The organism is Saccharopolyspora sp. NPDC045839 (genome assembly GCF_056431645.1).
Map to the genome: position 1 here is coordinate 83,124 of NZ_JBWKKH010000008.1, position 114,568 is coordinate 197,691.

Sequence of the window (114,568 nt, forward strand, 5' to 3'; positions counted from 1 at the left end):
AGCGCGGCCTGCCAGTCGATCGGCGTCCGCTTCGCGTACGTCCGGGCGGCGGCCGCGGTCCCGGCGATCGCCGCCACCTTGTTGGTCGCCAGCGAGTAGATCACCTCGCCGCCGGGCAGGAGCAGCAGCATCGCGGGCAGCTGGATCAGGCCGCCACCGCCCACGATGGCGTCGACCGCCCCGGCCAGGAACGCGGCACAGCAGAGGAACAACAGCCCGGCCAGGGAAAGTTCCGCGAATCCGGGCCAGTTCAACGCATCGAGCACGAAGAGTGACCCTATGGTCCGCAGGCGCGGGATCCGAGCCGATGTGACCGCCGTCGCGCGGTCCCGCCCGCCACCATCGGCGCAGGTGGCCGCTGTTAACATGGACGACCGTGCCGTGCGGCATTCCGCCGTGGAGGAAATCTGCCCTGGGGCAGCGCCGACGACAGCGCGGCACGATCGATTCAACAGACTGAGAAGAGGCGCCACAGTGGCCAACATCAAGTCCCAGATGAAGCGGATCAAGACCAACGAGCTGGCCCGGCAGCGGAACAAGGCCGTGAAGTCCGCGGTCAAGACCGCCATCCGCAAGTTCCGCGAGGCCGCTGACGCCGGCGAGAAGGACAAGGCCATCGAGCTGCAGCAGGCCGCCAGCCGCGCGCTGGACAAGGCCGCCAGCAAGGGCGTCATCCACAAGAACCAGGCCGCGAACAAGAAGTCCGCGCTGGCGCAGCGCGCCAACCAGCTCTGAGCTGAGGCCGAGCTTCCGGCCCCCTTCCCGCCACGGGCAGGGGGCCGTTTGCATTCACGGGAAAGCGCGGGTCACGAACGCTGGTTGCGGAGCTCCACGAGCCGGAGGACGGTCCGCTCCAGGGCGTAGGTGGCGTCGGCGGCCATGCCCTTGACCCCGGCGTTGACCTCCGCGACCGCCTGCAGCGCCTGCGCGAGGCTCGAAGCGTTCCAGCCGCGGGACTGCGCCAGCGCCTTCTTCACCTTCCACGCGGGCATGCCGAGCTCACCCGCCAGCCGGAACGGATCGTTCCGGCCACCCGCGGCGGCGACCCGGCCGATGGTGCGCACCGAATCAGCGAGGGCATCGGCGATCAGCACGTGCGGAACGCCGAGCTGCACGGCCCACCGCAAGGCCTCCAGCGCCGCAGCCCGATCACCGGTCACCGCCTTCTCCGCGACCGCGAACCCGGTCACCTCCGCACGCCCGCGGTGGTAGCGGCGCACCGCCGTCTCGTCGACCTTGCCGCCGGTGTCGGCGACCAGCTGCGTCGCCGCGGCCGACAGCTCGCGCAGGTCCGAACCGACCGATTCGATCAGGGCGGCCACACCGGCCGCATCGGTCTTCCCGCCGGCCCGGCGCACCTCGTCGCGGACGAACGCCTCCCGCTCGGCAGGTTTGGTGATCTTGTTGCACTCGGTGACGCGCGCGCCGAGTTTGCGCAGCGCATTGGGCAGTTCCTTGCCGTACTTCGACCGGCCGCCGCCGGTGTGCACGATGACGAGCGTGACCCCGTCCGCCGGCTGCCGGGCGTACGTCAGCAGCGCTTCGGCGATCTCCTTGCCCGCGTCTTGCGCGGACTCCACGGCCAGCACCCGGCCCTCGGCGAACAACGACGGACTGAGCAGCTCCGCCAACTCCGGAGGAGTGAGTTCGCTCACCTTCACGCGGCGCAGCTCGGCCTCCGGATCCACGGCGCGGGCGGCTCCGACGGCCGCCCACAGCGCGCGTTCCACCAGCAGTTCTTCGTCGCCGATAACCAGATGCAGCGGATCGGGGACCACGGCCGGTGCACTCATGCACGCATCGTCGCACGCACCCGCGACGGTCCCGCCATCTGGATCGTGCTGGCCAGAACCCGGCGCGGTCCACTAGCGTTGCCGGCACAACCGAATAGCTCATCCAGAGGGGCAGAGGGAACGGCCCGATGAAGCCCCGGCAACCGTTCGTCAGCGAATCGTGATTTTCACCCGCGAGGTCTCTGACGAAAGCGGTGCCAATTCCGACCCGTCCGCGGGACAGATGAGGAGAGGACCTCGCGATGACCGCTGCTGCCCATGCCCAGAATTCGGCGAAGAAGACCTACGACCTGGGCAATGCCGTCGAACTGGTGTCCAAGGAAGAGGGCCACCGGCAGCCGCTGGCCCCGGAATTCGTCTCCTTGGAAGACTTCTCCCCGCTCGAGGTCGCGTACGACTTCGGCCGGATCCGCCGCGAGGACATCGAGGCCGGCCCGCGTTCCATCTGGCGCTACAAGCAGCTGCTCCCGGTGCCCTCCAACGTCGAGGAGCACCCGAACACCGACCCGGGCTGTACCCGGCTGATCCGGGCCGACAACCTCGCGAAGGCGTTGGGCGTCAAGCGGATCTGGATCAAGGACGACACCGGCAACCCCACCCACTCCTTCAAGGACCGCGTCGTCGCGGTGGCGCTGGCCGCCGCCCGCGAATTCGGCTTCAAGGTGCTGGCCTGCCCCTCCACCGGCAACCTCGCCAACGCGGTGGCCGCAGCCGCGGCCCGCGCCGGCTGGGACTCGGTGGTGCTGGTGCCCAAGACCCTGGAGCGCGCCAAGATCCTGATGAGCGCGGTCTACGACGGTTCGCTGCTGGCCGTCGACGGCAACTACGACGACGTGAACCGGCTGGCCACCGAGCTCGCCGCCGAGCACGAGGACTGGGCGTTCGTCAACGTCAACGTCCGGCCCTACTACTCCGAAGGCTCGAAGACGCTGGCCTTCGAGGTCGCCGAGCAGCTCGGCTGGCGCATCCCCGAGCAGATCGTGGTGCCGATCGCCTCCGGCTCGCAGCTGACCAAGGTCTACAAGGGATTCAACGAGCTCGGCCAGGTCGGCCTGGTGGAGCCGAGCCCGGTGCGGATCTTCGGCGCGCAGGCCACCGGCTGTTCCCCGGTGTCGACGGCGTACAAGAGCGGCCACGACGTGGTCCAGCCGGTGCGGCCGGACACCATCGCCCGGTCGCTGGCCATCGGCGCTCCCGCCGACGGCCCCTACGTGCTCGACATCGTGCGCAAGACCGGCGGCGCCATCGAGGACGTCACCGACGACGAGGTCCGCGACGGCATCCGGCTGCTGGCGCGCACCGAGGGCATCTTCGCCGAGACGGCCGGTGGGGTCACCGTGGCCACGGCGAAGAAGCTCATCGAGGCGGGCAAGATCGACCCGGATGCCGAGACCGTGCTGCTGATCACCGGTGACGGCCTGAAGACCCTGGACGCGGTGCAGGACCAGATCGGCCCGAAGGCCACCGTCGCGCCGACCACCGAGGCGGTCAACCAGGCGCTCGGCCTCTGAGCCGACCCGGCGACCTGATTCGAGGGCGCGGCGTCACCGCACGGCGGTGGCGCCGCGCTTTCGTCCACAAGGGACTAACACGGGTATTCGGGTCGCCTCGTCCTACGACTCGCCTGCGCGCAGCGGGTCGCCCCTGGCCACGTAGCGGGGACCCTGCGGGCCGGGCAGGATCGCGATATCTCCTTCCTGATCGGTGCGCAGCACTTTCGTGCCCGCACGGGTGAGGTTGTCGACGATGAACGGGCTGGGGTGCCCGTAGGTGTTGCCGGCGCCGACGCTGATCACGGCCAGCCTCGGGCGCACCGCTTGCAGGAAACGCGGTGCGGTGTAACGGGATCCGTGGTGCGGGACCTTGAGCACATCGGCCCGGAGATCCGCACCGGAGGACACCAGCCGCCCCTGCCCGGGCAGCTCGACGTCGCCGGTGAGCAGGACCCGACCGGCCGGGGTGGTCGCCAGCAGCACGATCGACGCGTCGTTGGCGTCGTCGGCCGACTGCGTGCGGGCCAGCACCGGGTCCGGGCCGAGCACGTCCAGGACCAGCCCCGGCCAGGCCGCGCGCTGCCCGGACAACAGCGGCACGACCGGAACCCGGTGCACGCGGGCATCCCTCGCGACGTCGTCCATCGCCCACGCCGGCTGCCGCAGCGGGCCGATCGCGACCGCATCGACGGGGATCTTCCCCATCAGCGCGGCCAGCCCGCTCACGTGATCGGCGTGCAGGTGGGTGAGCACCGCCAGCGGGATCCGGCGAATCCCGAGCCGCCGCAGGCATTCCGCGGCCCGTTGCGGATCCGGCCCGGTGTCGACCACCACCGCCTCGTCCGGGCGGCCGGTGGCCAGCACCAGCCCGTCACCCTGGCCGACGTCGCAGGCGACCACGCTCCAGCCCGGCACCGGCCAGCCCGGCAGCACGGTGCGCACCGGCACCACGACCAGCACCACGAGCAGCAGCCCCACCGCGACCACCAGGCGAATCCGCTTGCCGCGCAAAGCGATCAGCCCGACCGCCGCGATCACCGCGAGCGCGATCCCGCCGACGGTGCCCGATGGCCAGTCGAACGCCGCGCCGGGAACCGCCGCGGCCCGCTCGGCGACCAGGATGATCCACTCCAGCTCCGGCGCCGCCAGCCGGCCGAACACGCCGGCCGACCAGGCCGATACCGGCGCCACCACGGTGGCCAGGACCCCGAACACCGTCGCCGGTGCGACGACGGGCCCGGCCAGCATGTTCGCCGGCACCGCCACCAGGCTGACCTCACCGGAGAGCGCCGCGATCAGCGGAGCCGTGACGACGTGCGCCGCCAGCGGCACGGCGATCGCTTCCGCCAACCCGATCGGCACTCCCCTCGCCCGCAGCGCCGATGACCACACCGGTGCCAGCACCACCAGCCCGGCGGTGGCCGCGACCGACAGCGCGAATCCCGCGCTGGTCGCCAGGTCTGGCAGGAGCAGCAGCAAGCCGATCACGCTCGCGGACAGCGCCGGCAACGCCGACCGCTGTCTGCCCAGCACCAATGCGAGCAACGTGATCGCGCCCATCACCGCCGCGCGCAACACGCTCGGTTCCGGTCCGGCCAGGACGACGAACCCGACGAGCGCCGCGCCCGCACCCACGGCCGACATGACCGGCCCCGCTCCGACCAGGTGCAGCAGTACCAGCACCGCGCCGCACACGATCGCGAGGTTGGCGCCCGAAACCGCCGTCAGGTGGGACAGCCCGGCGGTCTCGAAGTTCTGCTCCACCTCCGGCGGCAGCCGCCCGGTGTCGCCGACCACCAGGCCCGGCAGCAGCCCCGCGGCGGCCGGGCCGAGCACGTCGGCCGAGACCCGCCGCAGGCCTTCCCGCAGGTCCTCCGCGACGCGCTGCCAGCCCGGCGCGGCCGCGACGTCGGCCGGTGGGCCGAACACCTGGAAAGCCGCGACCGTGAGCTCGCCGGCACGCGGCGGGGAGACCTTGCCGGTCGCCGTTACCTGTTGCCCGGCAATGAGGTTCCGCCACTGCTCGGTCGGGACCAGCAGCACCACCGCGCCACCTGCCCGCACCCGGTGCCCGGCCAGCTCGCCTGCCTGCAACTCGGCGCGGACCAGCGATCTGTCCGCCGCTCGCCGGGCTCCGAAGGACGCACCGCGCAACGGAGTCGGCGCGCTCGTCAACGTGACTCGCAGCGTCGCCCGTTCGCCGTGCCCGGCGGCCAGCCGCACCGGATGGTGCTCGACCGCGTGGACGCGAACCGCGATCCCGGTGGCGGCAACGCCCGCCAGCAGCAGGACCACGAGGGCACCCCTGGCGACCGGCCGGGCGCGTACCGCCTTCCACACCAGCGGCGCGGCCAGCAGGGCGAGCAGCGCCACGACCGCGGCCGGAACCCAGCCCGCCAGCAATCCGGTCAACGTCACGGCCCAGACCGCGAGCGCGGCCGGGACCAGGCGCAGGTCGAGTCTCGCGATCACACCCGCACCACCTCCCGCAGCCGGTCGAACCGGGTTTCGCCGATGCCGCCGACCTCCTTCAGCTGCTCCACCGAGTCGAAGCGGCCGTGTTCGGCCCGCCACTGCACGATCCGCTTGGCGGTGACCTCGCCGATGCCTGGTAGTTCATCGAGTTCGTCCTCCGTCGCGATGTTCAGGTCGACCTTTCCGTCGCCGCCGGGTTGTCCGGGCTGCGGCGCCCCTGGCACGGCGACGTAGAGCTGCTCGCCGTCGGTCAGCCGGCGGGCCAGGTTGAGACCGGTCAGATCCGTGTCCGGCAGCGGGCCACCGGCCGACGCGACGGCGTCGGCCACCCGGGCGCCCGGCGGCACGGTGACCAGGCCCGGGCGAGTCACCCGGCCGACGACGCTGACGACGAGCTCCGGCGGCGCCGCCGTCGTGACCGGGGCCGGCGGCGGCACGATCGGCGGCGGCGCTGGTTCCGCCGTGGGCTGACCGGACCACGTCGCGGCCACGATGCAGACCAGCACCACCAAGGACACCAGGGCGAGCGCGAGCACGCCGATTCGGCCGGGGTCCACTCTGGACCTCAGCAGGGGCTCGGGTAGCCATCTCTCGGCCAGCCGCCGCCAAGGCGAGCCGGATCCGGTATCCGGTGGCGGCGCCGAGTAGTTCGGACCGGCGCGCTCCGCCGGATCATCACGGGACGCATGCCGCTGCAGGGTCTGCAGCCTGCTTCGCGGATCTAGTTCTTCGAATTCGTCTGCACTGGAACGAAAACTCCGGATGTCAAACATGAGGTCGACGGTAGAGCAGACGAAAGTCGTTCCGCAGCTTTATTTTTCGCAGCACAGACCACTGTGGATCAACTAGGTGCTGGATTCAGCTCGAAGGTGTGGAATCCGCCAGCCGAAAGGTTTTCAGGCGTCCGAACGCCACCCGTTCGGGAGCACCACGACACCCACCGCGCCCGGCCCGATGTGCGCGCCGATCACCGCGCCCACCTCCGAAACGACGCAATCCACCGAATCACCGAGCTCGGCGCGGATCTGACCGGCGAGCCACTCGGCGCGCTCCGGCGCGGCCAGGTGGTGCACCGCGATCGCGGCCCGAGAACCCGCCGCGCGCAACGAAATCTCCAGCAACCGGGCCATCGCCCGGGTGGTCGTGCGCACCTTCTCCAACGCGTCGATGCGACCGTCGTGCACGTGCAACAGCGGTTTTATGGCCAAAGCGGTGCCCAACACCGCCGCAGCAGTCCCGATCCGCCCACCACGCCGCAGGTATTCCAAGGTCTGCACGGAGAACAACGTCGTCGTTCGCTCGGCGGTCGAAGCCGCGACGCGCTCGACCTCGGTCAGCACAGCACCCGACTTCGCCGCCTCGGCGGCCGCGAGCACCGAAAATCCCAGTCCCATGGCGGTGGACCGGGAATCGACGACCCGGACCCGCTCGGGATCGACCTCGCGCGCGGCCAGCCGCGCCGCGTCCCAGGTGCCCGACAGCTGCCGCGACAGGTGCACCGCCACCACGCCGTCGGCACCGCCGTCCAACGCGTCCTGATATGCCTGCGCCAGTTCCTGCGGCGTCGCACCGGCAGTGGTGACCCGGTGCTTGCGGTCGAAAGCGCGCGCGAGGTCGCCGGGACCGAAATCCGACTCGTCGACCGCGGCGGCCCCATCCACGCTGACGTGCAACGGAACGGTCCGCACCGCGTACTGCGCGGCGTATCCCGCCGGCAGGTACGCCGTCGAGTCGGTGACGACTGCAATGGGCACGCCGCAACCCTACGACGTCACGGGCAGAACGCGATCAGCCCTCGACCCCGGCGTTGAAGGCGACCAGCCGCCAGCGGCCGTCAGCGCCGCCGCGCCGCTTCAGCACGACCCAGTGGCAGTTGCCGATACCGCCCAGGCCCGGCCACAGGTCCAGCGGCAGGCCGACCAGCCTGGCGGTCAGCGCGGTGATCAGCCCGCCGTGCGCGCACAGCAACGCGGAGCCGCGCGGCCGGCCGTCGAGCTCCTCGACGACCTCCAGCGCGCGCTCGGCCACCTCGACGCGGGACTCGCCGCCCGGCGGCGCCCACGTCGGGTCAGCCCGCCAGGTGCTCAAAGCCCCGGGCCAGCCCTGCTCGACCTCCGCGACGCTGAGCCCCTGCCACTCCCCGAGGTGCGTCTCGCGCAGCCGCTTGTCCAGCCGCACCGAAGCCCCGCTGACCTCGGCGAACGCGGCCGCCGTCGTGCGGGCCCGGTTCAGGTCGGAGCTGAGCGCGGTGTCCGGGGCGAACCGGGCGATGGCCGGCGCCGCGCGCCGGGCCTGCTCCTGGCCGGTCTCGGTCAGCGAGCTGTCGAGATGCCCCTGCATGCGGCCCGAGGCGTTGTAGTCGGTCTCCCCGTGCCGCCAGAGCACCAGCTGGTCGAGGCTCACGCTTCGGCGTCCGGCGAGTCCGCCTCGGCGGGCGCGTTCTGGTCCTCGAACTCGATCCGCGGGCAGTCCTTCCACAGCCGTTCCAGCTGGTAGAAGGCGCGCTCGTCGGAGTGCTGGACGTGCACCACGACGTCGACGAAGTCCAGCAGGACCCACCGGCCCTCGCGCGCGCCTTCGCGGCGCACCGGCTTGGACCCGGCGGCGCGCAGCTTCTCCTCGACCGCGTCGACGATCGCTTCGACGTGCCGCTCGTTGGGCGCGGATGCGATCAGGAAGCAGTCGGTGATGACCAGCTGCTCGGAGACATCGAGCAGGACCACGTCGGTGGCCTTCTTGTCCGCCGCGGCCTGCGCCGCGATCAGAGCCAGCCGTCGGGCGTTCTCGGTGGCTGCCACGTCACTCCTCTCGGGTGGGTCAGGTGTGCGACCCACGCCGGGTAGAGGATAGCCAGCCCGCCCCACACCAGGCCGAACCCGCCTCCACGGCCACCGGGCCGCGACGTCCGTCACGCCCGAAGCGCGCCCCTTCCGGGAACACCAGGAGTCCCACCTGGTCAAACAGGCACGGGAACCGGACCTCACCGCCGGTCAGGACGGCGACGCCGGCCCCCACTCGGTTCCGGAGTCGTCCCGGTACAGGCCTCGCTTGGTGATGTACTGCACGATTCCGTCCGGGACCAGGTACCAGACCGGCAGGCCCGCCCGGACCCGGTCCCGGCAGCCGGTCGACGAGATCGCCATCGCCGGGATCTCCACCAGCGACACCGCCCCCGCGGGCAGGTGGGCGCCGTTGAGCGAGTAGCCGGGCCGGGTCACGCCGATGAAGTGCGCCAGGTCGAAGAGTTCTTCTACCCGGTGCCAGGACAGGATCTGCTCCAGCGCGTCCGCACCGGTGATGAAGTACAGCTCCGCATCCGGGAACTGCTGGTGCAGATCCGTGAGGGTGTCCGCGGTGTAGGTCGGGCCGCTGCGGTCGATGTCGACGCGGCTGACCAGGAATCGCGGGTTGGACGCGGTGGCGATCACCGTCATCAGGTAGCGGTCCTCGGCGGGGCTGACCACCTCATGGCTCTTCTGCCAAGGCTGGCCGGTGGGCACGAAGACGACCAGCTCCAGGCCGAACTGGGCCTGCACCTCGCTGGCCGCGACCAGGTGTCCGTGATGAATGGGATCGAAGGTGCCACCCATGACCCCGATCCTGCGACGAGACATAGCTGCCAAGCCTAGGAAGTCGACGTCCCGCGGTGGTCGGCGGGGCGTGCGTCATACCTCACCCCGGCTGTGGGGCCCGGCTCGCACTCCCCTGCGAACCGGGCCTCACGCCACGCCGACCGTGGAGCCCGGCCCACGCTCCCCTCTGAGCCGGGCCCCACGGCCCTGCACGACCCTCGGCGGCTGGGGGCCCACCTCGGGTCGCCGGCGCTGCCGTTTCTCAGGCGCGCACCGGTGTGACGCGCGGACCCGGGCACCCATGACGCGGACACGAACGTGTCCTACATCACTCTTCTTCCGGGGCTACCACGTCGCCGGTCTCGGCGTCCTTGACCAGGATCGCCTCCACGGGGCAGGACTCCGCCGCGTCGACCACCTGGTCGGACGGGTCCACCGCCGCGTTCCTGGCGCAGCCGTACCCGTCCACCAGCTCGAAGTGATCAGGCGCGACACCGGCGCACATGCCGGAACCGATGCAGGTGTCCGCATCGACCTCGATCGTCCAGCTCATTGCCCACCTCTTCCAGTTATGAGGGAGATCACTCGACACCTTGCCACGTCAGCACCATCCGCTGGGGCCCCCGGACGAGCATTCCGCTCTTCCACTCGACGTCTGCCGCGGACGTCGCGAACCGCAGCCCCGGCAGCCGGGTCAGCAGCGTGCGCAGCGCGACCTGCAGCTCCAGCCGCGCGAGCTGGGCGCCGAGGCAGTGGTGCGGGCCGTGCCCGAAGCCGAGGTGCGTCGCCTCCCGGCGGGTCAGGTCGAGCTGCTCGGGATCGCTGAACACCCCCTCGTCGCGGTTCGCGGCCGCCGCGCTGACCATGACCGGCTCACCGGCCCGCACCAGCACGCCGCCCAGCTCCACGTCCTCGGTGGCGAATCGCGGGAAGCCGGCGCCGACGCCGAGCGGCACGTAGCGCATCAGCTCCTCGACGGCCTGCGGCACCACGTCCAGGTCCGCGCGCAGCTCGGCGAGCTGCTCCGGGTGCGTCAGCAGCACGTAGACGAAGTTCGGGATCTGGGTCGCGGTGGTCTCGTGACCGGCCACCAGGATCCCCGCCGCCAACCGGACGAGTTCGTCCTCGGACAGCTTGTCCTGCTCGTCGCGGGCCGCGATCAACGCGCTGAGCAGGTCGTCTGCGGGTTCCTCGCGGCGTTGGGCGATCAGCCCGGCGATGTAGCCGAACATCTTGTCGATGTAGTCGGTCACCTGCTCCGGGGTGAGCTTCGTGGTGGACAGGAACGCGTCCGACCACACCCGGAAGTCCCCGCGGTCGGCGTAGGGCACGCCGAGCAGTTCGCAGATGACGGTGATCGGCAGCGGCAGCGCGAATTCCTCGACGAGGTCGGTGGGTCCGCCCCGTTCGATCATCCGGTCCACCAGGCCGTCGGCGATCTCCTGGGTCCGCGGCCGCAGCTGTTCCACGCGGCGCGCGGTGAAGGCCTTCGCCACCAGCTTCCGGAGACGGGTGTGGTCCGGCGGGTCCATGCTGAGCAGTCCGCCTTGCGGGCTGTTCGGTCGCAGCCTCGGCTCGTCGTGGTCGAGTGCGGCGGCGCGGCTGAAGCGCGGGTCGCCCAGCACGATCTTGGTGTCTTCGTATCGGGTCGCCAGCCAAGCCGTCTCGCCGTAGGGCAGCTGGACCCGGGTCAGCGGTTCCTGCTCGCGCAGGTGGGCGTAGATGGGATCCAGGTTCAGCTTGTCGGCCGCGCTGAAGGGATAGGTCCTCGGCTCCGTGGTGGTCATGCACAGCTCCCGGTGGACGTGATGTAAGCAATTGCTTACATCAACACCGTACGCGGGCCCCGGCGCAGGTGCACGCCTTGATCACTTTTCGTCCGGAAGGTCCGTTCGTTCCAGCAGAACGGAAATCCCGCGCGCCACGTGCCGCACGACCGCGTCGGGGTCGGCGTCCGCCAACGGGGACTTGCCCAGCACCGAGCGGACCATGCCGATCCCGAACAGCCACGCCAGCACCAGATCCGCGCGCAGCTCGGCGTCCGGCGCGTCCGTGAGCTCCGCCAGCCGGGCCGCGTAGCGCGCGCCCAGCTCCTCGCGCAGCACGTGCGCGGCGCGCTCGTCGCTGTAGGAGCGCAGCATCGCCGCGATCGGATGCTCAGGACCGCTGAGCTGGTCCGCTGACAAGAGGTTGCCGAGGATCCGCAGCGGCAGCTCCTCCGGCGGCTGCGCTTCGAGCAGCCGGGCGCTGTTGTGGCTGAGCACCGCAGCGAAGAGCTCCTGCTTCGAGCCGAAGTAGCGGAACAGCAGGGCCTGGTTCACCCCCGCCCGCGCCGCCACGTCGCGCACCGTGGTCGCGTTGAAGCCGCGCTCGGCGAACAGCGCCGACGCGGCCTGCAACAACGCGTCCTTGGTGGCGGCCGAGTCACGTTTGCGGCGCGGCGCCTGGGTCAAGGTCAGCTCCCCGGGCAGGAACTGGTGCTCGACGGGGCGGAGCCCGGCCGCACGTGCCCGTCGCCGAAGGCCAACCACTTCGTGGACGTCAGCTCCGGCAGGCCCATCGGCCCGCGGGCGTGCAGCTTCTGGGTGGAGATGCCGATCTCGGCACCCATCCCGAACTCGGCGCCGTCGGTGAACGCGGTGGAGGCGTTGACCATCACCGCCGCGGCGTCCACCTGGACGGTGAACTGCCGGGCCGCGCGGACGTCGCTGGTCACGATGGCCTCGGTGTGCCCGGAGCCGTGGGCGCGGATGTGCTCGACGGCGTCGGGCAGCGAGTCCACGACCGCCGCCGCGATGTCCAGCGACAGGAACTCGGTGTCCCAGTCCTCGTCGGCCGCCGCGACCACGTTGGAGCCGCCGACGGCGACCACGCGCTCGTCGCCGTGCACCGTCACGCCCGCGCCGTGCAGCTCGGCGAGCGCCCGGGGCAGGAACTCCTCGGCGATGTCCTTGTGCACCAGCACGGTTTCGGCCGCGTTGCACACGCTCGGGCGCCGGGCCTTGGAGTTGAGCAGGATCCGCAGCGCGGTGTCGATGTCCGCGGTCGCGTCGACGTACACGTGGCAGTTGCCGACACCGGTCTCGATCGCGGGCACTGTGGCGTTCTCCACGACGGCGGAGATCAGCCCGGCACCGCCGCGCGGGATCACCACGTCCACCAGTCCACGCGCGGTGATCAAGTGCTGCACGGACGCCCGGTCGTGGCACGGCAGGAGCTGCACGGCGTCGGCAGGCAGGCCGCGCTCGCGGACCACGTCGGCGAGGATCGACACCAGCACGGTGTTGGAGTGCTCCGCCGAGGACGAGCCCCTCAGCAGCACCGCGTTGCCCGCCTTCAGCGTCAGGCCTGCGGCGTCCACGGTGACGTTGGGACGACCCTCGTAGACGATCCCGACCACGCCGAGCGGCACCCGGACCTGCTGCAGCTGCAACCCGTTGGGCAGCACGCTGCCGCGCACCACCTCGCCCACCGGGTCCGGCAGGCCGGCGACCGTGCGCAGTCCGTCGGCCATCGCCTCGACGCGCTCGGTGCTCAGGCTCAGCCTGTCGATCAGGCTCTCCGGCATCCCGGACTCGCGGCCGGCGGCGACGTCCCGGTCGTTGGCGGCGAGGATCTCCGGCGTCCGCCGCACCAGCGCGTCGGCCATCGCGTGCAGCAACGCGTCCTTGTCGCCCCGAGTGGCCTGCGCCAGCTCGGCCGCCGCCCGCTTGGCGCGCTGCGCCGCATCGCGGACCTGCTCCCGCAGCTCGTCGCCGGACACCTTGCCTGTGATCGTGGACTCGGTGGTGGTCACCCGCCCAGACTAGTCCGTTCGGACATCGTCCCGGCACCGGATTTCACCCCGGACGTGCGACGTCGTGGGCATCGGGTAGGAATCGGTGCGTGGACGAAAACGCGCTGCGCGAACTCGCCGACGACCGACTCCGCGCGCTGGCCGGCCCCGACGCCGCGCTGCGCGAGGACCAGTGGAGCGCCATCCGCGCGCTGGTGCTGGAGCGCCGCCGCGCGCTGGTGGTGCAGCGCACCGGCTGGGGGAAGTCGGCCGTCTACTTCATCGCCACCGCGCTGCTGCGCGAGCTCGGCGAGGGTCCGACGGTGATCGTTTCGCCGCTGCTCGCCCTGATGCGCAACCAGGTCGACGCGGCCGCGGCCGCCGGGGTGCACGCCGCCACGATCAACTCCGCGAACCCCGACGAGTGGGCCGACATCGAGGAGCAGGTCGCCGCCGGCGAGGTGGACGTGCTGCTGGTCAGCCCGGAGCGGCTGAACAACCCCGACTTCCGCGACACGATCCTGCCCGAGCTCACGCAGACCGCGGGCCTGCTGGTGGTGGACGAGGCGCACTGCATCTCCGACTGGGGCCACGACTTCCGCCCGGACTACCGGCGGCTGCGGACGCTGCTCACGGAGCTGCCGGAGGGCGTCCCGGTGCTGGCGACCACCGCCACCGCGAACGACCGCGTCGTGCAGGACGTCTCCGACCAGCTCGGGGTCGGCGGCGAGTACACCGATCCGCAGGAAACGCTGGTGCTGCGCGGCACGCTGGACCGGGAGAGCCTGCGGCTGGGCGTCGTCCGGTTGCCCTCGGCGGAGGCGCGGCTGGGGTGGCTGGCGAGCCACCTGAAGGAGCTGCCCGGCTCCGGCATCATCTACACGCTGACCGTGGCGGCGACCGATGAGATCGCCGCCTACCTGCGCGATCAGGGCTACGAGGTGGCGTCCTACTCGGGCCGCACCGACCCCGCCGAGCGGCAGCAGGCCGAGGCGGACCTGCTGGCGAACCGGGTCAAGGCGCTGGTCGCCACCTCGGCGCTGGGCATGGGTTTCGACAAGCCCGACCTCGGTTTCGTGGTCCACCTCGGCGCGCCGTCCTCGCCGATCGCCTATTACCAGCAGATCGGCCGCGCCGGTCGCGGCGTGCAGCGGGCCGAGGTGCTGCTGCTGCCCGGGCCGGAGGACCGCGACATCTGGAGCTACTTCGCGTCGCTGGCGTTCCCGCCGGAGCCGACGGTGCGCGCGGTGCTCGACGCGCTGGCGCAGCACGAGCGCATGTCGACGGCCGCGCTGGAGCCGCACGTCGAGCTGGGGCGCACCCGGCTGGAGATGGTGCTGAAGGTGCTGGACGTCGACGGGGCCGTCCGCCGGGTGAAGGGCGGCTGGGAGGCCACCGGCGAGCCGTGGCACTACGACGCCGAGCGCTACGCCCGCATCGCCGCGGAGCGGAAGTCCGAGCAGCAGGCGATGCTCGACTACCTCGGCGCGTCGTCGTGCCGCATGGAGTTCCTCCGGCGGCAGCTCGACGATCCGGCGGCCGAACCCTGCGGCCGCTGCGACAACTGCACCGGTTCCGGCTATTCCGGGGACGTCGACGACCAGGCCGTGGAGCAGGCCGGGGAGCGCCTGCGGCGGCCCGGCGTGGAGGTTTCGCCGCGCAAGATGTGGCCGAGCGGCATGGACGCGCTGGGCGTCCCGGCCTCCGGCAAGCTGCCCGCCGGGGAGCAGGCCACCACGGGCCGGGCGATCGGACGGCTCACCGACATCGGCTGGGGCAACCGGCTGCGTGAACTGCTCGCCACCGGCGCGCCCGACCAGGAACTGCCGGACGACCTGTTCCAGGCCGGGATCAAGGTGCTGGCCGCGTGGGAATGGGCGCAGCGCCCGGTGGGCGTGGTCGCGCTCGGTTCGCGGACGCGCCCCCAGCTGGTGCGCAGCCTGGCGGAGCGGATCGCCACGATCGGCCGGTTGCCGCTGCTCGGCGAGGTGCTGACGAACCCGAACACGACGCCCCGGCGCGCCACGAACAGCGCGCAGCGGGTGGCTTCGCTGTGGCAGCAGTTCAAGGTGCCCGAGGAACTCGCCGCCAAGTTGTCCGCACTGGACGGACCGGTGCTGCTGATGGACGACTACGCCGACACCGGCTGGACCGTCACCGTCGTCAGCCGCCTGCTCCGCCAGGCCGGCGCCCCGGCGGTCCTCCCCTTCACCCTCGCCACCACTTCGTGAGCGGATCCAGACGCTGAGCCGCTGCTCAAGACCCGTGCGTACTTTGTGCTGCCATAGCGGCACAAAGTACGCACGGGCGAGCAGTCCTGCGCTTCAGCTCTGCGCTCGCACCCATCCGGCGACGACCTCGTCCAGGACCGGCAACGGCAGCGGGCCGTTGCCGATCACCACGTCGTGGAAGGCCCTGAGGTCGAATGCCGGACCCAGCTGCGCTTCGGTCCTGGCGCGCAGCCGCTGAATCTCCAGACGGCCGACCAGATAGGACAGCGCCTGCCCCGGATTTTCGATGTACCGGTCGGTTTCCGACTGGATCTCGACCTCCGGCATCACCGTGTTCGCCCGCAGGAAGTCCACCACCTGCCGACGGCTCCAGCCGAAGGTGTGCAGCCCGGTGTCCACCACCAGCCGCGCCGCGCGCATCGAATCCATCGCGAGCATGCCCAGCCGGGCGATGTCGTCCGAGTACAGGCCGGCCTCGTCGGCGAACCGCTCCGCGTACAGGCCCCAGCCCTCCATGAACGCGTTGATCCACGCGGCCCGCCGGATCAGCGGCACCCCGGTCAGCTCCTGCGCGAGGGTGATCTGGAAGTGGTGCCCCGGAACGGCTTCGTGGAACGCCGTCGCCTCGGCCAGGAACCGGGGGCGCTCCTCGGCGCGGTAGGTGTTGGCGTAGTAGATCCCCGGCCTGGAGCCGTCCAGCGGCGCCGGGAGGTACGCGGCCGCGGTCGCACTCGCCTCGCGGTCGGCCGGGACGGCTTCCACCCGGCACCGCTGCGCCGGCTGCCGCCCGAACCACTTCGGTGCCACCTCTTCGGCGCGCCCGATCGCCGCCTGGGCCGCCCCGAGCAGCTCCGCAGCGTCCTGCCAGCGCAGCGCCGGATCGGTGCGCATCCGCTGCTGCACCTCGGCGGCGGTTCGCAGGCCGAATTCCCGCGAACCGATTTCCGCGTATTCCTCGGCAAGTCCTTCGATCGCCGCGAGCCCGGCGCGGTGCAGGTCCTCCGGGGTCCAGTCGACGGTGGTGTGCATCCGGGCCAGTGCCGCGTAAGTCTCCGCCCCGCCCGGCAGCCAGCACAGCCCCGGCTGGTCTTCGGGCCTGCCGTGCGGTCGGATCTCGGTGTGCAGGACGTTGCGATACGCGGCGAACGCCGGCCGGACCGCGTCGGCGAGCAGCCGATCCCGCTCGTCGGCGCTGCGCAGCGGCGCCTGCCGCAACGGATCGCTTTCCGGAGCCGACAGGTAAGCGTCGAGGTGCGCGACCGCATCCCGGACGCGGTGCGCGACCGGCGTCCGCCCCGCCGCCGCGCCGTGGCGGTGCCGATCCGCCGCTTTGGCGAGGAAATCGGGGATCGCGGCGAGCCTGGTCAGGAAGTCCTGTTCCTGCTGCGGCCCGGACGGCCGCACCGCGGGCAGGAGTTCGAGCAGCTTGGCGATCGGCGAGACCAGCAGGTCGTGCATGGTGTGTTCGACCAGCCGCGAACCGAGCCGCGTCGCGACCGCCTCGGCCTGCTGCACCACCACACCGCAGGTGATCCGGTCTTCAGGCGGCGGATCGAGCGAGCGGGCCGCGGCGGCGATGCGCAACGCGCGCTCCCGGATCGCGGATTCCGCTGACTCGTCGAGATCGCCCAGCCGGTGGTCGATTCCCGGTATCCCCTGCAGGAGTTCGTTCAGCGGATCCTCATCCGCCAGGACCTCGATCAGCTCGTCGGCGAGCTCGCGCGCGGTGTTCACCGGACCAGTCTGCCCGACGCGGCAACGCATTTGGCCGAATTCGGCCAACGGGTGCAATTCACCCGAAGTGGGTCACGAAAAGGTGCGAAAGCGAATTAAATGCGGAAAACCGGCTCGGTGCCCTCGAACCGATGCCGAGGGCACCGCAGGAGTCGACGTCAGGAATCGAATCGGCCGGCGCGCACCCCGGCGACGAACGATCTCCATTGACCGCCCGAAACCACGAAGTATCCCGCGGTTCGGTCCTTCGAATCCCGGACGGCCGCGCCGTCACCGAAGCGGCCGACCTCGACGCAGTCGCTCACCTGCGCCGACCGGCTCGACTTCCGCCAACCAACCGGCTGTGCCGTAGTCACGCAATGGCCTCCATCTCGTTCGCACACTTGGCGATGAACCCGATCGATTCTTCGTGATCCATCGCGAACGAGAGCAGGGTAGTGATCGCGTCCAGGTATTCCTGCGCTAGTCCTGGGTTGTAAAGAAAGGCAGCGGACCGGTAGTGCTCCAAGTGGACGATCGGCTGCGCCTTCGGGAATTCGAACACCACGAACGGGCCGACGTGACCGGGATGCCAGGACGTCGAACCGCTCGCCACGACGCGGACTTCGATGTTGGACCATTCCGCCAGTTCCGCGACCTTGCGGAGCTGGTCCGCCATCACGGCGTGCCCACCGATCGGTTCCCGCAGCGCGTTTTCGCTGATGATCGCCGTCAGGTGCGGGCCGTTGCGCGCGGAGAGGATCTCCCGGCGGCCGACGCGCATCAGCACCAGCTTCTCCACCTCGCCGACCGGCCTGCCGCGCATCACGGCGCGCGCGTAGTCGGAGGTCTGCAGCAGCCCGGGAACCAGCCCGGTGGCCACATTGGTGATGCGGGTGGCGGTGCGCTCGAACTCGATCAGCGCGGTCAGCTCCTGCCGCACGCCGGCGCGATCCGCGGTGAGCCAGTTCGGCACGTCGGCGTCGCGCGCCATCTCGACGAGTCGATCACGTTCGGTAGCCGAAACTCCCAGCGCCGTCACGAACGCGGCCACCACTTCCGGCGGCGGCACGGACTTGCCCGTCTCGTACCGCATCAGCTTGACGTGATTGGTGTCGAGCTCCTGTGCCAGCGCGCGGAGGCTCTTGCCGACCAGTTCCCGGGCTTCGCGCAGCTCAGCCCCGAGCGCGCGGGCCTTCGGCGTGCCGCCAGTGGTACGGGTCATGAAACATAGCGAAACAGAATTCGGGTCTGGTAACTACTACCTGTTCAGGTAATTGGCCAGCCGTTTCAGTACCACCAGAATGGTACGTGCGACGACGTCCGATCAGGAGGGCACCGGCCAGCCTCGCAGCCGCCCGGCGCGTCCTCGGTGGTCAGCACCGCGGTCCCGGCGGCGTCGCACCCCCGGAACCGGCTGCCGGACGCGACAAGCGGCGGACGCCTCAGTCGAGTTGGAACAGGCGGTGATCCTGCATGCCTCACCCGTTTCGCTGGCAACCCGGCGATGGGCAGCGCCACGCCACGTTGAAACCCCGGCCCCGCGGCGGTTTTCCGGTAGATGCGCAGATCGAGACGCTGTGCGGCAAGCAGATCGCCGTGGACAACTCCGACGTCGCATGGCTGTGGACGACGTGCCCGGAGTGCAACCGGTTCGCGCACGAGCTGACCGGTACTCCGATCGCGCCCTGTAGTCCAGGTCCTCCCACAGGGTGAATTGGGATCTTCCGTACGGGCGACCCAGACCGTACTGTGTCGTCACCCGTACGAAGCCCGGAGAACAACAGCACATCTCCGGCGCACGGGCGTCCTGCCATGACACCGGAGGATGCGATGGCGCACGAAGCGGCGACGGCCGAGGATTCCCGACTACCCATCCGAACCCTGGTCGCCGCCAGCATCGGCAACGCGGTCGAGTGGTACGACTGGACCATCTACACCGCCTTCAGCGTCTACTTCGCCGCGGCGTTCTTCCCCGGTGAACTCGCGCTGATCAACACGCTGGCCACGTTCGCGCTGGCGTTCTTCTTCCGCCCGCTCGGCGGCTGGCTGCTCGGGCGGTTCGCCGACCTCCGGGGCCGCAAGACGGCGATGCTGGTGACCATTTCGCTGATGGCCGGTGGCTCGCTGATCATCGGCCTGCTGCCGACGTTCGACACGATCGGCTGGGCCGCGGCGATCCTGCTGGTCCTGGCGCGCATCGGGCAGGGCCTCTCGCTCGGCGGCGAGGTGTCCAACGCATCGGCCTACCTGGCGGAGATCGCCCCGGCCGCCAAGCGCGGCCGCTACTCGGCGTTCTTCTACATCTCGACCGGCTCCGCACTGCTCGTCGCCTCGCTGCTCGGCTACGCGCTGACGGCGCTGCTCACCGAGGAGCAGCTCACCGACTTCGGCTGGCGGATCCCGTTCCTGATCGGCGGCGTGCTCGGGCTGCTCGGCATCTGGTTGCGCCGCACGCTCGAGGAGACCGAGCAGTTCGAGGAAAACCGCGCCAAGGCCAAGGCGCTGAAGAATCCGCTGTGGATGACGCTCAAGCACCACCCCAAGGCGGTCGGCCAGCTGGTGGGCTTCAGCATGCTGTCCACGCTCTGCTACTACACGTTCTTCAGCGCGCTGACGCCGTTCGCGGTGAAGACCCGGCACGCCGACGCGACCGACGTGTTCCTGGCGCTGTCGATCGCCACCACGCTGTTCATCGCGCTTCAGTACCCGATGGGCGCGCTGTCGGACCGCATCGGGCGAAAGCCGCAGCTGCTGGTGTGGTCGGCGGCGATCGCGGTCCTCATCGTGCCGCTGTCCACATTGGTCCGCCCCGGGCTGGGCGGCCTGCTCGTGGTGTTCTGCGTGGGAATCGCGTTGTACACCGCGATGACCTCGATCGCTCCGGCGATCATGTCGGAGCTGTTCCCGACCGAGCTGCGCGGCCTGGGCATCGGCGCCTGGTACAACCTCACCGTCGCGATCTTCGGCGGCACCGCCCCGCTGGTGATCCAGACGCTGGCGCGCTACGAGCTGTCGACGATGTTCTTCTGGTACATCGCAATCGCCTCGGCGATCGCGTTCTTCGTGATCCGCACGCTGCCCGAGACCAAGGGCACCGAGCTCCGCTGACCCCGATCGGCCAGACGACGAAGGGCACCTCCGGTCGGAGGTGCCCTTCGCTTAGGAGTGGTTGCAGCTGGTTTGCGTGGCGGTGCGGGTGGCGGAACCTCACCGTCCGCCTGGACTGCGGGAGCCGTGACTTATGTATGACCAATACACGGCGTCACGGCTGTCCTCGCCAGACGAACGCTGAGAACCCGCGGCGGTGCGAGCTGAGTCCCACACCGCATGCGGCTGACGCCGCATCGAAACGACCTCTTCGGGAAAGTCGTCCTCAGCGGAGCGGGACGAGGTCGTCGGCGTGGACCACCTCTCGGCGTTGTTCCGCCGGCAGCTCGTGCGTCGAGCGGCCGATCAGGTCCGGCAGTTCCGCCGCGTCGTAGGCGACCACCCCGCGGCCCACGACCTTGCCCGCCGGGTTGACCAGCTCGACCACGTCGCCGCCGTCGAACGCGCCCTCCACCGCCGTGATGCCCGCGGCCAGCAGGGAACGGCGGCGCTTGACGACCGCCGCCACCGCACCGTCGTCCAACCACAGCCGGCCGTTGGCCCCGGCCGCGTGCGCCAGCCAGAAGCGGCGCGCCGAGAGCCTGCTGCCGGTCGCCGCGAAAGCAGTGCCGACGTCGGCCGGGCCGAGCGCGCGCTCGGCCAGCGCGGCGGAGGTCAGCAGCACCGGAATCCCCGAGGAGCAGGCGACCCTCGCCGCCTCCACCTTCGACGCCATGCCACCGGTGCCCAGCCCGGACGCGCCGGTGCGGCCGGCGTGCACGCCCGCCATGTCCGCGTCGCCGTTGACCTCCCGGATCGCAGAAGCGTCGCCGCGACGCGGATCGCCGTCGTACAGGGCGTCCACATCGGACAGCAGGACCAGCGCGTCGGCGCCCACCAGGTGCGACACCAGCGCGGCAAGCCGGTCGTTGTCGCCGAAGCGGATCTCGTGCGTCGCGACCGTGTCGTTCTCGTTGACCACCGGTACCGCGCCGAGGCCGAGCAGCCGGTCCAAGGTGCGCTGCGCATTGCGGTAGTGACCGCGGCGCACCACGTCGTCCGCGGTCAGCAGCACCTGCCCGACCGTCAGGTCGTAGCGCGAGAAGGACTCCGCGTACGCGTGCGCCAAGGCCTGCTGGCCGACGCTCGCCGCCGCCTGCTGGGTCGCGAGGTCTTTCGGCCTGCGGCTCAACCCCAGCGGCGCGATGCCCGCCGCGATCGCTCCCGATGACACCAGCACCACCTGGCCGCCGGCGGCGACCCGCCGGGCCACGGTGTCGACCAGCGTCGCCAGCCGCTCGGCGTCCAGGCCGCCCTTCGTGGTGGTCAGCGACGACGACCCGACCTTCACCACGACGCGCTGCGCCGCGGCGACCGCCTTCCTGGTCGCCGAGAGCTGATCGCTCACCGGCCGTCCTCCTCCTCGACGTACTGGCCGAACTCGTCCAGCGCGCTGCGGCGCGCCTTCTTCGCCGCCTTGCGGTCGGACGCCGAGATCCGGTCGTCGTGGTCGATGCGCAGGTCGGTGCCCCGTCGGCCGAGCACGCCCGCCACCCCGGCCGGCGTGGACGGCTCCCAGTCGAAGGTCATGTTGCCGATGGTCACCTGGCTGCCGGGCTTCGCGCCCCGCTTGGCCAGGGCCTCCTCGACGCCGAGCTTCGCCAGCCGGTCGGCGAGGAAGCCGATCGCCTCGGTGTTGCCGAAGTCGGTCTGCCGCACCCACCGCTCCGGCTTCTCGCCGCGCACCACGAACGCGTCCTCGAACTGGGGATCGGGTTCGACGGTGAAGTTGCCTGCGTCGACGGCCGCGGGCCGGACCACCACTCGCGCCGGCTCCGGCGGCGGCAGCTGCGCCCGGTAGCGCTCGACCTCGGCGGCCATCGCGAAGCTCAGCTCGCGCAGCCCTTCGCGGGACGCGGTGGACACCTCGAACACCGGCCAGCCGCGCGCCTCCAGGTCCGCCTTGACCAGCTCGGCCAGTTCGCGGGCCTCCGGCACGTCCATCTTGTTGAGCACGACCATCCGGGGGCGGGACTCCAGGTCCTGGCCGCCCTGCTCGGCCTTCAGCGCCGGGGTGTACTGCGCCAGCTCGTTCTCCAGTGCGTCCACATCGGACAGCGGGTCACGGCCGGGTTCGAGCGTGGCGCAGTCCACCACGTGCACCAGGACCGCGCAGCGTTCGATGTGGCGCAGGAAGTCCAGGCCCAGGCCGCGGCCCTCGCTGGCGCCCGGGATCAGCCCCGGCACGTCCGCCACGGTGAACACCGTCTCGCCCGCGGTGACCACGCCGAGGTTGGGCACCAGCGTGGTGAACGGGTAGTCGGCGATCTTCGGCCGCGCCGCGGACAGCACCGAGATCAGCGACGACTTGCCCGCCGACGGGAATCCGACGAGGCCGACGTCGGCGACCGACTTCAGCTCTAGCACCAGGTCGAACTGCTCCCCCGCCTCGCCGAGGAGCGCGAAGCCGGGCGCCTTGCGAGCCTTGGACGCCAGCGCGGCGTTGCCCAGCCCACCGCGGCCGCCTGCGGCGGCGACGAAGGTGGTGCCGATGCCGACGAGGTCCGCCAGCACCTCGCCGTCCTCGGTCATCACCACGGTGCCGTCCGGGACCGACAGGACGAGGTCGCCGCCCTGCGCGCCGTTGCGCATGTTGCCCTGGCCCGGCTTGCCGTTGGCCGCGCGGGCGTTCGGGCGGTAGTGGAAGTCGAGCAGGGTGTGCACGTTGGGATCCACGACGAGCTGGACGTCGCCGCCCTTGCCGCCGTTGCCGCCGTCCGGCCCGCCCAGCGGCTTGAACTTCTCCCGGTGCACCGAGGCGCAGCCATGCCCGCCGTCGCCTGCCGCGACGTGGATGGTCACGCGGTCAACGAACCGCGACACGAATGCCTCCAGGAAACTCCGGCCGAGCCCGGCCCGGCGTAAAACTGTCTGGGGCGTCTCGCGCGTGAACGCGCACGTCACCCACCTCGATGGTGCCGCGCGAGACGCGTTGCTGCCGGGAGGCGTGACCACCCGCACAACGAAAACGACGAGGGGCGGGCCGGACTAGCCGGACCCGCCCCTCGTCGGGAACTACTTCGCAGCCGAGAGCCGGATCAGGCCTCGGCCGGCAGCACGCTGACGGCCTTGCGGCCGCGGTAACGTCCGAACTCGACGGTACCGGCGGACAGCGCGAACAGGGTGTCGTCGTTGCCCCGCCCCACGTTCAGGCCGGGGTGGAACTTGGTGCCCCGCTGACGGATCAGGATCTCGCCGGCCTTGACGACCTGGCCGCCGTAGCGCTTCACCCCGAGGTACTTGGGGTTAGAGTCGCGGCCGTTCCGAGAGCTGGATGCGCCCTTCTTGTGTGCCATGACTACTCAGGTCCTCACTTCGTGATGCCGGTGACCTCAACGCGGGTCAGCTTCTGACGGTGACCCTGGCGCTTGTGGTAGCCGGTCTTGTTCTTGAACTTGTGGATGCGGATCTTGGGGCCCTTGGTCTGCTCGACCAGCTTGCCGGTCACCGACACCTTGGCCAGCGCGTCGGCGTCGGTCGTGACATCGGAGCCATCGACGACCAGAAGCGCCGGGAAACTGACCTCGGAGCCCAGCTCGCCCTCGAGCTTCTCGACCTCGACGACGTCCCCGACAGCCACCTTGTACTGCTTGCCGCCGGTCTTGACGATCGCGTACATGAGTCGGAAGTCTCCTGCTGCTCGGTTTCGCTACTTCACCAGGTCTGCGGCGGACGTCCACCTCGACCGCGTGGGACGAGGATTCCTACCACGCCGCCGGTGCAGCGCCTCGGTGGGTTCCTGTCTCGGCAGCCGAGCCGCGCGGGCGATCGCATTCGAAACAGGCGTTTTATCTCTCCGCCCGTCCGGCGGCGAGAAGTTCTCACCCATCATACAGACCGCTTTCCGGACCCCGATCGACCGGGGGCGCACCGCGGGAGGAACCGGCCACGAGGGCCGATGACGAGCGAGCCGCGACAGCGTACGACCGCCGGAACCGCGTGGTCAAATCCAGCCACGGTCAACGTCTGATCTGCCAAGCTCTGACCTGCGCTTGCTACCGTGAGGCGTTCTTGATCCGAACTGGGGAAACAAAGCGTGACTGACATCGCATCGGAGACCGACCCGGGCGAGCGCGCCACTCCCGAAGCCCCCATTCCAGGCCCGGTGCGGCGGTTCGGCCCCGTGCTGCTCGGCCTGTCGGCGATCGTCCCGCCGCTGATGATGCTTCGGGAAGTGCTGCGCTACCCGCAGATGCACTTCTACGACTACTGGTGGGTGCTGCTCGACCTCACCGACGACGACGGCACGTTGCGCCCGGAGGCGCTGTTCGGGTTCCGCAACGAGCACCCGTTCGTACTGCCCAGCCTGCTGTTCTGGCTCAGCGCCCGGTTCGGGCACGGCCTCAACCAGCCGCTCGGGCTGGTGATCATCGCTTTCGGGGTCGCCAGCGTCCTGCTGGTGTGGGCGATGCTGCCGAAGTCGCTGAACCCGTGGCAGCGGGCCGGGCTGGTGGCGGCCGCCGCCACGCTGGTGTTCAACCCGCACGGCATCCACAACTACGTGCGCTCGATGAGCGGGGCGTCCTGGATTCTCGCGCTGATGCTGGTGCTCGCCGCGCTGCTGGCGATGCAGCGCGAACACCGGGTGCTCGCGATCGTGTTCGGGCTGCTGGCGTCGATCAGCTACGGCACGTCGTTCGCGGTGTGGCCGGCGCTGGCGCTGGTGGCGTGGCTGCGCGGGGACCGCCGCCGCTGGGTCGCGGCACCGCTGGTGGTCGGGTTTCTCGTGGTGGCCTCGTGGCTGGTGCTGCGCGGCCCGCAGGGCGGTGGCGGCGCTTCGCCGACCGACGATCCGGCGCAGGCGCTGCTCGCCGGGCTGAGCATGCTCGGCATGGTGTGGACCGGCACCGAGCCGTCGATCGCGCTGATCGCGGGTGTGGCGGGCCTGGCGGTGCTCGTGCTGCACGTCCGGCAGACCCGCGAGGAGTTCCGCAGCGCCGCGCCGTGGTGGGGGCTGGCGGTCTACGCGGCCGGCTGCGCGGTGATGATCTCCGGCTCGCGGGCCGCGTTCGGCGAGGCCGCCGGGCTGCAGAGCCGGTACAACAGCATGACCGCCGCGCTGTGGATCGCGGTGCTGGTGATCGTGGTCGCCTGGCCGCGCTGGCCGAAGGTCCGCACCGTCGCCGTGGCGGGCACGGTGCTGGCCACCGTGGCGCTCGGCGCTCCCATGGCTCAGAGCGTGCGCTCCGATGCGCCGAACCAGAACCTGCTCGCCATCGCCGCGCGCATCGGCCACCCCGACGCGTTCGAGGACCGGTTCCCCGAACCGGACCGCCTGCTGCCGCGGCTGCAGGCGCTCTGGCACTACCCGTTCTCCGGCGAGTTCACGCTCGGCTGTCCCGACGGCCTGGAGATCGGCGACCGGGTCAGCACCGCGGACTGGCGGATGCCCAGCGACGGCGCGCTGCGCGAGCCGCGCCCGGACGGCCGCGACGTGGTGCTCAACGTGGAGACCGACCAGATCCAGGGCGGGGCCCGGATGCTGAAGGGCTGGGCGATCTCCGGGATCGAGCGGGCCGACTGCGTCGCCGTGCTCGACCAGACCGGCACGGTCATCGGCGGCGGCGTGGTCGACATCCCGCGCTCGGACGCGGAAGCCCAGACGCCCGGCATCGAGATCGGCCTGGGCTTCGAGGCGGTCGCCCCCGCGCAGCCCGGGCCGGTGCGCGTCGCCTTCCACTTCCCCGACGGCTGGTGGATCCGGCCCCTCACGGAAAGTCCGCAGGTCAAGTCATGACGGAAGCCGCACCGGAAGTCGAGGTCTCACTGCTGGCCCCGGCCAAGAACGAACGGGAGAACCTGCCCCGGTTGTTCGCCGAGATCCGCGACGCGATGCAGCAGCAGCCCCGGAGCTGGGAGCTGCTGGTCGTCGACGACGGCAGCACCGACGACAGCTGGCAGGTGATCGCCGAGCAGGCCCGGCAGGATCCCCGGTTCCGCGGCATCCGGTTGCGGCGCAACTTCGGCAAGGCCGCGGCGCTGGCCGCGGGCGTCGCCGAGGTCCGCGGCCGGCTGCTGGTGACGCTGGACGCCGACCTGCAGGACGACCCCGCCGAGATCCCGCGCCTGCTCGCCGAGCTCGACGACGGGGCCGACCTGGTCAGCGGCCACAAGGCGCAGCGGCAGGACCCGCTGGGCAAGCGGCTGCCGTCGAAGGTGTTCAACTGGGTCACCGGGCTGATCACCGGCCTGAAGCTCGCGGACCACAACTGCGGGCTGAAGGCCGCGCGCACCGAGGTCTACCGGCGCGTGCCGCTGTACGGGGAGCTGCACCGCTACATCCCGGCGCTGGCGCACCAGCTGGGCTACCGGGTGCGCGAGCTGGCCGTGCACCACCGGCCGCGGGTGCACGGCAAGTCCAACTACGGGTTCGAGCGGTACGTGCGCGGCGCGCTGGATCTGCTCACGGTCGTCGCGCTCACCCGCTACGGGCGGCGCCCGGCGCACCTCTTCGGCGGGCTGGGGCTGCTGGCCGGGACGATCGGCACGCTGATCCTGCTCTACCTGACCGGGGTGTGGGTGTTCACCGAGCAGTCGATCGGCACCCGCCCGCTGCTGACGCTGGGCATCCTGCTGGAGATCTTCTCAGTGCAGATGATCTCCGTGGGCCTGCTCGCGGAACTGGTGCTGCACCGGACCGGGCGGGACCGGGATGTGGATGTGCTGGTGGCCGAGCAGACGACGACCGAAAGCCCGGCGCAGTCCGCCTGATCGTGTTCGGGTCGCTGTGCGGACTCGTTTCCGGAACTGTTTCGCGCGACGGGGCGCCAGCAGAGGCGGGCCGAGCGGCAGCGTCGCTCCAACGACGAATGCCTCGCGCCGCCGCGGCAGAACCGGCGCTAGTGCGACCCAGCGCACCCACCCGCTATGACCAGGCAGGACGTGCGGCACCGCAGGCATGCAAATGCGGCCCGGTGGACGCGCGAGGGGTGCGCACAAGTGCGGGCGATCAGCGCCCGTATGGTCTCCACGTGCACCCAGGGTCGGCGAAAAAACTTCGGCTGTACGCCTCGCTGCTCGGGCTCGTCGGCACCGTGCTGGCGTTGCTCGTGCCCTTCCTACCTGTCAATCACGATGTGGTGACATTACGGTGGCCAACCGCTGAAGGCACCAGATCGGTGTCCGCTCCGTTGGTCGCCTACTCACCGCTGTGGCTCGACACGAAGGTGCCGTGCGCGGCCGCGCGCAGCCTGGACGCGCGCACCGCGGGGCCGGCGATCCTGCTGAGCACCAATCCGCCGTCCTCGGACTACGGCAAGCTGACCGGGCTGACGCTGCAGGTCGACGAGGGCCAGGCCGCGCTGTTCTCCAAGGGGCGGCAGATCAGCACGGTGCAGCTGCCCGCCGGCGCGTGCTCGATCGACGTGCGCGCGGACGCCGATGGCACCACCGCGAGCATCGACGGGCAGGCGTGGGCGCGCGTTCTCGGCGACCAGCGCCCGCAGCTGACCGGCATCTACTCGTCGCTGGACAACGCCGTGGACGACGTGCGCGGGCTGTCCTTCGAGGCGCGCGTCGACAACCGGTTCAGCAGCTACGCGACGCCGCTCAAGCTCGTGGTGATCGCCCTGGCCGTGGCCGCGTTCATCGGTTCGGTGCTCTGCCTGCGGAAGCTGGACACGCGCGCCGGCCGTCGCGAGCCGCGGCTGGCCCCGCTGCGCTGGTGGAAGCCGACGTTCCGCGACGTCTCGGTGTTCGGCGCGCTGGGCTTGTGGTGGCTGATCGGCGCGATGACGTCCGACGACGGTTACGTGCTGAGCATGGTGCGGTCGGCCGAGAGCGCCGGGTACGTCAGCAACTACTACCGCTGGTTCGCCAACCCCGAGTCGCCGTTCGGCTGGTTCTACGAGTTCTACGCGCTGTGGGTGCAGATCTCGACGGCGACGCCGTGGGTGCGGCTGCCCGCGCTGCTGATGGGCATCATCAGCTGGTTGTTGATCAGCCGCGAGGTGCTGCCGAGACTCGGCCAGCAGGTGCGGCGCAGCAACGCCGCAGGCTGGGCCGCCGCCGCCGTGTTCCTGGCGTTCTGGCTGCCCTACAACAACGGGCTCCGGGCCGAGCCGGTCGTGGTGCTGTTCTCGCTGCTGGCGCTGTGCGCCGTCGAGCGCGCTGTGGCGACCGGCCGGCTGATGCCCGCCGCGCTGGGCCTGGTCGGCGCCGCCCTGTCGGTGGGCGTCAACCCGCACGGCCTCGTCGCGGTGCTGCCCTACATCGCCGCGATCAAGCCGCTGTACCGGCTGGTCCGCAAGCGGGCCCAGGAGTTCGGCTGGTTGCCGGTGCTGGCGCCGATCTCCGCTTCCGGGTTCGTGATCCTGACGCTGGTGTTCTACGACCAGACCTGGCAGTCGGTCATGGACGCGATGGAGCTCAAGACCACCTTCGGCCCGAACGGCCGCTGGTACGAGGAGCTCAACCGCTACAGCCTGCTGTTCAGCCAGAGCCCGGACGGCTCGCTGACCCGGCGGTTCCCGGTGCTGCTGGTGATCCTCTGCCTGGCCACCTGCGCCGTGGTGCTGCTGCGGCGCGGCCGCATCCGCGGTGCCGGGCTCGGCCCGAGCCGGCGACTGCTCGCGGTCACCGCGATGTGCTTCGCGGTGCTCGCCCTGACCCCCACCAAGCACACCCACCACTTCGGCATCTTCGCCGCCTTCGGCGGTGCCCTGGCGGCGCTGACCGCGCTGGCCACCAGCACCACCGTGCTGCGCTCCCGCCGCAACCGGGCCGCCTTCGTCGCCGGTCTGATGGTGATCCTGGCGTTCGCCTCCACCGGGCCGAACGCCTGGTGGTACGTCTCGGGCTGGGGCGTTCCGTGGTTCGACAAGCCGCCGTCGATCGGCGGGCACAACTTCAGCACGCTGTTCCTGGTGTTCGCCGCGATAGCGGGCGTGATCGCGCTGATCGAGCACCTGCGCATCGACGAGAACAACCCGAAGATCGTCGACGAGCGCTGGGACAGCCCGGAGAAGCGCAGCCGCGCCCTGCGGCTGGGCACCGCACCGTTGTCGCTGCTCTGCGCGCTGATGGTGTTCGGCGAGCTCGCCGCGTTCGGCAAGGCCATCCAGGAACGCGGCGACAGCTACAGCCTGTCCACGGACAACATCAAGCAGCTCACCGGCACCAGCTGCGGGTTGTCGGACTACATCGGGGTCGAGACCGATCCGCAGGCCAGCGTCCTGCCGGTGGCGCCCGACCAGCCCTCGGTGGTCGCGCCGCCCCGGGACCCGGCGGTGCCGGTGCCGCCGCGCCGCCTGGCCGACCGGGAAACCGCCGAGCAGTACCTGCAGCCCAAGCAGGTGGGCTTCACCCGGCCCGGCGTGCCCGCCAACGACGGCGTCGACTCGGATGCGCCGAGCTGGAAGCCGCCGCACCAGTTCGGCGGCGACAACGCGCCGGTGTGGGGCAGCTTCGACGAGGCCGGCACCAACACCGGCGAACTGCGCACGCCCTGGTACGACATCCCGGATTCGGCCCGCAACGGCGAGGTGCCGATGGCGGTGAGCCTGGCGGGCGCGGAGACCGGCGCGAACTTCGTGGTCCTCGAATTCGGCAAGGACACCGATCGGGGCTTCGAGATCACCGGCCGCTACACCGTGGAGCAGGGCCCGCCGCCCGGGTGGCGGGATCACCGCTACATGCTCGGCGCCGAGGCCGAGGGCGCGACGAAGATGCGGGTGATCGCCGTCGACCAGGCGCTGGGCCGGGAGGGCTGGATCGCGGTGACCGCGCCGCGGGTGCCGAAGCTGACGAACATGACCGAGGTCATCGGGAACAGCGCGACGTTCGTCGAGTGGCCGGCCGCGCTGGTGCACCCGTGCCTGCGGATTTCCGGCCTGTACAACGGGATCGCGGAGATGCCGCAGTTCCGGGTGTCGGCCGGCGAGGAGGTCCGGGACGTCGGCGAGGGCTGGTCGTCGCCAGATGCCGGTGGGCCGTTCGGCTGGCTGACGATCGCGTCCAGCGTCCGCGAGCTGCCGACCTACCTGCGCAACGATCCGCAGCAGGACTGGGGTTCGCTGTACGTGGTGCACCCGTACGACGCGGATGCGCTGCCCGCGCAGGCGGCGATCGAGGTGCATTCGGAGACCCACTGGGGCACCTGGTCGCCCGGCCCGCTGACGCAGGCCCTGGAGCTGCCGGGCGACATGCCCAGCTCCGACGACCGCACGGACATCCCGACGTTCGACGACAAGCAGGACTGATCCGGGCAGCAGGGCCCCGCCGACCGAACGAGCCGGTCGGCGGGGCCCTTCGCGTTCCGGTGTCGGGGTCGGTGGGCATCATGGGGTCGTGAGCCGGTATCGGGAGCGGCCGCCGGTCGGCGCGCTGACCGGGGCGATCGCCTGCGTGTGGACGCACGGGGCGGACGCGGACTGCCACGTGCAGCGGGTGGTCCCGGACGGCTGCGTGGACCTGATCTGGATGGGCGATCGCCTCGACGTGGTCGGGCCGGACACCTCCGCCCGGCTCGCGGAGCTGCCGCCGGGGAGCCGCATCACCGGGATCCGGGCCAGGCCCGGCGCCGCCCGGCTGCTGCTGGGCGACATTCCGGCCACCGAGCTGCGCGATCTGCAGGTCGACGGGCTGGACTGCTGGGGCGCCTCGATCCGGTGCACAGTGGACAGGATCAGCGAAGCGCCGGAGCAGGCGGGGCGGATTCTCGAGGAGTTCGCCTGCTCCCGGTTGCCGGAGTTCCGGCCTGATCCGGCGCTCGCGGCCGTGGTCGCGGCCCTGGACTCCCCCGCCCCGCTCGCGGTTCCGGCGCTCGCCGACACCCTCGGGTTGTCCGAGCGCCAGCTGCGGCGACGCGTCACCGCCGCCGTCGGCTACGGCCCGCAGACCCTCGCCGGGGTGCTCCGCTTCCAGCGGGCGACGCGGCGCGGCACCGGCCCCGGCGGGCTCGCGGAGCTCGCCCACGTGACCGGCTACGCCGATCAGGCGCACCTCACACGCGAGTTCCGCCGCCTGGCCGGCGTAACCCCGGGTCGGTTCTTCGGCCCGCTTCCGCACAACGACCCGTGAGTACTTCTGGTCGCTATAGAGGCTGTTTGGGATGTCGTGGTGTGAGGGCGGGGTTTGTCTTTGAAGCGGCGTAGCCGCTTAGCCCACCCACGCAACTCGCACCGCTGCGGGTTCTCAACAGTGCCCTGCGGGGACACCCCGCACCCCGCGCTATCTCGCGAGGACAGCCCCGACGTGGTGTTGGCATTCATGAGTCGGGGATCCCACAGCGAGAAGACACCTGAGAACCCACCACCCGCACCGCCACGCAGAGCAAGTTCGGAAACAGGCTCTGTAGCAACCGGAAATAGACACGGCACGGGACGATCAGCCTCGTTCGGCCAGAGCCCTCCAGAACTCCAGGCGGTGGTCGGCGGCGAAGTCGGTCCCGGCGACCTGGCCCGGGTGCAACGACTGCACCCGCGGCTCGGCGGCCGAGAACCGCGGCCAGCCGGGCAGATCCGGCCCGTTGGGGTCGCCACTGCGCGCGAAGTTCGCCCAGTAGCGATTCATCGTCGCCGCCAGCCGCCGCTGCGCGTCGTTCAGCGGCGCCGGCTCGCCGAGGTCGAACTGGTAGGGCACCTCGGCGGAGTGGTGGGCGCCCGCCGGGAATCCCGGCGGGAACGGCACGACCGGCGGCGCGTCGCGGTCGGCGAACTCGTAGACGTAGGTGGTGGTGTCCGCGCTCAGGGCGTGCGCGAAGTCCCACACCGAGCGCGCCCAGGCGCAGTCGCCGACCACATCCGCCCACGCCACGCTCGGCGTCGGGTATGCCCCGACGGGGTACTGCTGCGCGACGTCGTCCGCCGCAGCGTCGAATGCCTCGGTGAGCAGCTTGTCGTAGCCGTCGGCCGTGATCGGCTGACCGGCTGCGTCCCAGAACAGCGCCGTGAACAGCCGGGCCTCGTCCCGGGTTCCGCCGGTGAGGACCGGGACCCGGTGGAACCGCCCGGCGGGCAGCGCCCGCGTCGGGGATTCCGGCAGCAGCGCACCGCCGAACGCGGGCCTGCTGAACACCGATGACACGTTGACCAGCTGCTCGACCGGAACGCGGCGCAGCTGCTCGATCGCCGGGCCCTGCCCGGGCCGCACCCAGCCGAGCTCGCCGAACAGGTGCTCGCCCAGGGCTTCGAGTTCCACTGTGGACATCCACATGGTCGGCAGGTCCGGCGAGCCCGGCGCCCAGCCGTTGGCCGGGGCGTGCAGCAGCGCGAAGCCGCTCTGCACGATCGCCCGGTGGAACAGCCCGGCCGAGCCGGGCGCCACCAGGTGCGCGCTGACGTTGAGCCCGCCGTAGGACTCGCCGAACAGCGTCACGTTGCCCGGATCTCCGCCGAACTCGCCGATGTTGCGCTGCACCCAGCGCAGCACCGCCTGCTGGTCTTCGAGGCCGAAACCGCCGCCTCCCGCCAGGCCCGGGTAGCCGAAGTTGCCGAAGATGCCCAGCCGCGAATTCGGCGTGACCACGACGACGTCCTCGGCGGTGGCGAGCCGGTGCGCATCGAAGATCGCGCCCTCACCGTTGGCCCCGCCGCCGCCGTGCAGCCACACCATCACCGGCTTGCGGCCGCCGCCGCGGGGCGCGGTCACGTTCAGGAACAGGCAGTCCTCGTCCAGGCTCGCGATGTCGGCGAAGTCCTGCGGGAGCTGCGGGCACGGGTTTCCCGGCGCGGTCGCGTCCCGCACGTCCGGCCACGGCTCGACAGGCTGCGGCGAGCTCCAGCGCAGCTCCCCGACCGGCGGCGCGGCGTAGGGAATCCCCTGGAAGAGCCGGTGCTCCTCGAAGGTCAGGCCGCGCACGCGACCCGAGTCCAGCTCCACGATGTCTTCCACGGCACCTCCGTGCGTTGCCGGCTCACCCTGCCCGGGTGGCCAGGTCGAACATGGTCGCGAGCTCGCGGGCGTAGTGGTCGGCGTCGGCGTCGGGTTCCGCCCCGAGGCGCAGCGCGACGCCGTCCAGCGCGTGGCGCAGCGCCACGGCCATCACGTGCGGGTCGAAGTCCCGGAACTCCCCCGCCAGCTGGCCGGCGCGGAGCATTTCCCGCAAGCCTTCGAGTTCCCGCCGGTGAGGCAAAGCCGCGTCGTCGCCGCGCTCGTTCAGGAAGATCTCGGTGAGCGCCCGGATCTTCCGGTGGTGCGCGCGGTAGAAGTCCACACTGGACTGGATGAACGCCCGGAGCCGGTCGCGCGCCGTGCCCGCCGCCTCGATGCGCTCCCCCACCAGCTCCTCGGCCACCGCGTAAACGTCGGTGACCACCTGCTGCATCAGCTCGGCCTTGTTCCGGAAGTGGTAGGAGATCATCCCCGTGCTGCTCAGGCCCGCCCGCTTGGCGATCTGCCCGAACGACGCGCGCGAGTAGCCGAGCTCGACGATGGTGTCGATGGCGGCCTCGACGATCTGCGCCCGCCGGCCCCGCTCGGTGAACGACCGACCTTGCTCACCTGAGCCGGAATTTGCTCGCATGAGCAAAACCTAGCACAGGTGAGCAAGAGCGGGAAGCGCCGCGGATCAAACCTGGTCGTAGGCGCGGAGGGTGCGCAGGGCATCGATGGTCACCCGCGGCCGCCCCTCCAGGCGGGTGCCGGGCGCCCACGCGCGCCACCGGATCGGCCAGCCGCCGTCGTCCTCCTGCAAGGCCGCGAGGTGGTCGAGCCCGCGGGCCATCTCGTCGTCGGAGAACCACGAACGCGCCAGGCTCGTCGGCTCCGGCGCGTAGTCCCAGACGCAGTGCAGCTCGCCGGGCGCGTAGCCGGGAGGCACCTGAGCCCGTTCGGGATGCCGCGGGTCGAGCAGCACGAACCCCTTCTCCCGCACGAGCGCGCCCAGCTTCCCGGCCGCGGCACGTGCCCGATCGCGACCCGGCACGTGGTCGAGGAACGACACCGCGGCCTGCACCTCGTAGGGGTGGCTCTCAGTCAGCTCCTCGATCCGCCGCCAGCAGAACGCGGTGGCCCCGGTCAGCCACGGGTGCTCGATCCGGTTCTTGTGCAGCAGGGCCGCGAGCAGGCTGGTGGAGAGCAGGTTCCCCTCGGGCTCCTCGACGATCGGAATCCACGGCGCGTGCGGGTAGTCCCGCAGCCGAGTGTCGCCTGCGGGCACGCCGCCGTCCTGGCGCGTGATCGACATCAGGTAGTCGCAAACCCGCGCCACCACGGCCCCCTCGCAGGCCCCGACCTCGTCGAGGATCATCAGCGCCGTGAAGGTCTGCAGCGGCTGGCTGAGCGGGCCGCGCGAGTCGGGCTCCAAGGCGTAGCCGTAGCCGCCGTCCGCGCAGCGGTAGGCGTCGAGCGCGGTCAGCACCCCGTCGGCGCTTCCTCCGGCGAACAAGAACTCGAAACGGCGTTGTTCCAGCACGCGCGCGGTCAGCCAGACGAACTGCTCGACGGCGGCCACGCGCGCTTCGGTGCATCGAATCATGCACCGAAGATAAGAAGAATGGCCGATCCGTTCTTGAACGAATCGGCCATTCCGTTGAATCTGTTCTGCCTTCGGTGGCAGCCCCGGACGGTGCCTACTCCACCGGCGGCCCTGCCGGACGGGACGCGGACCGGCGAACCCGCCGCACCGGAGCGGCCGGAGCGACGCTCGGCAGGCCGTTCTGAGCGGCCTCCTGCGGCTCGGCCGGCTTGCTGACCACCAGCGGCGTCGCCGCCGCGCCGGCGCTGCCGGCGGCCCGCGTCGCCTTGCGCCGCGGGCGACCGTTCGCCGCCGCCGGCTCCGCCTCGGGCTCGACCGCCTTCGGCTCGACGACCGGCTTCGCCGCCTCCGCCTTCGGCTCGACGACGGGCTCCGGCTTCGGCGCCGCCGGCTCGGCCTTCGCCGCCGGCTTCGGCTCGGCCTTCACGGCCTCGACGGGCTCGGTCTTGACGGGCTCCGGCTTGGTCTCCTCGACCTTGACGGTCTCCGCCTTCGGCTCCTCCGCCTTGGCACGCTCGACCTTGGGCTCTTCGACCGTCGGCTCTTCGGCCTTGGCACGCTCGACCTTCGGCTCTTCAGCCTTCGGTGCCTCGGCCTTCGGCTCTTCGGCCTTCGGCGCCTCGGTCTTGGGCGCCTCGGCCTTGGCCTCGGTGCGCGTCTCCTGCTGGGCGGGCTGCTCGTGCTCGTGCTGTTTGCCCCGCTGCCGGTTCCGCCGGGCACCGTTGTTGCCGCTCGTCTGCCCGTTCGGGTGCGTGACCGGTTCGGTCGAGACGAGCAGGCCGCGGCCGCGGCAGTGCTCGCAGGTGCTGCTGTAGGCCTCCAGCAGGCCGGTGCCGACCCGCTTGCGGGTCATCTGGACCAGGCCCAGCGAGGTCACCTCGGCGACCTGGTGGCGGGTGCGGTCCCGGCCCAGGCACTCGGTGAGGCGGCGCAGCACCAGGTCACGGTTCGACTCCAGCACCATGTCGATGAAGTCGATGACGATGATGCCGCCGATGTCGCGCAACCGGAGCTGCCGGACGATCTCCTCGGCCGCCTCCAGGTTGTTGCGGGTGACCGTCTCCTCCAGGTTGCCCCCGGAACCGGTGAACTTACCGGTGTTGACGTCGATCACCGTCATGGCTTCGGTGCGGTCGATCACCAGGTAGCCGCCGGAGGGCAGCCAGACCTTGCGGTCCAGGGCCTTGGCGATCTGCTCGTTGATCCGCTGCTCGGTGAACACGTCGTTCTTGCCGACGTGCTTGGACAGCCGCTGCGCCAGGTCCGGCGCGACGTGCTTGACGTAGGCGTCGATGGTGTCCCAGGCGTCGTTGCCCTGGACCGCCATGGCCGAGAAGTCCTCAGTGAACAGGTCGCGGACGACCTTGATCAGCAGATCCGGCTCCTCGTAGAGCAGCTGCGGGGCCTGCGCACCCGGCGTCTCGGCCTTCTCCTTGATGACCTCCCACTGCGCCTGCAGGCGCCGCACGTCGCGGTCCAGGGCCTCTTCGCTGGTGCCCTCGGACGCGGTGCGGATGATCACCCCGGCGTTGTCCGGCACGATCCGCTTGAGGATCTCCTTGAGCCGCTTGCGCTCGGTGTCCGGCAGCTTGCGGCTGATGCCGGTCGCGCCGCCGCCCGGCACGTACACCAGGAATCGGCCTGGCAGGCTGATCTGGGTGGTCAGGCGCGCGCCCTTGTGACCGACCGGGTCCTTGGTGACCTGCACCAGGACGCTGTCACCGGTCTGCAGGGCCTGCTCGATGCGGCGGGCCTTGCCGGCCAGCCCGGCGGCGTCCCAGTCCACCTCACCGGCGTAGAGCACCGCGTTGCGGCCGCGGCCGATGTCGACGAACGCCGCCTCCATGCTGGGCAGCACGTTCTGCACGCGCCCGAGGTAGACGTTGCCGACCAGCGAGCCGGAGCCCGACGAGGTCACGAAGTTCTCGACGAGGACGTTGTCCTCGAGCACCGCGATCTGCGTCTGGTCGCCGTTCTGCCGGACGACCATCTTGCGGTCCACCGACTCGCGGCGGGCCAGGAACTCGGACTCGGAGAGCACCGGGGCCCGGCGGCGACCGGCCTCGCGGCCGTCCCGGCGGCGCTGCCGCTTGGCCTCCAGGCGCGTCGAGCCCTTGACCGCGCGCACCTCGTCGTCGCTGCTGTCCTGGCGGGTCTCCGCAGCCGGCTCGCGCACGTGCACGACGGTGTTCGGCGGGTCGTCCTCGCGGGCGCTGCTCTCGTCGTCCGAGGAGCCCTTGCGGCGACGGCGACGACGGCGCCGACGGTTGGAGTCGCCCGAGCCGTCAGCCTCGGCCGACTGCTCCTCGGCGGCTTCCTCCGCGGCCGGTTCGGCGGCCTCGGCGGCGGTCTCCTCGGCGGTTTCGGTCTCCTCCTCGCCCGACTCGGACTCGGCACCGCGACCACGGCCACGGCCACGGCGGCCGCGACGACGACGGCGCCGACCAGCGGGCTCGCTCTCGTCGTCGGTCTCTGCGGTGGTCTCGGCGGGCTGCTCGGCCTCGGTCGCCTCGGGCTCCTGGCTCGCCTCCACCGGCTCCGGCTCAGGCTTCGGCACCTGCCGCGTCTCGGGCTGGGGTGCGAGGAACATCGCCTCCGGCGCCGGCGCGGCGAACAGGGGCGTCAGCCCCGGTGCCGCGGGTGTGCCGGCAGCGGCGGACGCGAAGTCCGCCGCCGGCACCGCGGGCTCGACAGCGGGCTGCGCCTCAGTTGCGGGCTGCGTCTCGGCCGCGGGCTGCGCCTCGGCTGCCGGCTGCGGCTTCGGCTCGGCCTGGGCTGCGGCTTCCGCCGGGGCCTCGGTCTGGGCCTGGGGTTCGGGCTCGGTCTGCTCCGGCTCGGCCGCGCTCTCCGACTCCGCCACCATCTCGGGGTGCAGGGCCTGCACCACCTGCAGGGCGACGTCGCGGGTGATGTTCGACTGGGCGCTGCGAACCGATTCGCCGATCGATTCCAGCGTCGTGATGATCTCCCGGCTGCTGGCGCCCAGCAGCTTGGCCAGTGCGTGCACCCGGAGCTTGGCGGGCAGCTCGATCGTGCCCTGCTCGTCGCGGGTAGGTGTGGGCGATTGCCCGCTGGGGCTTCCAGCGGGCGTATCCATGTTCAACATCCAGCTCCTCCGCCCCCGGGCGCGTCCGTGGACGCGGCCGCACAGAGGCATGTGCGATCTTCGGTCTCCGCCGCCCGCAGGCGACGGCAATTCTGGTGTTCCCTCCGCCCCGGGCCTTCAGGCCGGGAAGTCACACGGCGGGTCGACGACGTCCGCGCCGCCCGTCACCCCGCCGCGGGCTCTCCCGCCGGAATCCGGCCGCCGCCTGAGGCCCGGGCCAACGGGTCGACAATCCCTCCCCCGTCGTCGAGCCGACCCTGCTCCAGCCGGGTCGCTCTCGCGACGGCCGACGGTGCCAGACCGGCGACGACACGCAGGGCGCTCAGTACGTCGTCGGGTCGTACGACCGGTGTTGTCTGCCGCACGACCGTTACAAGTATCCCATACGGTTCGGATGCCTTCGGCCAATCGTCCACCTGGGCGGTCGACGCGGAATTTTGATCACTCTCCGCGACGGTCCGTCGGCCGTCCTGCACCTCCGCACTGACCAGCGCGGCCCGCGCATCGATGGTGCGGCGACCGTCCTTGGTCATCCGCTCCACCAGCGCGGTGTCGGCCGCCATCAGCGCCGTTGCGGCGTCGCTCAGCTCGGCGACGTCCGTGCCGGGGAGATCGATCCGCCACCGGCTCACCTGCAACCGGTCCGCGAGCGGACCCGGCTCGGCCTCGACCGCGTCCAGCACGTCGATCCCGTCCGGCAGCGCGGCGTTGAGCTCGGCGGACAGCGTCGCCGGGTCGAGCCGCTCGACGAGCTGGAGCTCGACGTACTCGGCCACGCTGGACACGCCGGTGGGCACCGCACCGGCCCAGGACACCTTCGGGTGCGGGCTGAAGCCCTGGGAATACGCCATCGGTACCCCAGCCCTCCGCAGCGCGCGTTCGAAGGTGCGCGCCACGTCGCGGTGCGAAGTGAAGCGCAGCCGCCCCCGTTTGGCGTAACGCAGGCGCAGCTTCTGCACCGGTAGCGCCGAGGGATTGGGGTGATCTCGCCGACTCAGGATGCCCTCCCCGACCAGTGATCGTCATCGGCGGTCCTCGTCGACCGCTCCGATGTCGATGCTTGCGTGCTCAACCGCCGTGTGACAACACCTGCGGTTCAAATTTCGAAGGACCGTACCCCGGCCACCACCCCGGCACCGAGCGCTCCGCCAGGTGTGCGAGGTTCCGCCCGGAACCTCGCACACCCCACCTCGGATCCCTTGACCAGGAAAAATGCGGGGGTCAGCCGTTGAAAGCCGGGTTGCGAACCGGGGAGCCCTGCCCGACCGGAGAGATCGGCAGCAACTTCCGCCCGGTCGGACCGACCTCGATGTCGGTGCCCATCGTCGGGCACACGCCGCAGTCGAAGCACGGCGTCCACCGGCAGTCGTCCTGCTCGCGGGCGTCCAGCGCGTCCTGCCAGTCGGCCCACAACCACTCCTTGTCCAGCCCGGAGTCGAGGTGGTCCCACGGCAGCACTTCGGTCTCACCGCGCTCGCGGGTGGTGAACCAGTGCACGTCCACGCCCAGCGGTTCGAGCTCGGCGGCGGCGCAGGACATCCAGCGCTCGAACGAGAAGTACTCGTTCCAGCCGTCGAACCGGCCGCCCTCGCGCCACACCCGCTCGATGACCCGGCCGATCCGGCGGTCACCGCGCGACAGCAGGCCCTCGACCATCGTCGGCTTGCCGTCGTGGTAGCGCATGCCGATGTTGCGGCCCAGGCTGCGGTCGGTGTTGATCTCCTGGCGCAGCTTGCGCAGCCGCTCGTCGATGGTGTCCGGATCGCACTGCGACGCCCACTGGAACGGGGTGTGCGGCTTCGGCACGAAACCGCCGATCGAGATCGTGCAGCGGATGTCCTTGCGGCCCGAGACCTCCCGGCCGGCCCGGATGACCTGCTTGGCCATCTCGGCGATCTGCAGCACGTCCTCGTCGGTCTCGGTCGGCAGCCCGCACATGAAGTACAGCTTGACCTGTCGCCAGCCGTTGGCGAACGCGGCGGAGACGGTGCGGATCAGGTCCTCCTCCGACACCATCTTGTTGATCACCCGCCGGATCCGCTCGCTGCCGCCCTCCGGCGCGAACGTCAGGCCCGAGCGGCGGCCGTTGCGGGACAGCTCGTTGGCCAGGTCGATGTTGAAGGCGTCCACCCGGGTCGACGGCAGCGACAGCCCGGTGTTGGTGCCCTCGTAGCGGTCCGCCAGCCCCTTGGTGATCTCGGCGATCTCGGAGTGGTCGGCCGAGCTCAGCGACAGCAGGCCGACCTCTTCGAAACCGGTGGCCTCCAGCCCGCGCTGCACCATCTCGCCGATGCCCTCGATGGACCGTTCCCGCACCGGCCGGGTGATCATCCCGGCCTGGCAGAACCGGCAGCCGCGGGTGCAGCCGCGGAAGATCTCCACGCTCATCCGCTCGTGCACGCTCTCGGCCAGCGGCACCAGCGGCTTCTTCGGGTACGGCCAGTCGTCGAGCTCCATGGTCGTCCGCTTGAAGACGCGGTACGGCACCCGGTCGCGGTTCGGCACGACCTCGGAGATCGCGCCGTCGGGGCCGTAGGTGACGTCGTAGAACTGCGGCACGTACACACCGCCGGACTCGGCCAGCCGGAGCAGCAGCTCCTCGCGGCCGCCCGGCCGCCCCTCGGCCTTCCAGCGCCGGATGGCCTCGGTGATCTCCAGGACCGCTTCCTCGCCGTCGCCGAGCACCGCGGCGTCCAGGAAGTCGGCGATCGGCTCGGGGTTGAACGCCGCGTGCCCGCCGGCCAGCACGATCGGGTGGTCATCGGTGCGATCGACCGCGTGCAGCGGGATGCCCGCGAGGTCGAGCGCGCCGAGCATGTTGGTGTAGCCGAGTTCGGTGGCGAAGCTGAGGCCCAGCACGTCGAACGCGCCGACCGGGCGGTGGCTGTCCACGGTGAACTGCGGGATGTCGTGCTCCCGCATCAGCTCCTCGAGGTCCGGCCACACCGCGTAGGTGCGTTCGGCGAGCACGTCCGGCTGCTCGTTGAGGATCTCGTAGAGGATCTGCACGCCCTGGTTGGGCAGCCCGACCTCGTAGGCGTCGGGGTACATCAGGCACCACCGGATGGCGGCGTCGTCCCACGCCTTCGCCGTCGCGTTGAGCTCCCCACCCACGTACTGCACGGGTTTGGAGACGCGCGGCAACAGCGGTTCCAACCTGTCGAAAACGGACTCAACACGCACGCGACCAGGGTAGAGGTCCGCCCCGAATCCGGAGACCGGGGTCGATTCAATGAGGTTTTCCAACCTCGTTCTGCGTGGCGGTGCGGGTAGCGGCCCCCCTGCGGGAGTTACAGCGCCCGCCTGGACTGTGGGTGCCCCTCCTGATGTATGCCAATACACGGCGGAGGGGCCGTCCTCGCCAGGCGAACGCTGAGAACCCGCGGCGGTGCCAGTGCCGTAGGTGGGCTATGCGCCTACGGCGCATGCGACATCCCATCTACATGCGGCTTTGCGACCCGCGACTGCGGACCGACCAAGATGAAAAACGCTCAATGGGAATCGGGCCTCCGATTCCCATTGAAATCGCGCAACACCGGTGCTCAGACGTCGCGGGTGAACCAGATTTCGTCGCGGTCGTCGCCGGTGGCGACCCGCACCGCGCCCGGCCAGCGGCCGCGCTCGACCCAGCCGTTGGCCTCGTAGAAGCGCTCCAGGTCGTGCCCGCTTCGGGTGACCAGGTCCAGCTTCTCCAGGCCGATCGCCCGCGCCTGCACCAGCACGGCGTCGAGCAGCCGCTTGCCCCAGCCCTGGCGCTGCAGGACGGGGTCGACGGCGAGCCAGGCGAGCTCCCCGGTGTGCCTGCGCACCGGCAGCTGGCGCTGCCGCAGCACCCCGAGCCCGACCAGCGCGTCCTGCCGGCCGATGGTGATCAGGTGCGCCCGCTCGGCCTGGACGTCCTCGACCAGCGCGGCGGCCGCCGCGCGCAGCCGGTCGACCGGGTCGGTCGGGCTGAAGCCGACCGCGCCGCCTGCGGCGGTGACCCGATCCCACAGGCCGGCGAGCCCGTCCACCAGGCCCGGGTCCGAGACGTCGACCCGGTGCGGCCCGGTCACGTCGACGCCGGTTCCGGTCACGACGCTCAGATCTCCGGGAACCACAGCTTGAGCTCGCGCTCGGCGGACTCGACCGAGTCGGAGCCGTGCACGAGGTTGTACTGGACCTCCAGGCTGAAGTCGCCGCGGATGCTGCCCGGCGCGGCCTTGTCGACCGGGTCGGTGCCGCCGGCCAGCTGGCGGAACGCCGAGATCGCGCGCGGGCCCTCGACGCACGCGGCCACGACCGGGCCGGAGGTGATGAACTCGATCAGGCTGCCGAAGAACGGCTTGCCGTCGTGCTCGGCGTAGTGCTGCTCGGCGAGCTGGCGGTCGACGTTCTTCAGCTCCAGCGCGACCAGCTTCAGGCCCTTGCGCTCGATGCGGCTGATCACCTCGCCGACCAGGCCACGCTCGACGCCGTCGGGCTTGACCAGGACCAGGGTGCGCTCGCTCACGGTTGCCTCTCCTTCATTTCCAGTGGCGCCGGGTGCGAGAACGCACCGCGCCCGATTTGCCCGCCAGGGTATCGATGCAGGTGACACCCCGAGCGGCGACCCCGCCTCAGTCCGGGGCGATCATCTCGACCGTCGGGAAGTAGGTGCGGTACCGGCGGGCATCGCGGGTCAGCAGGCGAAGCCGGCTCACCGCCGCATGCGCGCCGATGTAGAAGTCGGGCAGCGGCGACCGCTTCTCGCCACCTCGCCTTCGGTAGTCCTGGAAGCACTTTCCCGCGAGGAACGCCGCCGACCACGGCAGCGGCATGCGGATGAAGAAGTCGTTCGGGAACGCCTCCTCGACTTCCTCGATCGCCGGGAAGCGCACCGACACCTCGGCGAAGATCAACGGGTTGATCACCAAGGGGCCCTCTTCCGCCGCCTTTTCAAGCGCGTCCGAAGACCAATCGACCCATTCGCCCTCCTCGATGACCAGATCGAGCAGAACGTTGGAGTCGACCAGTGTGGCCGGGGCGCCGGCGGATTCACTCTCCACGGGTCAACGCCATGATCTCGTCGGTGGAAAGCCCCTCCCCGCTGGCGCGCCCGCGGAGGTGCTCCACGATCCGCTGCCCACGGCTGGGCACCGAATGCCCGCGGGTGAGGATCAGCGCGTTCCCCTCCAATCTGATCTCGATCTGATCGCCCGGCCGGAGCCCGAGTTCGCGACGCAGGTCGACCGGGATGGTCACCTGCCCCTTCTCCGTCATCTTCATGGAAGTAAGAATACGACTTTTCCTACTTCCACTTCCACGGAATAACTCGATCGTGGCTGGTCAGCGCTGCGGGTCGAGGGTCTTGGCCCAGAGGGAGCGACCGGACTGGTCGCGGAGGTCCACGGTCAGCCGCCCGGTGCGGCCGTCGATGTTGACCTCGCCGAAGTGCTGGAAGCCCTCCAGCGGGGACGTGCCCTGGCGGGTCGGGGCGTTGACGAACACCTGCTCCGGACCGAAGGTCGGGTCGAGCTTGTTCGGCCCGAACGCGCCGGCGTGCAGCGGGCCGGAGACGAACTCCCAGAACGGGTCGAACCCGGCGAAGGCCGCGCGCTCCGGCGCGTAGTGGATCGCCGCCGTGTAGTGCACGTCGGCGGTCAGCCAGACGGTGTTGCGGACCGAGCGCCGGCTGATCTCCTGCAGCACCCGGGCCAGCTCCGCCTCGCGCCCGTTGGGCGCCCCCGGCAGGCCGTTGGCCACGGCCTCGATCTTGTCGCCGTCCGGCACGACGATGCCGATCGGCATGTCCGAGGCGATCACCTTCCAGGTCGCGCGGGACCGGGCGAGCTCGTCGACGAGCCAGCGCGCCTGGCGGGCGCCGAGGATCCGCTCCGGCGTGGTGCCCGCCGAGTTCGGGTCGCGGTAGCTGCGCATGTCGAGCACGAACACGTCCAGCAGCGGGCCGTGCGAGACCTTCCGGTACACCCGGCCGTCCACCGCGTCCTGGCGGCGGACGGGCTGCCACTCGTGGAAGGCCTGGAAAGCCCGCGCGGCGAGCACGTCGACGCGCTTCTCGGTGTACTGCTCGAGGTCCAGGATCTCGCCCGGGTACCAGTTGTTGGTGACCTCGTGGTCGTCCCACTGCACGAGCTGCGGGACCTGCGCGGCGAAGCGCCGCACGTTCTCGTCGAGAAGGTTGTAGGCGAACTGCCCGCGGTATTCGGCCAGCGTCTCGGCGACCTTGGACTTCTCCTGGGTCACGACGTTGCGCCACACCCGGCCGTCGGGCAGCGTGACGGACTCCTTCAACGGACCGTCGGAGTACACGGTGTCGCCGCTGTGCAGGAAGAAGTCCGGGTTGCGGGCGGCCATCGCGCGGTAGATCGTCATGCCGCCGACGTCCGGGTTGATGCCCCAGCCCTGCCCCACGACGTCGCCGGACCACAGGAAGCGCACGTCCCGCCGGTTGCGCGGCGCGGTGCGGAAGGTGCCGGTCAGCGCCTCGCTCTCGACGCGGCCGTCCAGGTCCTCGGCGATCACGCGGTAGTACGCCTGCTGCCCCGGCGGCAGCCCGCCCAGCCGGACCTCGCCGGTGCCGTCGGTCTCCGGGGTCAGGACCGGGCCGGGGATCCGCCGCGCACCGCGGAAGTCGGCGTGCCGGGAGACCTCCACGAACATCCGCGACGGCCGGTCGGCGCGGGTCCACACCACGGCCCCGTCCGGGCGCGGGTCCCCGAGCTGCACGCCGTGGGTCAGCACCGGGCGGCCGCCGCGCGCGAACGCGGGCGCCCCGGTCAGGAACAGGCCGGTGGCGGCGAGGCCGGTGGCGGCGGCGCCGCGGAGCAGGGCGCGCCGGTTCAGCTGGGCAGGTTCGGGAGTCATGCCGCCGGTTCTATCCGCGACAGGGGGCTGGTGGATCACCGCTGGTCGACGCGCAGGTGAAGAGTTCGTGCCGGGCGACCGCGAGCGCACGGGCGGTGCCGGGCCGATCACCGGTGGTGCGGGTTTCTCGCGTTCGCGCCTGGTGCCCGGCGGGTCGGCGCGATAGCTTCACGGGCAAACCGACTGGCCGGTCTGACTTGGAGGTCCGGATGCGCGCCGCCGTGCACACCGCCGCGAACCAGCCGATGCGGATCGAGGAACTCGCCGATCCCCGGCCGAAGGCCGGCGAGGTCGCCATCGACGTGCGGTCCTGCGGGGCCTGCCACACGGATCTGCACGTGCTCAAGGGAGAACTGCCGTTCCCGACGCCGACGGTGCTCGGGCACGAGGTGGCCGGCGTGATCGCCGAGCTCGGGCCGGAGGTCACCGGGCTCGAAGTGGGCGACCGGGTGGTGACCAGCTTCATCATGCCGTGCGGCCAGTGCGAGCAGTGCGCGCGCGGCAACGAGGAGATCTGCCGGAAGTTCTTCGAGTTCAACCGCGGCAAGGGGCGGCTCTACGACGACGAGACCCGGCTGTTCCGGCCGGACGGCGAGCCGGTCTGGATGTACTCGATGGGCGGCCTGGCGGAACGCTGCGTCACGCCCGCGACCTCGGTCTACCGCGTGCCGGACGGCGTGGAGCTCAGCGACGTCGCTTCGGTGGGCTGCTCGACGATGACCGCGTACGGCGCGCTGCGCCACGCGGCGAACGTGCAGGTCGGCGACACCGTGGCGGTGGTCGCGGCGGGCGGCGTCGGCTCGGCGCTGATCCAGCTGGCGGCGGTGTTCGGCGCGTCGATGATCATCGCGGTGGACATCAGCGAGGAGAAGCTGGCCGGGGCGCGGAAGCTGGGCGCGACGCACGTGGTCAACTCCGCCGAGGCGGACGCGCCCGCGGCGATCCGCGAGCTGACCGGCGGGCGGGGCGTGGACGTCGCCTTCGAGGCGCTGGGCGCGGTGCCCACCTTCGACATCGCGCGCGACTCGGTCGTCGAAGGCGGTCAGGTCGTGGTGGTCGGCATCGCCGCCAGGGGCACCACCGCGGAGTTCGACCTGGCCACCATCGCCCGGCGGAAGCTGCAGATCAAGGGCTCCTACGGCGCGAAGCCGCGGCGCGACATGCCGGTGCTGCTCGACCTGGTGGCCCGCGGCCTGCTCCGCCCGCAGGACGCGATCAGCCGCCACTACCCGTTCGAGCAGGTCCAGGACGCCTACGACGCCCTGAAGCGCGGCGAAACCGTCGGCCGAGCCGTCATCGACATCGGCTGACGAGTCCGGCCCTCGGGCCTAGTCCAGGGGATGCCTCCAGCGCAGTCCCGGGTAGCGCGCGAAGCCGCGGTCCGCGGTGATCCACTCACAACCGTGCTCGATCGCGACCGCCGCGAGGTAGGCATCCGGGACCAGATTGCCCTTCGCGTCTGCCTTGCGGCAGAGCTCGGTGAAGATCTCCCAATGGCGTGGACCCGGTTCGACCTGCACGAATGCGGGCGAAGTACGAATCGCGGCGATGATCTCCAACGCTTGCTCCGGCGCCAGCGCCCGGTTCCAGATCCTGTGGTTGGTGATGATCCGCAGGTAGCCGCTGAACACCAACGCTGGAATGCCGACCGGAACCGGCCCTTGCAGGGCATCCTCAAGCCAAACGCGGTATTTCTCGTGGTCCGGCAGGGCCGCGTTCTGAGCGTTGAGCAGGACGTTGACGTCACAAGCGATCACTCGTCGCGCTCCATGAACTCAAGCAGGGCAGCGTTGTCATTCACATCAACGCCGGGCTTCGGCTCGCCCAGGTCGAACGTCGGCAGCCGAAAACGCCCCTTCTTCGGAGCATCTTGCTGAGCGCGCCGCAGCTCGCCCATCCGAACGTCGTCTTCGATCAACGCGCTCACCGTGGTGTGCTCGCGCGCCGCACGCAGCTTCAACCGGTCGAGCAACTGATCATCGATCGTGATGGTCGTCCGCATGCATCAAAGCATATCGCGACTGCATCATGATGCACCACGCCCGACCAGGTGGAACGTCAGTCGGCCTGCTCGGGCGGGTAGCCCGGCGGGTGGCCGAGCTGGTCGTAGAGCCGGCCTTCGCGCATGCGCCGGGCGACGTCGCGGCGCAGGTACAGCATGTAGGCCCAGACCGCGGCGAACACCGCGCCCATGATCCCGACCGCCGGGTGCACGAAGAAGCAGAGCACCATCGCGACCTGCAGGGCGAGCGCGACGCCGAGACCCCACGGGCGGCGCTGCACGAACGCCGCCGCCAGCATCAGCACCGACAGCACCGCCACGATGGTGAAGCCGATGCTGGAGACGCCGCTGCCGAGCTTCCAGACCACCGGCAGCGCGAGCATGAACGCGATGAACTCCAGCACCAGCGTGCCCGCCATGATCCCGCGCAGACCCTTCCACGGGTCGCGCACGCCGGGCGGCGCCTCGGGCAGGCCCTTGCCTGGTTCGGGATTCGGCTGATCGGTCACGACGACTCCAGTGTCTTGCGGTTCGCTCACGCGGGCTCCTTGCCGAACAGGGCGCGCGCCTCGCCAGCGGTCACCACGGACCCGGTGATCACAACGCCGCCGCCGGAAACCGATTCGCCGGGCTCATCGGTCTCCTCGGCCAGCTGGATCGCGGTCTCCACCGCGTTGTCCAGCCGGGGCTCCACCACGATCCGGTCCGGGCCGAAGATGTCCTTGGCCACGCCGGCCAGCTCGTCCGGATCCATCGCCCGCGGCGAGGAGTTCGTGGTCAAAACGATCTCCTCGACCACCGGTTCCAGCTCGGCGAGGATGCCGCGCGCGTCCTTGTCGCCGAGCACGGCGACCACCGCGACCAGCTTGCGGAAGGAGAACTCGGAGCTGAGCGCGTCGGCGAGGGCTCGTGCGCCGTGCGGGTTGTGGGCCGCGTCGACCAGCACCGTCGGCGCCGCGCGGACCCGCTCCAAGCGCCCGGGCGTCACGACGTTCGCGAAAGCTTCGCGGACCCGCTCGACGTCGAGCTGCCGGTCGGCGCCGGCACCGAAGAACGCTTCGACCGCCGCCAGCGCCAGCACGGCGTTGCGCGCCTGGTGTTCTCCGTGCAGCGGCAGGAAGATCTCGTCGTACACGCCGCCCAGGCCCTGCAGCCGGAGCAGCTGGCCGCCGACGGCGACGGTCCGCGAGAGGACGCCGAACTCCTGGCCCTCGCGGGCGACCGTGGCGTCCACCTCGGCGGCCCGCTCCATGATCACCTTCTGCGCCTCGGCGGGCTGCGCCGCGACCACCGCGATGGAGCCGGGCTTGATGATCCCGGCCTTCTCCCCGGCGATCGAGGCCAGGTCGGTGCCGAGGTAGTCGGCGTGGTCGAGCGCGACCGGGCAGACGACCGCGATCTTCGCATCGGCGACGTTGGTGGCGTCCCAGCTGCCGCCCAGGCCGACCTCGATCACCGCCGCCTCCACCGGGGCGTCGGCGAAGGCCGCGAACGCCATCCCGGTGAGCACCTCGAACTTGCTCATCCGGACGTCGCTGCGCGAGTCCACGATGGACACGTACGGCGCGACGTCGCGGTAGGCCTCGACGTAGCCCTCGGGGCTGATCGGCGCGCCGTCGATGCTGATGCGCTCGGTGGCCAGCTGCAGGTGCGGGCTGGTGTAGCGGCCGGTGCGCAGCCCGAGGCCGCTCAGCAGCGCGTCCGTGATGCGCGACGTCGACGACTTGCCGTTGGTGCCGGAGATGTGCACGACCGGATAGCTGTGCTGCGGATCGGCGAGCAGCTCGGTGAGCGCCCGGATCCGGTCGAGCGATGGTTCGATCTTGGTTTCCGGCCAGCGTTCGTTGAGCTCGGCCTCCACCACGCGCAGTTCCTGCAGCGCGGCGGGATCAGTGCCGGACAAGTGCTCACTCCCCTGCGAACGGCGAAACGACGAGGTCAGTCTACGTCTCGCCGGTCGGCCGACCGGCGAAGACCCGCTCCGCCGGTTCCCGGTTCCCGAAATCCGCGATCTTGACCCGCCGAGCATCCAGTAAGGTTAGGCATAGCTAAGTTACAGAGGAGTGGAGCATGGCCCGAACCAACCTGGCCACGAGGCGGATCAAGCCGGAGCGCACCGAGCTGCTCACCCTGCGGGTCATCCGCCGGGAGCGGGTCTCGCCGCACTTCGCGCGCGTCACGCTGGGCCGCGGCGACGCCGAGCGGTTCCGCTACATGGGCTTCGACCAGTGGTTCCGGTTGTTCATCCCGGTCGCCGAGGACTCGCTGTCCCGGCTGCCGAACAAGCTCAACGCGGTCTCCTACGCCAAGTTCCTGACCATCGCCAAGACCTCCCGGCCGGTGCTGCGCAACTACTCGGTGCGCTCCTACCGGCCGATCGGCCCCGATGGCCCGGAACTGGACGTGGACTTCGTGCTGCACGGCTCCGCCGAGGACGGCACCGCCGGTCCCGCCGCCACGTGGGCGCAGACCTGCGAACCCGGCGACGCCGTGGCGATCCTGGACGAGGGCATCGGGTTCAACCCGCCGCCGGGCACGGAGCACGTGCTGCTGGTGGCCGACGAGACGGGGCTGCCTGCGGTCGCGGGCGTGCTGGCCTCGCTGCCCCCGGAAACCCTCGGCCAGGCGCTGATCGAGATCCCGTCCGCAGCGGACCAGCAGCGGCTGGAGGCGCCGGCCGGGATGTCGGTGCGCTGGTTGGTGCGGGACAGCCCGGGCAACACTCCGGGGCGAGCGGCGCTGGCCGCGGCGGAGGCGTTGCCCGCGCCCGCCGAGAACACCTACGGCTGGGTGGTCGGCGAGTCCGAGTTGGCCGCGTCGCTGCGCCGGCACTGGGTCCGATCGGGCCTGCCGAAGAACAACATCATGTTCTGCGGCTACTGGCGAATGCCGTGACCGCGCACGCGTCCCGGAAAGGCGCAAGCGGCGATTTCGCGCGAAATCGCCGCTTCCTCGTGCCTGCCGGGTGGCGATTTCGCGAAACCGCCACCCGCCACGCTCGCGACCGGTCAGGCCCCCGGCAACGCGGCCAGGCGCGCGTTGATGCGGGCGATGTCGGCCTGCGCCGTCTCGCGGCGGGCCTTGATCTTGTCCACCACGTCGGCCGGGGCCTTGTCCAGGAACGCCGGGTTGTTCAGCTTCTTGTCGGTGCCCGCGAGTTCCTTCTCCGCCACGGCCAGGTCCTTGGCCAGCCGCTTGCGCTCGGCGGCCACGTCGACCGCGCCGGAGAGATCCAGCTCCACCGACACGTTGCCGCCGGCCAACCCGACCTCGATCGACGCCGACGAGGTGAACCCGTCGGCCGGTTCGGTGACCCGGGCCAGCGCCTGCACCGCGGGCACGTGGTCCGCCAGCCCCAGCTCCGCGATGCCGCCGAGCTTGGCCGCGACCCGCTGCCCCGGCTTGAGGCCCTGGTCGGACCGGAACCGCCGGATCTCGGTGATCAGCTTCTGCGCCGCCGCGATCCGCTCCGCGGCGGCGGGGTCGGCAACCGCCCCGGACGCCTTCGGCCAGTCCGCGATCACCACGGACTCGCGGCCGGTCAACGCCGTCCACAGAGTCTCGGTGATGAACGGGATCGTCGGGTGCAGCAACCGCAGCAGCACGTCGAGCACGTACCCGAGCACCTCGCGGGTCCGCTCCGCCCGCTCGCCGTCCAGCTGGACCTTGGACAGCTCCAGGTACCAGTCGCAGAACTCGTCCCAGGTGAAGTGGTAGAGCGCCTCGGTCGCCTTGGCGAACTGGAAGTCCTCCAGCAGCTCGTCCACATCGGACACCAGCTGGTCGACGCGGTCCAGGATCCACCGGTCCGCGTCGGTGAGCTCGCCGCGGTCGGGCAGCCGCTCCGGCACCTTCGCGCCGTTCATCATCGCGAACTTGGTGGCGTTGAACAGCTTCGTGCAGAAGCTGCGGGACGCCGCCACCCATTCCTCGCTGATCGGCGAGTCGGTGCCGGGGTTCGCGCCGCGGGCCAGGGTGAACCGCAGCGCGTCGGTGCCGTAGGTGTCCATCCACACGAGCGGATCGACGGTGTTGCCCGCGGACTTCGACATCTTCTTGCCGTGCGCGTCGCGGACCATGCCGTGCAGCGCGATGACCTTGAAAGGCTCCACGCCGTCCATCGCGTAGAGGCCGAACATCATCATCCGGGCGACCCAGAAGAACAAGATGTCGTAGCCGGTGACCAGCACGCTGGTCGGGTAGAACTTCCGCAGGTCCGCGGTGTCCGCCGGCCAGCCCATCGTGGAGAACGGCCACAGGCCCGAGGAGAACCAGGTGTCCAGCACGTCCTCGTCCTGGTGCCAGCCCTCGCCCGACGGCGGCTCCTCGTCCGGCCCGACGCAGACGACCTCGCCGCCCGGGCCGTACCAGATCGGGATGCGGTGGCCCCACCACAGCTGCCGCGAGATGGCCCAGTCGTGCAGGTTGTCGACCCAGTCGAAGTAGCGCTTGGTCATCTCCGGCGGGTGCACCGCGACCCGGCCGTCGCGCACCGCGTCGCCGGCGGCCTTGGCCAGCGGGCCGACCTTGACGAACCACTGCAGCGACAGCCGCGGCTCGATCGGCTCCTTCGACCGCGAGCTGTGCCCGACGCTGTGCAGGTACGGGCGCTTCTCCGCGATGATGCGGCTCTGCTCGCGCAGCGCCTCGCGGACGGCGACGCGGGCCTCGAAGCGGTCCATGCCGTCGAACTGCGTGCCGGTATGGGCGATCCGGCCCTGCTCGTCCATGATCGTCAGCATCGGCAGGTCGTGCCGCTTGCCGATCTCGAAGTCGTTCGGGTCGTGCGCCGGGGTGACCTTGACGGCGCCGGTGCCGAACTCCGGGTCCACGTGCTCATCGGCGACGACCGGGATCTTGCGGCCGGTCAGCGGCAGTTCGATCTCGGCCCCGACGAGGTGCTTGTAGCGCTCGTCGTCGGGGTGGACCGCGACGGCGGTGTCGCCGAGCATCGTCTCGATCCGGGTCGTGGCGACCACGATCGAGTCGTCGCCGTCGCCGTAGCGCATGGAGACGAGCTCGCCCTCGACCTCCTTGTGCTCCACCTCGATGTCGGAGATCGCCGAGCGCATCTGCGGCGACCAGTTGACCAGTCGCTCGGCCCGGTAGATCAGCCCGTCGTCGTAGAGCTTCTTGAAGATCGTCTGCACCGCGCGGGAAAGCCCGGCGTCCATGGTGAAGCGCTCGCGGGTCCAGTCGACGCTGTCGCCGAGGCGGCGCATCTGGGACAGGATCGCCCCGCCGTGCTTCTCCTTCCACTGCCACACGCGCTCCAGGAACGCCTCGCGGCCCAGCTCGCGGTGGTCGATGCCCTCCTCGCGGAGCTGTCGCTCGACCAGCGCCTGCACCGCGATGCTCGCGTGGTCCATGCCCGGCAGCCACAACGCCTCGTAGCCCTGCATCCGGCGGCGCCGGGTGAGGATGTCCATCAGGGTGTGCTCGAAGGCGTGCCCGATGTGCAGGCTGCCGGTGACGTTCGGCGGCGGGATGACGATCGAGAACGGCGGCTTGTCGCTGTTCGCGTCGGCGGTGAAGTATTCGGCCGCTACCCAGCGCTCGTACAGCTCGGCCTCTACGTCGGCCGGATTCCAGGTCGACGGAAGTTCACGTTGCTGAGCGTCATGGGTCTGTGTCACGCACCGGATTCTACGAGTGCCTGTTCAGCGCGTTTTCCGGGCATTGGGGGTGGGCGGCGACCAGCGCGGTCGTGACTCCCACCACCCCACGCGTGCCCGCTTGCGCGCCGTGGCGCACGCTAGGCGCATGTCGCGTGGAGCGCCCGAACAGGACATCGACGAGAACGGCCTCCGAGTCGGGCCGCCCGGCCGCGCCGCGGCGGGGGTGAAGGGCGTTCTGGTCTCGCTGCAGCGCAGCTGGGAGCAGATGGGCCTGACCCGCACCGTGCGGACGTTGCCGCTGCTGAACCAGCGCGCGGGCTTCGACTGCCCCGGGTGCGCGTGGCCGGACCCGCGCGAGGCCGAGGGTGACAAGCGGAAGCTCGCCGAGTTCTGCGAGAACGGCGCGAAGGCGGTCGCCGAAGAGGCGACGACGCGGCGGGTCGGGCCGGAGTTCTTCGCCCGCCACCCGGTCGCCGAGCTCGCCGGGAAGACCGACTACTGGCTCGGCCAGCAGGGCCGGCTGACGCAGCCGATGATCCTGCGCGACGGCGACAGCCACTACCGGCCGATCGGCTGGAACGAGGCGTTCGAGGTGATCGCGGCGGGCCTGCGCGGGCTGGCCTCGCCCGACGAAGCGGCCTTCTACACCTCGGGCCGCACCAGCAACGAGGCGGCGTTCCTCTACCAGCTGCTGGTGCGCAGCTTCGGCACGAACAACCTGCCGGACTGCTCGAACATGTGCCACGAGTCGTCCGGGTCGGCGCTGACCGAGACCATCGGCATCGGCAAGGGCTCGGTGTCGCTGTCCGATGTGGAGCACGCGGACCTGGTGCTGGTGGTGGGTCAGAACCCGGGCACCAACCACCCGCGGATGCTGTCGTCGCTGGAGAAGGTCAAGCAGCGCGGCGGGCGGATCATCGCCGTGAACCCGCTGCCGGAGACCGGGCTGATGCGGTTCAAGAACCCGCAGAACGTGCGCGGCGTGGTCGGCGACGGCACCCAGCTGGCCGACGAGTTCGCGCAGATCCGCATCGGCGGCGACCTGGCGCTGTTCAAGGCCCTCAACGCGCTGGTGCTCAAGGCGGGCGCCGTGGACCAGGAGTTCATCGACGCGCACGGGCACGGCTTCGACGAGTTCGCCACCCACGCCCGGGAGGTCGACTGGGAGGCCACCGCCGAGGCGACCGGGCTGGACCGCGAGCAGATCGAGCGGATCGCCGAGATGCTGATCTCCTCGCAGCGCACGGTGGCCTGCTGGGCGATGGGCCTGACCCAGCAGAAGCAGGGCGTCGCCACCATCCGCGAGATCGTCAACCTGCTGCTGCTGCGCGGGATGATCGGCAAGCCGGGCGCCGGGGTGTGCCCGGTGCGTGGCCACTCCAACGTGCAAGGCGACCGGACGATGGGCATCTGGGAGAAGATGCCGGAGCAGTTCCTGGCCGCCCTGGAGCGCGAGTTCGGGGTGCCGGTGCCACGGGAGCACGGCCTGGACACGGTGGACACCATCCGCGCCATGCAGGCCGGCCGGGTCAAGGCGTTCGTGGGGATGGGCGGGAACTTCGTCTCCGCGACGCCGGACACCGACGCGACCATCCGGGCGCTGAGCGGCTGCGAGCTGACGGTGCAGGTGTCCACGAAGCTCAACCGCTCGCACGTCGTCCCGGGCCGCACCGCGCTGATCCTGCCCACGCTCGGCCGCACCGAACGCGACGCGCAGGGCACCGGCGAGCAGTTCGTGACCGTCGAGGACTCGATGTCGGTGGTGCACGCCTCGCGCGGGCGGCTCGCGCCGGCATCCGGGCACCTGCTCTCCGAGGTCGCGATCATCTGCCGGCTGGCGCGCGAGCTGCTCGGCCCGGACCACCCGGTGCGCTGGGAGTCCTTCGAGCGCGACTACGACGTGATCCGGGACCACATCGCGCAGGTGGTGCCCGGCTGCGAGGACTACAACCGGCGGGTCCGCGAACCGGACGGCTTCGTGCTGCCGCACCCGCCGCGCGACAGCCGCACGTTCCCGACGGCGACGGGCAAGGCGAACTTCACGGTGAACGTCCCGGAGCCGATCCGGGTGCCTGCGGGGCGGCTGCTGCTGCAGACGATGCGCAGCCACGACCAGTACAACACCACGATCTACGGGCTCTCGGACCGCTACCGCGGCATCGAGGACGGCCGCCGCGTGGTGCTGGTCAACGGCGCGGACATCGCGGAACTCGGCTTCGCGGCGGGAGATCTGGTGAACGTGATCTCGGAGTGGGCGGCGCCGGACGGCTCGGTCGAGGAGCGCCGCGCGGAGCGCTTCCGGATCGTCGCCTACCCGACCGCCCGGGGCTGCGCGGCGGCCTACTACCCGGAAGCCAACCCGCTGGTGCCGCTGAACTCGGTGGCGGAGAAGTCCAACACGCCGGTCTCCAAGGCGGTCGTCATCCGCCTGGAACGGGCCTGACGGGCTCGTGGGTGGCCCTTCCTGCGGGAGAGCCACCCACGAGAACTAGCCGCACTGCCAGAGGAAGCGGCCCTGGCCGGTCTTCTCGTCGATGAAGGCGTAGGCGACGCCCGCGTCGCCGAGGTTCATGTCGAACGGCTCGTCCGCGCTGTCCAGCTGCGCCACGAACCGCCAGGTGCCGGCTTCGTCCGGCCACTCCTCGCCCTGCAGCCAGACCGGTTCGCCCCACAGCCGGCTGCGCAGGTCGTCGTCCTGGTCGTCCACCGCGTCCGGGTCGTGCGGCGCCAGTTCCGCGTGGTGGTCCGGGCCGAACGTCGGGCCTCGGCGGATGCTGGCCACCTGGTAGAACTCCGCCGGCTCGCCGGGCTGGGCGAAGAAGGCGTTCTCGCCGCCGGTCGGGTCGTAGGTGCCGTCGACGAACTCGTCGGAACCGTCCTCGGTCATGAACAGGTAGCCGAGCCGGACCTCCTCGCCCGGCAGGCGGATCTGGCCGATGAACCGCATCGGGCGGCCGGTGTCGGCGGACAGCGGCCAGGTCGGGTCGGCCAGCCACACCGGCTGGCCGCCGAACTTCGTGATCGGTTCGGTGATCGGTTCCGACGCCTCCACGAAGCGCAGGTTCTGCCGTTCGAGCGGAGTGCTGGTGGCCATCGCGTTCCTCACTGTGCGGGGTGCCTCGCCGACGGTAGCGCCACCGGCCGTCGCGCGGGACCGATCGCCCCGAAACCACCGCACACGCCGGTCCGCAATTTCCATTGAAATCGAAGGTCCGATTTCAATGGAAATTGGGGAAGTCATCCACAGCGGAACGAGGTTGTCCACACCCTCCGGCATGTCGTGGTTCGACACACCGGGGGAGTGCGGTTTCGATTGAGGCGGGGCCCAGCCGAAAACGGCCGTCTACAGCTGGCGGAGGGCTCCGCCGTCGACCGCCCACTCCGCGCCGGTCACTTGGGCCGCCAGCGGGGACAGCAGGTACGCGATCACCCGGGCCACGTCGTCCGGGGTTCCCAGGCGGCCCGTCGGCAGGCCGCGGACGTCGCGGACGAAGTGCTCCACCGCCTCTTCCACCGGCAGGCCGAACCGGTCCGCCAGCTGCGCCGCGAAGCCACCCGGCGCGTCCCACAGCCAGGTCCGGGTCGGGCCCGGCGCAACGACGTTGGAGCGCACACCGCGCGGGCCGAACTCGATCGCCAGCGCCTTGGACACCGACAGCATCGCGGTCTTCGAGGCCGCGTAGTCGATCAGCGGCACGTCCGTCAGGCGCGCCGCCTCGCTGGTCACGTGCACCACGCTGCCCGCGCCCTGCGCCAGCATCGCGGGCACCGCCGACCGGGTCATGCGGATCGCCGAGTGGAAGTTCAGCTCGAAGGTCCGCTTCCACTCCTCGTCGGCGACGTCCAGGAACCCGGTGCGCGACTGCAGCCCGCCCACGTTGTTCACCAGCCCGTCCAGGCGGCCGTGCCGTTCCAGCGCGGTCGCCACGACCCGCTCGGCGGCGTCCGGGTCGGTGATGTCCGCCGCCACCGCGCTGATCCCGCTGCCGAGCGCGCAGATGCCGTGCGGTTCGCGCGCCACCCCGACCACTTTCGCGCCCTCCGCCGCCAGCAGGCGGACGGTCGCCTCGCCGATTCCCGCGGAGGCACCGGTCACCACGAAGACCTTGTCGGCCAGTTGCAGATCCATCAGGACTCCTCAGGGAATGACGCGGCGCGCGCGCAGGTCGTCGAAGATCTCCAGGAACATCGCCTCGGTGTCGACGAACTCGTGGAACCCGAACCGGCGGGCCTTCGAGCCGTCGGCGAACATGTCGTAGTCCCAGGAGAAGACGAAGTCGCCGAACTCCCAGGACAAAACCTCCTGGTACGCGTGCGGTTCCAGGCCGTGCTCGGCGACCATCTGCTGCCACAGCCCGGCCTTGTCGGCCATCACGTCGCTCAGCGACATCGGCAGCGGGTCGGCCACCTCCAGGCCGAAGTGCGCGGCGATCTTCGGCCACAGCTCCCGCCAGCGGAACAGATCGCCGTTGTTGATGTTGAACGCCTGGTTCTCGGCCCGCTCCGAGGTGGCGGCCCAGACCGTCGCCTTCGCCAGCAGGCCGGCGTCGGTCATCTCCAGCAGCGAGTCGTAGGCGCCGGGCTTGCCAGGGAACCGCAGCGGCAGCCCGAGTTCCTTCGAGATCGCCGCGTAGACCGCGATCACCATTGCCAGGTTCATCGGGTTGCCGAGCGCGAATCCGGCCACCACCGACGGGCGCAGGGCCGTCCAGGTCCAGGCCTTGCCGCGCTGGCGCTGTTCCAGGAACTGCTGCTGGGAGGCCATGAACTCGGGCGGCATCGGGCGGGCGTCGGTCTCGCGGGCCGGCGTCTTGAACGGCCCGAGGTGCGCGCCGTAGACCTTGTAGCCCTGCATCAGGCTGATGTGCCGGAGGCCGGGCGCGACGGCTTCGACCGCGTCGACGACGTTGGTCAGCATCGCCATGTTCGGCGGGACGAGTCCGGCCCAGGTCGGGCGGTCCTGGTAGGCCGCGTAGAAGAGGTGCGTGACGCCGGTGAGCTCGCGCAGCTTCGCCCGGGTGTCCTCCGGGTCGAGCAGGTCGACGGCCACGTACCGGACCCGCTCGGTGTTCTCGCCGCCGCGCCGGGACAGCCCGATCACCTCCCAGTCCGGCAACGCGGCCAGGTGCTCGACGAGGTTGCGACCGATGACCCCGTTGGCCCCCACGACCAGGGCGACCTTGGTGTTGTGCTCCATGCCGACAACACTCGTCGCCATCGATCCATAAGTCCAAGGCTTGTTATTTCTGCCAGTGATAAGTTCTGTTCATGCCAACGCTGCGGCAGTTCGAGTACCTGGTCACGGTGGTGGCGGAGGGGTCGTTCACCCGCGCCGCGGAGCTCCTGCACGTCACCCAGCCCGCGCTGTCGCACCAGGTGCGCGCGCTGGAGCGGGAGGTCGGCGGCCCGCTGCTGGAGCGCCTGCCGCGCGCGGTGCGGCTGACGCCGATGGGCCGCGCGATGCTGCCGCACGCCCGCGCGGCGCTCGCCGACGCCGAACGCGCCCGGCTGGCCGCCCGGCAGGCATGCGGGCTGGAGAGCGGCGAGCTGCAGCTCGCGACGGTCTACTCGATCAGCCTCGGCGTGCTACCGCCGGTGCTGCGCGCCTGGCGCCGCGAGCACGCGGGTGTCCACATCAGACTCTTCGAGCACCGGCACACCGACGAGCTCCGCGCCGCGATGACGGCCGGGCAGGCCGATCTCGCGGTGGGGCCGCCACCGTCCGATTGGGACGGTCCGGTGCACACCTTGGGGGTGGAGGAGTTCGTCGTCGTGCTGCCGACGGACGATCCGATCGTCGGCGAGGGCGCGACGCGCATCGAGCTCGGGGCACTCGCCGACCGGGGATGGGTGCACTACAGCCCGGAGAACGGGCTCTCCGACGTGCTCGAACAGGCCTGCGCCGCCGCCGGCTTCCAGACGCGGGCCGCGATCCGCACCGAGCAGACCGCGGCGGCCCCCATGCTCGCCGCTGCCGGACTGGGCCCCGCGCTGGTTCCGGCGAACATCATCCCGCCCCGCTTCGACGGCGCGCTGCTGCGCCCCGACCCGCCCGTGCACCGGACCCTGACCGCCTACACGCGCAGCGGCCCGGACCCGCTCACGTCGGCCTTCGTCGACACCCTCGCCCGCAAGGCCGCGGTCCTCCCCGACCACGTCCGTCGCCGCCTCACGTCCGCGAAAACCGGCTCCTGACCAGGCGAAACCCCGCTCCTCCCCGCGTGTCGGCCAGACGGCGCAGCCGCCCTTCCCGACCCTCGTCGGGGTCTCCCCATCGTCGAGGATCGGCCGCGATGCGCTACGCCTTCTACCTCCCGCCCTTCGGCGAGCTCACCTCCGTCCACGAGGTGAGCGCGGCGATCGACCGCGCTAGCCGGTGAAGAGCTGGGTGACCTTCTGGACGAGTTCGTAGACGCCGTAGGCGAACGGCAGGCCGACCCACGCCCACGCGAGGACGAGCAGTGCTCGGCGGTTCATCGCGCACCTCCGGTGGCCGGTTCGTGGAACCTTGGATGGACCGGCCGCACCAGCTCGTTGGCCACGAACCCGACGACCAGCAGGCCGATCATGATGTACAGCGACGTCGTGTACAGGTCCGGTCCGGTGGCGCCGGCCGCCTTGCGGACGTCGGCGATCGCGTTGACGATCAGCGGCCCCAGCACCCCGGCCACCGACCACGCGGTGAGCAGCCGGCCGTGGATCGCGCCCACCTGGAGACCGCCGAACAAGTCCTTCAGATAGGCCGGCACCGTCGCGAAACCGCCGCCGTAGAACGACAGGATCAGCATCGCGCACAGCACGAACACCGGCACCCCGGTCGCGCCGAACAGCACGATGCCCAGGTACAGCAGCACCCCGCCGCCCAGGTAGAGCCGGTAGACGTTCTTGCGCCCAACGATGTCCGATGTGGACGACCAGACGAACCGCCCGGCCATGTTGGTCAGAGACAGCAGCGCGACGAACCCGGCCGCCGCGCCCGTCGCGACCGGCGTCGAGCTGTCCGCGAAGAAGCCGACGATCATCGGCGACGCCTTCTCCAGGATGCCGATCCCAGCGGTGACGTTGCAGCACAGGACCACCCACAGCAGCCAGAACTGCGGCGTGCGCATCGCGTTGCGGGCCGTCACGTTCGCCGTGGTGATCATCGAGCCGGCGGTCCGCTCCGGCGTCCCGGCGGGCCGCCAGTCCGGCGGCGGCACCCGGACCAGCAGCACGCCCAGCGACATGAACACCGCGTAGGCCAACCCGTGCACCAGGAACGTCAGCGCGATCCCGGAACTGCCGCCGCCGAAGGACTCCAGCATCTGCGCGGACCACGGCGAGGCGATCAGCGCGCCGCCGCCGAAACCCATGATGGCGATGCCGGTCGCCATGCCCGGCCGGTCCGGGAACCACTTGATCAGCGTCGACACCGGCGAGATGTAGCCGATGCCGAGCCCGATCCCGCCGACGAACCCGTACCCGAACACCACCAGCCAGTACTGGCCGGTCGACACCCCGAGCGAGGAGAGCAGGAACCCGGCCGAGAAGCAGGTCGCGGACACCGCCATCGCCCACCGCGGGCCGCGGCGCTCCACCAGCGTCCCGCCCAGCGCGGCGGACAGCCCGAGCATCACGATGGCCAGCTGGAACGGCAGCGCGCTGAGCGTCCCGGACAGGCCGAGGGCGTCCTCCAGCGGCGGTTTGAAGACGCTCCACGCGTAGACCTGCCCGATCGACAGGTGCACCGCGAGCGCAGCGGGTGGGACCAGCCACCTGTTCCAGTCGCGAGGTGCGACGATTCTGTTGGGGGCGAGCAGGTCTGCGACCATGGGACCTCCCCGATGCGGCGTTGATCACAGCGCGGCTGAGCATACGGTGTACAAGGGCGTTCGGACGAGGACGATTTCGCCGATGCGACCGGTAGGGAGGGCCCGATGGGACGCGTCACCGTGCGACGACCGGTGCTGAAGATCGCCGCCGACGGCAGCCGGAGCCGGCCGGACACGCTGGCCGCCGAGGAGCCGCTGGAGATCCGGGTCAACGGCGCGCCGCTCTCGGTCACCATGCGCACGCCCGGCCACGACGTCGAACTCGCGCACGGGTTCCTGCTGACTGAAGGCGTCATCCACGACAAGGCCCAGCTGTCCACGGCCCGCTACTGCGACAGCCCCGGCCCCGACGGCCGCAACACCTACAACGTGCTGGACATCCTGCTCGCCCCCGGCGTGCAGCCGCCGGACGCGTCCGTGACGCGCAACTTCTACACCACGTCGTCCTGCGGGGTGTGCGGCAAGGCCGCACTGGACTCCGTCCGGCTCAGCACCCGGCACTCCCCCGCCGACGACCCGCTGACGCTGGACACGGACACCCTCGCCGCCCTCCCGGACCGGCTGCGGGCCGCACAGCGCGTCTTCGACACCACCGGCGGGCTCCACGCGGCGGGACTGTTCGACTCCGACGGCGGACTGCTCGTGGTGCGCGAAGACGTCGGCAGGCACAACGCCGTCGACAAGGTCCTCGGCTGGGCCGTGCTGGCGGACCGGGTGCCGCTGACCGGCTGTGTGCTGATGGTGTCCGGCCGGGCGTCGTTCGAACTCGTGCAGAAGGCCGCGATGGCCGGGGTGCCCGCGCTCGCCGCGGTGTCCGCGCCGTCATCGCTGGCCGTGGACCTCGCGGCCGAGCAGGGCATGACGCTGATCGGGTTCCTCCGCGGCCGCACCATGAACGTCTACACCGGAACCGAACGCATCGTGACGAAGGACATCGCCTGATTGCGTCCTACTCGGTTGGTGCCGGTGCACCCCGTTGGCACGATGAAAGCCGGACAGCGAAACGGGAGGGCGCATGGGCGACGGTGAACCGCGCGGTCGCATGCTCGGCAGGCGCAGCGTCCTCGCCTCCGGCGTCGCCGGGCTGGCCGCGCTGAGCATCGGGCTGACCGCCGACCTCGACACGCGCCCGGCGGCGCAGTACATGGACGAGTCGAACGTGCTCGTCGAGCAGGTGCACTCGCAGGCCCGCAACTGCCCCGTCCACCTGGTCACGATGTTCCCCAAAAATGTTGCGCGCGAAGGGCTTCCGGTCTGCCTGATGCTGCACGGCCGGTTCGGCGACGCGCGCAAGTCCGCGGGCGGGCTGCCGACCTGGCTGTCCGACGCGGTGGCCGCGCGCCGCATCCCGCCGTTCGCGTTCCTGGCCGTGGACGGCGGCGGGAACAGCTATTGGCACCGATGGCCGGGCGACGACCCGATGTCGATGCTGCTCGACGAGGTGCCGCGCTGGCTGGCCGAACGCCGCCTCGGCGGCCCGGGCGGCCAGCCGTTCGCGGCGGCCGGCATCTCGATGGGCGGGTTCGGGGCGCTGCTCTACGCCCGCCGCAGGCTCGAACAGGGCAATCCGCTGTCGGCCGCCGCCGTCGTCTCCCCCGCCCTGATCACCAGCTGGCGGGAGATGAGCAAGCGACGCGCCTTCGCCAACGAGGCCGAGTGGGCCGCGATGGACCCGCTCCGGCACATCGACGAGCTCGGCGACGTGCCGCTGGGCGTGTGGTGCGGCACCGAGGACCGGTTCATCGAGGGCACTCGCCGCTTCATCCGCGCGGCCCAGCCCGAGTACGCCTCGACCACCCCGGGCGGGCACAACAGCCGCTACTACCGGAAGGCCCTTCCGGAGGTCGTCGACTTCGTAGGCGGCCAGCTCGCCCGGTCGCGCAAGAAGTGAGGGCCGGTCACACCAGCCGCAGGCGGTCCTGGGACGGGCCCGCGGTGTAGGTGTCGGTGTCGAAGCGATCGTTCAGCGGCACGGAGCCGTACAGGGCCCAGCGCAGCACCGACGGCCAGGGGCCGTAGCCCGCGTCGGTGTTGAGGTGCTCGCCGTCGAGGATCACGTCCATCTCGACCTGCAGGTCCGCGGCCAGCGCGTGCGCCCGGTACATCGACAGGTACGGGTCGCCGGTGCCCACCACGAGCCGGGTGATCCCGGCGGCGCGGCGCAGCGCCGCGGCGCCCGTGGGATAGGGCGTGATGTCCTGGGCGTCCGGGTGCTGCCAGTCCAGGGCGGGCGGAGACACCAGCAGGACCCGGTCCGCGCGCCGGTCCCGCCCGGCGATCGTCGCCGCGTGGTGCAGCCACAGCGCCACCCCGCAGGAATGCGCCGCCACGACGAGCTCTGCCTCCCGCGGCACGGCCTCCAGCCGCTCCCGCAGCACCGGCAGCCAACTGTCGAGCACCGGCCGGCCGGGATCGGGCAGGCTCGGCAGGTCCACCCGGACACCCTGGTCGCGGAGCTGCGCGGCGAGCCACTGCTGCCAGTGCCAGGGGCCGGAACCGGTCATCCCGTGAATCAGCAGGACATGCATCTCGCTCATGGCACCGTCCCCGGAATCGTTCGTCTGGTCGCAACCAATGATCATCTAACCGCGCCGGATCCGCAGCGAGTGACCACGGGTGGCGGATCAGTGCAGAACGATCCGGGAAGCGGGCGACCTCCGGCGCCCGGCAGAGCTGCTCGACACGAACCGACCAGGGCTCAGGCGGACTTCTCGCGGCGCTCGCGGCGAGTGGCCTGGCGCGCGACGATCGTCGGGTTGACGTTCTCGCGGACCGTCTGCTCCGTGATGACGACCTTGGCGACGTCCGAACGGCTCGGGATGTCGTACATCACCGGCAGCAGGACCTCCTCCAGGATCGCACGCAGCCCGCGCGCGCCCGTGCCCCGCAGGATCGCCTGGTCGGCGATGGCCTCCAACGCGGTCTTGGTGAACTCCAGCTCCACGTTGTCCATCTCGAACAACCGCTTGTACTGCTTCACCAGCGCGTTGCGCGGCTCGGTGAGGATCTGCACCAGCGACGGCTTGTCCAGGTTCGTCACGCTGGCCACCGTGGGCAGCCGGCCGATGAACTCCGGGATCAGCCCGAACTTGATGAGGTCCTCGGGCATCACGTCGGCGAAGTGGTCGGTGGTGTCGATCTTGGCCTTCGAGCGCAGCTCCGCACCGAAGCCGACGCTGTGCTTGCCGACCCGCTCCTCGACGATCTTCTCCAGCCCGGCGAACGCGCCGGCCACGATGAACAGCACGTTCGTGGTGTCGATCTGGATGAACTCCTGGTGCGGGTGCTTGCGGCCGCCCTGCGGCGGCACGCTCGCGGTGGTGCCCTCCAGGATCTTCAGCAGCGCCTGCTGCACGCCCTCGCCGGACACGTCGCGGGTGATCGACGGGTTCTCGCTCTTGCGGGCGATCTTGTCGACCTCGTCGATGTAGATGATCCCGGTCTCGGCGCGCTTCACGTCGTAGTCGGCCGCCTGGATCAGCTTGAGCAGGATGTTCTCGACGTCCTCGCCCACGTAACCGGCCTCGGTCAGCGCCGTCGCATCGGCGATCGCGAACGGGACGTTGAGCATCTTGGCCAGCGTCTGCGCCAGATAGGTCTTGCCGCAACCGGTGGGGCCGAGCATCAGGATGTTGGACTTGGCCAGCTCGACGGCCTCTTCACCACGGCTCTCCCGGCGCTCACCGGCCTGGATGCGCTTGTAGTGGTTGTAGACCGCGACCGACAGGTTCCGCTTCGCCGGGTCCTGCCCGATGACGTACTGGTCGAGGAACTCGTGGATCTCGGCCGGCTTCGGCAGCTCGTCGAGCTTGACCTCGCCCGCCTCGGCCAGTTCCTCCTCGATGATCTCGTTGCAGAGATCGATGCACTCATCGCAGATGTACACGCCGGGGCCGGCGATGAGTTTCTTCACCTGCTTCTGGCTCTTCCCGCAGAAGGAGCACTTCAGCAGGTCGCCGCCGTCACCGATACGTGCCATGACCGCTGACCCCGTCCCCTCCGGCGCGCCGTCCGGTAGCGCGCCTGACCGTATGTGCCTTCGACGGTACCTGGCGTTCCCCGGGTTCGGGGAGACTCACAGTGTCCGCCATTGCCGAGCGTGGTGTGACCAGCACCTCGTCCGGCGTGTCGTGCATGACGGCCGGGCGTGGCGTGACCACCACGCCCGGCCGTCCGCCCCGCCCTCGCGAGCGGCGCGGTGCAATCTCCTTACGCCTTCTGCGTCGAGAGCTTGCGGTAGGGCACGACCTCGTCGATCAGGCCGTACTCGGCAGCCTGGTCGGCGGTCAGGATCTTGTCCCGGTCGATGTCCTCGCGGATCTGGTCCACGGACCGGTTGGTGTGCCGGGCCAGCGTGGTCTCCAGCAGGTCCCGCATCCGCAGCACCTCTGCGGCCTGGATCTCCAGGTCGGAAACCTGGCCCTGGATGCCCTCCACCGAGGGCTGGTGGATCAGCACGCGCGAGTTCGGCAGCGCCTGGCGCTTGCCCTTGGTGCCGGCCGCCAGCAGCACCGCCGCGGCCGAGGCGGCCTGGCCGAGGCAGATGGTGCGCACGTCCGGGCGGACGTACTGGATCGTGTCGTAGATCGCCATCAGCGCGGTGAACGAACCACCGGGCGAGTTGATGTAGATCTGGATCTCGCGGTCCGGGTCGTCGGACTCCAGGAACAACAGCTGCGCCATCACGTCGTTGGCGGACGCGTCGTCCACCTGGACGCCGAGGAAGATGATCCGCTCCTCGAACAGCTTGTTGTACGGGTTCGACTCCTTGACGCCGTACGCGGTGCGCTCGACGAACGAGGGCAGCACGTAGCGGGACTGCAAAGACTCGTAAGGGTTCACGACGGGTGACTCCTCGTTGCTAGGTCTCGGGCGGGGATGATCAGCTGCTGGGCAGATTAGCGGCGCTCGCCACGTGGTCCACGATCCCGTAGTCGCGGGCCTCCTCCGCGGTGAACCAGCGGTCGCGGTCCGCGTCCTGCACGATCTTCTCCACCGTCTGACCGGTCTGCTCGGCGATCAGCTCGGCCATTTCCTTCTTGTGCCGGGAGAACATCTTGGCCTGGATCTCGATGTCCGAAGCCGTACCGCCGAGGCCGGCCGACGGCTGGTGCATCATGATCCGCGCGTGCGGCAGCGCGAAGCGCTTGCCCTTGGTGCCCGCGGACAGCAAGAACTGCCCCATCGAAGCGGCCATGCCCATCGCCACCGTGGCCACGTCCGGCTTGATCAGCTGCATGGTGTCGTAGATCGCCATGCCCGCCGTCACCGAGCCGCCCGGCGAGTTGATGTAGAGCGAAATGTCCCGTTCCGGGTCCTCCGCCGCCAGCAGCAGCAGCTGCGAGCAGATCTGGTTGGAGATCGAATCCTCGACCTGGGAGCCGAGGACGATGATGCGCTCCCGCAGCAGCCGCTCGTAAACCGAGTCGTTGAGCGAGAGCCCGTTCGTCCCCGTCCGCATGGACGGCGACCGCGCGTCGGACGTCGGAACAGTCAGGTGCTGCGTCACGTCACGTCTCCCTGCCTTCTCCCACAATGGGCCGTTGTCCACCGGGGCCACATCGGCCACTCCGCCCACTTCCACAGTGGACCGGCGCGGCCGACACGTCGGGCGCGGCCCCAGGCGTTGTCCTGCTTCCCTCTCGGGCGATCCGCTACAACCGACCCTAACGAACGTGGGCGGCACCAGCTTCCCAGTACCACCCACGTTCGCTTAGAGCATGCTTTTAAATTGTCCGCCCGAGAGGTCGGTCACTCCGCCTTCGCGGTCTCGGCCGCCTCGTCCGACTCCGACTCCTGCGGGCCGAACAGCTCGTCGAGGTCCAGCTCGTTGCCGGCCTCGTCGGTGACGGTGGCCTGGCGCACGACCGAGAACAGCGCCTTGCTGCGGCGGACGTCGGCGTACAGCGAGCCGAGCTGGCCCGACTGCTGCGCCTGCTGCACGAACTGGTCCGGGCTCATCCCGAAGCGCTGGGCTTGGTAGATGATCCGCTGGGTGAGCTCGTCGTCGGAGACCGAGACGTCCTCGGCGTCGGCGATGGTGTCCAGCACCAGCTGGGTCTTGACCGCCTTCTCCGCCTCGGTGCGGGTCTCCGCGTCGAACTCCTCGCGGGTCTTCTCCTGCTGCCCGAGCCACTCCTCGAAGCGCGCCTCGTCGTGGTCGAACGGGTGCACCGCGTCGTGCTGGCGCACCTCGATCTCCGACTCGACGACCTTCTCCGGCAGCGGCACCTCGATGATCTCCAGCAGCGCGTCCAGGACCTTGTCCCGGGCCTGCATGCCCTGCTGCATCTTCTTGACGCGGCCCAGGCGCTCCCGCAGGTCGGCGATGAGCTCCTCGACGGTGTCGAACTCGCTGGCCATCTGGGCGAACTCGTCGTCGGCCTCGGGCAGCTGGCGCTCCTTGACGGAGTTCAGCACGACCGAAACCTCGGCGTCCTTGCCCGCGAACTCGCCGGCCACCAGCTTCGTGGTGAACGCCTTGGTGTCGCCCTCGCTCGCGCCGATCAGCGCGTCGTCGATGCCCTCGATGAGCTGGCCCGAGCCGATCTCGTAGGACAGGCCGCTGGTCTTGGCGTCCTCGACGTCCTCACCGTCGACGGTGGCGGACAGGTCGATGCTGACGAAGTCGCCTTCCTGCGCGGGGCGCTCGACCCCGGCCAGGGTGCCGAAGCGGGCGCGCAGCGAGTCGAGCTGCTCGGTCACCTCTTCCTCGGTGACCTCGACGTCGTCGACGCTCACCGACAGCTCGCCGAACGCGGGCACGGTGATCTCCGGTCGGACGTCGACCTCGGCGGTGAACGCGATCTCCGCGCCGTCCTCGATCTTGGTCACCTCGATGTCCGGGCGACCGAGGGTGCGCACCTCGCTGCTGTTGACCGCCTCCAGGTACTTGGCCGGAACCGCTTCGTTGACGACCTCGTCGAGCACGGGGCCCCGACCGATGCGGCTCTCCAGCACCCGCGCCGGGACCTTGCCCGGCCGGAAGCCGGGGATGCGGACCTGCTGGGCGAGTGCCTTGTACGCGCGGTCGAAGTTCGGCTTGAGCTCGTCGAACGGCACCTCGACGTTGATCCGGACGCGCGTCGGGCTCAGGTGCTCGACGGTGCTCTTCACGTGGTCTCCTAGTGCGAACGTGCTTGATTCCCGGCGCTGCCAACGGGCGCGGCATACCACCACGTCCAACGATGCCGGGCTGACCTCCGAGTCTATTGCTTCCCGCCGGGGCACACGGCCCGGGGTTGCCACAACCCGCATTGGCCAGCCTCACCTAACCGTCGGGCGGCCATCCGTGCTTGAGTGGAAACGTGCACCACACCGCAGCCGACGCGGCCACCTGCGCCGCCCTGTCCGAGACGTTCGCCGAGCCGCTGCCCGGGACCGCCGCGGTGGCAGGCAGCTGGCTGTGCCTGGAACAGCGCGGCCCCTGGGGCCACAACGCGCTGGTCCAGAGCCACCTGGACCCCGAGCTGGGACGGGCGCTGTCCGCGCGGGCCGACGAGCACGGCGTGCGGATCCAGCTCATCCGGCAGCCCGGCCGGCACGCGGACACCGCCGACGGCCAGCCGCGCCGGGTGTTCCTCGCGCACACCGCCCCCGGCACCGGCTGGCTGCGGACCACGACCGTCGACAACCCCGCCGACCTGCTCGAACTCGACTTCGGCCGGATCGCCGCGGGCCACCACGACGGCTGGGGCCGGCCCGTTGCCGACCCGCTGCTGCTGGTGTGCACCAACGGCCGCCGCGACCGGTGCTGCGCCCTGCTCGGCCGCGAACTCATCACCGACCTCGCCGGCCGGCACGACGGCTCGATCTGGGAATCCACGCACACCGGCGGACACCGCTTCGCGCCCGCCGCGGTCGTGCTGCCCAGCGGCTACACCTACGGGCGGCTGACCGCACCCGCCGCCGAAGCGGTGCTGTCCGCCGCCGCGGCCGGCAAGGTCGTGCTCGACCACTGCCGCGGCCGGTCGTCGTGGACCCGCGCCGGCCAAACCGCCGAACTCGCCGTCCGCGAGCACATCGGCGAATACCTCGCCGACGCCCTGCGCGTCACCGCCGAGGAGAACGGCCAGGTGACGATCCGCCACCAGGACGGCCGCAACTGGCAGGTCGAGGTCCGCGAACACGAACTCGACCCGCCACGCCCCAACAGCTGCGGGAAGAAAGCGGTCCGCCCCACCACCTGCACCGCCGAAACCATCAACGGCCGGCCAACGCACCCGCCGCAGAACCCAACCGCGTGGGCGTCACCGCGGTCATGATCCCGTCCGGCGGCGCCGACTCGGGCGTACCCGGCGGCCCCGGCACGCACAACGACACCACGACCAGGAACGCCACGACGGCGCCCAGCACCACGCCCACCGCCAAGGCAGGCGGCTGAACGCGGAACCCGGCCACACTCCAATCGCGCACGACGGAGGAATCGGCCGCCCGCGACGGAGCGTTACGAACCGCGGCCACCCGCTGCGACGCACATCACCACGCGCAACCCGCCGACGGGCAAAAGAAAACCGGCCACCCACCTGCAGGCGAGCGGCCGGCCGCGACGTCGGGGTGGCGGGATTTGAACCCACGACCCCTCGCACCCAAAGCGAGTGCGCTACCAAACTGCGCCACACCCCGTCCGACGTGCGGCACACCCGGAAAAACCGGGTGCGTTGCGAAGAGCCTATCGCGACCCGCTAAGCTGTGGCACGCAAGGTCGCCCAACCCACGAAGGTCAGGCGAAACCGGCACGCGGGCGTAGCTCAATGGTAGAGCCCCAGTCTTCCAAACTGGCTACGCGGGTTCGATTCCCGTCGCCCGCTCCGAGTTGGGTTTGGTGTGTCTGGTTTGTCACCAGACCTCTACTCTTCACCTTTGCTGCGGGGGCCGAGCCCCCACACCCCCACGGTGCGGGGTCGTCTTTTCCTTGCTCCCCGCCTTTGGAGCGTTCCCGGCCTGGGTTTCCGACCAGCCTTGGCGCTTCGCGGCCGACGCAGGACATCACCTCTGCCTCTTCCTTGACAGTGGTGGTGCCGCCTCACGCCTTCCTCTGTCTTTGATGGTGCCGCTTCGCGGCTGGGGTCGATGTTGTGCCGCTTCGCGGCTGGGGTCGATCTCCTGGGTCTTTCCTGGCCTGGTGGCGTTTTCGCGCGAAACCGTCGCTTGCCACGCCTGAGTCGCGCCGGTTTCGCGCGAAAACGGCGGGCTCTCCTGCTGGTTGCCCGACCTTCGCCGCCCCTTCGGGTCGGCCTGCGGAGGCATTGTTCTTGATCTTCGTTCTTCCCGTAGGCCTGCTTGTCCGCCGGGTCGTCTTCGGGTTGGGGTTCGTGGTTGTTCGGGTTGCTGGGCTTGGCTTTGGGGTTTTGGGGAATAAAAAGGTTTTGGGTTTTGTCGGGGGGTTGCGGGAGGCTTGGGACTTGGTCGGGGCCTGGTCTCGTCGTGGCCGGATGGTCCGGCGGTCGGCCCTTCGGCCGGGGTGACGGCTTCTCTTCTTTCGATCTTGGGGGTTTTGTGCGGCGGCTCGAGTACAAGTGGTTGGTCGGCATCACCTTCGTGCTGGCGCTGATCATGCAGATCCTGGACGTCACCATCCTCAACGTCGCCCTGGCCACCCTGGGGCGGGAGTTCGACGTCGATGCCGCTGCTCTGCAGTGGGTTCTCACCGGTTACATGATCAGCCTCGCCGTCTTCATCCCCTCGTCCGGCTGGATCGCCGACCGGTTCGGCAGCAAGCGGACCTTCCAGGCCGCCGTCGTGATCTTCACCTTCGCATCCGTGCTCTGCGGCGTGTCCACCGAGATGTGGCACCTCATCGCCGCCCGGGTGCTCCAGGGCGTCGGCGGCGGCATGCTGGTGCCCGTCGGCCAGGCGATGCTGTTCCGCGCGTTCCCGCCCAACGAGCGCGCCAAGGCCGGCGCCGTGCTCTCCATCCCGATCACCGTCGCCCCCATGCTCGGGCCCGTGCTCGGCGGCCTCCTCGTCGAATACGCCAGCTGGCGCTGGATCTTCTTCATCAACGTTCCCGTCGGGGCGCTCGCGCTGCTGTTCACCGTTCTCTTCCTGAAGGAGGAGGCGCGCCGCGATCCCGGCCGGTTCGACCTGCCCGGGTTCGTGCTCGCCGGCGCCGGGCTCGCCACGCTGCTCTACGGCCTCGACCAGGGCGCGCAGCTCGGCTGGGGCGAGCCGCAGGTCTGGCTGAGCCTCATCGCCGCGGTGCTGCTCATCGGCGGGCTGGTCTGGCGGGAGCTGACCGTGCGCGCCCCGATGCTCGACCTCCGGCTGCTCACCGACCGGCTGTTCCGCACCGGCAACCTGCTGCTGCTGTGCCAGACCGGCGCGATGTTCGGAGTGCTCTTCCTCATCCCGCTGTACCTGCAGAACCTGCGCGGGGTGTCGCCCATGCACGCCGGGCTCGTGCTGATGCCGCAGGCCATCAGCATGCTGATGACAACCCAGGTGATCAGCCGGATCTACGGCCGCGTCGGGCCGAAGCGGCTGATCCTGGCCGGGTTCGCCGTGCAGGTCGTGATCGGCATCGGATTGCAGCTGCAGGGCGTCGACACCTCGCTGTGGTTCCTCGTCGCGTTGCTCGCGGTGCAGGGCGTGGCGATGGGGCTGCTGATGACCCCGGTGCAGACCGCGACCTTCGCCCGGATTTCCGGCCCCGCCATGGGCCAGGCCAGCTCGATGTTCAACGTCAGCAGGCAGGTCGCCACCGCGCTGGGCACCGCGATCGTCGCGACCGTGCTGGTGGTGCTGACCGAACGCGGAATGTCCACAGTGGATCCCGCCGTGGCCGGTCAGGTGGCCGCGGCGCACCTGGGCGCCTACCACGGCGCGTTCCTGGTCTCGGTGGTCTTCGCCGGGCTGGGGTTGCTGCTGGGGCTGGGCGTGCGAGACTCCGACGCGGCGGCCAGCTTGGACGCTCCGGCCGCGAAGGCACGGCAGGGTGAACGCGAGCCCTCGGAAACCGTGAGATAGCTCAAGCTCGCCCCACGCCCGGACCGGCCCGGGCAGTATGTGAGGGGTGACCGACATGCCACACGCCGATCAGGTCCGCAATCACGCCCGCTGGCGCCCGGGCTGGCGCGCCGGGCGCACCGGCTACGCGTGGCTGCTGCCGCTGGCCGACCAACCAGGGCTGCGCAAGCTGGTGAACGACTACCAGTACGCCCTGCGCGACCTGCCGGGCTTCGACCTCGTCCCGCTGGAATGGATGCACATCCTGGTGCAGGAGATCGGTTTCACCGACGAGATCGGCGAAGACCGCGTAGAGGCGCTGCTGGCCGCCGCCCGGCCGCGGCTGGCGTCGGTGCTGCCCCTGACCCTGGCGTTCCACCACGCCGTGGTGCTGCCGGAGTCGCTGGCGCTGCCGGCCGAACCGCAGTCGACGGTGCTCGAACTCCGCGCCGCGGTGCGGGAAGCGACCGCCGAGGCCATCGGCGAGACGCCGCTGCCCGCGGAGCCCGAGGACGTCGACAAGCACGTGAGCCTCGCCCACTCCACCACGGACGGCCCGGCCATCTTCGCCATCGCCACGCTCAGCGCGACCGCGGTGGAGCCGACCACGGCGAAGGTGCCCTCGCTGTCGCTGGTCAAGCTCAACCGGGACCACTCGTGCTCCGAGTGGGAGACCATCGCCGAGGTCCCGCTCGGCGCCTGACCGGAAAACGGGTCGCACGAAAGGCTCGTCGGCGGTAGGAACGCCACATGGCGGACCTCACCACGAGAAAACTTTCGACCGGCGACTACGAGAGCTTCTTCGCGGTGTTCACCGCGGCCTTCCTCGACGACGGCCGGGACCCCGCGATGGAGCGCTACCGCGAGGTCTTCGACCCGTCGCTGGCGCACGGGACCTTCGACGGCGACGAGCTGATCGGCGTCGCCGGGCGGTTCGCGCTGGACATCACCGTGCCGGGCCCGGCGCGGCACCCGGTCGCGGCCATCAGCGCGGTCGGGGTCAAGCCGGGCCACCGGCGGCGCGGCGTGCTGACCTCGCTGATGCGCGCCCAGCTCGACGAGCTGCACGACAGCGGTTCCGGGCTCGCCGCGCTGTACGCCTCGGAAGGCGCCATCTACGGCCGCTTCGGCTACGGCCTGGCCAGCTACGAAACCCGCCTGAGCCTGCCCCGCGGCGCCGCATTCCTGTCCACTGTGGACGTCGACGAGCGGCGGGTCCGGGAGGTCGACCGGGAAACCGCGCTGGAATTCGCCCACCGGCGCTACCCGGAGGTGGCCGCCACCCGGACCGGCTGGCTGTCCCGGGGCGACGGCTCCTGGGAAGTCCGGATGATCGACGACCGCGCCGAGCGCGGCGACCTGGGCCGGGCCAGGTTCGCGCTGCACCCCGACGGCTACGTCATCTACCGGCCCAAGCCCGAGTGGACCACCCGGGGCCCCGCCTACCAGCTGCAGGTGCTGGAACTCGTCGCGGCGACCCCGCAGGCCTACGCCGCGCTGTGGCGGTACCTGCTCGACATCGACCTGGTCGGCGAGGTGAACTGGCCGAAGGCCGCGCTCGACGAGCCGGTGGTGGGCATGCTCGCCGACCCGCGCGCGGCGAGCAGGCAGATCCTCGACGGGCTGTGGGTGCGGCTCGTCGACGTCGACCGCGCGCTGCCCGCGCGCCGGTACTCGGCCCCGGTGGACGTCGTGCTCGACATCACCGACCGGTTCTGCCCGTGGAACGCGGGCCGGTGGCGGCTGGCCGCCGGCCCCGACGGCGTCGGCAAGCTCGCCCGCACCGACGACCCCGGCCAGCTCGGGCTGGACGTCACCGCCCTGGCCGCGGCGTACCTGGGCGGGAACACGCTGGCCGGCTTGGCGCGCTCCGGGCGGGTCGCCGAGCTCGCCCCCGGCGCGTTGCTCGAAGCCTCTCGCGCGTTCGCCACCGAGGACGCCCCGCACTGCCCGGAGGGTTTCTGACCCGACTGCATCCGGTTCCGGCGGCGTACTGTCGAAATCAACGCGTCCGCCGGAAACGGGAGGCACGGGTGACCGCAACCATCATCATCGTGATCGCCCTCGTGGTGATCGTCGCCGCGGTCTGGTGGTCCCGCCAGAAAGCCGTGGCGCACCAGCAGAAGCAGCTCGAAGACGCCAAGGCCGAAGCGCGGCGCTGGGTGGAGCGGCTGGGCGGGCAGGTGCTCAACCTGGTCGGCACCAACGAAGCGGCCAAGCAGGCCCTCGCCGACGCGGCCGAACGGCACGGGGCGGCGATCTCCCAGCTAGACCGGGCGAACACCGCCGCGCAGGCGCGCCTGACCACGGAGTCCGCGCTGGAAGGCCTGTACTACGTGCGGGCGGCGCGGGTCGCGATGGACATGGACCCGGGCCCGGAGCTACCCGACCTGTCCGGCCAGCACGGCGCGGGCAAGGTCACCGAGTACCGCGACGTCGAGGTGGAGGGCCGGCACCAGGTGGCGTCGCCGGACCCGACCGAGCAGACGCCGCACTACTACCCGGGTGGCACGGTCGCCGGGCGGCCGGTGCCGCAGGGCTGGTACAGCGAGCCGTGGTGGAAGCCGGCGCTGGTCGCGGGTGCCTGGGGCGTGGGCTCGTTCGTGCTGATGAGCGCCCTGTTCGGCGGCATGGCGGGCGTCCCGGCGGAAGCCGCGTACGCGGAGGGCTACCAGGACGGCCTGGGAGCCGACGGCGACCAGGGCATCGGCGACCAGGGCTTCGACGGCGGAGACCAGGGCGACGCCGGCGGCTTCGACATGGGCGACTTCGGCTTCTGACGGCTCCGCTACCACCGGCGACAACCCGCAATTTCAATATGAGGTTTTTCCAACCTCGTTGTGCGTGGCGGTGCGGGTAGCGGAACCTCAGAGGCTCCCTGGACTGTGGATGCCCCTCCTGATGTATGTCCATGGAAACTGCGGGAGTTATCCACAGTCTCCCGGCGTGTCGTGGTCCGGCACGCCGGAGAACCGCAATTTCCATTGAAATCGAAGGTCCGATTTCCATTGAAATTGCGGACCTCCCGGGAGGAGAGGTGGTGGTCAGGTTTGTTGGCAGGTGGGGCACCAGTAGAGCTTGCGGGCCGACAGGTCCGCCATCGCCACCGGCGTGCCGCAGATCAGGCAGGGCATCCCCGCTCGCCGGTAGACGTAGACCTCGCCGCCGTGCCGGTCCTGCCTCGGCGCCCGGCCGGTGACCTCCGGCAGGTGCTCCGGGCGCACCGTGTCGATGCGCCCCACCCGCACCCCGTCGGCCATCAGCTCGACGAGGTCGGCCCAGATCGCCTCCCACAGCTCGCGCCCGAGCGAGCGGCCCGGCGTGTACGGCGGAATCCCGTGCCGGAACAGCACTTCCGCCCGGTAGACGTTGCCGACGCCGGCCAGCACCTTCTGATCCATCAGCAGAGCGGCGATGCTGGTGCGGGAACGCGAGATCCGCTGCCACGCCCGCTCGGGATCGGCGTCGCGGCGCAGCGGGTCCGGCCCCAGCCGACCGCGCAGCGCGGCGATCTCCTCGCCGGTCAGCAGCTCGCACGCGGTGGGCCCGCGCAGGTCCGTCCAATGCGTGCGGCCGACGATGCGCATCCGCACCTGGCCACGGGGCTCGGTCAGCGGGAGCTCGGACTCGGTGAACGTGCCGTACAACCCGAGGTGCACGTGGACGACCCGATCCGGGCCGTAGAAGTGGAACAGGTGCTTGCCGTGCGCCTCGGCCCGCTCGAACACCGAGCCGGTCAGCAGCGAGGCGCTGGTGGCGAACCGCCCCTGCGGGCTGCGCACCTGGACCTCCGTGCCGGCGAACAGGTCGCCGTGCAGCCCGGCGAGCCGGTGCAGCGTGTGACCTTCGGGCATGTCAACAGTCCGTCCGCGTCAGGCGAGGATCCACAGCACGACCGACTCCACGAAGTAGGCCGCCACGCACCACAGCGCGACGAACAGGCCGCGCCGGACCGGTCGCTCGGGATGCCGGAACACGACCCCGGCCAGCAGCGAGACGCACACCGCGAGGACGCCGCCCACGATCAGCCACAGGCCCACCCCGAGCAGGCAGTCGGGCTCGGTGCAGGTCGCGCCGGGGCCACCGGCGAGGACGGGCGCGAGCGCGCGCTGCCCGAAGAAGAGCACCAGCACGCCGACCGCGGTTCCCGCCGCCGCCACCAGAGGTGTCAGCAGCGCCGCGGTCGGACGTGCCGGTGCCATGGGATCAGTTGCCGGGCAGAGCCGGGGGCTCGCCGGTCTTCTCGTAGTCGGTGAGCAGGTCGATCCGGCGCTGATGCCGGCCGCCCTCGAAGTCGGTGGTCAGGAACGCCTCGACGATCTGCTCGGCCTCGTCGACGGTGTGCATCCGCGCACCGATGCCGGCCAGCAGCGCGTTGTTGTGCTGCCGGGCGAGCTTCGCGGTCTCGACGCTCCAGGCCAGCGCGGCGCGGGCGCCGGGGACCTTGTTCGCGGCGATCTGCTCGCCGTTGCCGGATCCGCCGAGGACCAGCCCGAGGCTGCCCTCGTCGGCGACGACGCGGCGGGCGGTCTCGACGCAGAACGGCGGGTAGTCGTCCTGGGCGTCGTATTCCGCCGGACCGATGTCGGTCACGTCGTGACCCTTGTCGGTCAGCCACTTGACGAGGTGGTTCTTGAGTTCGTAGCCGGCATGGTCGGAGCCGATGTAGACGCGCACGCGGGCAGTCTGCCAAACGGCCCACCGCCCCCGCACACCCCGGTTACACTACCGGCCGTGACCAGCATCGATGTGCACACCGACTGGGCCCTGCCCGGTCTGCGCGCCATGGCGGACCACCCGGTGCTCGTGGTGGTCGACGTCCTGTCCTTCTCGACGGCGGTCGACGTGGCGACGAGCACCGGCGCCCGGGTCATGCCGCTGCGCCGCAGGACGCGTCGGCACCCGAGGACGTCGTGCTCGCGCGCCCCCGCAGCCTCGACGAGTGGTCGCTGAGCCCGTCGTCACTTCGCACCCTGACACCGGACGTGCTGCTGGGGCTTCCGTCGCCGAACGGCGCGACGCTGTGCGCCGAGGCCGTCGCCACCGGGGCCACCGTGTTCGCGGGCTGCCTGCGCAACGCGGAGGCCGTGGCCCGCGCAGCGGCGCGGGTGGGCGGCCCGATCGGAATAGTCGCCGCCGGGGAGCGCCGGGACGACCAGTTGCGCCCGGCGATCGAGGATCTGCTCGGCGCGGGCGCGATCATCTCCGCGTTGCCCGGACGGCGCTCCCCCGAAGCCGAGCTGGCCGCGGCAGCGTTCCAGGCCGTGTCAGGCGAGACCGGCGCCATGCTCGCCGACTGCGAGTCCGGCCGCGAGCTCGCGGAGTGGGGCTTCGCGCACGACGTCGCGCTGGCCGCCGAGGTCAACTGCAGCCGGCGGGCGCCCGTGCTGCGGGACGGGATCCTGACGGCCGGATGAGGCGGCCTCGCGTCCACACAGGACGACCGGGCCACGACGAACCCGCCGAGCTGCTTTCGCGCAAGATCGTTAGACCATTCGACTTAATGAACTGATCTGTTCGGCCCATTTGTGTCGCTTGGTGGATCCGAACAGTTTCCCAACACGTCATTCTTTCCGGAACAGGGGGGTTCTGCCGGGGAGGGCGCGTGGTTGAAGACATCGGCGCTGCCGAGCGCATGGTCCAGCAGTGGCAGGAGCGTGCCGCGGAGAAGGCCGAGAAGTTCGGCCGGATGCAGCAGGAGATCGAGCAGATCGCGGTGACGGAGACTTCCCGCGACGGAGCGATCCAGGTGACCATCGGCTCGAACGGCATCCTGCAGGGCCTGCAGCTCTCCGAGAACGCCGGCAACCGCCCGATGGCGAAGCTCGCCGCCGAGATCATGCGCGCCGTGCAGACCGCGCAGGCGAAGATCCCCGAACTCATGCAGCAGGCCGTGGCGGGCACGGTCGGGCTGGAGGACTCCGCCGCCCAGCACGTGCTCGGCGAGGCCCGCAAGAACTTCCCGGAACCGCCCGCGGACGAGGACGGGCCGCAGGGGCGCGACGCCGGCGTGCCGGAGATGCGGTTCGGGCTGGAAGACGACTACGAGGAACCGCAGCAGCGGCAACGACCTCCGCAACGTCCCGCCACGCCGCCGCCTCCGCAACAGCAGCCACGACCGTCGCGCCGCCGCCCGGACGACTTCGACGATGACGACTTCAGCGGTGGTTCGTTCCTGCGCTGAGTTCCGCACTGAGGGGAGCCGACGATGGCCGACGAGATGAACGTCGTCATCGAGAACCTGCGATCGCACGCGTCCAAAGTGGATGGTGTTGTCGATCAGCTGAACGTCGCCGTCGACGCGTCGCAGCAGGTGACGATGAACAACGACGCCTACGGGATCCTGTGCCAGCCCTTCGCGCTGATGCTGCAGCCCGTAGAGCAGTACGGCGTCGAGACGCTGCAGAAGGCCGTGGAGGCGATGCAGGACACCGCCGAGAACGTGCGCGGCGCCGCCGAGGTCTACCAGTCCACCGATGACGACAACAGCTCGATGTTCAGCGGGATGCAGTGATGGCCGACAATCCGCTCGTCGTAACCGAGGACACCCTCCCGAAGGACCCGAACGAGACGCCCGACAGCATCAAGGGCGTCGGCATCCTGGAGTCGTACCACGACGTCACCAGCCTCAACGACGAATCCAGCTGGGTGGAGGCGGGGCTCGCCTACGGCGGTGCCGCGATGGAAGTGGCCAGCATGGTCATGGACCCCATCGGCACGCTGGCGTCCTACGGCGTCTCGTTCCTGATCGAACACGTGCAGCCGCTCAAGGAGGCGCTGGACTGGTTCGCCGGCGACCCGGACGGCGTCAAGGCCTACGGCGCGACCTGGCAGAAGGTTTCCGAAGCCGTCAAGCAGGCCGCGGAGGAGTACAACAGCGCCGTCCAGGGCGACACCTCGCAGTGGACCGGCGCCGCCGGTGACGCCTACCGCAAGCACGCCGAGGAGAAGGCCAGCGCGCTCAACGACGCCAGCGAGCTCGCCGGCATCCTGAGCACCGTCGTGACGGTGATGGGCGAGGTCGTCTCGTTCGTCCGCGAATTCGTCCGCGACCTGGTCGCCGACTGCGTCTCGCGGCTGATCACCTACGCGCTGGAAGCCCTGTGCACCTTCGGGCTCGGCACCCCGGTGATCGTCGCCCAGGCGACCGCGTTCATCTCCAAGACCGTCTCGAAGATCAGCGAAGTCGTCCAGAAGCTGGTCAAGACGATCAAGAACGTGGCGCCGAAGATCGCCAAGATGGTCGAGGTCCTGGGCAAGATCCTTAAGAAGCTCGGCAAGGGCATCAAGAAGGTCGTCGACGCCCCCGGCAAGCTCGCCGACAACTTCGCCGAGGGCTCCTGGAAGAAGTTCGACGACGCCTTCGGCACCAACGTCGTCGGCAAGCACAACACCAAGCCGGGCGGCGGCCCGAACATCAGCGGCGACGGCGGCTCCGGCAGCGACGGCGGCTCGGGTTCAGGTAGCGACGGCGGCTCCGGCTCCGGCAGCAACGGGTCCGGCAACGGGTCGGGCTCCGGCTCCGGCTCCGGCTCCGGGTCTGGCAGTAACGGGTCCGGCAGCAACGGATCCGGCAACGGGTCGGGCTCCGGCTCCGGTGGCGACGGATCGGGGTCGAGCTCCGGGTCCGGCAGCGACTCCGGGTCCGGCAGCGACTCCGGGTCCGGCAGCGGCTCGGGCTCCGGTAGCGACGGATCGAGCTCCGCCAGTTCCAGCGGAAGCTCCAACTCCGACCCGAGCGGTTCGGGATCCAGCTTGGACGGCTCGGGATCCGGCGGCGACGGCCGGTCGAGCGGCGACGATTCCGGCAGCTCGCACTCCGATTCGTCGTCCAGCGGTTCGTCGAGCTCCAGCAGCACGGACTCGGGCGGTTCGCACTCGTCGAGCTCGTCGCCGGACAGCAGCAGGCCGACCTCCTCGCCCGACGGCTCCTCGCCGGATGGCCCCGGTTCGAGCAGCCACTCCAGCAGCAGCTCCTCGCCCGACGGCCCCGGTTCGAGCAGCCACTCCAGCAGCAGCTCCTCGCCCGACGGCCCGGGCTCAAGCAGCCACTCCGGGGGCGGGTCCTCCGGGTCGCCCAGTGGTGGGCACGCGCCGGACAGCCGCAACACCGCTTTTTCCGGCGACCTCTCCGGCAGCCCCAGCGGCGGCTCCAGCCCGCACGGCGGAGGCTCCAGCCCCGACGCGGGTGGCTCGCCGAGCGGCGACTCCGGCCCGCACGGCGGCGGATCGTCCGGCGGCGGCATGCCCGGTGGCGGCGGGACGCACAGCGGTGGTTCCGGTGGCGGCAGCAGTCACTCGCCGTCGTCCTTCGACCGGCCGAGCAACCCGTCCGGCACGAGTTCGTCCAGTGTGGACGCTCCGGCGGCTCCGCAGACCGCACCATCGCCCAACGCTCCCCGCACCGATCAGCCGAACGCCGGAGCCCCGGCGGGCGGCGCGATGGGCGGTGGCACGCCCGGCGGTGGCGCCGGTGGCGGTGGCGCCAGCCCGAGCGGCGGCGGAAGCCGTCCGGGTTCCGGAGGCGGCTGGACCGGCACCCCCGGCAGCCCCGGCGCGGCCGGACGCCCACCGTCCACTCCGGACGCTGCGCCGCGGCCCACTGCGGCGCCCCGCGGATCGGCGGGACCGGACGCACCGCCCCGCCCGAACGGTGGACCGACCGGCTCTCCCCGGCCGACGGGCCCCGACGGCCGCGGGCCGGGAGGCCCCGGCGCGCCGCGCACCGACGCGCCGAACCAGCGCCCCACCGGCCCGAATGGCGGTCCGAGCCAACGCCCCGACGCGGGCGGCCCCGGCTCGAAGCCGGACACCACAAAGACACCGGATTCCACGAAGACCCCGGACACCACGAAGGCACCGGACTCGACCAAGGCACCGGACTCGTCCAAGGCACCGGACTCGTCCAAGGCACCGGACTCGTCCAAGAGCCCGGACTCAACGAAGTCCCCGGACGGCACCAAGTCGCCGGACACGTCCAACCAGCCGGACTCGAAGGGCCCGGACACGGACAAGCCGAAGGACGGCGCGGACTCCCAACGCGAGCCCGACACGACGGACAAGCCGAAGGACGGCACCGACTCCCAGTCCGAACCGGACGGCCCGGACAAGCCGAAGGACGACGCGGACAAGCCGCACGAGCCGGACGCCGACAAGCCGGAGCCGGGCACGCCCGAGTACGACCAGAAGATCAACGACGGCGCCGACACCCTCGACAACAACCGCACCGATGCGGGGACTTCCGGCCACACCGACCCGAACATGCAGGACCTGGCGCACCGGGTCCCGGACGACGGCAAGCACTTCACCGTCGACGCGCACATGGGTCCGGACGGCCGGATCGACATCGGCGGGCGCAGCTACTCGCCGGACGAGTTCGCCGACGTGCTGCGCCGCTCGGGCTGGGACGGCCAGAGCCCGGTCCGCCTGGTCAGCTGCAACTCCAGCGACTTCGCCGGCGACCTGGCGAAGAAGCTCGGCGTGGACGTCACGGCCCCGCGCGGCCTGGCCTGGACGGACACCAACGGCAACGTCTTCGCCGGCAGCCGAGCCTCGGACGGCGGGCCCACCTGGCCGCCGGACGGCGGCTGGGACACCCACCACCCGGACGGCACGAACTCCCCGGCCAGCGACGACGCCTTCCACCCGTCCCGCGACGGCGAAGACATCGGCGACCGCCCCGACGACGCCGAAGCACGCGGGAACCAGGAGAAGCTCAGCGAAGAGGAGATCGACAAGCGCAAGGCGGCCCTGGACAAACCTCCCCACGACAACAAGTACTACCTCTACGGCGGTGGGCACGAAGCACGTCTGCGCGATGGCCAAAGCGGACCGCCGCTGCGATGGGACGAGAACTCCAACGACTGGGTCCAGCGCGAAGGCACGCTCGAACCGACGCCCGACACGCCTGATCACCTCAGGGACGACCACACGTACATGCGCTGGGTCTACGAGGGTGACCGCCCGGCCATCTCGGATGCGACCAAGCAGAGCGTCTACCAGAACACCGAGATGAACCCCGATGGTTCGTACAAGTGCGCAGCGTCCGGCAAGCCCATCCCGGTGGCCGAGGACGGCGCCGGAAAGCCGCAGTTCTACGAACGCACCGGGACGCCGCCGCAGCTCAAGGAAACGACCCCGCCGGGCTGGTACACGCGCGGGGAGGAGCCTCCGTCGCCACCGCACGACAAGTTCACCGTCCCGAAGCAGGAAGAGGTGGACGGCAAGGTCCGAAGCGTGGCGGACATGGGCCATCAGCCGGAGTACGAGTACTGGCGGCAGCGGGAGTTCGCGATCCACCACGACGTGACTCGCGACCAGTACAAGTCGATGTACGACCACCCCGACCACTACCGCCTCGAACTCAAGTCGGAGAACCAGAAACACAGCCACGAATCGACGGCGCCGGGCTTCGGCAAGTACCCGCAGCTGTTCGAGAGGCATTTCGGCGACCAGCAGCTGCGACCGATCTCCGCCACTCCCGTCGACCCGCAAACGATCGTCAAGGGAGGACCGAAGCTCGGGGACCCCCGCCGCTGATACGGTCCTGAAACGCTCGCCGGGAAAGCCGCATACTTCCAGGAAGAACGATCGGAGCACCTGTGACGAACGCCCAGCAGCCCCCCGAGCTGCTCGACCACCTCGAGCAGCGCCTCGGGCAGGTTCAACGGATCGAGTCGGCGCAGTCGGACCGCGGCAACCGCGGCTACGACCTGACCTTCTACCAGAACGAGGAGCCGCCGGTCACCACCGTGGTCACCAACGGCCTGCGGTTCCAGAAGGTCACCTCGATGCTCCCCGAGGAGCTGGTCTGCTCGCTGCGTTCCGACCAGCAGCACATCGCGCACTACCTCACCGACTCGATCGCCTCGTTGATCATCAAGAACGAGCGGGGCATGGAGTACGGATCGGTTTTCGAGAACGACCAGCCGATCATCGAGGGCACCGAGATCGTCGGCGTGATCGCGCACACCAGCCCGATGTTCGACGAAGCGTTCAACCTCTACCCGGACAGCACCAAGCCCCAGCTGCAGATCATCACCTTGGTTCCGGTCACCAAACCCGAGATCAATTTCGTGGGGCGAGAAGGTGCCGACATGCTCTTCGAGGTCTTCCACCTGAACAGGACGAACATCCTGGACGTGCATCGCGAATCGGCCGTCTAGCCGCGGGCCCTGCGATCAACGAGGTCGCCCATCCGGCTCTGGCAACCCTCGGCCACTCGCAGCGACCGAGGGAGCCCTCAGGGCCGGGCTACGCCGTCCTGCCCAGGTGGTCGGCCGTTCGGGTCGTTTCCGGCAGGCGGTACTTCGGCGCCAGGCGGAGCACCAGGTCGCAGGCCCCGTCGAGGGTGTAGCGGTGGCCGACGGAGACGAACACCGGCTTGACGCCCCGCTGCGTCCGCAGCGCCCGGCCGACGACTTCGTCGTCCATCTTCAGCGGCGACCACGCCCCGCGCGCCTCGCCCGGCGGCTCGTAGCGGCCCATCGCCGTCTTGCCGACCCCGATGCTCGGGAGGTCGGTCAGCACACCCAGGTGGCAGGCCAGCCCGAAGCGGCGCGGATGGGCGAGACCCTGCCCGTCGCAGACCAGGACGTCCGGCACCACCGACAGCCCGGACAAGGCCCGGAGCAGTGACGGCGCTTCGCGAAACGCGAACAGCCCTGGCACATAAGGGAAATCGGACTCGCCGCGCACGACCACACTGTCCACAACGGACAGCGTCGCCACGTCGACGACCGTCACCGCCGCGACCAGGCGACCCGAGTCGTCGCGGTAGGCGACGTCCAGGCCCGCCGCCGTGCGCACCTCCGCGGGCTCGCCGTCGAAGCGCACGAGCGGGCGCAGCTTCTCCTGGATCGCAATGGCCTCGGCTTCCGTCGAGGGCCAGGGGTGCGGCTCACGAACTCGGATCACGCACCGATGCTAGGGCAGGCCCGTGAGTGCTTCGGGGTGCTATAGCGCCCCGAAGCGCTCACGGGTCCCTGGCCGTCAGAGCTGGATGGACTTGGTTTCGAGGAACTCCTCGATGCCGTGGCGGCCGAACTCGCGGCCGTTGCCGGACTGCTTGTAGCCGCCGAACGGGGCGTTGGGGTTGAAGCGGCCGCCGTTGACGTCGATCTGGCCCGTCCGCAGCCGCCGGGCCACCGCCAGGGCCCGCTCGTCCGACCCGAACACCGCGCCCGCCAGGCCGTAGTCGGTGCCGTTGGCGATCCGCACGGCCTCGTCCTCGTCCCGGTACGGCAGGATCGACAGCACCGGGCCGAAGATCTCCTCCTGCGCGATGGTCATCTCCGGCGTCACCCCGGCGAACACCGTCGGCCGCACGAAGAAGCCCTTCTCCAGGCCCTCCGGCCGCTCCGGCCCGCCGGCGACCAGCTTCGCGCCTTCCTCGACGCCCTTGCGGATGTAGTCCACGACGCGGTCCCGCTGCGCCTCCGAAACCATCGGCCCGATCCGGGTGGACTCGTCGGTGGGGTCGCCGACGGTGTACTTCGCGGCCGCCGCGACGGCCAGCTCCACCGCCTCGGCCAGCCGCGACTCCGGCACCAGCATGCGGCTCAGCGCGTTGCAGCTCTGGCCGCCGTTCGGGAAGCAGCCGGCGACGCCGAGCTTCACCGCCTTGGCCAGGTCGGCGTCGTCGAGCACCACGTTCGCCGACTTGCCGCCGAGTTCCAGCGCCACCCGCTTCACCGTCTGCGCGGCCACCTCCGACACGCGCCGGCCGGCCCGGGTGGAACCGGTGAAGGACACCATGTCGACGCCCGGGTGCGCCGCCAGCGCCTCGCCGACCACCGGCCCGGTGCCGTGCACCAGGTTGAACGCGCCCGCCGGCACGCCCGCGTCGGCGACGATCTCGGCGAAGATCGCGGCCGTCAGCGGCGCCACCTCGCTGGGCTTGAGCACCACGGTGCAGCCGACCGCCAACGCGGGCACCACCTTGGCGACGATCTGGTGCAGCGGGTAGTTCCACGGCGTGATCGCGGCGACCACGCCGATCGGCTCCCGCACGACCAGCGAGTTGCCGATCTCCTCGGTCCAGGTGAAGCCGTTCTCCAGCACGTCGGCGATCCCGGCCGAGGTCGCCACCGGGACGCTCGCGTGCACCTGGGTCGCGAACTTGATCGGCGAGCCCATCTCGGCGGTCACCGTCGCGGCGATCTCGTCGCGGCGCTCTGCGATCCCCGCGGAGATCCGCCGGGCCACCGCGATGCGCTCCGCGAGCGGTGTGCCCGCCCAGCCGTCGAAGGCGGCCCGGGCCGCGGCCACCGCGGCGTCCACATCGGACGGCGTGCCGGCTGGGACCGAGCCGATCACCTCCTCGGTGGCCGGGTTGAGCACCTCGATCCGCGCCGCGCCGCCCTCGACGTGAGCACCGCCGATGATGTGGCCGGTGTGCGCCATGAAGCCTCCCTGATCCAACGCTGCAGACGTCACGGCGAGCCTGTCACAACAGACGAACCCCGGGGAACCCGCGAAAGTTTCAAAGTCCCCGCTTACTCTGCGTGGCGGGGCTGTCCTCGCGAGAAGCCCTCTGAGAACCCGCGGCGGTGCAAGTTGCACAGGTGGGCCAAGCGGCTACGCCGCTTCAAAGACAAAGCACACCGGTGATCAGTCGAACCTGGGCGACTCGGTGCGGGTCCGCTTGAGCTCAAAGAAGTACGGGTAGCTGGCCAGTGCGAGCGCCCCGTCGAACAGCTTCGCCGCCTCCTCGCCGCGCGGGATGCGCGTGATCACCGGGCCGAAGAACGCCACGCCGTCGACGTGGATGGTCGGGGTGCCGACCTCGTCGCCCACCGGGTCCATGCCCGCGTGGTGGCTGGCGCGCAGTTCCTCGTCGTACTCGGTGCTGCCGGCCGCCTCGGCCAGCGACGCGGGCAGGCCGGCCTCCGCCAGCGATTCGGAGATCACCTGATCGAAATCCTTGTTGCCCTGGTCGTGCAGCCGGGTGCCCATCGCGGTGTAGAGCGGCGACAGCACCTCGTCGCCGTGGTGCTTGGCCGCGGCGATGGCCACCCGCACCGGGCCCCACGCCGTGTCCAGCAGCTCCCGGTACTCCTCCGGCAGGTCGCGACCCTCGTTGAGCACCGACAGACTCATCACGCGGAAGTTCAGGTCGATGTCGCGGACCTTGGCGACCTCCAGGATCCAGCGCGAGGACACCCACGCGAACGGGCACACCGGGTCGAAGTAGAAGTCGACCCTGGGTCGGGCAGTGGCGGTCATCAAGCCTCCAACGTTCGAGAAGTAGCCCGCGGGCGCGTTCCGGCGCGCCCCGTCATGGGTACCAACCCCGGTAGAGCCGTTTGTCTTCCCGCCCGGGCCGACACGCCGACGGGGGGAGCCTGACCCGCCCGGCGGCACGTCCGCACGCGGACGTGATTTGATGCCTGCGCCAGGTACGCCAGGCGTGCCTGGCCTGACGAGTCCCCGACGAGCAACGAGGTGATCCGTGGCCCCGCCGAACCTCACCCGCGAACAGGCCGAGCAGCGCGCGGCCCTGCTGGAGGTCCAGTCGTACGTGATCGAACTGGATCTCACTGCCGGCGCGGGTGGGCCGGACGTGGAGACGTTCGGTTCCACCACAACGGTGCGGTTCCGCAGCAACCAGGCGGGCGCCGACAGCTGGATCGACCTGGTGGCAGACCGGGTCCACAGCGCCGTCCTCAACGGAGTCGAGCTCGACGTCTCCGACTACGACGAGTCCACCGGCATCCGGCTGCCGAACCTGGCCGCCGACAACGAGCTCGTGGTGCGCGCCGACTGCGGCTACACCAACACGGGCGAAGGCCTGCACCGCTTCATCGACCCGGTCGACGGCGGCGTGTACCTCTACAGCCAGTTCGAAACCGCCGACGCGAAGCGGATGTTCACCTGCTTCGACCAGCCCGACCTGAAGGCCACCTACCAGATCACGGTGGACGCCCCGGAGTCGTGGAAGGTCATCTCCAACGCCACCGCCGAGGTCACCGGGTCGGCGAACGGCAAACGGCACGAATTCGCCACCACCAAGCCGATGTCGACCTATCTGGTGGCGCTGGTGGCCGGGCCGTACGCCGAGTGGCGCGACGTCTTCCCCGGCGGGGACGGCCAGGACGAGATCCCGCTGGGCATCTACTGCCGCGCCTCGCTGGCCGAGCACCTCGACGCGGAGCGGCTGTTCACCGAGACCAAGCAGGGCTTCGGCTTCTACCACAAGGCGTTCGGGGTGCCCTACCCGTTCGGCAAGTACGACCAGTGCTTCGTGCCGGAGTTCAACGCGGGCGCGATGGAGAACGCCGGCTGCGTGACGTTCCTGGAGGACTACGTCTTCCGGTCGAAGGTCACCGGCTACCTCTACGAGCGGCGCTGCGAGACGGTGCTGCACGAGATGGCGCACATGTGGTTCGGCGACCTGGTCACCATGCGCTGGTGGGACGACCTGTGGCTCAACGAATCGTTCGCGACCTGGGCCAGCGTCCTCGCGCAGGTCGGCGCGACCCAGTACGACCACGCCTGGACCACGTTCGCCAGCGTGGAGAAGTCCTGGGCGTACCGCCAGGACCAGCTGCCGTCGACCCACCCGGTGGCCGCCGACATCCAGGACCTGCAGGCCGTGGAGGTCAACTTCGACGGCATCACCTACGCCAAGGGCGCCTCGGTCCTCAAGCAGCTGGTCGCCTACGTGGGCCTGGACAACTTCCTGGCCGGGCTGCGGGTCTACTTCAACCGGCACGCCTGGGGCAACGCGACCCTCAACGACCTGCTGCAGGCGCTGGAGGAGGCCTCCGGCCGCGACCTGTCGTGGTGGAGCGCGCAGTGGCTGGAGACCACCGGCCTGAACATGCTGCGGCCGCGGTTCACCACCGACGACGAGGGCCGGTTCACCTCGTTCGAGGTCGTGCAGAACGGCGCCCGGCCCGGCGCGGGCGAGCTGCGCACGCACCGGCTGGCGATCGGCATCTACGACGACGAGGGCGGCAAGCTGGTGCGCAAGCACCGCGTCGAGCTCGACGTCACCGGCGAGCGCACCGAGGTCCCCGACCTGGTCGGCGTGCACCGGGGCAAGCTCGTGCTGGTCAACGACGACGACCTGACCTACTGCTCGCTGCGCTTCGACCCGGAGTCGCTGGCCTCGCTGATCGACCGGATCGGCGACATCGACGAGTCGCTGCCGCGGGCGCTGTGCTGGTCCACCGCCTGGGAGATGACCCGCGAGGCGGAGTTGAAGGCGCGCGACTTCGTGACGCTGGTGCTGGGCGCGTCCGTGGACGGCGGCATCGGCGCCGAGAGCGAGATCGGCGTCGTGCAGCGGGTGCTGCTGCAGACCCAGACCGCGCTCGCGTCCTATGTGGACCCGTCGTGGCAGGGCGAGGGCTGGCGGCGGTTCTCCGGCCGGCTCTTCGAGCTCGCCCGCGCGGCCGAGCCCGGCTCGGACCACCAGCTCGCGTTCGTCAACTCGCTGGCCGGCTCGGTGCTCTCCGCCGAGCAGGTCGCCGAGCTGCACGGCTGGCTGGACGGCTCGGCGCCGCTGGCCGGGCTGGCCGTCGACACCGACCTCCGCTGGCAGCTGCTGCAGGCGCTGGTCGCGCACGGCGCGGCCGGTGAGGCCGAGATCGACGCGGAGCTGGAGAAGGACCAGACCGCGACGGGCCGGCGGCGCGCGGAGCGGGCGCGGGCGCTGATCCCGACCGCCGAGTCCAAGGAGAAGGCCTGGCAGCGGGCGGTCCACGACGACCAGCTGCCGAACGCGGTCAGCGACTCGATCATCGCGGGCTTCCAGCACCCGGCCCAGCGCGAGCTGCTGGCGCCGTACGTGCGGCGCTACTTCGACGAGATCGACGAGGTCTGGCAGCGCCGCTCCAGCGAGCGGGCCCAGCCGACGGTGATCGGGCTGTTCCCGTCGTGGGCGGTCACCGACGACACGGTCGCGGCCTCGGACGCCTGGCTGGCCGGCGAGCACCCGTCGGCGCTGCACCGCCTGGTCTCGGAGGGCCGCGCGGGCATCGTGCGCGCACTGGCCGCCCGGGAGTTCGACCGCTCCTGAGCTGATCGGTCGAGGGGCACCGGCGACTCGTTCGCCGGTGCCCCTTTCGCGTTGGGCGAGCTTCCGTTTCGGGTGAACACGAATCGTGTCGAAATGGACACGGCGAGTAAGATTTCGTTGTTCTGCCCGACGTGAGGGGGCGTCGATGCCCGAGCTGATCACCGCCATCGCGCAGCTGCTGTGGCCGTTGATCGCGCTGCTGGCGATCGTGGTCTTCCGGCGCGCCATCGGGCGGGTGCTGCGCACCGCCGAGAAGCGGGAGCTGGAGTTCGAGATCGGCGGCCAGAAGCTGACCATGCACGAGCTCAACGATCAGCAGACCGAGATGATCCAGGACCTGCAGCGGCAGCTGAGCATGCTCAGCAAGGAGCTGGCGGACCGCGACCGGATCGGGATCGGCATCCCGGCGGAAACCCCGAAGCCGCTCCCGGTTCCGGCCCTGCCCGAGACGCCCGAGATCTCCGGCAACGGCGACGGCCACACCGAGGACGAGGTGCCGCCGGTCGGTTCGGAACCGCTCGCGGTGCTGTGGGTCTCGGAGAAGCCGGAGGCGCACGCGATCCTGGCCGAGCAGCTGAGGGACAACGGCGTGCGGGTGACGATGACGACGAACAACGACACGGCGCTGGCGGAGCTCTCGCAACGCCAGTACCGGCTGATCGTGGAGGACATGGGCCGCAAGGAGAACGGCCGGTGGCGCCCCGACGCGGGCCTGGCGCTGCTGCGCGAACTGCGCGACCTGGGCGTGGACACCCCGGTGATCGTGTACAGCACCCAGCGGGCCCAGCAGCAGTACGGCGACCAAGCGCGACGGCTGGGCGCGGTCGGCACGACGTCGTCGGCCTACGAGATGTTCCAGAACCTCCAGAGCTTCGACCTGCTCTGAGCCTTCAGGACAACGGGACGGCGAATCCTTCACGCCCCCAAGCGGTGCGGCGAACGGCCCGTTCACCTCACCTATCGAGACGAACGGGCCGTTCACTCCACACCAGATGGCGCCCACCGGCATCGGGTAGGTGAAGCGAACGGCCCGTTCACCTCACCTATCGAGGCAAACGGGCCGTTCACTCCACACCAAGCATCGCGCCCTGGGGGCGGCCCCGTGCTTGGGGCTCCGCGAGCGCTGCGTCGAGTCTGGAACGAGCTCTAGTGGCGGGCTCGGGATTCTTGGTAGCTGGTGCCTGCCGTGTCGGCCAGCATGCGGAGGGCTCCGACGAGGCCGTCGATGAGCTCGCCCTCCTTGAAGGACGCCACCATGCTCATCGCCGCGAGCTGGCAGCTGCGGTCCGGGATCCGCCGGTACGCTTCCTCGCCGGTGACGATCTCGAACTTCTGCTGGCCCGGCGACACCGCGATCAGCACGCCCTCCCCGGCCTGCGAGCCGAGGTTCGCGTGCAGTTCCTCCGCCTGCTTGCGGGTGTCCTCGCCGAGGTCGCCGAGGTAGATCGCGAACTCCAGCCCGGTGCTGCGACTGGACAGCGTCAGCGCCTCGTCGAGCCGTGCGAGCTGGCCCGGGCCGAACGGCAGCCGCGGGCGGTCCGGTTCGACGTGGCGCGCGATGGACAGCCGACCGGTGGCCATCATCGCCTCGCCGACGCCGAGCTCACCAGCGTCCACGGCGGATCGCTCCGCGATCTCACCAGTTGCCACGTGCGCCTCCCCGAGCGGTGCTCGGCCGCGCGTCTGCCGGCGCGGCCTCCGAATCCACGTCTGCCACCGGCACAGCGGTGTTCACGCCCGCCGGGTTGGCCACCCAGTACACCGGCGCGAAATCCCACTCCTGCCCCGCGCGGTAACGCGGACGGGTGAGCCTGGGCCACATCGCGATGAGCACGATCAGGCCGTAGAGGGCCGTTGGGATCACCGCCAGGTAGAGAACAGTCTCCGCCACAGTCACGCGAGTACGGTATCCGATGACCGCCGCTTCGTGCGCCCGACCTGTGGCGCGCATGATCGGCGTCGGTAACCGTCACCTAGCCCCGGCCCGGACACGTTCGAGTGACCCGAAGGCCGCCGTGAGCGCCCCGAGCGCGGTTCCCGCTGGTGGAGAGCGAATCGGGCGACGCCAGGAACTACGTACGGTTACTAGTCAAGAGTGTTATACATCACTTAAGGTAACTCGTTCAGAGTAACTAGTGCCCCCGAATGGTGTCCAACCAGACGGTTGCAATGCGCGGCGACTTGGCGGCTTGTTCCTGAGGGTTCCTGCTCCTAGTTTTTCACCTGTATGGGTCTTGCATATTTGATCACATGCGTTCAAAGCGTCATTTGAATGCGGGAGGCACACTATGTCGATCATCGAAACCGCCACTCAGAGCAGCGCCATCACCCTTCCGACGATTGACCGGCCACTGCTCGAACACGGCGTCCGGATCAGCGGCCGAGACCGCGGCGTGCGCATCAGCGGGCAGCACGGCGTGCGGATTTCCAACGGGGTGCGGATCAGCCGCGGGGTGCGGATCAGTGGTCGACAGGGCGTTCGGATCAGCGCGCAGCACGGCGTTCGTATCAGCCGCGAATCCGGCGTTCGCATCAGTGCCCAGCACGGCGTTCGGATCAGCTCGTGCCTTCAGGGCGTCCGCATCAGTGGCCGACACGGTGTGCGCATCAGCAATCAAAGCGGAGTGCGGATCAGCGGACGGCAGCAGGGCGTGCGGATTTCCAACGGGGTGCGGATCAGCCGCGGTGTGCGGATCAGCGGGCAGAGCGGAGTCCGCATCAGCGGACGGCAGCAGGGCGTGCGGATTTCCAACGGGGTGCGGATCAGCGGGCGGCAGGGCGTGCGGATCAGCTGATCAGGATCGCCGCAGCGGAACCGCCCGCCATCTCGCGGCACCGCAGCTCGACGGCCGGCCCGACCGGCGCGTCAGGCCGCGGGCTCACCGAGGTACGGCAACCACAGCGGGTCCGTTTCGGACAGTCCCGCCAGCAGCCGCCAATGCCGCCCGCGCGGCGCGTGCGGCGCCACCGGCAGGCGCCAGCCCAGCTCGCTCAGCGTCTTGTCCGCCTTGCGGTGGTTGCACTTGGTGCAGCAGGCGACGCAGTTCTCCCAAGCGTGCGGCCCCCCGCGACTGCGCGGGACGACATGATCTATCGTTTCGGCGCGAGCACCGCAGTACACGCACCGGTAGTTGTCCCGCAGCATCAGCGCGGCACGGGTCAACGGCACCCGGCCGCGGTACGGCACTCGCACGAAGTTGCTCAGCCTGATCACGGACGGGACCTCGACGCTGGCGGTGGCGGAGTGCAGCACCATGCCTGCGGAGTCACCGTGCACGACCTCGGCCTTGCCGCAGACCAGCAGCACGATCGCCCGGCGCAGCGGGAGCGCGGTCAGCGGTTCGAAGGTGGTGTTGAGCAGCAGCACCCGGCGTTTTCGCCAGGACGACGCGTGACCGGGAGGCCGGTCGGCCTGCGGCGGCGACGTGCCGGCGCGGCTCGGCGGGCACAACGAGGCCCGCGGCGCGAGGCTCGTGGCCTTCAGCGCCGGTTGTCGGGTCGGTTGTCGGTCGGGCACGCGACCACCTCCACCGGTGTCGGGCATAGTCGAACATAGAACCCCGCCCGAACGCACGTGTGATTCGACACTCGACGTCGAGTGATCGATTACCGCCATCATTCCCGATCACGCGCCCGCAGAACAACAATGATCGTTCCGGGTGATTCGATGTTCGTTTCCGGAAAATGATCACTCCGAGATCAACGAACGGTCGCCGGATCCACGTATCGTCGCTGCCGTGACCGACGTGCAAGCCTCGCAGCTGACCTACCCCGGCGCCGACCGCGACGACATCGTCGAAGACCTGCACGGCCACCAGGTGGCCGACCCGTACCGGTGGCTGGAAGACCCGGCCGAGCCGCGCACCGAGGCGTGGTCGGCGGCGCAGGACGCGCTCGCCCGGACCTGGTTGGACGCGTTGCCCGGCCGGGAGGCGATCGCGGAGCGGATGCGGTCGCTGCTGTCGTCCGGTTCCGTCTCGGCGCCGGCGTGGCGCGCGGGCCGGGCGTTCTTCACCCGCCGGGAGCCCGAGCAGGAGTTCCCGGTGCTGTACGTGCGCGAGGCCGACGGCACCGAGCGGGTGCTGCTGGACGTCACCGAGCTGGACTCGTCCGGGCTGACCACCTTGGACAGCTGGACCCCGAGCCTGGAGGGCGACCGGCTGGCCTACCAGATCTCCGTCGGCGGCGACGAGGAATCGCTGCTGCACGTGCTGGACGTCGCCACCGGCGAACTCGTCGAGGGCCCGATCGACCGGTGCCGCTACTCGACGATCTCGTGGCTGCCCGGCGGCGAGGAGTTCTTCTACATCCGGCGGCTGGCGCCGGAACTGGTGCCCGACGGCGAGGAGCAGTTCCACCGCCGGGTCTGGCGGCACCGGGTCGGTTCCGACCCCGACCAGGACCTGCTGGTGCACGGCGAGGGCCTGGACCACACGTTCTACTACGGCACCCGGGTGTCGCGGGACGGCCGCTGGCTGGTCATCGAGGGCAGCCCGGGCACCGCGCGGCGGGATTCGGTGTGGATCGCCGATCTCGCGGCCGGCGACGTCCCCGAGCTCCGGCAGGTCGTGGACACCTCCGACGGGTACCGCGTCGGTGCCTGGGTGGAGCGCGACGGCCGGCTGTACGTGATGACCACGCTGGATGCGCCGCGCTGGCGGCTGTGCGTGGCCGACCCGGCCCGGCCGGAGCCGGCCAACTGGACGGAGCTGATCGCCGAGGAGCCCGACTCGGTGCTGGAGGCGGTGCGCTGGTTCGACACCGGCGACGGTGACCCGCAGCTGGTCGTGCTCCGCACCCGGCACGCGGTGTCCGAGGTGACGCTGCACGACCCGGCGACCGGGCGGCGGACCGCCGAGGTCCCGCTGCCGAGCACCGGCCAGGTCACCTCGCTGACCACTGTGGACGAATCGACCGACCGCGACCGGGACCGGCTGTGGATCGGCTGGACCGACTTCGCCACCCCGCCCTGCGTGCACGCCTACTCGCGCGGCACCGGGACCACCGAGCTGGACCAGCAGGCGCCGGGCACCATCGAGCTGCCCGCGGTGCACACCCAGCAGGTCACCTACCGCTCGCTGGACGGCACCCCGGTGCGGATGTTCCTGCTGAGCGCGAGCGCCGAACCGGACCGCCCGCGGCCGGTGTTCATGACCGGCTACGGCGGCTTCTCGCTGTCCCGCGAGCCCGGCTACACGCCGTCCGCGCTGGCGTGGGTCGCCGCCGGCGGCGTCTGGGCACTGCCCTCGCTGCGCGGTGGCGGCGAAGAGGGCGAGGAATGGCACGTCGCGGGCATGCGCGAGCAGAAGCAGCACACCTTCGACGACTTCCACGCGGCGGCGCAGCACCTGATCGACGAGGGCTGGACGACCGCCGAGCAGCTGGCGATCTCCGGCGGTTCCAACGGCGGCCTGCTGGTCGGGGCGGCGCTGACGCAGCGCCCGGACCTCTACCGGGCGGCGGTGTGCTCGGCGCCGCTGCTGGACATGGTCCGCTACGAACAGTTCCTGCTGGGCCGGACCTGGAACGACGAGTACGGCACCGCCGACGATCCGGAGGAACTGGGCTGGCTGCTGTCCTACTCGCCGTACCACAACGTGGCCGACCAGACCGACTACCCGTCGGTGCTGTTCACCGTCTTCGAGTCGGACTCCCGGGTCGATCCGAACCACGCCCGCAAGATGTGCGCGGCGCTGCAGCAGGCCACCAGCTCGGACCCGGCGAAGCGGCCGATCCTGCTGCGCAGGGAGACCGAGGTCGGCCATGCCGCGCGCTCGGTGTCCCGTACCGTAGGGCTTGCGACCGACCAGCTCGCCTTCCTCGCGGAGGCCACCGGACTCGCCCTGGACTGAGCCCCGAACTCGGTCCCGGCGGTCAGCTGTTCGGGTCTCGTGCGCAGCGGGGTGCGCACGATGCTCGAGTTGTCCGGTTGCCCACCCGGTGATGTCGCCCCAAAGCACCGGCACCCCCGTGCCGGGTAACCACCGCGGGCCCTGAACGACAGCATGGAGACCCCCCGACCCATGGATCTGCCGCTTATGTCCCAACCGAACTGTGCGCAGGACTCTTTCTGGTGCCAGACGATCTCCGACTGGACCGGCAACCAGTGGCTGGCTTCCTACGCCGACCTGCTCATCGCCAAACCCCTGAACATCCTCCTCATCCTGGTCGTCGCGTTCATCGTGCGATGGCTGGTGCACCGCACCATCAACCGCCTCACGCAGGGCAACGGCAAGCCCCCGAAGCTGCTGACCCCGCTGCGGGAGCGCCGGGCGGACACGCTGACCGCCGAGCTGCTGTCGGAGCGCCGCCTCCAGCGGGCGCGGACGATCGGCTCGGTGCTCAAGTCGATCGCCTCGCTGGTGATCTACGGCCTGGCCGTGATCTACGTGCTGCAGGTGCTGAGCATCCAGATCGCGCCGGTGCTGGCGTCCGCCGGTGTGCTCGGTGTCGCCGTCGCCTTCGGCGCGCAGAACCTCGTCCGGGACTTCCTGTCCGGCATGTTCATGCTGGTCGAGGACCAGTACGGCGTCGGTGACGTGGTGGACCTCGGCGAGGCCAGCGGCACCGTCGAGGCGGTGGGCCTGCGCGTCACCACGCTGCGCGACATCAACGGCACCGTCTGGTACGTCCGCAACGGCGAGATCCTGCGGGTCGGCAACTCCAGCCAGGGCTTCGCCGTGGCCGTGGTGGACTTCCCCATCTCGCACACCAGCGATGTGCAGAAGGCCATCGAGGTGGCAGCGAAGGTGGCCACCGAGGCGACGTCGCGGGAGCCGCTGTCCAAGGACGTGCTGAACCCGCCGGAGATGCTCGGCGTGGACCAGATCACCTCGGACACCATCACGCTGCGGCTGACGACCAAGGTCCGGCCGGGCCGGCAGTGGTCGGTGCAGCGGCGGCTGCGCGCGGAGATCAAGCGCGCCTACGACGAACAGGACATCGAGCCGCCGTACCCGTACGGCCGCCCGGTGCCGCCCGCCCCGGTGGCCTAGCCCGCCGGCCGCGGGGCCGTGAGCTCCTCGAGTTGCCCGGAGTTTCGCGGTTCAGCGTTTCCTCTGGTCACTCCGGCCGTGAGTGTTTTGGGGTGCCATAGCGCCCCAAAACACTCACGACCCGTGGCCCGAGTGTGAGGCGTTCGGCCACAGGGCCGCCCAAAATCGAAGCCGCCCCTGAGAGGATGGAGCCGTGACTTCCGTGGAGACCTTCTACCAGCAGGTCGGCGGCGAGGCGACCTTCCACCGGATCGTGGCGCGGTTCTACGAGGAGGTGGCCAAGGACGAGCTGCTGCGGCCCCTCTACCCGGAGGAGGACCTCGGGCCCGCCGAGGAGCGGCTGCGGCTGTTCCTGATCCAGTACTGGGGCGGCCCGCACACCTACTCCGACCGGCGCGGTCATCCGCGGCTGCGGATGCGCCACGCGCCGTTCAAGATCGGCCCGGCGGAGCGCGACGCGTGGCTGCGCTGCATGCAGATCGCGGTCGACGAGGTCGATCTCCGGCCGGAGCACCGCGACCAGCTGTGGCAGTACATGGAAATGGCCGCCAACAGCATGATCAATTCGTGGTTCTGAGCAGAAGGACCTGGTGATGCGGCGGGCAGACGCGCTGGCGGGCCACGGCGAGCGGCCGTGGTGGTGGGATGCGGTGTGCTACCAGGTCGACGTCGGCTCGTTCGCCGACGGCGATGGTGACGGGATCGGCGACCTCGCCGGTCTGACGGGCCGGCTCGGCTACCTGGAACTGCTCGAGGTCGACGCGATCGTGCTGGCCGGCGCGGCCGGGCTCGATCCGGCGGCGGGTCCCTTCGCCGAGCTGCTCGGCGAGGCGCACGACTCCGGGATGCGGGTGATGCTCTCGCTCGACGTGGATCCCGCGCGCAGCGACCCGGCATCGGTGCTGTTGCCGTGGCTGGAGCACGGGGCCGATGGTTTCCACCTGGCCCCGCGCCCCGATCCGGCCGATGCCATCGGCGCCGCGCTGGCCGGTCACCAGGATCGCGTGGTGATCGGCAGCGGCCCTGGCGACTGGCATCTGTCGTTCCACCTCGACCTGGCCGTCGCCGGTTTCGACGCCGACCAGGTCCGCAAGGCGATCACGGACGTGCTCGCCGCCCCCGGGCCGCGCCCGGCATGGGCGATGGCCAGCCGCGACACCCAGCAGAGCCGGGACGACGCGGCGCTGACGCCGGTGCGCGCGATGGCGTTGGTGCAGTTGGCGCTGCCCGGCGCGGTCTGCCTGCGGCACGGCGAGGAGCTCGGCCTGCCCGGGACGCAGCGCGTCCGGATGCCGTGGGAGGGCGACCAGCCGCCGTTCGGCTTCTCCGCCGCCGACGCCGACTGGTCGTCGATCATCCCGGCCGACTGGGTGTCCTTCACCGCGGAGGCGCAGCTGGAGGACGAGGCGTCCACGCTGTCGCTGTACCGGCACGCGCTGGAGACCCGGGGCACGCATCCGGCGTTCGCCGGCGACGAGGTCGAGTGGTTCGGCGCGCCGGCGGGGTGCTTCGCGTTCCGGCGCACCGGCACCACCCTGATCTGCGCGTTGAACACCTCGCCGGAGCCGGTGCCGCTGCCGCCGGGCGAGGTGCTGCTGTCGTCGCGGCCGGTGGGCCCCGGGGAGTTGCCGCCGGGCACCGCGGCCTGGCTGGTGTGAGTCCGGCCTCCAAAGGCGACCGGGCGCGAGTGGGCCGGAACGGGTGGCGGTAAATTTTGGTAAAACCATCCCGCTGACACCCACTGGATGCTATGACTGCCGTCGCGCCAGCGCTGAGCTCTCCTCGGACGGAACGCACCCGTCGGCTGGTCGGCATCGACATCGCCAGGTTCTTCGCGGTGTTCGGGATGTTCTGCATCCACTTCGGCGTGCCGTTCGCGCACGGCGACGTGGAGGTGTGGATCGCGCAGTTCTCCAGCGGCCGGTCGACCGCGCTGTTCACCCTGCTGGCCGGGGTGTCGCTGGCGATGATGACCGGGCGCAGCGAGCCGCCGACCGGAGAGGCGCTGCGGCAGGCCCGCATCCGGATCGCGGTGCGCGCGTTGCTGTTGCTGGTGGTCGGCATCGCGCTGGCGAAAGCGACCGCGGCGACGGGCTTCCTGCTCACCGTGATCATCCCGTTCTACGGGCTGTACTTCCTGCTCGCGGTGCCGTTCATCCGGTTGCGGGCGCGCGGGATGCTGATCGCCTCGGTGGTCGCGGCCGCGGTCGGCCCGCAGCTGTCGTTCGTGCTGCGGACCTGGATCGCCGGGGACACGCCGATGCGCGCGATCGTCGACGCGGTCGACCTGGTCGACCCGGGGCACCTGATCGCCGACGCCGGGCTGTTCAACCTGCTGCTGCTCGGCTTCTACCCGGCCGCGTCGTACCTGCCGCTGGTGCTGGCGGGGATGGCCGTCGGGCGGCTGGACCTGCGGTCGACCAAGGTGCGGTGCTGGCTGGCCGCGACCGGGCTGGCGGTGACGATGGTCGACTACCAGGTGTCGAGCTGGCTGGTGGAGATCGTTGGTGGGGTGCCGCAGGGGCAGATCGAGGGCACCGTCCCGATCGAGCACCCGGAGTGGCTGGTGGCCGCCGCCGCGCACAGCGGCACGACGTTCGAGCTGCTCGACTCCGGCGGCATCGCGCTGGTGTTCGTCGCGGTGTGCCTGGAGCTGGCCGATCGGACCGGGCGGCTGCTGAAGCCGCTGGCCGCGGCCGGTTCGATGGCGTTGACGCTGTACGCAGTCCACGCGCTGGTGCTGGCCTGGCAGATCGTCGTCGGCGGCTGGCCGCTCAGCGGCGTGCCGGACACCCTGGCGCAGCTGGCCAGCATGGGCCCGGCGCTGCCCACGGACGTCCCGAACATGCCGGCGTTCCCGCGCGACGGCCACCACCCGGACGGCGTGGTGGCGTTCGTGAACACCTACATGCCCGAGGTGTTCCTGATCTTCTCGATCGCCTTCCCGCTGATCTGGCGGCGGTTCTTCCGCCGCGGTCCACTGGAGGCGGCGGTCAGCGAGAGCGTCCGGCGCATCACCGAGCACCTGTTCCGGCGGCACTGAGCTCGGTCCCGGCGCCGGAGGGACTTTCGCCTCTTAACAGCCGTGCGGCGCGCATCGTTGCGTGGACGGATGGCGTCGCTCATCCGGAGGTGATCTCGAATGAATTTCCGGCACCGGACCGACAACGCATCGGACGCGGTCGGAATCCCACCCGCGCTCGGCAAGGCCATGGCGAACTACCGCTCCCTGCTCGACGAGCTGGAGGCGGGCAGCATCGACGACTCGACCTTCCGCCGCCGCGCGCTGGGCATCGGGCTGATCGTGCGCGAGCACGACGCCTGGATCCTGGACCTCTCGACCGAGCGGTGGTGGCGCTACGACGGTGTGGCGCTGTCGAGCATCCGGTTCGGGGAAGCCGAGGACTGAGCCATGTCCAAGCCGACCGATCCGGCGATCCTCCGGGAACGCCTCGACCACCTGGCCGGCCTGGTGCGCGAGGCGGCCGACCCCTTTCCGGCCGAGCCGGCCGGACCGCTGTCGACCAGCCCGCTCCCGGTGGCGGCGCTGCAGGACCACCTGGGCAACGCGACGACGTGGCTCGGCCGGGTGTGGGCCGGGTTCGCGCGGGACGGCGCCGCGGTGCGGCGGTGGCTGGTGGACGAACCGCTGGCCTCGCCCGTCCCGGGCGAGGCGCTCCGACCCCTGCCGCTGCGGAGGCAGTTCCGCGTCTCGCTGGCGACGGCGGCGTTCGGGGCCGCCGTGGCGGCGGCCAGCTACACGCTGACGGCGCCGTTCCCGGATCCGTTCCTCGGCCTGATCCCGCCGGGCCTGCTGGACCGGCTTCCGCCGTTCGCCGAGAACACCACGCCGGAATCACCCCGGTACTCGCCCGACGCGGCGGCCCCGGAACTGCCGCTGGCCGGCCAGGTTCCGGGCACTCCCCCGCCGCCCGCTCCACCCCCGTCCTCGGGTGATCAGCAGCCTCTGGCCGCGCCGCTCACGTCGGGCACACCGGGCACCCCGGGGACGCCGGGGGTCGGCACGTCGGGCGTCAGCCCAGGTACTCAGGGCACGAGCGGATCGGACGAGACCGTGACCCAGGTGCCGCTGCAGGCTCCGGGCACGACCGAGGACACCGCTCAGCACCAGGCGCCTCCGGCGAAGCCCGTGGTCCCGGGACCCGTCACCCCTGCGCCGATCACCGAGACCACCACGGTGCCGACCACCACAACGATTCCGACGACCACCGATCCGCCGACGACCACGACGCAGGAACCAACGCAGGAACCGACGACGGAGCCGACGACGACCGGAACCCCGCCGACCACGACCGAGCCCACCACCACGGCGACGCCCACCAGCACCGGCGAGCCGACGAGCACCACCGGTCCCGGCCCGCCCTCGGAGCCGCCCACCGGCGACTAAATCGTGAAACTTTCTCAGGTAATGGGAAGTTCCGGCCGGAACCTTGCCGTCGGGCACTGTGATCGTCTTCACTACCTACTCATTGGTAGGCGAATAGTGGAGGCGCTCAGATGGGTCGGTCCGGGCTTGCACGCAGAGCTGGTGCGGTCGCGTTGTCGGCATTGACGGGCCTGTCGCTCGGCGCCGCCCCGGCGTCCGCCGAGCCCGAGTACCGGCATTACGTGGCCCTCGGCGACTCCTTCACCTCCGCCCCGCTGGTCCCGTGGATGCGCCTCGACCCGCTGCTGTGCGGGCGCTCGACGAACAACTACCCGGCGCTGCTGGCCCGCGAGATCGGGCCGGCCGAGTTCACCGACGTCAGCTGCGGCGGCGCCGACACCACGGACATGCTCCGGGCCCAGGACTGGTACTCCGGGCCGCAGTTCGATGCCCTCGACGAGGACACGGATCTCGTCACGCTGGGCATCGGAGGCAACGACCTGGGCGTCTTCGGCGACACCATCGCCACCTGCACGGCCCTGCGCGCCGCGGACCCGACGGGATCGCCGTGCCGCGACCACTTCGCCGATGACGACGGGGACGACCTCCTCCGCCGCATCGAAATCACCGGCCACCGGGTCGCCGACGTCGTCGAGGGCGTCCAGGAGCGCTCGCCTGGCGCGAAGATCCTGGTCATCGGCTATCCGCGCATCGTGCCGGAGACGGGCTACTGCCCGGACGTCCTCCCGCTGGCCGACGGCGACTACCGCTACGCCGACGAGATCGAGCAGGCGCTCAACGCCGCCATCGAGGGCGCTGCCGAGCGAACCGGCGCAACGTTCGTCGACACCTACGGGCCGTCGCTGGGCCACGACGCCTGCGCCACCGGCGGGGCGGCCTGGATCAACGGCCGGCAGCTGCGGCCGGACGCGGCGCCGTACCACCCGTTCGCATCGGCGATGGCCGCCGAAGCCAGCATCATCGCGAATGTCCTCAATGGACAAGAGCCCGATGTCGCGGAAGCCGAGCGAGCCGCGACCCGAGCCGCCGAAGAGGCCAAGACCCAAGCGGAACAGGCCGGACCGCAGGAGAAAGCGGCCCGCACCGAGGTCGCCGAGCACCTGGCGACCGTCGAGCGCTGAGGCGTCGTGAGTACTTTGGGCCGCTATATCGACCCAAAGTACTCACGACCCCGTATCCAGCGGAAACGTTGAAGCCGACCGGCTTTCAGCCGGACGCCGAACGTGATCGGCAGCTTCAGAGCTCGAAGCGCGCGGACCTCACGGCGGCGACGAAGCTCCGCCACTGGCTCGCCGACACGATCAAGGCACCGCCGGCCCGGTCCTTCGTATCCCGCACCCCGGTGCACTCAGAACCAACAGCCACCTCAACACAGTTGCCGCCACCATTGCTGTAGCTGCTCTTACGCCACCGAGTCTGCGCGGATAACACGGTCACTCTCCCTGGGTACGGCTACATCTCCAGCGCCACCTTGTTGAGCAGCTTTGCGGAATCCCGCGGATCGAGGGCCGTCGCTCGCAGGTGGTCGAAGTTCAGCGTATACCGCTCGATCTCCACCGCTTCCTCCAAATAGAGGCTGCCGGTGAGGAACTCCAGGTAGACGACGTCAGGGTCGATCGGATCCGGGAACGACAACATCGAGAATCCGGTGCCCAGCGACGCATGCGCCCCTGCTTGGAACGGCAGCACCTGAACCGTCACGTTCGGCAGCTTCGACATCGAGAGCAAGTGCTTCAGCTGATCGCGCATGACGTCCGTGCCGCCTACCTGCTGGCGGATCGCCGCCTCCGAGATGATCGCCCAGAACTTCAGCGGTTCCGCCTCATCGGTGAGCCGCGCCTGCCTGGCTTTTCGGAGCTGAGTGCGCTGCTCGTTGTGGTCGTCCGACTCATCCGGAGCCCAGGACCGGATGATCGCACGCGCGTACTGCTCGGTCTGGAGCAGACCGGGAACCAGGTCGATTTCGAAGTTCCGAACGGCTGCGGCCTCCGACTCAAGCCCGATGTACACCTCGAACCACTCCGACATCACCTTGGTGTAGGGATGCCACCAGCCTTTCTTCTTCGCCTGCCGGGCTAGTTCGAGCAAACCGTCCAGCTTGGGGCCGGACACGCCGTAGAGCCCGCACATTGCCCGCACATCGTTGACGGTCACGCCGGAACGCGCCGTCTCGATCCGGCTCAGCTTGGATCGGGAGAAGTCGAGTTCGGCGATCGCCCGCTCCCAACTGACATCGGCGACGTCTCGAAGCCTTCTCAACTCCGCTGCCAGTCGGCGACGCCGAACCGTTGGTCCACCGTGGACAACCATGATCCACCTCCATCGCGTCAACACCGGACACCCTGCCGTCAAACGTGCTGACCTGAAAGGCTTTCTGCAGATAGTCACTCGAACCGGTTGCATTCTCGATTTTCGCAAAGTGACCATTGCACTTTTACCTTTGCTCGCGCCACTCTGATCACATCGTTGATCGAACGGAAGGAGTCGAGATGTTGCCTGGTGGCGCGAAAATCGGGCGTTGGCAGCCGGTTTCCGGTGGTCGGCACGCCTTCGATTCGGCCGCACGGAATGCCGAACCGGGGCTGGTGGTCAACGCGTTGTGCGGTGTCGAAGTCAGCACCGACGAGTTGCAGCGGATCGCGCCCGAGATCGCCTGGATACGCGAGGACACCTGCATGGCGTGCTGGCTGGTCCTCGCATCCCGCCAGTAGCGCTCAGACGCAACCGGATTCGACGGCGAAAGGATTCACCATGTTCTGGCTCCAGCTCGCAACGCTCTTGCTGATCAACGTCCTCATCTTCGGCATGGTGTTCTCGCGCTTACCCCGGGCGCGGCACTCCGGCGGAGGCGAGGGTGACTACACCGTCTGGCACTTGATCGCCCAGGTCGAGGCGGAACGCCAAGCAGCGCTAGAAGAATCCGGCGCCGGGCGACATCGCCTGCGTGAGCCGACCTAGCTCCGCCCACTCCCGAAGCCGGACCGGTGCGGCATTTCCCCGACCCCGGCACCGGTCCGCCAGTGGCCGGGCGCACCTCCCCCGCCCCGCGCCCGGCCACGGGCGGGGGCACCCGTGACCGACGAACTCGTCACGGGTGCCCCTCGCCTCGTCAGCTAGGGCATGCGCGTTTGTACAGGTACCAGCCGAGGCCCGGCGATGCGGTCCGAGTTCTTCAGCGGGGGTCCGGCGGTAGGTGGACCGTCATGATCAGGTCGCAGGTTTCGGTGCCCGCGCCGCGATAGGTGTGCGGGGCGTCGCCGTCGAACGTCGCGGTCTGCCCGGCTTCGACGGTGTGCTCCTCGCCGTCCACCACCAGGGTCATCCGGCCGGCGGTGACGCTGACGGTTTCCACGACTCCGGCCTGGTGCGGGTGGCTGGGGTACACCTCGTCCGGCTCCAGCCGCCAGCGCCAGACCTCGACGGGGGCCGGGCCCGAGGTCGTCAGGACGAGCCGGGCCTCGCCGCCCCGCTCCCCGGTCCACAGCGGCGCCACGTCGTCGGTGGCCACGACGCGGACGCGGCCCTCGGGCGACCCCTGCATCAGGGCGGACACCGAGATGCCGAGGGTGTCGGCCAGCCGGACCAGGGTGGCCAGGTTCGGGTTGCCCTGGGCCTTCTCCAGCCCCACCAGGGCACCCTTGCTGACCTGGGCGCGCCGGCCGAGTTCCTCCAGGGACAGACCCGCGCGGACGCGGGCCGCCCGGACGTTGTGCGCGACCGTCCGCAGCGCTGCGGCCGTCTCGGTCATCTGAGCACCATCCTCGGGGCTGGACCATTCCAATGAACTTCGCGGTCGGTCGATTGAGCCCTGCGGTCAATTTGTTGTACCGTGTAGTCGTTCCAATGAAAAGGATAGGGGATTCGCCGTGTTCGCTCTGCTGCTGGCCGTCGGCAGCTCGCTCGCTTACGGGTGCGCCGATTTCCTCGGCGGCCTCGGCGCCCGCAAGGCTCATGTGCTGCGCACCGTGATGATCGCGGCCCCGGCCAGCCTCGTGATCGAACTGCTGCTGTGGCCGCTGCTCGGCGCCTCGTTCAGCACCGCGACCTTCGCCTGGGGTGCGGCCTCGGGGGTCGCCTCGGCCGCCGCGTTCGCCCTGCTCTACCGCACCCTGGCGATCGGTCCGATGAACGTGCTGTCGCCCGTGACCGCGCTGGTGTCGGCCGCGTTGCCCGTCGGCGTGGGGCTGCTGCAGGGCGAGCACCTGGCCGCCGCCGGAATGGTCGGCCTGCCGCTCGCGCTGGTGGCGGTGGTGCTGGTCAGCGCCGGACACGGCGCGAGGTCGTCACGTCCTTCGCGCACCGCGCTGCTGCTGGCCTTCGGCGCGGGCACCGCCATTGCGCTCCAGCTGATCTTCTTGCACCAGGCACCATCCGACAGCGGGGTGGCTCCGCTGATCGTGGGGCGGGCGGTCTCGTCGGCCGTCGTCCTGGCCGCGGCGGGGCTGATGCGCCGCAGGCTGGGGCCGGAGCGGCCCGCGTACGCGATATCGGCGGCCGCGGGCGCGCTGGACTCGGTGGCGAACCTGCTGTTCCTGCTGGCCGCCCGGAGCGGCGACCTAGCCGTCGTCGCGGTGATCATCGCCCTCTACCCGGCCGGCACCATCCTGCTCGCCCGCGGCGTGGTCGCCGAGCGGATCCACCGCGGCCAGCTCGTCGGCCTGGGCACCGCAGCCGTCGCCGTCAGCCTCCTCGCCCTGACCTGACCGAGATCGTTCCAAACCGGCTCCGCCCGGTTCATCCGAAGGCACCCGACGCACCTGACACCGGCGGCGGTTTCGCGCGAAACCACCGCTCCTGCGCTGCACCGGCTCGACGAACTCATCTCCACCGCCGATCACCTCCACGACTGATCACCCGGCGATCGCGAGGACCAGCGACGCAACGGCCATGGCCAGGAAGACTCCCGGGCCCGCGATGGTGTTGATCTGCCGGGCGCGCACGTGGGCGACGATCGCGCCCACGAAGAACGCGACGAGCCCGATCGCGGCCGCGACGCCGATGGCCTGGAATCCGAGCAGGCCCAGCAGAAGACCCACCGCGCCGGCCGCCTTGAGCGTTCCCAGCATCGGCAGCCACGATCGCGGGACGTCCACCTTGGCCGAGTTGGCGAGGACGAAGTCCGCCTTCGCCAGGTCCGCGATGGCGATCCCGGCATTCGCCGCGATGGTGACGGCCGTGACGACGACGTAGGTGATGAACATCGTTTCTCCTCGCTAGTCGGTGATGCGCAGCCGGGCGAGGCGGGCAGGATCTCCAACGACGTCGTAGTGGACGATTCGCCCGGCCGCGACGTGGAAGAGCAACGCGATGCGCGGGCCGTGATCGGCCATGACCGCGATTCCGGGCCGCCCGTTGATCGACACCACGCGCGCTTGCCGGGCGTTGGCCCGCAACGCCCGCGTCTCGTCGACGACGGTTCGCGCGCCCCGCACCCGCAGCTCCGCGCCGGGCGGAAGCGCCTGCGGATCGGCCGTTCTCGTCACCTCGGGGTGCAGGACCTCGACGAGGCCGTCGATGTCGCCCTGCTGCGCCGCTTTCAGGAAGGCAGCCACCACGTGCCGTGCGGCGCCGGGATCGGCGTCCGCCGCACTGGCCGGCCGCACCCGCGCCCGCGCGCGGCTGGCCAGCTTCTTGGCCGACCCGGGCGTCGTGCCCAGCACGTGCGCCACCTCGTCGAACGGCGTGCCGAACACGTCGTGCAGGATCAGCGCGACCCGTTGCGGCGGCGTCAGCTGGTCGAGCAAGATCGCGATGGCCTCGCTCAGATCTCCGGCGAGGAGCGCGACCTCCTCCGGACCGTCGACGGGGTCCGCCGGTTCCGGCATGGCGGCCGGCTCCTGCGGAACCTCGCGCGATCGGCGCAGGAGGTCCAGGCACAACCGGGTCACCACGGTGGTCAGCCAGGCGGGCAGGTTCTCGATGCCACCGACATCGGCCCGCAGGTACCTGATCCACGCCTCCTGCACGGCGTCCTGGGCATCGGCCTCCGACCCGAGGAGGCGGAACGCCACCGCGAGCAGGTGCGGTCGCTCCCGGTGGAACGCCTCGTCCCCGCCCGGCGCCGTTTCGAACCCGAACATGCGTTCTTCGCCTCCCGCCACGCGCAGCTCCTACCTGTCTGACGGGCGAGAGGCGCAAAAGGTGACTCACCCCGTGCGGGGCGTCGCGGAGGCCTCAGTACTGGGTCTGGGTGCTGGAGACGGCGCAGGAGTCGCACCAGAAGCCGAAGAGCAGCTCCTCAAAGCCCATCCGGCCGAACGGCGTCGGGCCACCTTCAATGGACACCAGGAACGGCATGAAGTTGCCGCACACCGGGCAGATCGGGTGCGTCTCCGGCGACGGCCAGCGCGGCAGCCCGCCCACCTGGTGCTTCGCCCTCGGCAACGCCGGGAGGCTCACGCCGTGCTGGTTGGGGTGCGGCTCCAAGACCAGCGACCGCTCCCCCGGGAGCAGGCGGGATTCACCGCTGCTCGGCCCCTGGGGGTTGAAGTAGACCTCCGTGCCCGCCGGGGTGAAGCGCACGGTGATGCGATCCACTTCGGCGCAGTCGCAGGTGAACCAGTAGAACGACGGGTCCCGGCTCAGCGCGTTCGGCATCGCCTCGGCGGAAAGGGTCAGAATCCGCTCTGCGGGCATCCGGCAGTCCGCGCAGAGCGGAACATCCCCGCCGGGGTCTCCGCCCATGACGTGGGCGCTCTCGCCGGCATCCGCCACGAAACCCAGGAAAGCAGGCTGGAAACCCGCGGGCTTCCGGGTGTCCGGCAGGCGGCCGGCCAGCGGCATCAGCCAGTCCCAGTCGTCCGGATCCGCGACCTCGTCCACCACGGACTCGATGAGGTCGGCGGCGTGCGAGGTGCGGATCAGCGCGAGTGTCCAGAGGTCGTTCAGATCCTGCTCCGCGCGCCACCTCTCCAGCAGCGAGTCGGCGAACTCGTCGGGCGCGCCGGACAGCAGGCTCCGCTTCATCGGAGCGCTTTCGACGCGGTCGGCGTAGGGCCGCAGGCGTTCCGGGCGGTGCATCGCGATGGTGAAGACGACGCTGGACACCGGGGATTGCGGGTCCGGCGACGCCAGGTGGTCCTGGATGAACGCGTCGATCAGGGAATCCGGCATCCAGGGCACGAGCCTCGCCGCCGACGCCGCGACTTCACCGGCACCGCGCAACCTCTCCGCCACGCGCGCCTTCTCCTCGCCCGCCCCGTGGATCAGCTCCAGGTAGGCGGCGACGAACTCGGAGACGCGGCGATCGGAGGTCGTCATGAGGCACTCGACGGCCGCCGGCACCCCGCGATCAGCCGACTGCGCCAGGAAGGCGATGATGCGCTCGTCCTTCTCCGGCACCGACAGGGCCGGATCCAGCGCGATCCGCTCGATCTCCTCGGTCGCACCCATGCCCGCCCCACTTCGCCGCGTCTGATCGACATCGAGTCTAGGTCCCGGTTCATCGGTCACGTTCTCCCTTCGCCAGGTGTCGACGTGGTGGCGAACTTCGAGCGATCAGGGAGGCGGCCTGTGGACGTGTACGAAGCGGTCCGGAGTCGACGGGCGGTGCGGGGATTCACCGACGAGCCGGTGCCGAAAGAGCTGCTCGTGCGCGTCCTCACCGCTGCCGCCCGCACGCCGTCCGGAGGGAATCTCCAGCCGTGGAAGGCTTTCGTGCTGACGGGCACGGCGCTGGCCGAGGTGAAGGAGCGAACCGCCGAGCGCCTGGCCGCAGGGGATCCCGGCGACGAGCGCGAATTCGAGATGTATCCGCCCGATCTGAAATCCGCCTACCGCGAGCGCCAGATCGCCGCCGGTGCGCAGCGCTACGCCGCGCTCGGGATCCCGCGGCGGGACGAGCAGGCGCGGCGGGAAGCCGTTGCCGCGAACTGGAATTGCTTCGGCGCTCCGGCGGCGCTGTTCTGCTACATCGACCGCGGCATGGGCTCGGCGCAGTGGGCCGACATGGGCATGTACCTGCAGACCGTCATGCTGCTGCTCCGCGCCGAAGGACTGCACAGCTGCCCGCAGATGGCGTGGTCGGTCTACCGCCGAACCGTCGCGGAAGTCGTTTCGCCGCCGGACGAACTCGTGCTGTTCTGCGGCATGTCGATCGGATTCGAGGACATCTCGGCGAAACACGCCCGCATCGACCGCGCCCCGCTCGCCGAGACCGTCACCTTCCTCGACTGAGGCCGGCCTCGGATTCCGCCGCACCGCACCGGAAACTGGCATGAACCTGCCTTGCCGGTGTTTCGCCTGCCGCGCCCGTGCTCTACTCCCTTCCGGTTCGCCACGCAGTGGAGTTCCATTGAGGGTTTTTCCAACCTCGTTTTGCGTGGCGGTGCGGGTAGCGGAACCTCAGAGGCTCCCTGGACTGTGGGTGCCCCTCCTGATGCATGCCCAATACACGGCGGAGGGGCCGTCCTCGCCAGGAAGCATCTGAGAACCCGCAGCGGTGCCAGTTGCGGCGGTGGGCTATGCGCCTTCGGCGCATGCGACACCCCACCGACGTACAGCTTTGCGACCCGCGACTGCGGGCTAACCAGGATGAAAACGCTCATTCGGCAAATCAGACGAGGTCGGGGAAGATGACCAACAAGATCTACATGGCCGTCGGCGCCATCGCCGGTTTCCTCTTTCTGGTGTTCGCGGGGATGGACTTCTCCGCGGGAGACACCGACGCAGGCCAGAACGACATCATCTACGCCGTCATCGGCTTCGCGGCCAGCGGTCTGCTCTTCTACCTGGATCGCCGCCAGAAGCAGCGCAGCGCGGGAGCAAACGGCCGGTAAGCCGTTCCCCGGGAATCGACTACCCGCGTAGGACGAGAAATGCCAACAGAGCGCAACAATCCATTCCTGAACCAGAACGCGATCAACGGCCAGAACCGCACGCTGAAGAAGGCGGATTCGACGGTTTCGCTGGTCATGCTCGGCGCGGCCGTCCTGCTCGGAATCGCGCCGCTGCTGTTCGCCGGGCCCGGCTCCAACGCGGGCTTCTTCGTGCTGATCGGCGCGGTTCTCCTCGTGGTGGGATTCGTGATCGTGCGGGCGCGCAAGAAGGTGCAGAGCACGCAGTACCGGATCATGAAGCCCGGCTCGTCGCCGCGGATCGCCGGGAAGATCGTCGCCGCGATCGCGGCGTTCCTCGCCGTCGCGGCGCTCATGCAGGCGATCGATGCGCCATCGGCGTTGGGCGTGGTGCTGTTCGGCGGGCTGATCGGCGTCATCGTGTGGCTGCGCAACGAGCACGAGAAGGAATGGCTCGCGTTCAAGGCCGACGCGCACGGCGCCGTCTTCGGACCGACGAAGGTCTCCTGGGCCGAGATCGGGCAGCTCGTCATCGCCGCGGGCACGCGGCCGGGCACGGTCGAGATCGGCGTCCGCCCGGCGCCCGGGGCGAGCATCGCAGCGGGAGAACGGGTCAGCGATGCCGCGCTGGCCGACCTCCCGGCGCAGGCGGTGGTGCCGGGGGAGGAGTACAGCCCGGAATGGCTGTGGTGGGCCGTGAACCGGTTCGGGAGAACGGACGTCCAGCTGGTCGAACGGACACCGGAAGGTGAACGAGCCGTCGGTTGCTGAGATCTGTGGAGCTCCTGGTTCAGGACGATCTTGTGGCGTCCGGCCAGGGGCTTCACGCCTGTTGCCCGCTCAGAGCGCGATGAGACCTGCGTTCGTCGGCTCGAATCCGCAGGCGCCGAAGTAGAACGCCCGGAGGTCGTCGTCGAAGTCGACGTGCAGCCATTCGCTGACGGCGGTGTTCTCGAAGTCGCCGCGCCACTCGTACGTGATCGTCATGCCACGAGCGTAGGGGCCCACGGCAACGACCGTGCCCGTCCGCCAAGGCGGGGCTCAGCGTCGAGAACGGTCCCACACCCGGCACCGGATGCCGCAATTTCCATTGAAATCGAACCTTCGATTTCAATGGAAATTGCGGACCGTCGGCGTGTCGGGCAACGACACGCCGGTGCCTGTGGGCAACTTCCCCAGTTTCAATTGAAACTGGGGTTTCGGTTCATTTCGAAACTGCGGACCTGTCAGACCAGGAGCGGGAGGAGTGCGTGGCGGCGGCGGACCACCGCGCCGTAGCGGGAGTCCAGGCGGAGCCAGGCGTCCGTCGCGCTGACCCGGACGATCTCGGACTCCGCCGGCTTCGCCACCAGGAAACCCATGCCCGACAGCACGAACAGGCAGCGCAGCGGGACCTTCACCTGGTAACCCGCCCCGCTGACCGTGAAGACCTCCTGGTCCAGCAGGGAAGCCGGCGGTGTCCCCTTCGGACCGACGTTGTCCTTGGCCACGTCGATGCCGCGCTCCGCGACCTCGCCGACCAGCTTCGCCGGCAGGTCGTCCACCCGCTGCCAGCCCACCGCCGGCGGCAGCTCCGAGCGCCACAGCAGATCCCGCGGCGGGCCCGGATCCATCACCGGGGCGCCCGCCACCGTCAGCGTCGCCAGCAGTTCGTTGCCCGACACCGTCAGGTCCGCGGGCTCCACCTCGCCCTCGACCGACCTGGTGGACAGGGCGTCGAACGGCGTCGCCGCCCAGACGTCGACGCGGCCCGCGCCCGGCCGGTTGCGCAGGCGCACCAGCGCCTGGCCGTCCAACCGCACCGCGCGGGCGACGAACGCGCCGAGGTCCTCGCGCTCCACCGCATCGGGCATCCGCAGTTCAGACACGACCCAACTCCGGCTTCTCCGCATCGAGCTGCCACTCCGCGAGGAAGTCGCGCTCCTCCTTGGTCATCCGCCGGGGCCGCCCCGCCCGCAGGTCGTAGGGCACCATCAGCGTTTCCGCGGTGGCGACCGCTTCCTGCGCGTATGCGGTGTAGTCGAGGATGAACGATGCGGCCTTGAGCTCGCGCACCGACATCTGCACCTGCAGCGACTTCGACGCGTAGACCAGCGGGCTGTGGTAGTCGATCACGATCCGGGCCACCACCATGCCCTCCGCCATGCCGAGCAGGCCCTGCCGCTCCGCCTCGGTGAACAACAGCTCGGCCCGCGCCTCCTCCAGCAGCGTGATCGTCCTGGCGTGGTTGACGTGACCGAACGCGTCCATGTCGGACCAGCGCAGGGCCACCTCGGCTACGAACGCGCCCACCGGCGAGCTTCCTTTCTGCCGTTCGGGTGGCTTGCGGCCGGTGCGACCGCAAGCCACCCGATCATGCCGTCACCGCACCATGCTGCGCAGCTGGCGGGCCGCCACCGACAGCGTGGCCAGATCCAGCCGACCGGAGTTCTTGATCTGCTCCAGCGACGAGTTGGCCCGCGCCAGTCGCGACTCGTTGGTGGATTCCCAACGAGCGATCTTCTCCTCCGGGTCGTCCTCCGGATCACTGGTCCGCAGGACGTCGATGGTGATCGCACGCAGCGACGCGTAGAAATCATCCCGCAACGCCAACCGGGCCAGCGAGTGCCACCGGTTCCCGCGCTCCAACTCGTTGACCGCCAGCAGCATCCGCTCGACGTCGAGGTGCTCGGCCAGCGAGTAGTACAGGTCGGCGCTCTCCCGCGGGCTGCGCTCGGCCGCGACCCCGGCGTCGCGCTCCGCGAGCTCGGCGATCTCCCGGACGTCCAGCAGCGCGAACGAATCCAGCAGCACGCCGACGCGTTCCGCCAGGTCCGCCGGGACGCCGGCCGCCGTCCAGCGGTCGATCATCTCGGTGGCGCCCTCGGCCGCCCGGCCGCGCAGCAGGCCGCGCACCGAAGCGGACAGCTCCGCGACCACCGGCTGGAAGCGGGCGATCTCGGCGCCGATCGCCAGCGGCTGCGGCCGGTTGGTCAGCATCCAGCGCGCCGCCCGGTCCAGCAGGCGGCGGCTTTCCAGCACCAGCTCGTCGGCCACCGAACTCGGCACCGAGCCGCCCAGCGCATCGATCTGCGCCCACAGCTCCTGCAGCCCGAAGACCTCGTCGACCACCGCGAACGCCCGCACCGCGTCGGTCGTCGAAGCGCTGATCTCCTCGGACAGCCGGTAGGCGAAGGAGATGCCGCCGCCGTCGACCATCTCGTTCACCAGCAGCGTCGTGATGATCTCCCGGCGCAGCGGGTGAACCGCGATCGCGTCGGCGTAGCGCTCCCGCAGCGGCTTCGGGAAGTACTCCGGAAGCCGGTTGCTGAACGCCTCGGTGTCCGGCAGGCCGCTGGCCAGCACGTCGCGCTTCAACGCCAGCTTGACGTGCGCCATCAGCGTCGCCAGCTCCGGCGAGCTCAGGCCCTCGCCGGCCTTCTCCCGGTCGCGGAACTCCTTCGACGTCGGCAGCGCCTCCAGCGCGCGGTCCAGGCCGGCGTTCTTCTCCAGCGCCAGGACCTGGCGGGCGTGCACCGACACCATCGGGGCGGCGTGCGCCCGCGAGATGCCCAGCACCGCGTTCTGCGCGTGGTTGTCGGCCAGCACCAGCTCGCCGACCTCGTCGGTCATGTCCGCGAGCAGCTCGTTGCGCTGCTCACCGGTCAACCGCCCGTCGGCCGCCAGGTGGTCGAGCAGGATCTTGATGTTGACCTCGTGGTCGGAGCAGTCCACCCCGGCGGAGTTGTCCAGCGCGTCGGTGTTGACCTTGCCGCCCGCGCGGGCGAACTCGATGCGGCCCAGCGACGTCAGACCGAGGTTGCCGCCCTCGCCGACGACCTTCGCCCGCAGGTCGGCGCCGTTGACGCGGACCGCGTCGTTGGCCTTGTCGCCGACGTCGGCGTGCGTCTCGGTCGCGGCCTTGACGTAGGTGCCGATGCCGCCGTTCCACAGCAGGTCCGTCGGCGCCAGCAGGATCCGCTTGATCAGCTCGGCCGGCGCCAGCTTGCGCACCGACTCGTCGATGCCCAGCGCCTCCCGGATCTGCGGGTTCAGCGGGATCGACTTCAGCGACCTCGACCACACGCCGCCACCGGCGCTGATCTTGCTGCGGTCGTAGTCGTCCCAGGTCGACCGCGGCAGCTCGAACAGCCTGCGGCGCTCGGCGAAGGACACCGCCGGGTCCGGATCGGGGTCGATGAACACGTGCATGTGGTTGAACGCGGCCACCAGCCTGATGTGCTCGGAGAGCAGCATGCCGTTGCCGAACACGTCGCCGGCCATGTCACCCACGCCGACCACGGTGAAGTCCTCGGACTGGGTGTCCACGTCGAACTCGCGGAAGTGCCGCTTGACGCTCTCCCACGCGCCCTTGGCGGTGATGCCCATCGCCTTGTGGTCGTAGCCCACCGAGCCACCGGAGGCGAACGCGTCGCCCAGCCAGAAGCCGTAGGACTTGGCGACGTCGTTGGCGATGTCGGAGAACGTCGCGGTGCCCTTGTCCGCCGCGACCACCAGGTAGGTGTCGTCGCCGTCGTGGCGCACCACGTCCTTCGGCGGGGCCACCTCGCCACCGACCAGGTTGTCGGTCAGGTCCAGCAGGCCGGAGATGAACATCCGGTAGCAGGCGATGCCCTCGTCGAGGGTGGCCTTGCGGTCCACCGCCGGGTCGCCGGTGGGCGCCGGCGGGCGCTTCACCACGAAGCCACCCTTCGCGCCGACCGGCACGATCACCGCGTTCTTCACCGCCTGCGCCTTGACCAGGCCCAGGATCTCGGTGCGGAAGTCCTCCCGCCGGTCCGACCAGCGCAGACCGCCGCGGGCCACCGAGCCGAACCGCAGGTGCACGCCCTCCACCCACGGCGAGTACACGAAGATCTCGAACTGCGGGCGCGGCTCCGGCAGCCCCGGGATCTCCCTGGGCTCCAGCTTCAGCGCCAGGTAGGAGCGTTCCTGCTCCCCGTCGGCGGCGAAGTAGTTGGTGCGCAGCGTGGCGCGGATCAGGCTCAGGTAGCTGCGCAGGATCCGGTCCGCGTCCAGGCTGGTGACCTCGTCGATCAGCTTGGTGACCGCGTCGGTGAGGTCCGCCTCGCGGGCCGCCCGGTCGCCGGCCTCCAGCGCCGGGTCGAAGCGCGTCTCGAACAGCCTGACCAGCGTCGTGGTGGTGAGGCGGTGCGCCAGGATGGCGTCCTCGATGTAGTCCTGGCTGTAGGCCACGCCCACCTGCCGCAGGTACTTGGCGTAGGCGCGCAGCACCGACGCCTGCCGCCAGTTCAGCCCGGCGCGCAGCACCAGCGCGTTGAACCGGTCGACCTCGGCGTCGCCGAGCCAGGCCGCGCGGAAGGCGTCCTCGAAGCGCTCCCGCAGGGTTTCCAGCAGGCCGTCGCTCGTCGCGGTGTCCAGCGTCGCCGGGTCCAGCCGCAGCCCGAAGTCGTAGATCCAGAACTGCTGGTCGGCGTCGCCGACGATGACCTCGTAGGGCCGCTCGTCCACGACCTCGACGCCCATGCTCTGCAGCACCGGCAGCACCCGCGACAGGGTCACCCGGCCGCCGACGTAGAGCTTGAAGCGGCGCTGCCCCGCGCTGGCGTCGCGCGGCGCGTAGAACGACATCTTCAGGTCGCGCGGATCCGACAACGACTCCAGCCGCCGGAGGTCGGCGAGGCCCTCGCTCGCGGTGAAGTCCTCCTTGTACGCCTCCGGGAAGCTCGACGCGTAGCGCTGGCCGAGCTGGCTGATCGCCTCCGACAGGCTGCGCCCCGCGTGACCGTCGCGGCCGCCGCCGGACTGCTCGGCGTCGACCTCCTCGATCATCTGGTCGTCCCAGGTGTGGATGGCGTCGGACAGCCGGTGCTGGATGCGCACCAGGTCCGGCTCCACCTGGTCCTCCGGGTCGGTGTGCACCACGAAGTGCACCCGCGCCAGGGTGGATTCGCCGACCCGCGTGCTGTACTCCAGGCCGGTGCCGTTGAGCTCCTCCAGCAGCACCTCCTGCATCGCCAGCCGCGAGCTGGTGGTGTAGCGGTCCCGCGGCAGGTACACCAGGCACGAGTAGAAGCGGCCGTAGGTGTCGCGGCGCAGGAACGGCTTGAGCTTGCGGCGCTCGGCCAGCGCCAGCACGCCGGTGATGGTGTCCTGCAGCGTGTCCGCGTCGGTGGAGAACAGCTCGGTGCGCGGGTAGTTCTGGATCTCCTCCAGCATCCGCTGGCCGGAGTAGGACTCCATCGGGAACCCGGCGCGGTGGATGATCTCCCGCACCCGCCGCTCGATGAACGGGATGTCCAGCACGTTCTCGTGCAGCGCGGTGGTGGTGAACAGCCCGAGGAAGCGGTGTTCCCCGTTGACGTTCCCGGCCTCGTCGAAGGTCTTGACGCCCACGTAGAACGGGTGCACCGGACGGTGCACTGTGGACGGTGC

Annotated in this window: 108 protein-coding genes, 2 tRNA genes and 1 riboswitch (2 of these 111 only partly in view); of the genes, 45 read left to right on the forward strand and 65 right to left on the reverse strand. The window is 70.5% G+C overall.

The genetic code is table 11. The features are described 5' to 3' along the window. Positions 1–266 carry the 5' end (the start) of a TSUP family transporter gene (locus AC07EQ_RS13915; protein WP_478388339.1) on the reverse strand. 541 nt of this gene lie to the left of the window's left edge, so only the first 266 of its 807 coding nucleotides appear in the window; it begins with the start codon at positions 264–266; its stop codon lies beyond the left edge, outside the window. A gap of 208 nt (positions 267–474) precedes the next feature. On the opposite strand from AC07EQ_RS13915, the gene rpsT reads away from it, so the two are divergent. After that, the gene (gene rpsT / locus AC07EQ_RS13920; RefSeq protein WP_093271622.1) at positions 475–735 is read left to right on the forward strand and encodes a 30S ribosomal protein S20; all 261 of its coding nucleotides are present in this window, start codon (positions 475–477) and stop codon (positions 733–735) included. A 71-nt stretch (positions 736–806) separates the two neighbouring features. Here rpsT and holA read toward each other — a convergent pair whose 3' ends face one another. Next, positions 807–1,793, reverse strand: coding sequence for a DNA polymerase III subunit delta (holA, locus tag AC07EQ_RS13925; RefSeq protein ID WP_478388340.1), 987 nt, complete (start codon positions 1,791–1,793; stop codon positions 807–809). A gap of 96 nt (positions 1,794–1,889) precedes the next feature. Then, positions 1,890–2,023, forward strand: a riboswitch (SAM riboswitch). A 12-nt stretch (positions 2,024–2,035) separates the two neighbouring features. Between holA and thrC the strand changes: the two genes are divergently transcribed. After that, on the forward strand, positions 2,036–3,304 hold the full coding sequence (gene thrC / locus AC07EQ_RS13930) for a threonine synthase (protein ID WP_478388341.1): 1,269 nt from the start codon (positions 2,036–2,038) through the stop codon (positions 3,302–3,304). A 102-nt stretch (positions 3,305–3,406) separates the two neighbouring features. Here the strand turns inward: thrC and AC07EQ_RS13935 are convergent, their stop codons facing one another. The 10 genes from AC07EQ_RS13935 to AC07EQ_RS13980 form a co-directional block, all read right to left on the reverse strand. Beyond that, entirely contained in the window at positions 3,407–5,758 is a 2,352-nt protein-coding gene (locus AC07EQ_RS13935) for a ComEC/Rec2 family competence protein (RefSeq protein WP_478388342.1), read from the reverse strand. Next, positions 5,755–6,318 (reverse strand): ComEA family DNA-binding protein, encoded by a 564-nt coding sequence (locus AC07EQ_RS13940; protein ID WP_478388343.1) that lies wholly within the window; start codon positions 6,316–6,318, stop codon positions 5,755–5,757. The genes AC07EQ_RS13935 and AC07EQ_RS13940 overlap by 4 nt, the downstream gene beginning before the upstream one ends. 339 nt (positions 6,319–6,657) lie before the next feature. After that, positions 6,658–7,515 (reverse strand): DegV family protein, encoded by an 858-nt coding sequence (locus tag AC07EQ_RS13945; RefSeq protein ID WP_478388344.1) that lies wholly within the window; start codon positions 7,513–7,515, stop codon positions 6,658–6,660. A gap of 34 nt (positions 7,516–7,549) precedes the next feature. Continuing rightward, complete coding sequence (locus AC07EQ_RS13950) at positions 7,550–8,164, reverse strand: histidine phosphatase family protein (protein WP_478388345.1); 615 nt, start codon at positions 8,162–8,164, stop codon at positions 7,550–7,552. Further along, the gene (gene rsfS / locus AC07EQ_RS13955; protein WP_132489133.1) at positions 8,161–8,559 is read right to left on the reverse strand and encodes a ribosome silencing factor; all 399 of its coding nucleotides are present in this window, start codon (positions 8,557–8,559) and stop codon (positions 8,161–8,163) included. The genes AC07EQ_RS13950 and rsfS overlap by 4 nt, the downstream gene beginning before the upstream one ends. Positions 8,560–8,751: 192 nt before the next feature. Continuing rightward, on the reverse strand, positions 8,752–9,375 hold the full coding sequence (nadD, locus tag AC07EQ_RS13960; protein ID WP_132489135.1) for a nicotinate-nucleotide adenylyltransferase: 624 nt from the start codon (positions 9,373–9,375) through the stop codon (positions 8,752–8,754). A gap of 286 nt (positions 9,376–9,661) precedes the next feature. After that, positions 9,662–9,886 (reverse strand): ferredoxin, encoded by a 225-nt coding sequence (locus AC07EQ_RS13965; RefSeq protein WP_478388346.1) that lies wholly within the window; start codon positions 9,884–9,886, stop codon positions 9,662–9,664. 28 nt (positions 9,887–9,914) lie between these two features. Next, positions 9,915–11,120, reverse strand: coding sequence for a cytochrome P450 (locus AC07EQ_RS13970; RefSeq protein WP_478388347.1), 1,206 nt, complete (start codon positions 11,118–11,120; stop codon positions 9,915–9,917). Positions 11,121–11,201: 81 nt separating this feature from the next. Further along, positions 11,202–11,786, reverse strand: a complete 585-nt coding sequence (locus tag AC07EQ_RS13975) for a TetR/AcrR family transcriptional regulator (RefSeq protein WP_478388348.1) — start codon at positions 11,784–11,786, stop codon at positions 11,202–11,204. Between the two features lie 2 nt (positions 11,787–11,788). Next, positions 11,789–13,129, reverse strand: coding sequence for a glutamate-5-semialdehyde dehydrogenase (locus tag AC07EQ_RS13980; protein WP_478388349.1), 1,341 nt, complete (start codon positions 13,127–13,129; stop codon positions 11,789–11,791). 89 nt (positions 13,130–13,218) lie between these two features. Between AC07EQ_RS13980 and AC07EQ_RS13985 the strand changes: the two genes are divergently transcribed. Beyond that, positions 13,219–15,339: a RecQ family ATP-dependent DNA helicase gene (locus AC07EQ_RS13985; protein WP_478388350.1), complete on the forward strand. Its 2,121-nt coding sequence runs from the start codon at positions 13,219–13,221 to the stop codon at positions 15,337–15,339. Between the two features lie 93 nt (positions 15,340–15,432). On the opposite strand, the gene AC07EQ_RS13990 is transcribed toward AC07EQ_RS13985, so the two are convergent. The 3 genes from AC07EQ_RS13990 to AC07EQ_RS14000 form a co-directional block, all read right to left on the reverse strand. Beyond that, positions 15,433–17,073, reverse strand: coding sequence for a DUF885 domain-containing protein (locus AC07EQ_RS13990; protein WP_478388351.1), 1,641 nt, complete (start codon positions 17,071–17,073; stop codon positions 15,433–15,435). Positions 17,074–17,231: 158 nt separating this feature from the next. Then, complete coding sequence (locus tag AC07EQ_RS13995; protein WP_478388352.1) at positions 17,232–17,429, reverse strand: DUF397 domain-containing protein; 198 nt, start codon at positions 17,427–17,429, stop codon at positions 17,232–17,234. Continuing rightward, positions 17,426–18,277 (reverse strand): helix-turn-helix domain-containing protein, encoded by an 852-nt coding sequence (locus tag AC07EQ_RS14000; protein ID WP_478388353.1) that lies wholly within the window; start codon positions 18,275–18,277, stop codon positions 17,426–17,428. Before AC07EQ_RS14000 ends, AC07EQ_RS13995 begins: the two co-directional genes overlap by 4 nt. Positions 18,278–18,528: 251 nt before the next feature. Between AC07EQ_RS14000 and AC07EQ_RS14005 the strand changes: the two genes are divergently transcribed. Further along, the gene (locus AC07EQ_RS14005) at positions 18,529–18,768 is read left to right on the forward strand and encodes an HC3 family zinc finger protein (protein WP_478388354.1); all 240 of its coding nucleotides are present in this window, start codon (positions 18,529–18,531) and stop codon (positions 18,766–18,768) included. A 117-nt stretch (positions 18,769–18,885) separates the two neighbouring features. Next, positions 18,886–20,163, forward strand: coding sequence for an MFS transporter (locus tag AC07EQ_RS14010; RefSeq protein WP_478388355.1), 1,278 nt, complete (start codon positions 18,886–18,888; stop codon positions 20,161–20,163). Between the two features lie 265 nt (positions 20,164–20,428). Here the strand turns inward: AC07EQ_RS14010 and proB are convergent, their stop codons facing one another. The 4 genes from proB to rplU all read right to left on the reverse strand — a co-directional run bounded on the left by proB (position 20,429) and on the right by rplU (position 23,821). After that, positions 20,429–21,550 carry a glutamate 5-kinase gene (gene proB / locus AC07EQ_RS14015; RefSeq protein ID WP_478388356.1) on the reverse strand — a complete coding sequence of 374 codons (1,122 nt, stop codon included), beginning with the start codon at positions 21,548–21,550 and terminating at the stop codon, positions 20,429–20,431. Further along, the gene (gene obgE, locus AC07EQ_RS14020) at positions 21,547–23,037 is read right to left on the reverse strand and encodes a GTPase ObgE (RefSeq protein ID WP_478388496.1); all 1,491 of its coding nucleotides are present in this window, start codon (positions 23,035–23,037) and stop codon (positions 21,547–21,549) included. Before obgE ends, proB begins: the two co-directional genes overlap by 4 nt. A 203-nt stretch (positions 23,038–23,240) precedes the next feature. Next, positions 23,241–23,498 carry a 50S ribosomal protein L27 gene (gene rpmA, locus AC07EQ_RS14025; RefSeq protein ID WP_132489159.1) on the reverse strand — a complete coding sequence of 86 codons (258 nt, stop codon included), beginning with the start codon at positions 23,496–23,498 and terminating at the stop codon, positions 23,241–23,243. A gap of 14 nt (positions 23,499–23,512) precedes the next feature. Continuing rightward, positions 23,513–23,821 carry a 50S ribosomal protein L21 gene (gene rplU, locus AC07EQ_RS14030; protein WP_093278869.1) on the reverse strand — a complete coding sequence of 103 codons (309 nt, stop codon included), beginning with the start codon at positions 23,819–23,821 and terminating at the stop codon, positions 23,513–23,515. A 417-nt stretch (positions 23,822–24,238) separates the two neighbouring features. Here rplU and AC07EQ_RS14035 point away from each other — a divergent pair, with 417 nt between their 5' ends. From AC07EQ_RS14035 to AC07EQ_RS14050, 4 genes are all read left to right on the forward strand, one after another. Beyond that, entirely contained in the window at positions 24,239–25,939 is a 1,701-nt protein-coding gene (locus tag AC07EQ_RS14035; protein WP_478388357.1) for a hypothetical protein, read from the forward strand. Further along, on the forward strand, positions 25,936–26,913 hold the full coding sequence (locus AC07EQ_RS14040) for a glycosyltransferase family 2 protein (RefSeq protein WP_478388358.1): 978 nt from the start codon (positions 25,936–25,938) through the stop codon (positions 26,911–26,913). Before AC07EQ_RS14035 ends, AC07EQ_RS14040 begins: the two co-directional genes overlap by 4 nt. Before the next feature lie 218 nt (positions 26,914–27,131). Then, positions 27,132–30,401 (forward strand): arabinosyltransferase domain-containing protein, encoded by a 3,270-nt coding sequence (locus tag AC07EQ_RS14045; protein WP_478388359.1) that lies wholly within the window; start codon positions 27,132–27,134, stop codon positions 30,399–30,401. A gap of 88 nt (positions 30,402–30,489) precedes the next feature. After that, a complete protein-coding gene (locus AC07EQ_RS14050; RefSeq protein ID WP_478388360.1) occupies positions 30,490–31,221 on the forward strand; it encodes an AraC family transcriptional regulator in 732 nt (243 codons plus the stop codon). 306 nt (positions 31,222–31,527) lie between these two features. On the opposite strand, the gene AC07EQ_RS14055 is transcribed toward AC07EQ_RS14050, so the two are convergent. The 11 genes from AC07EQ_RS14055 to AC07EQ_RS14105 all read right to left on the reverse strand — a co-directional run bounded on the left by AC07EQ_RS14055 (position 31,528) and on the right by AC07EQ_RS14105 (position 44,570). Then, complete coding sequence (locus AC07EQ_RS14055) at positions 31,528–33,033, reverse strand: carboxylesterase/lipase family protein (protein WP_478388361.1); 1,506 nt, start codon at positions 33,031–33,033, stop codon at positions 31,528–31,530. 22 nt (positions 33,034–33,055) lie between these two features. Next, the gene (locus AC07EQ_RS14060; protein WP_478388362.1) at positions 33,056–33,664 is read right to left on the reverse strand and encodes a TetR/AcrR family transcriptional regulator; all 609 of its coding nucleotides are present in this window, start codon (positions 33,662–33,664) and stop codon (positions 33,056–33,058) included. A gap of 45 nt (positions 33,665–33,709) precedes the next feature. After that, positions 33,710–34,618, reverse strand: coding sequence for a hypothetical protein (locus tag AC07EQ_RS14065; protein ID WP_478388363.1), 909 nt, complete (start codon positions 34,616–34,618; stop codon positions 33,710–33,712). A gap of 94 nt (positions 34,619–34,712) precedes the next feature. Further along, a complete protein-coding gene (locus AC07EQ_RS14070) occupies positions 34,713–37,724 on the reverse strand; it encodes a translation initiation factor IF-2 N-terminal domain-containing protein (RefSeq protein ID WP_478388364.1) in 3,012 nt (1,003 codons plus the stop codon). Positions 37,725–37,888: 164 nt separating this feature from the next. Continuing rightward, positions 37,889–38,683, reverse strand: coding sequence for a TIGR03936 family radical SAM-associated protein (locus AC07EQ_RS14075; RefSeq protein WP_478388365.1), 795 nt, complete (start codon positions 38,681–38,683; stop codon positions 37,889–37,891). A gap of 262 nt (positions 38,684–38,945) precedes the next feature. Then, positions 38,946–40,907, reverse strand: a complete 1,962-nt coding sequence (locus AC07EQ_RS14080; protein WP_478388366.1) for a TIGR03960 family B12-binding radical SAM protein — start codon at positions 40,905–40,907, stop codon at positions 38,946–38,948. A 359-nt stretch (positions 40,908–41,266) separates the two neighbouring features. Then, positions 41,267–41,800 carry a GNAT family N-acetyltransferase gene (locus tag AC07EQ_RS14085; protein ID WP_478388367.1) on the reverse strand — a complete coding sequence of 178 codons (534 nt, stop codon included), beginning with the start codon at positions 41,798–41,800 and terminating at the stop codon, positions 41,267–41,269. 5 nt (positions 41,801–41,805) lie between these two features. Then, positions 41,806–42,216: a nucleoside-diphosphate kinase gene (ndk, locus tag AC07EQ_RS14090; protein ID WP_478388368.1), complete on the reverse strand. Its 411-nt coding sequence runs from the start codon at positions 42,214–42,216 to the stop codon at positions 41,806–41,808. Positions 42,217–42,322: 106 nt separating this feature from the next. Continuing rightward, positions 42,323–42,751, reverse strand: coding sequence for a type II toxin-antitoxin system VapC family toxin (locus AC07EQ_RS14095; RefSeq protein ID WP_478388369.1), 429 nt, complete (start codon positions 42,749–42,751; stop codon positions 42,323–42,325). Continuing rightward, positions 42,741–42,971, reverse strand: a complete 231-nt coding sequence (locus AC07EQ_RS14100) for an AbrB/MazE/SpoVT family DNA-binding domain-containing protein (protein ID WP_478388370.1) — start codon at positions 42,969–42,971, stop codon at positions 42,741–42,743. The genes AC07EQ_RS14095 and AC07EQ_RS14100 overlap by 11 nt, the downstream gene beginning before the upstream one ends. A gap of 60 nt (positions 42,972–43,031) precedes the next feature. Continuing rightward, positions 43,032–44,570: an alkaline phosphatase D family protein gene (locus AC07EQ_RS14105; protein ID WP_478388371.1), complete on the reverse strand. Its 1,539-nt coding sequence runs from the start codon at positions 44,568–44,570 to the stop codon at positions 43,032–43,034. A 209-nt stretch (positions 44,571–44,779) separates the two neighbouring features. Between AC07EQ_RS14105 and AC07EQ_RS14110 the strand changes: the two genes are divergently transcribed. Continuing rightward, positions 44,780–45,880 (forward strand): zinc-binding dehydrogenase, encoded by a 1,101-nt coding sequence (locus tag AC07EQ_RS14110; protein WP_478388372.1) that lies wholly within the window; start codon positions 44,780–44,782, stop codon positions 45,878–45,880. 18 nt (positions 45,881–45,898) lie between these two features. On the opposite strand, the gene AC07EQ_RS14115 is transcribed toward AC07EQ_RS14110, so the two are convergent. From AC07EQ_RS14115 to folC, 4 genes are read right to left on the reverse strand one after another with little or no spacing between them, the layout of a single operon-like run. Then, positions 45,899–46,327: a TA system VapC family ribonuclease toxin gene (locus AC07EQ_RS14115; protein ID WP_478388373.1), complete on the reverse strand. Its 429-nt coding sequence runs from the start codon at positions 46,325–46,327 to the stop codon at positions 45,899–45,901. Continuing rightward, complete coding sequence (locus tag AC07EQ_RS14120; protein WP_478388374.1) at positions 46,324–46,572, reverse strand: ribbon-helix-helix protein, CopG family; 249 nt, start codon at positions 46,570–46,572, stop codon at positions 46,324–46,326. The genes AC07EQ_RS14115 and AC07EQ_RS14120 overlap by 4 nt, the downstream gene beginning before the upstream one ends. A 56-nt stretch (positions 46,573–46,628) precedes the next feature. Beyond that, a complete protein-coding gene (locus AC07EQ_RS14125) occupies positions 46,629–47,111 on the reverse strand; it encodes a DUF4233 domain-containing protein (protein WP_478388375.1) in 483 nt (160 codons plus the stop codon). Beyond that, positions 47,108–48,475, reverse strand: coding sequence for a bifunctional tetrahydrofolate synthase/dihydrofolate synthase (gene folC, locus AC07EQ_RS14130; protein WP_478388376.1), 1,368 nt, complete (start codon positions 48,473–48,475; stop codon positions 47,108–47,110). Before folC ends, AC07EQ_RS14125 begins: the two co-directional genes overlap by 4 nt. Before the next feature lie 167 nt (positions 48,476–48,642). Here folC and AC07EQ_RS14135 point away from each other — a divergent pair, with 167 nt between their 5' ends. Continuing rightward, positions 48,643–49,467, forward strand: a complete 825-nt coding sequence (locus AC07EQ_RS14135) for a siderophore-interacting protein (protein ID WP_478388377.1) — start codon at positions 48,643–48,645, stop codon at positions 49,465–49,467. 113 nt (positions 49,468–49,580) lie between these two features. Here the strand turns inward: AC07EQ_RS14135 and AC07EQ_RS14140 are convergent, their stop codons facing one another. After that, the gene (locus tag AC07EQ_RS14140; protein ID WP_478388378.1) at positions 49,581–52,208 is read right to left on the reverse strand and encodes a valine--tRNA ligase; all 2,628 of its coding nucleotides are present in this window, start codon (positions 52,206–52,208) and stop codon (positions 49,581–49,583) included. Positions 52,209–52,335: 127 nt separating this feature from the next. Here AC07EQ_RS14140 and AC07EQ_RS14145 point away from each other — a divergent pair, with 127 nt between their 5' ends. Then, complete coding sequence (locus AC07EQ_RS14145) at positions 52,336–54,633, forward strand: FdhF/YdeP family oxidoreductase (RefSeq protein ID WP_478388379.1); 2,298 nt, start codon at positions 52,336–52,338, stop codon at positions 54,631–54,633. Positions 54,634–54,678: 45 nt separating this feature from the next. Here the strand turns inward: AC07EQ_RS14145 and AC07EQ_RS14150 are convergent, their stop codons facing one another. The 3 genes from AC07EQ_RS14150 to AC07EQ_RS14160 form a co-directional block, all read right to left on the reverse strand. Continuing rightward, on the reverse strand, positions 54,679–55,284 hold the full coding sequence (locus AC07EQ_RS14150) for a YwqG family protein (protein WP_478388380.1): 606 nt from the start codon (positions 55,282–55,284) through the stop codon (positions 54,679–54,681). A 249-nt stretch (positions 55,285–55,533) separates the two neighbouring features. After that, positions 55,534–56,319 carry an SDR family NAD(P)-dependent oxidoreductase gene (locus AC07EQ_RS14155; protein WP_358576637.1) on the reverse strand — a complete coding sequence of 262 codons (786 nt, stop codon included), beginning with the start codon at positions 56,317–56,319 and terminating at the stop codon, positions 55,534–55,536. 9 nt (positions 56,320–56,328) lie between these two features. Further along, positions 56,329–57,387, reverse strand: coding sequence for an SDR family oxidoreductase (locus AC07EQ_RS14160; protein ID WP_478388497.1), 1,059 nt, complete (start codon positions 57,385–57,387; stop codon positions 56,329–56,331). A 71-nt stretch (positions 57,388–57,458) separates the two neighbouring features. Between AC07EQ_RS14160 and AC07EQ_RS14165 the strand changes: the two genes are divergently transcribed. After that, a complete protein-coding gene (locus AC07EQ_RS14165) occupies positions 57,459–58,385 on the forward strand; it encodes a LysR family transcriptional regulator (RefSeq protein ID WP_478388381.1) in 927 nt (308 codons plus the stop codon). A 174-nt stretch (positions 58,386–58,559) separates the two neighbouring features. On the opposite strand, the gene AC07EQ_RS14170 is transcribed toward AC07EQ_RS14165, so the two are convergent. Together AC07EQ_RS14170 and AC07EQ_RS14175 are read right to left on the reverse strand one after the other, a co-directional pair. Continuing rightward, complete coding sequence (locus AC07EQ_RS14170) at positions 58,560–58,667, reverse strand: MFS transporter small subunit (RefSeq protein WP_456320510.1); 108 nt, start codon at positions 58,665–58,667, stop codon at positions 58,560–58,562. After that, on the reverse strand, positions 58,664–60,001 hold the full coding sequence (locus AC07EQ_RS14175) for an OFA family MFS transporter (RefSeq protein WP_478388382.1): 1,338 nt from the start codon (positions 59,999–60,001) through the stop codon (positions 58,664–58,666). The genes AC07EQ_RS14170 and AC07EQ_RS14175 overlap by 4 nt, the downstream gene beginning before the upstream one ends. A 105-nt stretch (positions 60,002–60,106) precedes the next feature. On the opposite strand from AC07EQ_RS14175, the gene fdhD reads away from it, so the two are divergent. Both fdhD and AC07EQ_RS14185 read left to right on the forward strand, forming a co-directional pair. Then, on the forward strand, positions 60,107–60,943 hold the full coding sequence (gene fdhD / locus AC07EQ_RS14180; RefSeq protein WP_452612114.1) for a formate dehydrogenase accessory sulfurtransferase FdhD: 837 nt from the start codon (positions 60,107–60,109) through the stop codon (positions 60,941–60,943). A gap of 73 nt (positions 60,944–61,016) precedes the next feature. Further along, positions 61,017–61,892, forward strand: a complete 876-nt coding sequence (locus AC07EQ_RS14185) for an alpha/beta hydrolase (protein ID WP_478388383.1) — start codon at positions 61,017–61,019, stop codon at positions 61,890–61,892. 7 nt (positions 61,893–61,899) lie between these two features. Here the strand turns inward: AC07EQ_RS14185 and AC07EQ_RS14190 are convergent, their stop codons facing one another. The 5 genes from AC07EQ_RS14190 to tig form a co-directional block, all read right to left on the reverse strand. After that, positions 61,900–62,538, reverse strand: a complete 639-nt coding sequence (locus AC07EQ_RS14190; RefSeq protein ID WP_478388384.1) for an RBBP9/YdeN family alpha/beta hydrolase — start codon at positions 62,536–62,538, stop codon at positions 61,900–61,902. Between the two features lie 161 nt (positions 62,539–62,699). Beyond that, complete coding sequence (gene clpX / locus AC07EQ_RS14195; protein WP_132489213.1) at positions 62,700–63,980, reverse strand: ATP-dependent Clp protease ATP-binding subunit ClpX; 1,281 nt, start codon at positions 63,978–63,980, stop codon at positions 62,700–62,702. A gap of 230 nt (positions 63,981–64,210) precedes the next feature. Continuing rightward, positions 64,211–64,843 carry an ATP-dependent Clp protease proteolytic subunit gene (locus AC07EQ_RS14200; protein ID WP_132489215.1) on the reverse strand — a complete coding sequence of 211 codons (633 nt, stop codon included), beginning with the start codon at positions 64,841–64,843 and terminating at the stop codon, positions 64,211–64,213. Between the two features lie 40 nt (positions 64,844–64,883). Continuing rightward, positions 64,884–65,510, reverse strand: a complete 627-nt coding sequence (locus AC07EQ_RS14205; RefSeq protein WP_132489217.1) for an ATP-dependent Clp protease proteolytic subunit — start codon at positions 65,508–65,510, stop codon at positions 64,884–64,886. 242 nt (positions 65,511–65,752) lie between these two features. Further along, positions 65,753–67,117: a trigger factor gene (gene tig, locus AC07EQ_RS14210; protein WP_478388385.1), complete on the reverse strand. Its 1,365-nt coding sequence runs from the start codon at positions 67,115–67,117 to the stop codon at positions 65,753–65,755. A 191-nt stretch (positions 67,118–67,308) separates the two neighbouring features. On the opposite strand from tig, the gene AC07EQ_RS14215 reads away from it, so the two are divergent. Together AC07EQ_RS14215 and AC07EQ_RS14220 are read left to right on the forward strand one after the other, a co-directional pair. Further along, the gene (locus AC07EQ_RS14215) at positions 67,309–68,265 is read left to right on the forward strand and encodes a sucrase ferredoxin (protein WP_478388386.1); all 957 of its coding nucleotides are present in this window, start codon (positions 67,309–67,311) and stop codon (positions 68,263–68,265) included. Next, positions 68,244–68,384: a hypothetical protein gene (locus AC07EQ_RS14220; RefSeq protein ID WP_478388387.1), complete on the forward strand. Its 141-nt coding sequence runs from the start codon at positions 68,244–68,246 to the stop codon at positions 68,382–68,384. The genes AC07EQ_RS14215 and AC07EQ_RS14220 overlap by 22 nt, the downstream gene beginning before the upstream one ends. 168 nt (positions 68,385–68,552) lie before the next feature. Here the strand turns inward: AC07EQ_RS14220 and AC07EQ_RS14225 are convergent. Further along, positions 68,553–68,626: transfer RNA gene (locus tag AC07EQ_RS14225), tRNA-Pro, on the reverse strand. 114 nt (positions 68,627–68,740) lie between these two features. Here AC07EQ_RS14225 and AC07EQ_RS14230 point away from each other — a divergent pair. The 5 genes from AC07EQ_RS14230 to AC07EQ_RS14250 all read left to right on the forward strand — a co-directional run bounded on the left by AC07EQ_RS14230 (position 68,741) and on the right by AC07EQ_RS14250 (position 73,728). Next, positions 68,741–68,811, forward strand: a tRNA-Gly gene (locus AC07EQ_RS14230). A gap of 688 nt (positions 68,812–69,499) precedes the next feature. Then, on the forward strand, positions 69,500–70,969 hold the full coding sequence (locus AC07EQ_RS14235; protein ID WP_478388388.1) for an MDR family MFS transporter: 1,470 nt from the start codon (positions 69,500–69,502) through the stop codon (positions 70,967–70,969). Between the two features lie 55 nt (positions 70,970–71,024). Continuing rightward, the gene (locus AC07EQ_RS14240; RefSeq protein ID WP_478388498.1) at positions 71,025–71,651 is read left to right on the forward strand and encodes a 2'-5' RNA ligase family protein; all 627 of its coding nucleotides are present in this window, start codon (positions 71,025–71,027) and stop codon (positions 71,649–71,651) included. Positions 71,652–71,698: 47 nt separating this feature from the next. Beyond that, positions 71,699–72,913 (forward strand): GNAT family N-acetyltransferase, encoded by a 1,215-nt coding sequence (locus AC07EQ_RS14245; protein ID WP_478388389.1) that lies wholly within the window; start codon positions 71,699–71,701, stop codon positions 72,911–72,913. Positions 72,914–72,981: 68 nt separating this feature from the next. Next, a complete protein-coding gene (locus AC07EQ_RS14250; RefSeq protein WP_478388390.1) occupies positions 72,982–73,728 on the forward strand; it encodes a hypothetical protein in 747 nt (248 codons plus the stop codon). 264 nt (positions 73,729–73,992) lie between these two features. On the opposite strand, the gene AC07EQ_RS14255 is transcribed toward AC07EQ_RS14250, so the two are convergent. Genes AC07EQ_RS14255 through AC07EQ_RS14265 form a run of 3 tightly spaced genes read right to left on the reverse strand, consistent with a single transcriptional unit; the run spans position 73,993 to position 75,625 of the window. Then, on the reverse strand, positions 73,993–74,802 hold the full coding sequence (locus tag AC07EQ_RS14255) for an Fpg/Nei family DNA glycosylase (protein ID WP_478388391.1): 810 nt from the start codon (positions 74,800–74,802) through the stop codon (positions 73,993–73,995). An 18-nt stretch (positions 74,803–74,820) separates the two neighbouring features. Beyond that, positions 74,821–75,150: a hypothetical protein gene (locus AC07EQ_RS14260; protein WP_478388392.1), complete on the reverse strand. Its 330-nt coding sequence runs from the start codon at positions 75,148–75,150 to the stop codon at positions 74,821–74,823. A 4-nt stretch (positions 75,151–75,154) separates the two neighbouring features. Then, on the reverse strand, positions 75,155–75,625 hold the full coding sequence (locus AC07EQ_RS14265; RefSeq protein ID WP_093275003.1) for a ribose-5-phosphate isomerase: 471 nt from the start codon (positions 75,623–75,625) through the stop codon (positions 75,155–75,157). A gap of 57 nt (positions 75,626–75,682) precedes the next feature. On the opposite strand from AC07EQ_RS14265, the gene AC07EQ_RS14270 reads away from it, so the two are divergent. The 6 genes from AC07EQ_RS14270 (at position 75,683) to AC07EQ_RS14295 (ending at position 82,113) form a co-directional block, all read left to right on the forward strand. Next, positions 75,683–75,901, forward strand: a complete 219-nt coding sequence (locus tag AC07EQ_RS14270; RefSeq protein WP_478388393.1) for a hypothetical protein — start codon at positions 75,683–75,685, stop codon at positions 75,899–75,901. Next, entirely contained in the window at positions 75,862–76,365 is a 504-nt protein-coding gene (locus AC07EQ_RS14275; RefSeq protein ID WP_478388394.1) for a 2-phosphosulfolactate phosphatase, read from the forward strand. Before AC07EQ_RS14270 ends, AC07EQ_RS14275 begins: the two co-directional genes overlap by 40 nt. Positions 76,366–76,553: 188 nt before the next feature. Beyond that, positions 76,554–77,132: a YbaB/EbfC family nucleoid-associated protein gene (locus AC07EQ_RS14280; protein WP_478388395.1), complete on the forward strand. Its 579-nt coding sequence runs from the start codon at positions 76,554–76,556 to the stop codon at positions 77,130–77,132. 24 nt (positions 77,133–77,156) lie between these two features. Beyond that, complete coding sequence (locus tag AC07EQ_RS14285; protein ID WP_478388396.1) at positions 77,157–77,462, forward strand: ESX-1 secretion-associated protein; 306 nt, start codon at positions 77,157–77,159, stop codon at positions 77,460–77,462. Continuing rightward, positions 77,462–81,487, forward strand: coding sequence for a GH-E family nuclease (locus AC07EQ_RS14290; RefSeq protein ID WP_478388397.1), 4,026 nt, complete (start codon positions 77,462–77,464; stop codon positions 81,485–81,487). The genes AC07EQ_RS14285 and AC07EQ_RS14290 overlap by 1 nt, the downstream gene beginning before the upstream one ends. 62 nt (positions 81,488–81,549) lie before the next feature. Beyond that, a complete protein-coding gene (locus AC07EQ_RS14295) occupies positions 81,550–82,113 on the forward strand; it encodes a suppressor of fused domain protein (RefSeq protein WP_478388398.1) in 564 nt (187 codons plus the stop codon). 88 nt (positions 82,114–82,201) lie between these two features. On the opposite strand, the gene AC07EQ_RS14300 is transcribed toward AC07EQ_RS14295, so the two are convergent. From AC07EQ_RS14300 to AC07EQ_RS14310, 3 genes are all read right to left on the reverse strand, one after another. Beyond that, entirely contained in the window at positions 82,202–82,861 is a 660-nt protein-coding gene (locus tag AC07EQ_RS14300) for an endonuclease V (RefSeq protein WP_478388499.1), read from the reverse strand. A gap of 78 nt (positions 82,862–82,939) precedes the next feature. Next, on the reverse strand, positions 82,940–84,352 hold the full coding sequence (locus tag AC07EQ_RS14305; protein ID WP_478388399.1) for an aldehyde dehydrogenase family protein: 1,413 nt from the start codon (positions 84,350–84,352) through the stop codon (positions 82,940–82,942). A gap of 207 nt (positions 84,353–84,559) precedes the next feature. Then, positions 84,560–85,174, reverse strand: coding sequence for a mycothiol-dependent nitroreductase Rv2466c family protein (locus AC07EQ_RS14310; RefSeq protein ID WP_478388400.1), 615 nt, complete (start codon positions 85,172–85,174; stop codon positions 84,560–84,562). A 226-nt stretch (positions 85,175–85,400) separates the two neighbouring features. Between AC07EQ_RS14310 and pepN the strand changes: the two genes are divergently transcribed. After that, positions 85,401–87,974 (forward strand): aminopeptidase N, encoded by a 2,574-nt coding sequence (gene pepN / locus AC07EQ_RS14315; RefSeq protein WP_478388401.1) that lies wholly within the window; start codon positions 85,401–85,403, stop codon positions 87,972–87,974. A 145-nt stretch (positions 87,975–88,119) separates the two neighbouring features. Continuing rightward, positions 88,120–88,860, forward strand: a complete 741-nt coding sequence (locus AC07EQ_RS14320; protein WP_478388402.1) for a response regulator — start codon at positions 88,120–88,122, stop codon at positions 88,858–88,860. Between the two features lie 260 nt (positions 88,861–89,120). Here the strand turns inward: AC07EQ_RS14320 and AC07EQ_RS14325 are convergent, their stop codons facing one another. After that, positions 89,121–89,624 carry a DUF5130 family protein gene (locus AC07EQ_RS14325; RefSeq protein WP_478388403.1) on the reverse strand — a complete coding sequence of 168 codons (504 nt, stop codon included), beginning with the start codon at positions 89,622–89,624 and terminating at the stop codon, positions 89,121–89,123. Next, a complete protein-coding gene (ctaJ, locus tag AC07EQ_RS14330; protein ID WP_478388404.1) occupies positions 89,611–89,871 on the reverse strand; it encodes an aa3-type cytochrome oxidase subunit CtaJ in 261 nt (86 codons plus the stop codon). Before ctaJ ends, AC07EQ_RS14325 begins: the two co-directional genes overlap by 14 nt. Positions 89,872–90,262: 391 nt before the next feature. Between ctaJ and AC07EQ_RS14335 the strand changes: the two genes are divergently transcribed. After that, positions 90,263–90,769 (forward strand): hypothetical protein, encoded by a 507-nt coding sequence (locus AC07EQ_RS14335; RefSeq protein WP_478388405.1) that lies wholly within the window; start codon positions 90,263–90,265, stop codon positions 90,767–90,769. A 71-nt stretch (positions 90,770–90,840) separates the two neighbouring features. On the opposite strand, the gene AC07EQ_RS14340 is transcribed toward AC07EQ_RS14335, so the two are convergent. After that, entirely contained in the window at positions 90,841–91,491 is a 651-nt protein-coding gene (locus tag AC07EQ_RS14340; protein ID WP_478388406.1) for an HNH endonuclease, read from the reverse strand. A 220-nt stretch (positions 91,492–91,711) separates the two neighbouring features. On the opposite strand from AC07EQ_RS14340, the gene AC07EQ_RS14345 reads away from it, so the two are divergent. The 8 genes from AC07EQ_RS14345 to AC07EQ_RS14380 all read left to right on the forward strand — a co-directional run bounded on the left by AC07EQ_RS14345 (position 91,712) and on the right by AC07EQ_RS14380 (position 100,498). Next, positions 91,712–93,826, forward strand: a complete 2,115-nt coding sequence (locus AC07EQ_RS14345) for a prolyl oligopeptidase family serine peptidase (protein WP_478388407.1) — start codon at positions 91,712–91,714, stop codon at positions 93,824–93,826. Between the two features lie 171 nt (positions 93,827–93,997). Continuing rightward, positions 93,998–94,969, forward strand: a complete 972-nt coding sequence (locus AC07EQ_RS14350) for a mechanosensitive ion channel family protein (RefSeq protein WP_478388408.1) — start codon at positions 93,998–94,000, stop codon at positions 94,967–94,969. A 193-nt stretch (positions 94,970–95,162) separates the two neighbouring features. Continuing rightward, entirely contained in the window at positions 95,163–95,546 is a 384-nt protein-coding gene (locus tag AC07EQ_RS14355; RefSeq protein WP_358576286.1) for a globin, read from the forward strand. Positions 95,547–95,562: 16 nt separating this feature from the next. Beyond that, positions 95,563–96,627, forward strand: coding sequence for a DUF3459 domain-containing protein (locus tag AC07EQ_RS14360; protein ID WP_478388409.1), 1,065 nt, complete (start codon positions 95,563–95,565; stop codon positions 96,625–96,627). Positions 96,628–96,719: 92 nt separating this feature from the next. Then, complete coding sequence (locus tag AC07EQ_RS14365) at positions 96,720–98,012, forward strand: heparan-alpha-glucosaminide N-acetyltransferase domain-containing protein (RefSeq protein ID WP_478388410.1); 1,293 nt, start codon at positions 96,720–96,722, stop codon at positions 98,010–98,012. Positions 98,013–98,111: 99 nt separating this feature from the next. Next, positions 98,112–98,378 carry a hypothetical protein gene (locus tag AC07EQ_RS14370; protein ID WP_132486913.1) on the forward strand — a complete coding sequence of 89 codons (267 nt, stop codon included), beginning with the start codon at positions 98,112–98,114 and terminating at the stop codon, positions 98,376–98,378. Between the two features lie 3 nt (positions 98,379–98,381). Then, positions 98,382–99,377 (forward strand): hypothetical protein, encoded by a 996-nt coding sequence (locus AC07EQ_RS14375; protein WP_478388411.1) that lies wholly within the window; start codon positions 98,382–98,384, stop codon positions 99,375–99,377. A 152-nt stretch (positions 99,378–99,529) separates the two neighbouring features. After that, positions 99,530–100,498, forward strand: a complete 969-nt coding sequence (locus tag AC07EQ_RS14380) for an SGNH/GDSL hydrolase family protein (protein WP_478388412.1) — start codon at positions 99,530–99,532, stop codon at positions 100,496–100,498. Between the two features lie 115 nt (positions 100,499–100,613). On the opposite strand, the gene AC07EQ_RS14385 is transcribed toward AC07EQ_RS14380, so the two are convergent. Then, positions 100,614–100,814, reverse strand: coding sequence for a DUF397 domain-containing protein (locus AC07EQ_RS14385; RefSeq protein ID WP_478388413.1), 201 nt, complete (start codon positions 100,812–100,814; stop codon positions 100,614–100,616). A gap of 15 nt (positions 100,815–100,829) precedes the next feature. Continuing rightward, entirely contained in the window at positions 100,830–101,804 is a 975-nt protein-coding gene (locus AC07EQ_RS14390; RefSeq protein WP_478388414.1) for a helix-turn-helix domain-containing protein, read from the reverse strand. A 62-nt stretch (positions 101,805–101,866) separates the two neighbouring features. Here AC07EQ_RS14390 and AC07EQ_RS14395 point away from each other — a divergent pair, with 62 nt between their 5' ends. Both AC07EQ_RS14395 and AC07EQ_RS14400 read left to right on the forward strand, forming a co-directional pair. Further along, positions 101,867–102,088, forward strand: coding sequence for an HC3 family zinc finger protein (locus tag AC07EQ_RS14395; RefSeq protein WP_478388415.1), 222 nt, complete (start codon positions 101,867–101,869; stop codon positions 102,086–102,088). 40 nt (positions 102,089–102,128) lie between these two features. Then, positions 102,129–102,335, forward strand: coding sequence for a hypothetical protein (locus AC07EQ_RS14400; RefSeq protein WP_478388416.1), 207 nt, complete (start codon positions 102,129–102,131; stop codon positions 102,333–102,335). 214 nt (positions 102,336–102,549) lie between these two features. Here AC07EQ_RS14400 and AC07EQ_RS14405 read toward each other — a convergent pair whose 3' ends face one another. Then, positions 102,550–103,125, reverse strand: a complete 576-nt coding sequence (locus AC07EQ_RS14405) for a helix-turn-helix domain-containing protein (protein WP_478388417.1) — start codon at positions 103,123–103,125, stop codon at positions 102,550–102,552. 118 nt (positions 103,126–103,243) lie between these two features. Between AC07EQ_RS14405 and AC07EQ_RS14410 the strand changes: the two genes are divergently transcribed. After that, positions 103,244–104,080, forward strand: coding sequence for an EamA family transporter (locus AC07EQ_RS14410; RefSeq protein WP_478388418.1), 837 nt, complete (start codon positions 103,244–103,246; stop codon positions 104,078–104,080). Positions 104,081–104,227: 147 nt separating this feature from the next. Here the strand turns inward: AC07EQ_RS14410 and AC07EQ_RS14415 are convergent, their stop codons facing one another. The 3 genes from AC07EQ_RS14415 to AC07EQ_RS14425 form a co-directional block, all read right to left on the reverse strand. Then, positions 104,228–104,578, reverse strand: a complete 351-nt coding sequence (locus tag AC07EQ_RS14415) for a DoxX family protein (RefSeq protein WP_478388419.1) — start codon at positions 104,576–104,578, stop codon at positions 104,228–104,230. 12 nt (positions 104,579–104,590) lie between these two features. Then, the gene (locus AC07EQ_RS14420; protein WP_478388420.1) at positions 104,591–105,478 is read right to left on the reverse strand and encodes a sigma-70 family RNA polymerase sigma factor; all 888 of its coding nucleotides are present in this window, start codon (positions 105,476–105,478) and stop codon (positions 104,591–104,593) included. A gap of 73 nt (positions 105,479–105,551) precedes the next feature. Further along, positions 105,552–106,769 (reverse strand): hypothetical protein, encoded by a 1,218-nt coding sequence (locus tag AC07EQ_RS14425; RefSeq protein WP_478388421.1) that lies wholly within the window; start codon positions 106,767–106,769, stop codon positions 105,552–105,554. A 120-nt stretch (positions 106,770–106,889) separates the two neighbouring features. Here AC07EQ_RS14425 and AC07EQ_RS14430 point away from each other — a divergent pair, with 120 nt between their 5' ends. The 3 genes from AC07EQ_RS14430 (at position 106,890) to AC07EQ_RS14440 (ending at position 108,943) form a co-directional block, all read left to right on the forward strand. Further along, positions 106,890–107,552 carry a nitroreductase family protein gene (locus AC07EQ_RS14430; protein WP_478388422.1) on the forward strand — a complete coding sequence of 221 codons (663 nt, stop codon included), beginning with the start codon at positions 106,890–106,892 and terminating at the stop codon, positions 107,550–107,552. A gap of 398 nt (positions 107,553–107,950) precedes the next feature. Continuing rightward, the gene (locus tag AC07EQ_RS14435; RefSeq protein ID WP_478388423.1) at positions 107,951–108,154 is read left to right on the forward strand and encodes a hypothetical protein; all 204 of its coding nucleotides are present in this window, start codon (positions 107,951–107,953) and stop codon (positions 108,152–108,154) included. A 39-nt stretch (positions 108,155–108,193) separates the two neighbouring features. Continuing rightward, positions 108,194–108,943 carry a hypothetical protein gene (locus AC07EQ_RS14440; RefSeq protein WP_478388424.1) on the forward strand — a complete coding sequence of 250 codons (750 nt, stop codon included), beginning with the start codon at positions 108,194–108,196 and terminating at the stop codon, positions 108,941–108,943. A gap of 69 nt (positions 108,944–109,012) precedes the next feature. On the opposite strand, the gene AC07EQ_RS14445 is transcribed toward AC07EQ_RS14440, so the two are convergent. The 4 genes from AC07EQ_RS14445 to AC07EQ_RS14460 all read right to left on the reverse strand — a co-directional run. Then, positions 109,013–109,159 carry a hypothetical protein gene (locus tag AC07EQ_RS14445; RefSeq protein ID WP_478388425.1) on the reverse strand — a complete coding sequence of 49 codons (147 nt, stop codon included), beginning with the start codon at positions 109,157–109,159 and terminating at the stop codon, positions 109,013–109,015. A gap of 239 nt (positions 109,160–109,398) precedes the next feature. After that, the gene (locus AC07EQ_RS14450; RefSeq protein WP_478388426.1) at positions 109,399–110,040 is read right to left on the reverse strand and encodes a DUF8010 domain-containing protein; all 642 of its coding nucleotides are present in this window, start codon (positions 110,038–110,040) and stop codon (positions 109,399–109,401) included. Then, positions 110,033–110,464, reverse strand: a complete 432-nt coding sequence (locus AC07EQ_RS14455) for an acyl-CoA thioesterase (protein WP_478388427.1) — start codon at positions 110,462–110,464, stop codon at positions 110,033–110,035. Before AC07EQ_RS14455 ends, AC07EQ_RS14450 begins: the two co-directional genes overlap by 8 nt. Positions 110,465–110,533: 69 nt before the next feature. Continuing rightward, positions 110,534–114,568, reverse strand: the 3' portion of a protein-coding gene (locus AC07EQ_RS14460; RefSeq protein ID WP_478388428.1) for an NAD-glutamate dehydrogenase. The gene runs 939 nt beyond the window's last position; 4,035 of the gene's 4,974 nt are visible here — the last part of the coding sequence; the start codon falls outside the window, past its right edge; the stop codon is at positions 110,534–110,536.

Excerpts from the sequence above, each read along its gene's own strand:
- AC07EQ_RS14065 (WP_478388363.1), bottom strand. The coding sequence starts at position 34,618 with ATGATTCGATGCACCGAAGCGCGCGTGGCCGCCGTCGAGCAGTTCGTC.
- AC07EQ_RS14070 (WP_478388364.1), bottom strand. The coding sequence starts at position 37,724 with ATGTTGAACATGGATACGCCCGCTGGAAGCCCCAGCGGGCAATCGCCC.
- AC07EQ_RS14390 (WP_478388414.1), bottom strand. The coding sequence starts at position 101,804 with ATGGTCACTTTGCGAAAATCGAGAATGCAACCGGTTCGAGTGACTATC.
- AC07EQ_RS14155 (WP_358576637.1), bottom strand. The coding sequence starts at position 56,319 with ATGGATCTGCAACTGGCCGACAAGGTCTTCGTGGTGACCGGTGCCTCC.
- AC07EQ_RS14240 (WP_478388498.1), top strand. The coding sequence starts at position 71,025 with ATGCCACACGCCGATCAGGTCCGCAATCACGCCCGCTGGCGCCCGGGC.
- AC07EQ_RS13970 (WP_478388347.1), bottom strand. The coding sequence starts at position 11,120 with ATGACCACCACGGAGCCGAGGACCTATCCCTTCAGCGCGGCCGACAAG.
- AC07EQ_RS14335 (WP_478388405.1), top strand. The coding sequence starts at position 90,263 with ATGTCGATCATCGAAACCGCCACTCAGAGCAGCGCCATCACCCTTCCG.
- rpmA (WP_132489159.1), bottom strand. The coding sequence starts at position 23,498 with ATGGCACACAAGAAGGGCGCATCCAGCTCTCGGAACGGCCGCGACTCT.
- AC07EQ_RS14305 (WP_478388399.1), bottom strand. The coding sequence starts at position 84,352 with ATGGCGCACACCGGCCACATCATCGGCGGTGCTCACGTCGAGGGCGGC.
- AC07EQ_RS14040 (WP_478388358.1), top strand. The coding sequence starts at position 25,936 with ATGACGGAAGCCGCACCGGAAGTCGAGGTCTCACTGCTGGCCCCGGCC.
- AC07EQ_RS14110 (WP_478388372.1), top strand. The coding sequence starts at position 44,780 with ATGCGCGCCGCCGTGCACACCGCCGCGAACCAGCCGATGCGGATCGAG.
- nadD (WP_132489135.1), bottom strand. The coding sequence starts at position 9,375 with ATGTCTCGTCGCAGGATCGGGGTCATGGGTGGCACCTTCGATCCCATT.
- AC07EQ_RS14320 (WP_478388402.1), top strand. The coding sequence starts at position 88,120 with ATGCCCGAGCTGATCACCGCCATCGCGCAGCTGCTGTGGCCGTTGATC.
- AC07EQ_RS14405 (WP_478388417.1), bottom strand. The coding sequence starts at position 103,125 with ATGACCGAGACGGCCGCAGCGCTGCGGACGGTCGCGCACAACGTCCGG.
- AC07EQ_RS14440 (WP_478388424.1), top strand. The coding sequence starts at position 108,194 with ATGCCAACAGAGCGCAACAATCCATTCCTGAACCAGAACGCGATCAAC.
- AC07EQ_RS14005 (WP_478388354.1), top strand. The coding sequence starts at position 18,529 with ATGCCTCACCCGTTTCGCTGGCAACCCGGCGATGGGCAGCGCCACGCC.
- rplU (WP_093278869.1), bottom strand. The coding sequence starts at position 23,821 with ATGTACGCGATCGTCAAGACCGGCGGCAAGCAGTACAAGGTGGCTGTC.
- AC07EQ_RS14010 (WP_478388355.1), top strand. The coding sequence starts at position 18,886 with ATGGCGCACGAAGCGGCGACGGCCGAGGATTCCCGACTACCCATCCGA.
- AC07EQ_RS14435 (WP_478388423.1), top strand. The coding sequence starts at position 107,951 with ATGACCAACAAGATCTACATGGCCGTCGGCGCCATCGCCGGTTTCCTC.
- AC07EQ_RS14415 (WP_478388419.1), bottom strand. The coding sequence starts at position 104,578 with ATGTTCATCACCTACGTCGTCGTCACGGCCGTCACCATCGCGGCGAAT.
- AC07EQ_RS14145 (WP_478388379.1), top strand. The coding sequence starts at position 52,336 with ATGTCGCGTGGAGCGCCCGAACAGGACATCGACGAGAACGGCCTCCGA.
- AC07EQ_RS14185 (WP_478388383.1), top strand. The coding sequence starts at position 61,017 with ATGGGCGACGGTGAACCGCGCGGTCGCATGCTCGGCAGGCGCAGCGTC.
- AC07EQ_RS14060 (WP_478388362.1), bottom strand. The coding sequence starts at position 33,664 with ATGCGAGCAAATTCCGGCTCAGGTGAGCAAGGTCGGTCGTTCACCGAG.
- AC07EQ_RS14285 (WP_478388396.1), top strand. The coding sequence starts at position 77,157 with ATGGCCGACGAGATGAACGTCGTCATCGAGAACCTGCGATCGCACGCG.
- AC07EQ_RS14000 (WP_478388353.1), bottom strand. The coding sequence starts at position 18,277 with ATGACCCGTACCACTGGCGGCACGCCGAAGGCCCGCGCGCTCGGGGCT.
- AC07EQ_RS14375 (WP_478388411.1), top strand. The coding sequence starts at position 98,382 with ATGTCCAAGCCGACCGATCCGGCGATCCTCCGGGAACGCCTCGACCAC.
- AC07EQ_RS14190 (WP_478388384.1), bottom strand. The coding sequence starts at position 62,538 with ATGAGCGAGATGCATGTCCTGCTGATTCACGGGATGACCGGTTCCGGC.
- AC07EQ_RS14120 (WP_478388374.1), bottom strand. The coding sequence starts at position 46,572 with ATGCGGACGACCATCACGATCGATGATCAGTTGCTCGACCGGTTGAAG.
- AC07EQ_RS14100 (WP_478388370.1), bottom strand. The coding sequence starts at position 42,971 with ATGAAGATGACGGAGAAGGGGCAGGTGACCATCCCGGTCGACCTGCGT.
- AC07EQ_RS14350 (WP_478388408.1), top strand. The coding sequence starts at position 93,998 with ATGGATCTGCCGCTTATGTCCCAACCGAACTGTGCGCAGGACTCTTTC.
- fdhD (WP_452612114.1), top strand. The coding sequence starts at position 60,107 with ATGGGACGCGTCACCGTGCGACGACCGGTGCTGAAGATCGCCGCCGAC.
- AC07EQ_RS14395 (WP_478388415.1), top strand. The coding sequence starts at position 101,867 with ATGTTGCCTGGTGGCGCGAAAATCGGGCGTTGGCAGCCGGTTTCCGGT.
- AC07EQ_RS14425 (WP_478388421.1), bottom strand. The coding sequence starts at position 106,769 with ATGGGTGCGACCGAGGAGATCGAGCGGATCGCGCTGGATCCGGCCCTG.
- AC07EQ_RS14165 (WP_478388381.1), top strand. The coding sequence starts at position 57,459 with ATGCCAACGCTGCGGCAGTTCGAGTACCTGGTCACGGTGGTGGCGGAG.
- clpX (WP_132489213.1), bottom strand. The coding sequence starts at position 63,980 with ATGGCACGTATCGGTGACGGCGGCGACCTGCTGAAGTGCTCCTTCTGC.
- AC07EQ_RS13965 (WP_478388346.1), bottom strand. The coding sequence starts at position 9,886 with ATGAGCTGGACGATCGAGGTCGATGCGGACACCTGCATCGGTTCCGGC.
- AC07EQ_RS14290 (WP_478388397.1), top strand. The coding sequence starts at position 77,462 with ATGGCCGACAATCCGCTCGTCGTAACCGAGGACACCCTCCCGAAGGAC.
- AC07EQ_RS14365 (WP_478388410.1), top strand. The coding sequence starts at position 96,720 with ATGACTGCCGTCGCGCCAGCGCTGAGCTCTCCTCGGACGGAACGCACC.
- AC07EQ_RS14260 (WP_478388392.1), bottom strand. The coding sequence starts at position 75,150 with ATGGCACCGGCACGTCCGACCGCGGCGCTGCTGACACCTCTGGTGGCG.
- holA (WP_478388340.1), bottom strand. The coding sequence starts at position 1,793 with ATGAGTGCACCGGCCGTGGTCCCCGATCCGCTGCATCTGGTTATCGGC.
- AC07EQ_RS14170 (WP_456320510.1), bottom strand. The coding sequence starts at position 58,667 with ATGAACCGCCGAGCACTGCTCGTCCTCGCGTGGGCGTGGGTCGGCCTG.
- AC07EQ_RS14400 (WP_478388416.1), top strand. The coding sequence starts at position 102,129 with ATGTTCTGGCTCCAGCTCGCAACGCTCTTGCTGATCAACGTCCTCATC.
- AC07EQ_RS14360 (WP_478388409.1), top strand. The coding sequence starts at position 95,563 with ATGCGGCGGGCAGACGCGCTGGCGGGCCACGGCGAGCGGCCGTGGTGG.
- AC07EQ_RS14370 (WP_132486913.1), top strand. The coding sequence starts at position 98,112 with ATGAATTTCCGGCACCGGACCGACAACGCATCGGACGCGGTCGGAATC.
- AC07EQ_RS14310 (WP_478388400.1), bottom strand. The coding sequence starts at position 85,174 with ATGACCGCCACTGCCCGACCCAGGGTCGACTTCTACTTCGACCCGGTG.
- AC07EQ_RS14150 (WP_478388380.1), bottom strand. The coding sequence starts at position 55,284 with ATGGCCACCAGCACTCCGCTCGAACGGCAGAACCTGCGCTTCGTGGAG.
- AC07EQ_RS14160 (WP_478388497.1), bottom strand. The coding sequence starts at position 57,387 with ATGGAGCACAACACCAAGGTCGCCCTGGTCGTGGGGGCCAACGGGGTC.
- AC07EQ_RS14175 (WP_478388382.1), bottom strand. The coding sequence starts at position 60,001 with ATGGTCGCAGACCTGCTCGCCCCCAACAGAATCGTCGCACCTCGCGAC.
- thrC (WP_478388341.1), top strand. The coding sequence starts at position 2,036 with ATGACCGCTGCTGCCCATGCCCAGAATTCGGCGAAGAAGACCTACGAC.
- AC07EQ_RS14105 (WP_478388371.1), bottom strand. The coding sequence starts at position 44,570 with ATGACTCCCGAACCTGCCCAGCTGAACCGGCGCGCCCTGCTCCGCGGC.
- AC07EQ_RS14255 (WP_478388391.1), bottom strand. The coding sequence starts at position 74,802 with ATGCCCGAAGGTCACACGCTGCACCGGCTCGCCGGGCTGCACGGCGAC.
- AC07EQ_RS14245 (WP_478388389.1), top strand. The coding sequence starts at position 71,699 with ATGGCGGACCTCACCACGAGAAAACTTTCGACCGGCGACTACGAGAGC.
- AC07EQ_RS14135 (WP_478388377.1), top strand. The coding sequence starts at position 48,643 with ATGGCCCGAACCAACCTGGCCACGAGGCGGATCAAGCCGGAGCGCACC.
- AC07EQ_RS14445 (WP_478388425.1), bottom strand. The coding sequence starts at position 109,159 with ATGACGATCACGTACGAGTGGCGCGGCGACTTCGAGAACACCGCCGTC.